Raw genomic sequence first — 113218 nt, 5'->3', positions numbered from 1 at the left:
CTGAGTAACATAAAAAAATCCGTAATCCCTGATAGATTACGGATTCTTGCAGAACTGCCGGATCGTTCAACCGATCATTTTTGGCTTAACTGATCGGCATTACGCCATTTATGGTGACCTTGTTACTCTTCTTCCGCGATTTCACTCAATACGGCAACGCCTGCCAACTTGATTTGATACTGCTGCAATCGCTCTACTAACTGATTGAAGGCCGGCAGCAAATCCACGGCGGGTTGTTGCGTATCACGACACGCAATTTCCATCTGCAGACAGACATCCGCCAGCTTATTCTGCCTCGCAATGCGCACACTCCCCGCGATGCGATGTACCAAATCGGCGACTTCGGCACGATGCTCGGTCAGATTTAACCGTTCCAATTCGATTAAATCCTCTGCTAGTGTGCTGACCATCAAATCGCGCATTGCCGCTTCCATTTCGCGGTCAGCATCGCTCATTTCCGGCGGTTCAGGAACCTCGACAACAATATCGCCTTCAGCATCTTGTTCCGCAGAGATAGCGCGTAACGCCGCCGCCAAACTGCCAATCGAGCACGGCTTAAATAAGCAGGTGTTCATACCCGCATCAAGGCAACGCTCAATCACTTCATGCATCGCGTTGGCGGTGAAGCCCATAATCCAGGCTGGCGTGCGCCCTAAATCGTGTTCCGATTCACGGATAATTTCAGTCAGTTGGTAACCATTCAGACCTGGCATATTGCAGTCGGTGATCACCACGTCGTAATGACCGTGCTGCCACATTTGCAACGCTTCGTGTCCATCTGCCGCGACATCGACTTGCTGCGCCAACCAATCTAACTGGCGTGCCAGCAACATGCGGTTGGCAGCGTTATCATCCACCACCAACACATTGCGAATTGGCAGTTTATCGCCCTCTTCGTGCTTATCTTCCTGCTCAAACGCCAGGCTTTCCGCAATCGGCAACGCCAACGTGGCGCGCGCGCAAGTGCCGACACCTTTTTCGCTGTGCAGCGTTAAAGTGCCGCCCATTTTTTCGCAGATAGTACGGCTGATATACAGCCCCAAACCGGTGCCCGCGCGACGATTGTCGGCCTGACTAAACGGTTTAAACAGCGCCGCCTGCTGTTTTTCATCGATACCGATGCCGCTGTCTTGTACTTCAATGGTGAGATACACCCGACCCGCCGCCAGATCTTTTTGCTGGGTTAAGGTCAGCGAGACACCGCCATGATCGGTAAATTTGATCGCGTTGCTCAGCAGATTGGATAGCACCTGCTTGATACGCAGCGGATCGGCCAGCACCTGTTCCAATCCCTCTTCGGGAATGTGTTGGCTCAGCGTGATGTTTTTATCGATGGCCAATCCCTGGAACACTTTCATCAGGTTATCGATCAATTTGCCCGGATGAACCGTTTCCGGGTGATATTCCAGTTGCCCACCTTCGATGCGCGAAATATCGAGGATATCGCCGATCAGGCCGACCAAGCTTTCCGCCGACTCAAACGCTACTTCCAGCGCTTGAATATCTTGCTCGCCGCTGCGCCCTTTTTTCAGCGCCATATCCAGCATGCCGATAATCGCGTTCATCGGCGTACGAATTTCATGGCTCATGGTCGAGAGGAATACTGATTTTGCGCGGCTGGAATCTTCCGCCCGCTCTTTGGCTTCACGCAATTCGGCAAACAGCGCTTCGCGTTCGGAGATATCCATCCAACCCGCTATGACACCCACCACTTTGCCGTCGCTGTCCATAAATGGCTGAATCCACTGATACACCGTAACGCCAATCGACGAATCCGGGTTATCCCATAGATCATAACGACGATCCTCAACAATCGGCACGCCGGTTTTCACTACATCCATTAATTGATTGTGATAAAACGCCGCCTGTTCTGGCGTGCGCAAACCGGGATGTTCACGCATGGTTTTACCCAACGCTTCCTCATACTGCACGCCGGTTTCCACCAGATAGCGTTCGTTGCAGTAGGTTAAGCGTCCTTCCTGATCGCGCAGAGAAACCGGGAACGGCATGCTGGTCACTAAAGCGCGCAGTTGGGCTAACTGCACGTTGAGCTGGCGACGCAGCTCCGCTTTACGCCGGATGATTTGGCGCTGATACAGCGCCCAACCCACCACCAGCGCGATGATCAGTGCGATCAAGATGATCGCGGCGATCAACACATCTTCGTAACGCTGCCAAAAGCTGTCATAGACCACTAAATCGCTGGGACGCCAACGGTTCGCCAACTCTTCAATCTCGGCGGGCGGAATACTGAGCAACACTTTATCGAGGATGCTGCGCAATTCTGGATCGGCGCGGCCAACGCCGAAAGAGACCCATGCCGGTGAACTGCCGATGGCGCTGACCAACTTCAATTTGTTTTGGAAATGGGTTTTGATTTGGTAATCCACCATGACCAAAATGCCTACACCGGCATCGGCGCGACGCTCTTCCACCATCTCCATCATATCGTTGGTGTTTTGCGCTGAAATAATGGTGATTTCCGGATAACGCGCCCGCACCAAGCCCTCGACGCTGGTGTTCGCCACCATTGCCAGCCGTTTGCCGCGCAGATCGGGCAGTGAGTTTATCGCCTTATCATCTGCACGCGTGGTGAGCGCAAAGGTGCTGCGCAAATACGGACGCGTAAACAGAATCTGCTGCTCGCGCTGCGGACTCGGCGTCATTGAGGCGAACATATCGAAGTCAGCGCTGTTGACCCGATTCACCAACTCCTGCGAATTATCTGCGGTCTCAAAGCTAAAGCGCAGGCCGGTTTTCAGCGTCACCAGCGTAATCAGATCGCTGACTAAACCACGCAAAGTGCCATTTTGATCGATGATGGTCATCGGCGCGGCGAGATCGTTGCTGAACGCCACCATTTTCACTATCGGATGGTTTGCCATCCATTTGCGTTCATCTTCAGTAAAGGTCGGCGCGCTGAGTGATTGGTTGATGCCAACACGATCGGGTTGCCAGATGCGCAACAACTCGGTTTTCTCACCTGGCGGCACATTACCCATCGCCCGATCAATTAATTGCAGCAATTCAGTAGAACCCGGCGCAAGCGCGAAGCTGATCTCTTTCGGCGGCAATTGGCTAAAGCGCACCATACGCAAATTATTGAGGAAGTTTTGGCTCAACGAATAACTGTTGCCAAGGTAAACCCGCGCATGACCAAAAGAGACCGCGCTCAGCGCATCCTGATAGGTGTTGTACATACGGAAATTGGCATGCGGATAATATTCACGCAGCACGTTGAGTGGCAGATAGCTCTTAACTACCGCGACATCGACATTGCTTAAATCATTGGGGAAAGGATCGTTATCACTGGCGCGTATCCCGAGCACGGGCTGCTCACTGGCATAAGGCTGAGTATAAGACAGTTCACCGCCATCTTGTTTGCTGAGTGATGGCACCACATCAATGCTGCCCTTTTCCAGTGCGATTAACGCCTGATTCAGCGAATCAAATTGCTCAATACGCAGGGTTATGCCCAACTCACGCGCCAGCAATCCAGCGTAGTCGGCACTTAATCCTTCATATTCGCCGCGCACATTGGTCATACCATATGGCGGGGATTCACTGGCAAATGTGCCAATAACCAGCTGTTTCTTGTTATGCAGATAATCACGCTCTGCGGCAGAAATCGTTAGCGGCGTCATTTCGACATTAGCGGCACGCGTCAGCAAACGCAGCTCTTTCGCCTGCGTTGTTAGCAATGGAGTGAAGATCAGTAGCAGCAAAAAATAACGGAGGATGCGCATAGCCTTTATTACTTGGTCAAATTATTGCGGCGCGCAAAATCAATTAAATCGATCAGCGATTGCGCATTGAGTTTTTGTTTGAGGCGATGCTTGTATGTACTGATGGTTTTTTCGCTCAGCAATAATTGTTCACCAATCTGCTTGTTACCCAATCCTTTGCCAATGCTAATCAGAACACTCAGTTCACGATCGGAGAGTTGTTCGAGTAATCCAGCGTCATCATGATCGTTGATCGGTTGATCATAAGAATGATGGTTAGGCTGTGGGAAAAAGCTGTAGCCGCGCATCACCATTTTGATCGCGTCTAACAATTCACTCATATCATTGGATTTGGTGACAAAACCGTCCGCGCCCGCCTGTTTGCAGCGTTGGGCAAAATGGCTGCTGGATTGTGACGTCAGCACCAGGATTTTCAGCGGGAGATTTAAGGTTCGCAGACGTTCGAGCACCTGAAATCCATCAATTTTCGGTAAACCAATATCCAACAGCACCAAATCAGGCAGGCATTCACGCGTTTTCTGAATGGCATCCACGCCATTATTGGTTTCTGCTACAACTTCCATCTCATTGCGTTCCAGCAACATTTTTACTGCAAATCGGATAACCGGATGGTCATCAACAATGATCACTTTTTTCATGGAAATGGAGTCCTGATGACTACGCTGAGCAGGTTATCAATGTGTTCGCAGGGCCGGCTACACTAGCCCGTTTTTACAGAACGGTCTGTAGGAAATTACTTATGCTTATTTTTTCCAGATAACAAGTAATCCGGAAATATTCGCGTTTTTTCCAATATTTTTATTCATCGATAACAGTATAACTTAATTAGCATTTTTGCCAAAAACTCTGGCTGCATTCATTTTCTGGAACCTCTATTTATAACAATCCAAGACCCAGCCTGGAGACCAAGGTTTTTCTGACTGACAAAATCAAAAAATCCCCATTAGGCCGTCTGCGCTTAATGGCAATAAGACTTGGCTCAATCAGGAAATAAAAGATGACTAACGCGATCAGTATCCTCACCGTTGAGGGCAAAACCATTGTTAATACAGCGAATTTGCCTACGCAAGCGGCAGGTAAAGCGGTGCACATTAAAGCGGTTCACGCAGGGAAATACCTGCTGGTGGCCGATCAACATCAAACTGCACCGCAACAGATCGTGGTTAAACGTGTAGGAAAAGATTTACTGATTTTCACCCAGCAAGGCGATGAAACACCGGAAGTGGTTATTGATGGTTTTTACGATAATCAGGGTGAATTAGTCGGCATGGCGGCAGATGGCAGCTATCACACTTATGTTGAGAGCGGCAGCAACCGTGAAGCCTTCCTGATGTTGACCGATGGCGGCAGCGATACGCTGGTGATGAGCAGCCAGCAAGCAACCGGCTTAAGCGGACTGGCAGTGGCGAATAGCGGCATCAGCAACACGGCCCTCGCCTTCGGCATTGCCGGTGGCGCACTGGCGGCAATCGGTGCTTTAGTTGCTGCGGGCGGCGGTGGCGGTAGTGGCGGCGGCAGTAAAAATGATCAGCCGCAGCAGCAACCGGTCAGTGGCGACGCTGGCGCGATCCCTGCACCTCAACCTAACGTGCCTTACAATAATGTGGCGATCGATGATCGTGGCAACGCGCTTGCACCAATCGCTTCCGGCAGTCTGACCAATGACAATCAGCCACTGCTTTCCGGTCAAGGTACACCGGGCAGCAATGTGCGCATTTACGATAACGGCCAACTGATTGGTTCTGCGGTGGTTGATGATAATGGTCAGTGGCAATTCAAACCTGCTACCGCATTAAGCGATGCCAGCCACGAACTCAGCTTCTCTGAAGTAAATAGCGATGGCGTGGAAAGCGCGCAAAGTGCGCCCATTCGTTTTGACATCGATACCCAGCCACCGGCTGCACCAGCGGATGTCACCATCACCGATGGCAACGGTCAGGATCTGTCTGCAGGCGGCCTGAGCGATGCCAATCCTCTGCACTTTGCGGGTAAAGGTGAACCAGGCGATACCGCGCTGATTTATGACGGCGATAAAGTGATTGGTTCTGCGGTGGTCGGTGCCGATGGACAATGGTCTGCGGATATCACACTGCCAGGCGATGGCGATCACTCGCTGAGCGTCGGCTTTACCGATCCCGCAGGCAATAGCGGTGCGACCACTAAGCCGGTCAATGTTGATTACGACATCACGCCACCTGCCGTTCCGACTGATGTGGCAATCGTTGATGATAAAGGCAGTGACCTTTCTCAAGGCGGCGCGACCAATACCAATCCATTGCATCTTGGCGGCACTGGCGAACCAGGCGATACCGCCATTATTTATGATGGTGACAAACAAGTTGGTAGCGCTATTGTCGGCGCTGACGGCAAGTGGAGCGCGGATATCACCCTGCCCGATCAAGGCGAACACGCAATTGGCGTGGGAATGAAAGACCCTGCGGGTAATGAGAGTAATAAATCCACGCCGGTAATCGTCGATTTCGACACCGTGGCGCCTGACGCGCCGGTTGTTGGCGATTTGAAAGACGGCAACGGTGCGGATTTGAGCGCGGGCGGCCTGACCAACAACGGCAGCGTTGAGATGTCCGGCACCGGCGGCACCGAAGGCGACATCGTGAAGCTGTATGACGGCACCACGCTGATCGGCTCCACCACCGTGGGTGCGGACGGCAGCTGGACCATCCCGGCGGATATCAGCGGCGACGACGAACACACCCTGAGCGCCAGCTTCACCGATCCGGCGGGCAATGAAAGCCCGAAATCTAATCCTGTTATCGTTGATCTCGATACCACCGCGCCAGATGCGCCGGTGATTGGCGATCTGAAAGATGGCAACGGCGCAGACTTGTCTGCGGGCGGCCTGACCAACAACGGTAGCGTTGAGATGTCCGGCAGCGGCGGCACCGAAGGCGATATTGTTAAGCTGTACGACGGCACCACGCTGATCGGCTCCACCACCGTGGGCGCAGACGGCAGCTGGAGCATTCCGGCGGATATCAGCGGCGACGTTGAACATAGCCTGAGCGCCAGCTTCACCGATCCGGCCGGTAACGAGAGCCCGAAATCGACTCCGGTTATTGTCGATCTCGACACCACCGCGCCAGACGCGCCGGTGATTGGCGATCTGACCGACGGTAACGGCACTGACCTGAGCGCGGGTGGCCTGACCAACAACGGCAGCGTTGAGATGTCCGGCAGCGGCGGCACCGAAGGCGATATTGTTAAGCTGTATGACGGCAACACGCTGATCGGCTCCACCACCGTGGGTGCGGACGGCAGCTGGAGCATCCCGGCCGATATCAGCGGCGACGTTGAACACAGCCTGAGCGCGAGCTTCACCGATCCGGCCGGTAACGAGAGCCCGAAATCGACTCCGGTTATTGTCGATCTCGACACCACCGCGCCAGACGCGCCGGTGATTGGCGATCTGACCGACGGTAACGGCACTGACCTGAGCGCGGGTGGCCTGACCAACAACGGCAGCGTTGAGATGTCCGGCAGCGGCGGCACCGAAGGCGATATTGTTAAGCTGTACGACGGCACCACGCTGATCGGCTCCACCACCGTGGGCGCAGACGGCAGCTGGACTATTCCGGCCGATATCAGCGGCGACGTTGAACATAGCCTGAGCGCCAGCTTCACCGATCCGGCCGGTAACGAGAGCCCGAAATCGACTCCGGTTATTGTCGATCTCGACACCACCGCGCCAGATGCGCCGGTGATTGGCGATCTGACCGACGGCAACGGCGCTGATTTAAGCGCGGGCGGCATGACCAACAACGGCAGCCTGGAAATGTCCGGCACCGGCGGCACTGAAGGTGACATCGTTAAGCTTTATGACGGCAACACGCTGATCGGTTCAACCACCGTTGGCGCTGATGGCTCCTGGACTATTCCGGCGGATATCAGCGGCGACGTTGAACATAGCCTGAGCGCCAGCTTCACCGATCCGGCCGGTAACGAAAGTCCAAAATCTACGCCGGTCCTTGTCGATCTCGATACCACCGCGCCTGACGCACCGGTAATCGGCGATCTGACCGACGGCAACGGCGCTGATTTAAGCGCGGGCGGCATGACCAACAACGGCAGCCTGGAAATGTCCGGCACCGGCGGCACTGAAGGTGACATCGTTAAGCTTTATGACGGCAACACGCTGATCGGTTCAACCACCGTTGGCGCTGATGGCTCCTGGACTATTCCGGCGGATATCAGCGGCGACGTTGAACATAGCCTGAGCGCCAGCTTCACCGATCCGGCCGGTAACGAAAGTCCAAAATCTACGCCGGTCCTTGTCGATCTCGATACCACCGCGCCTGACGCACCGGTAATCGGCGATCTGACCGACGGCAACGGCGCTGATTTAAGCGCGGGCGGCATGACCAACAACGGCAGCCTGGAAATGTCCGGCACCGGCGGCACTGAAGGTGACATCGTTAAGCTTTATGACGGCAACACGCTGATCGGTTCAACCACCGTTGGCGCTGATGGCTCCTGGACTATTCCGGCGGATATCAGCGGCGACGTTGAACATAGCCTGAGCGCCAGCTTCACCGATCCGGCCGGTAACGAAAGTCCAAAATCTACGCCGGTCCTTGTCGATCTCGATACCACCGCGCCTGACGCACCGGTAATCGGCGATCTGACCGACGGCAACGGCGCTGATTTAAGCGCGGGCGGCATGACCAACAACGGCAGCCTGGAAATGTCCGGCACCGGCGGCACTGAAGGTGACATCGTTAAGCTTTATGACGGCAACACGCTGATCGGTTCAACCACCGTTGGCGCTGATGGCTCCTGGACTATTCCAGCGCATATCAGCGGCGACGTTGAACATAGCCTGAGCGCCAGCTTCACCGATCCGGCCGGTAACGAGAGCCCGAAATCGACTCCGGTTATTGTCGATCTCGACACCACCGCGCCTGACGCACCGGTAATCGGCGATCTGACCGACGGCAACGGCGCGGACCTGAGCACCGGCGGCCTGACTAACAACGGTAGCCTGGAAATGTCCGGCACCGGCGGCACCGAAGGCGACATCGTTAAGCTTTACGACGGCAACACGCTGATCGGCTCCACCACCGTGGGTGCGGACGGCAGCTGGACTATTCCGGCGGATATCAGCGGCGACGTTGAACATAGCCTGAGCGCCAGCTTCACCGATCCGGCGGGCAATGAAAGCCCGAAATCTACGCCGGTGATTGTCGAGCTGGACACCACCGCGCCTGACGCACCGCTGATTGGCGATCTGAAAGACGGCAATGGCGCGGACCTGAGCACAGGCGGGCTGACTAACAACGGTAGCCTGGAAATGTCCGGCACCGGCGGCACGCCGGGCGACCTGGTGAAATTGTATGACGGCGATCAGCTGATCGGTTCGGTCAAAGTTGGCGCGGACGGCAGCTGGAGCATCCCGGCCGATATCAGCGGCGACGTTGAACATAGCCTGAGCGCGAGCTTCACCGATCCGGCCGGTAACGAGAGCCCGAAATCGACTCCGGTTATTGTCGATCTCGACACCACCGCGCCAGATGCCCCGGTATTTGATGCAGTGAGCGATGGTAAAGGCACCAACTTGTTGTCAGGCGGTTTGACCAATAACGGCAGCTTAACGCTGACGGGTACGGGCACGGTTGGCGATATCGTCAAGATTTATGACGGTGCCACGGTCGTGGGTTCAGCAATGGTGGGGGCAGATGGCAGTTGGACCATTCCAGCTAATATTAGCGGTGACACTGAACACGAACTCAGCGCCACGTATACCGATCCAGCTGGTAACGAAAGCTTGCATTCAGCACTTGTCACGGTTGACCTTGATACCACACCACCGGATGCGCCGCTGATCAGCGCTATCCATGATGGTAAAGGCACGCCAACGGACTTAACTAATGGTGGGATCACCAACAACAAAACGCTGGTAGTGGAAGGCAGCGGCGGTACGCAAGGTGAAACGGTCAGAATCTACAGTGGTACAACTTTGCTGGGTAGCGCGGTGGTAAACGCAGACGGCAGCTGGAGCGTCAGAACTACGCAGTCAATAGAGGGCGCGCATGATATTAGTGCGACTTACACCGATGCTGCCGGAAATGAAAGTCTGAATTCTGCTGGCTCAACCATCACGTTGGATACCAAAGTCGCAACCATGGGTGCACCAATCATCGCTAGTAGCGATGGCACAGCGATTGGTTATGGTGCTAACACCAATGAAGTTCGTCCGTTGGTGAGTGGTACCTCAGAACCGTTCGCCACCATTACGCTACGTATCGCGTTGAGTCAAAACCAGGGCTGGGGCGCAGGCAACCGCGTGTTTACCACTACCGCTGATGAAAACGGTAATTGGTCGATTCAGGTGGTACAAAAACTGCCGGACGGCGACATGTTCTTCCGTACCAGCCAGACCGATCTTGCCGGTAACACTAGCCCACTGGGCAGCCAGGGTAAAATTCATATTCTCGGTGGTTCAAGCGCGGCGGCAGGCCCGGATCCGGTTCAACCGATGAGCATTGATTCGACCAGCGATGAACACAGTTCGCAGTTGACGACCGATCACGCGCACACGCAGCCGATTGATGATGTTCAGCACCGTAATACTGCCCCAGTAGAGGAAGCGCCAGTTGTTGTAGCTGTTGTCGAGCCAGCGCCTGAAGCTGCTGAACCAACACAGCCGCAGGAAAAAGTCGAATCTGTCGCAGCACCGATGGTTGCAGATGATCACCCGATCAGCCTGGCGAACCTGCCGGAACTGCAACAGGAAGCGCATACCGTAGCGTTGGAAGGCAACGACAAAGCTGACAGCATCAAAATCACCATTGATGACGTGCTTACCTTCGGTAAAGAAGATCTGTTTATCGAAGATGGCCACAAGCAATTGCTGGTAAATGGCGATGAAAGCGATTCAGTTAGCCTCGAAGCAGTGAATGGCGACAAAGGCATTCAGAACTGGAACGCGCAAGGTGAAGTGACGGTTGAAGGCACGGTTTATAACATTTACCAGAACGACAGCCATGACGTGGAAGTATTAATTCAGCAAGGTGTGCAAACTCACCATAATTAAGCTGCGATAGCCAACATTTTCAATTTTGCCTGTTAACAAATACACCTGGATTCCCAGGTGTATTTTTATGCTATTGAGAACGTTAGTTTTTTTCGTGCAAATGCCATTAGTTTCACTGCATTTTGAATGTGCAAATATGGAATCATCATGAATAAAATACTTTCCGCACTGCTGCTTATTCTTACAGCCATGCTCAGCCAGCAAAGCTGGGCGGCGTCGTGTGAATATATTAGAGATACAACTCGCGTTAATATGACTATTCCTCTGTCTGTCGCGAACATTTCCGTTGGTAAGGACGTTCCAATAGGCTCCATCGTTCATACACTTAAAGTTGTCGGCAATGGTGGACAACAACCATGGCAGATTTGTCGACCAGAAGGATCGATAAATGCAGTTGTCGATCAATATCTCAGTTTAATCAATACACCGAGCCTTGTTGCAAATTGGAGTGGCTCTTATATGGGGGCGGTTTATCAAACGACCGTAGCGGGCCTTGGCTTTGCCATTATTAACAATGATGGAACCACTGCGGGGAAACCAATAACGACAACTGCCACCAGAAAATGGCAGACGCCAATTCCCAATGATAGAGGGTTTGAGTTTTACTACGGCAATTCCTTTACCATTTATTTTATCAAGACAGGGGATATGAGCGCGGGAACCGTTGATGGTACTCGCCTGCCAACGGTATTGATGACCACCAATTCAGCCATGCCGATTTCCGGTGTTCCTGACACGCTTTATCGCATTAACTTTTCTGGCAGCATGAATGTAATTGCCGCAAGTTGTACGACACCCGACGTCAACGTCAATTTGGGTAAGTGGGATGTGAGTAATATCTCTATTCCGGGCCAATCCACCTCCACAGCGTGGGTACCTTTCAAGGTGAATTTAACCGGTTGCCCTGCCATGCACGGTAACTTCTCAGACATCAATTCTCCGCCAACCTATAATACTGGAACGGGTTTTGTTGCTGGTAAATTGATCCTGAATGCTGTTGATATTTTGTTCACGCCCAGTTTTGGTGTGATTGATGCCGCGCAAGGGATTATGAATATTCAAAGCGGTGCAAATGCGGCGAAAGGTGTGGGTATTCAAATCGCCAATGATGATGGTACGCATACGTTGGTTAACTTTAGCAATAAGATTAACAAAACGCTGCCTCAAACAACTTCTGGATCAAACTATAGTTTTGGTTTTGCTGCACGCTATATTAAAACAGGTACTACCGTAACGCCTGGTATTGCTAACGGTAAGATGATTTTCAATATCAACTATTATTAACTCTTCCTGACAAGCCCGAGTAACTCTATGGCTCGGGCTTATTCTCTGCTATTGCTGTTAGCGATACGTCGTCGTCACAATTCCCTTGCGTTTTGTATTATCCAACCAAGTAATATTCATCGTTCCTTGTCGGAAAGAAGAGGCTTTATTGTTAGTAAGATGTTGGATATTCAAGGTCGTTGGTTTGAGGGTTTGCGGACAATCTGCACTAACGGTTTTGGATTGCACATTGACCTGGCAAGTAGCTTCCTTGATCGCACCTTGAAAGGTAATGGTTGAGGTGGTTGCATGAGCGGCAATGGAAGTGAAACCCGTGATTACGGTAAGGAGAACAACGCGGCGGAGTGACATAATATGACCTCAAATCAGGGAGCATTACCCTAATAATCGGCCACATTTGAAAAATCTGAAGGCAAGCGCAGCAGTTTTTTTACATCGATGTGATCAGTAGTAATTGATGGTGTAGGTCACCGCGCCATTTGCCGGGCCAGGCGTGACCTTCGTATCAGTCTGATAATAGCGTGCAAGCAGCGGAATCGTGTAAGTGGTGCTAGCCGTGTTGGTCATGGTGTAACTCTTTTCTGCGTTAAACACCACGGGTATTGCCGTTGGAGCCGACCCGCCAGCATACAATTGAATGCCTACGCCGGTGGCAACATTCGGCTCACTTTTTAAACCCATAACCCCTTTTGCCGCATCAATAATGGCGGTATTCGGCTTGATCGTTATGCCCAAAGTATTAGGTTGCGGTGTACCGGCTTGACCGCGATCGGTTGGTGAATCGGAGCCATAGTTATTTTGCTCATCATCCATCGTGCCGTAAAAGCGTGGGCAATTAGTCAGGTTGATGTTAGCAATCGCCCAACCAGTAAACGCGCCCACGCGGGTAAATGTTGAAGCGATATCGTATTTGCCCAGTTGAACGACAGGATTCGGGGTGATGCAAGTTTGTGAGACAACATTCAAACTACCGTTAAAACTCACCGTTTGTAATCGTACCGATTTACCGTTGTCTGGTGTGAAATCCATAATAATAGTTGGCAAATCTTGACCGCGTACCACGCCAGGAGCAATGGGCCCCGTCTTTATAAACGATAAGTCAAACCATACACCGGATGTGTATTCGTAATGCGTGTTTGCATTTACAGTGCGGCCGTCTCGTCGCATAGGGAATGGGATTCTATTAAACCAAGCCACAACACCGACGCCAGGAATACCGGTCTCATACACTCTACCCGCCCACATACCGCTATTCCATGCAGACAACGGTTTAGGCAATACGCTGTATGTTGAATTTGCCTCCCACGTCCAACTTGTAGGATTTCCCTCACAGGTCACACGAGGCCCATACGAAGGCTTAAAATATTGGCGAAATATTGTGGTTCCATTTGGAACATCCTGGCCAACAGTAATACTTCCACCTTGCAGCGCAACCGAAGTCGAAATGCCAGGAAATTGCGGATTATTTACACAATTAACAGCCTGTGCCAAAGGAATGTAAAGCGCTCCACTTGTCAGCATCAGCCCACATAAAATCGACTTTTTCATTTTCCACATCCCTTTAACGTCCACACACCGCAGTAAACGACTGCAACGCCGCTTTGCTGCCCTTGGCATCCGGCATACGTTTATACGGCAATGAACAGGACTGATCCGTTTCATCGCCCCAACGCACCGTTAACGTACCCTGCTCCTCTTCCACCAACGCGTAAGCCTGCCCCGCCTGGCCGACGGAACCCACCACATTGCCTTTGCTGTCCAACACATCGGCACCAAACGGCAGCGGCTTACCCTGTTGGGTTGCAGTGATCAAGATCGGCAAACCTCGACGCGCGTTGTATTTCACTTTTACCACCGCGCCCGAATAAGGTGCGACACGCGCGGAGGTGTTTTCCAGTTCAACGCCATCGGACGCGCCTTTCGGATCCAGCACGATTTCGTTCATCTGATACGGATTGAGATACGGCACCAGCGCATAACCATTGCTATCGACGTAAACGCCTGGATAGGACGGAATGCTGGCACCTTGCGCGCCTTTGGCTTCAACCAAGGCATAGGTGTCGCCGGTGTACGGGCTCAGGGTCACGCCACCGCTGTGCGCCACAATCGAACCATTCAAGCCAAATGAACCGCTTTGATAGCCTTTACCGGTGCTCACCGAACCACTCAGGTTGGTGACGCTGGCGCGATATTGCGCATTGAGCGATCCGCTGCTGCCTTCACTTGGCGAGGCGTGTCGCGCAGTCGCGCCGTAGCTGAACTGGCTGTTATCACCGGCGGTGCCAGACAGTGACGCCTGCTGGCCCCAACGTCCGTCGTTATCGTGTGACAACTCAGTACGCAGCTGCGGCGTATACTGGCTGTTCTCGCTACCCAACGGCAGGCTGATGCTGAGTAAATAGCTGTTCTGCGTGCTGCCATAGCTGCTGTAACTGCGGTTTACCGAAATCCCCCATGAAACCGATCCGGTGCGATTGTTGTAGCCAAGCTGGAACTGTTTCTCATTACCTTCACGATTCCAGTAATCCTGCACCGATCCGCTGAGGTAGAAGTTGCCCCACACATCCGGCAGCGCTTGTCCGGCGGTCACTGAGTAGCGGTTTTTGGCGCGATAAACTGTGTTGAGATCGGCACCACGCTGCAACGCGTCGCGGCTCTGCATCGCGGTCATGAAATCCATAAAGCCGGATGTTGAGAAGCGATACGCGGCGATCGACAAGTTACTGCCGGTTTCTGGCAGCGCTTCGCTATAGCTCACGCGATAACTCTGCCCGCTCATGCTGGCGTTGTTGTGTTCGCTGTCGGTTAAATGTGTACGCGCTTGCGTCACATCGAAAGCAAAGGCGCCCACTGGCGTTCCGAGCGCGGCACCGCTCTGCACCGCGTAATAGTTTTGGCTGGTCTGTAAACCGACGTAACCGGTGACATCGTTGGTTAAACCGTGTTGCCAGGTTCCCTGCAATAACGCTGGCGTATCGCGCAAATAATCGGTGCGCAATTTACCGCCCGTCAGGTCATAACGATAAGTGCCTGGACGCAGCAACTGCGCTACCGCGGCATACGGCACGCGGAAGCTGTTTTTCGTGCCATCCGCTTCATTAACCGTGACCTCCAAATCGCCGCCGTAACCGGTGGGATAGAGATCGTTGATCAGGAATTCACCCGGCGGCACGGTGGTTTCATAAATCACCTGGCCTTGCTGGCTCACGGTCAAACGCGCATTGGTGCGCGCGATGCCACGAATCTGCGGCGCATAGCCACGCTGCGATTCAGGTAACATGCGTTCGTCACTGGCAAGCTGTACACCGGTAAACGGCAGCGTATCGAAGATAACGCCGCTGGTATTAGATTGGCCGACCACCACACGACCGCGCAGCGGCACGATATCGTGCTGCACGTAGGTGTTGAGCGCCTGATAGGTGCTGCCGCCCTGCTGCTGCCAGCTGTAGTTACCGTTGTGACGCAGATACCAGCCGTCGAGATTCAGTCCCGCATTGATGCCGCCAAAGAACGATTTATACGCTTGCCCAGCCGAACGGCTGGTGTAGGCGTTGGTTGAGTAGCCGAGCATCAATGCCGGAATGCCTTCATCCCACAATGCCGGATCGATGTAATCACGCGGCACGCTGTTGAGATAAATTTGCGGGATCGAGATGTCCAGACGCAGCTGATTACTGTCGTACGTCACCGTCGCGTCAGGCAGCGCAGTTTCCAACGCGCTACAATCGGTCTCTTTCGTCAGCAGATCGGCCGCCGACGCAGGCAACGCCGAGCTGTTAAACGGGATATGTTTCAACATGGCGGACGGAATACAGGCGCGCACGCGCTTATCCGTCCACTCACGGAACGTAATGTTTTCATTGGCGATCAGATGATCGTTGACGTACACCAGCGTTTTATAAGTACCTGGCGTAGCAGATGCACCTTCATTAAAGCGGCTGAGATCAATCGCGCCGCCTTTACCTACCTGTAAAAAGCTGGCATCAAATTCCGCGTCTTCAGCGGCACGTGCAGCATCGACACCACTACACAACGCCACAAGAATCGCGCTGGCTAATACGGTGCGACGCATCTGCTGTTTACATTCCCTGGTGAAAGTCATAGTCGTGCCTTCCGGCATGTCATGGCATGCCGGTTATTGGAGGTTAAACATGGAGGTGAAACTTATTTAATCGAAGCGGTAAATGGCTGAACAGCACCGTAGTCGTTGACGTAATCGCCGCTGATTTTTGCTCCTGCGCTAGCGTTGATTTTGAAGTTCAGCGAAGACAAAGGCGGCACCATATCCGCATCAATGGTCTTACCGTTCACCGTTATCGTCACTAACGAGACGTTAAACGGTGTCGGGTTGGTGGCTTTCAATTGTCCACCGCTCACCGACCAGCTCAGCGATTTCACCGCTTCATTCGGATCACCCTGCAAACCCGCCGGACGATAAAACAGTTTGATGCGCGAGCGGAATGCCATCTGCAACGTGTTGAGATCTTGTTTTTCTTTCCCTTTCGCCGGGATCTCTAACACGTTCAGCCAGGATACCGATTCACGATCGTGGGCAAAGCCGCTGGCATTGGTCAGTGATAAACGCAACGTTTGGCCTTTACCGGCGTCAACACGGTTGACCGGCGGCGTAATCACATACGGCGACTGAATAGTTTCGGGTGTCGCATTGGCATCTCCATTATCCACCCAGCTCTGAATCAACACCGGCGCGCTGCCAACGTTTTTCAGTTGCACGGAGGCTTCTTTGTCTTCCTGATGATAAATAACGCGCGTGCCGGTAATCACGATGCTGGCGAATGCCTGAGAGCTCACCAACGCGGCGCAAAGTAATGAAATAACAGGGAGATTTTTTACAATGAAGATGTTCATGAGGAATCCTAAAAAGTAGGTGGGATTGCTCCCACCTGACCATTATTTGTACATAATGGAGTAAACAACACTGCTCTTAACCAGACCCGCAGTGGTCGCGCCTTCTGCGTAGTATTGAACCGCGTAAGGCAGTGATGCGCTGGCACCAGTGATGGTTGCGTAGGTGTTTTTGGTCACCTGGTTGGTGTTACCCGCCTGAATCACAGCAGAGTTAGCGCCATCCAACAGCTGCAGGCTGACGTTTTTAGCACCAGTGGTGTTGGTGTTAGTCAGACGACCAGTAACGGTGTCAACAGTTGCGCCAGCTTCGAAGAACGCAGCAGCAGTTTTCAGGGTGCCAGCACAGTTGCTCAGCGCCATGTTGAAGCCAGTGCGGCCAGCAGTCTGAGCTGCAGCAGTCAACTGTGAAGTAGAAACGGTTGGCAGAACGATGGTGGCATCTTTGTTCTGGCCATCAACGATGACGTCACAAGTGTTGGCAGTCAGTTCACCGTTGAAAGTGATGGTGCCAGTTGAAGCAGCCTGAGAAGCCGCGCTCATTACCAGCAGAGCCAAAGCAGAAGCAGCGAAGATAGAAGTAGTTTTGTTCACTTTAAGTATTCCGTGTGTTTTCCATAATACGAGGAGGCTGAGACTCCGATCTTCAGACTGGGCTCCCGAATAAAATCCAGATGAGACGCCGTCTGATGAAGCGCATATTAAAGGGGGAAAGGTTGACGAAATATCGGAGTGAAAGCGGAGTTATTGTAGGCAGGTGACGAATCTTTGTAGGGCATTTTGTCAGGCGCTGTAGTCCATTGTAAGCAGGCTGTTATTACGGCTGAAGAAAGCCGTTAATGGCGGCATTAAGTTCATCAATGGCAAGGTTGGCTTCAAACCATAAATTAGTGAGATGGGATATTTCAGGCGAGGTGACTAAACAGGCTTTTTCTAAATTTCGGCAGGCGATTTCGGTACGTTGTGCGCCGGTTATTTGCGCTGCACCGGATAAGCGATGAATGGTTTTCGCTAACGCATCCCAGGCTTGTTGTTCGAATAATGATTTGGCTTGTTGCAGGTCGGTGATATTGCTCTGTAACGTCATGGTGAGCAGCGCGTGTAGCATCTTATTATCGTTATCCGTCAGGATATGCAGGCGCTCAACGCTGAGTAGCGAGGATAAAACGGGAGAGGACGATCGGCTGGATGTATTCAAAGTGGCCTCTTTCAGTAATAACCATGCTGCGTGTTGCAGAGGGTGTACGTTAACCCAGCATGGCTGATCCATAACTTAATCAAGGTGATGACGTCGCGCAAAGTCAATCAGCTCAAGCGTCGAACCCAGTGACAATTTGGTCAATATGCGAGTTTTATAGGTGCTGACGGTTTTATTACTGATATGCATCACTTCGGAAATATCGATCACCTTCATCCCGCGCGCTAAATGCTGCAATACCTGGAATTCGCGGCTGGAGAGATTTTTAATCGCATCCACTTCCACTTCAGGCATTTTACTTGCGCCCTTCTCACGACGTTTCAGCGGGAAATAGCCGTAGCCACGCATCACTGCGCGCACCGCATCGCCCAACTCTTCCAGGTTATTTTTCTTGCCGACAAAACCATCCGCGCCAGTGCTCATGCAGCGACTTAAATAATGGTCATCATCACGTGCGGTTAACACCAAAATACCGCCGCGATATTCCGCCGCGCGCAATTTCACAATCAGTTCAATGCCGCTTAAGCCGGGAATATCCAGATCGAGCACGATCAAATCCGGATGATGCTCGTTAATCATTTTTAATGCCTGATGACCTTCATCGGCTTCCGCAACGATGGTATGCCCATCTTTTTCCAGCAAAAAACGCACGGCAAGACGTGCAACTGGGTGGTCATCGATAATCATAATACTCGCCATCTTCACCCTCTATTACGAAGACAGTAATTGTCTTTATATTCTAAAAGATCGCGCTGATAAAACAATCAGATAACCGGCGTGATATTCCGCTGGCGTAGGAAATGTCTTACAGACCTAAGGCGATTACTTATGAAGGGAAAATCAAGGGGCGAAAAACTCGCCCCTTTGGCTTACTGCACTGAATCAACGATTTTCATCGCCGCTTTGACGCGTTCGGTGTTGGGATAGTTTTTATTCGCCAACATCACGATGCCGATCTGCTTCTCAGGAATAAATGCAATGTAGGCACCAAAGCCGCCAGTCGCACCGGTTTTGTGCACCCAGGAAGCTTTTACCCGTGGATGGGATTGATGATCAAGCACCAACTGTGGGCCAAGCGCAATTTTGTTATCTGCGCCCTGCACCGCCATCTCTGACTGCTGCGGCCAATCCAGCATCTCCCAGCCTAAACCTTGGTACAGCGCATCGGTGCGATAGAAGCGCGTTTGCGCCAGTTCAAGCGCCTGCTGCAAGGTCTTATCTTTTACCTGTCGCGGGTCCATATTGGCCTGCATCCAGCGCGCCATATCTTTGATTGAGGTTTTTACGCCGTAGGCTTCGGCGTCCAGCATGCCGGGCGAGACGTGCACCGGTTTGCCATCGCGATAGCCCCATGCGTAATCATTTTTCGCTGAATCAGGCACAGTGATATAGGTGTGTTCAAGCTTCAGTGGGGTAAATACGCGCTGCTGCATCGCTTGAGCAAAACTCAATCTGCTGGGTTTGCTGGCTAACCAGCCGAACAGACCAATGCTGCTATTGGCATATTGACGCGTTTTGCCGGGCGCCCATTGCGGCTGCCATTGTTGGTAGAAATCGGCCAATTGCTGTTCATTAGTGACTTCGTCTGGCACCTGCAACGGCAAGCCACCTGCGGTGTAGGTCGCTAATTGCTGCATCGTAATATCGCGCCACTGCGGCGTGTTCAGTGCAGGCCAATATTTGCTCGCCTTATCACTGAGTGCAACTTCACCTTTGGTTATGGCAACGCCACTCAGCACGCCAGTGAACGTCTTACTTACCGATCCGAGTTCAAACAGCGTGTCTTGATTGACTGGGCGATGCTGCTCAACATCCGCCATGCCCCAAGTGAAATAGTGTGTTTGGCCTTTGCTGATCACTGCCACCGCCATGCCGGGAATGCCTTGCTGCTGCATCAACGGTTTGATGACTTGATTAACGTTACTCTCTATATCGGATGCAGCAACCGCACTCAGCGAACTCAGTCCTAAACAGGTAGCAACAATCAATAATTTAGAATTCATTTTCACTTTCATTAACCTTCCGGGTTATTTTTCCGCAAGCAGTTTGCCCAATTTGGCTTAACTGGACAAATGGTTAATGAAAAAGTGATAACCGGGCGACATTGAGTAGCCGCACAGTTAATAATGTTTAATCTTGCGCTTCAGCAATCATGGTGAGTTTTTCGTCTGTGGCTTTTTCTTCAGCCAGCGTTTCTCCCAATAATTTAGCGGCTTCCTGATAATCCAGTTTGAGGGCTAATGCCTGTAGCGTACCGTAAGTCGCTATTTCATAATGTTCGACTTTTTGAGCTGCACCAATCAATCCTGCATCTCTTACCGGTCCCTGTTCCACTTCATCAATAATTTCTTGCGCCTCCTCGGCTAATCCCTCAAGTGCATGACACTTCATGCGTTTAATTTGCACCCCCTCCGTGAGTTCAACTAATTGATCAATACGCTCAATTTGACCACGCGTTTCTTCAAGATGGTTTTTAAACGCCGCAATGAGATTCTCGTCAGTCGCCGCCCTAATCATCTTGGGTAGCGCTTTTGTGATCTGCTTTTCTGCACTATAAATATCTGACAAGTCATGCACAAAGAGATCGTGAAGGGTTTTAATTGTCATGTCATTACCTTTTGGTGGCTTAAATAAATAAAGAAAGGAATAAGGAGGAAATCTGATGAATGAATATCAGAAGTATCTACCCCGAAGGTGATTAATGCGCTAAATAACAGCATGTAAGCATTAAATAGCAAGTAAGGAATGAATCACTATTACAAGAGAGCGCTTATATATTCATAATAAATAAAGACTTACAGTGCGGGCACAGCATAGCCTGCCCACGATTCTTTTTCTCCATTGATTGTACGCAATTCTTTTTACATACCGGGCATTGAGCATTGACCTCACGACGCCCAACATTTTCTATAAATCGATTTAGCCAGCTCATAATTTTTTCCTTTTCAGTAGTTCATTCTAACACACCTCATTTATTTCACCCCTGTCAAAAAATTAATATGCCGACAACTCCTTTCAACTGCATCATTAACCTGGCATTAATGGAGTTAATTTATTTTATTTTTATGAAAGCCAGCATAATATTTTTTTACAGCTACACTCATTAAAAGACACGTTCATCTCACCTGCCCTTTCTCATACCTTCAACACTGTCGTTGACAGTGCCGTTTTTTAAAAATATCTGGATATTATCGTGATGCCTTCATTATGAAAAATAGAATGTCTGCCGATTCGTTTATTGATATTCCTGCTATGCCGTTGATGATACGGAGTAGCATTGATTTTCCACTGGAAAGTGGACTTTACCAGTCTAAAAGACCAGATGTTTTTTCCGAACAACAAATGAGAAAATACGCGGAACAATTGGCCAAAACGCATCATCTTTCCACTGAAAAAAAGACTTATAAATTATTGCAGCGCTTGGCAGAAAACGAACGAACGTTGATCCTCAGCGCAGAAATATTGAGCAGCGGTGATAAGCGCAACCTGACGCCAGCAGGCGAATGGTTGCTGGATAATTTTTATATTATTGAAGAACAGATTCGCTTAGTGCGTCAGCTGTTACCAACCAAATTTGGTCAGGGTTTACCCGTTCTTGTCACCGCTGACCATCATCTACGTATCCAAGCCATTGCTAATGAGATGATCATCCACAGCGATGGTCGGCTTGAATCCAGCGTTTTGATCGCTTTCATAAAAGCTTATCAAAAAGTTACGCCGTTGCTGATGGGTGAATTGTGGGCGCTTCCTGCCATGTTACGTTTTGCATTAATCGATAATCTGGCACGCATTGCCCAAGGCGTGGCAGCGATCCACCAGCAACGAAATCAGGCTGAACAATGGATTGATGAAATCATTCATCACTCCGCTAACGATGCGACGCAGGTGATTCAGGTTGTGGCCGCAATGGCGCAAAAAAACGCTGAACTTTCCGGGGCTTTTGTCGCTGAGTTGGCACGCCGGCTCAATAGCCAACGCCATTCTCTTGCATTAACCTGGGTCGAACAGCACCTGCTGAATTCCGGACGCAACAGCGCTGATGTTATTGCGCAATTCAACCGCCAGCTGGCACTGAGCCAGCTCTCGGTGAGCAACAGCATCGGTGGGCTGCGACAGTTGGGTGAGATTAACTGGCAGGATTTAGTCGAGTCTCTCAGTTTGGTTGAACAAGTTTTGATGCAGGATCCTGCGGGGATTTACCCGCAAATGCACTTTGATAGTCGCGATCAGTATCGCCATGTGATTGAGAAACTCGCCCGGCATTGTCAACACGATGAGTTAAGCGTGGCTCATCAGGTGCTGGCGTTGAGCGGCCAGCCCGGTTTACCGCAACGCCAGCAGCATATTGGCTTCTTTTTGCTGGATAAGGGCCGTCAGCTACTTGAGCAGCAACTTCAGGTGCGCAACTCGTGGCTGAATCGTGCGCGTCATCATCTTAGCCAAACGCCTTTGCTGTCGTGGTTGGGAAGCATTGCACTGTTAACCACCGCCTTTAGCGTTGAAACCCTATCGTTTACTCAGCACTCCGGCATGTCTTGGGTGCTTTGGCTATTATTGCTTCCTGCGGTGATCCTGATCAGCAGCCAGCTCGCCATGCAGTTACTCAGTGAAGTCACGACGCGTACTCGCCATCCCGTCGCGCTGCCTCGCCTTGATTATGAAACTGCCGTGCCAGATAAACAGCGAACCTTGGTGGTGATTCCCTGTTTGATCAGCAGCAAACAAGAGATCGATACCTTGCTGCGCTCGCTGGAAACCAGCTATCTCGGCAATGCGTTAGCCAACATTAGCTTTGCGCTACTGGCTGATTTCACAGACAACGTGGATCAGCATCGCGCCGATGATGATGAAATTATCGGCTATGCCGTACTGAGAATTGAGGCGCTAAACCGACGTTACAGCATTCAATCCAATCCGGACGTGCTGTTCACTTTGTTACACCGTAACCGTATGCACAATCCTGTCCAGGGCGTGTGGATGGGATACGAACGCAAACGCGGCAAACTGCATGCGTTAAACCGCTGGCTGCAAGGTGAAGCGGATATGTTCAATGTCATCGTCGGTGCCAATCAGGCGCAAATGCGCACGGTTAAATACGTGATCACGCTCGACAGCGACACCATTTTGCCGCGTGAAACCGCGCATAAACTCATCGGTATCATGGCGCACCCGCTCAATGAACCCGTATTTGACGATCGCCTTAACCGTGTGGTTGAAGGCTATGCCATTCTGCAACCTCGTTTGGCTGAAGAGATCCCTGCTTTCGGGCAAGGTATTTACGCCCGCCTTTCCAGCAGTATTCCGGGTAATGACGCTTACTCTTCAATGTCATCCGATCTTTATCAGGATCTGTTCGGCGAAGGTTCGTTTGTCGGCAAAGGCATCTACGATGTCGCCGCTTTTACCCGCGCCACGCGCAACACTTGCCCTGAGAATCTGGTGCTGAGCCACGACTTGCTTGAAGGATGTTATGCCCGTTCCGGCGTGGTGAGTAATGTGGTGCTTTATGAACACTATCCAGATAATTATCTCAGCGATGTGGCGCGTCGTTTTCGTTGGGTACGCGGTGACTGGCAGCTACTTAACTGGTTACGCTTGCGTGTGCGTCTTGCCGATGGGAGTCAGCAAGCGAATCCGCTGAGTGCGCTGTCACGCTGGAAATTGTTAGATAACCTACGCAGAAGTCTCATCGCACCTGCGTTGTTGATGCTGATTTTCCTTACGTTTACTTTTGTCGCTCATCCACTGTTTTGGCTGGGATGTATCGCACTTTTCTTGCTACTGCCTGGCATGCTCGCACTGAGCATCGAAGCATGTCGAAAAAGTCACCAACGCGCGTGGCGACATCATCTGAAGATTCTGTTCGCGGATGCGTTGACGCGGCTTAGCCGGGCAGGATTAACGCTCGCCGTTTTGCCACACGAAAGTTACTGGTGTTTGAAAGCGATCATTGTCACGTTATGGCGATTGAACGTCAGCGGGCAATTTCTGCACGAATGGCAAAGCGCATCGGCCCACAGTGCGGCGCCCGTTCCTCAATTGCATCACTTTTATCGTGCGATGTGGATTAACCCCTTAGCCGCCGTTGCACTGTCACTTTTAACCTCTTTACTCGCTCCGTATCTGGTGATTTTCGCGCTTCCATTAGCGGTGCTATGGCTGATTGCGCCGTGGATGCTGTGGCACATCAGTAAACCTGCGCCTGCGCGCCAAAAAACGCTAACCACGGCACAGCAGCTTTTTCTGCGTCAAACTGCGCGTCATACCTGGGCATGGTTCGATGAGTTCGTGACTGCTGAACATCATTTTCTGCCGCCGGATAACTTTCAGGAAGTGTTACAACCCAAAGTGGCAAATCGTACTTCGCCCACCAATATCGGTTTGTCGCTACTTGCCAACTTAACCGCCTGGGACTTTGGCTACCTAACGCAACATCAGGTGATCTCCCGCACGCTGGCAACGCTGGACAGCCTTGATCGCATGGAGCATTTTCGCGGCCATCTCTACAACTGGTACGACACACATACCTTACAACCGTTGCAGCCACGCTATATCTCCAGCGTAGACAGCGGTAACCTCGCGGCGCATTTAGCCACTCTGCAAGCGGGCCTGGCACAATGGAAGCAGCAACCGGTAATTTCTCTGCCGGTAATCATGGCGGGGTTAAATGACACTGTCCTGTTGGCTGAAAAGCAAATCGGCTCTGACCGGCTATGGCCAAAATTAGCCGCCCAGTTTGAAACCTTGCAGCAGGCGTTACCGTCCACCTTGCAGCATGAACTCGCAAGTTTGCTGACAATTAGCGAAGAATTGCTGGCGCAGACATTGCCGCCGGCGCAACAGGTCAACTGGCTGGCGCACTTCACGCGTCAGCTTGAGGATTTACAACGCGAGTGGCTGCTGTTTTACGCCTGGATCACACCGCAGCAGACCTTGCCCGCTAGCTTGCCTTCGCTGTTGTGGCTGAGTGAGTTAGACCAGCATCATCCAGATTTGGAGGCCACATCAGTCGTTTGGGCGGCGCGTGAACGGCTGGCAACCTTGCTGGAACTGGAAGGCCGTCTGGAAGATCATGCCAAAATGGATTTCCGCTTTCTTTATGTCGAAAGTACCGCCTTGCTCAGCGTCGGTTACAACCTCGACAGCGGCGTGCTGGATAAAGGTCATTACGATCTGTTTCCTTCGGAAGTGCGGCTCACGCATTACTTTGCGATTTCGGCTAATCAACTGCCGGTAAAAAGCTGGTTTGTGTTGGGACGTCTGTTCACACAACTCGATAATCAGCCCGCGGTGATGTCGTGGAGTGGCTCGATGTTTGAGTATCTGATGCCGCATCTGGTGATGCCGGTCTATCCCGATACGCTACTGGAAAAAATGGCGTTAGCCGCGGTAAAACAACAGATCGCTTCTGGCGCAGCCGCAAACATTCCGTGGGGCGTTTCCGAGTCGGCCTACGCGGCGTTCGATGACAACCAAAATTACCAATACAAAGCCTTTGGTACACCCGAATTAGGTCTTCAGCGCGGTCTTAATGATGACAAAGTGGTGGCACCTTACGCTTCCATGCTGGCGCTAATGGTATTACCGCAGCAAGCCACCGATAACCTGATGAAATTGCAGGCGATGGGCGCCAGCGGCAAATATGGATTCTATGAAGCGCTGGATTTCACTGCGCAACGCGTGGCGCCAGACCAGCCCTTTACCGCAGTCAAAACTTACATGTCGCATCATCAGGGAATGGGATTTTTAGCCATTGCGCACCTGCTGTTGGACGCGCCGATGGTCGCTCGCTTCATGTCCAGCGCCCGCTTTCACTCTTCGTATTTGCTGTTACAGGAAAGAGTGCCTGACGATATCGAGCTGTATACGCCACGACGTCAATTTGTCGATCTCACAGAAAACCAACCACGTGCTGCAACATCTGAATTGCGCGTATTTCGGGGTTCGGCCACGCATCTGCCACAGGTGCAATTGCTCTCTAACGCCAATTATCATGTGATGGTGACGCAAAGCGGTAGCGGCTACAGTGCGTGGAAAGGTCTGGCGATCACCCGCTGGCGCGCGGATAGCACCCGCAACCTGCACGGGATTTTTTGTTATATCCGCGATCATCTCTCCGGCGAGATACTTAGCCCGGCGTTTCAGCCGCTCGGCCTGGCACAAACCCATGCATTGGCTCACTTTACGGATGCTGGCGCAGAGTTTGAGGCGCGTACCGAGTCGCTCACCTCGCGTATGCAGCTGGTGGTTTCCCCGGAAGATGATGTTGAAATCCGCCGCATTGTGATTACCAATCCCTCGCGCCAGCTGCGTGAGATTGATGTCACCAGCTATGCCGAAGTGGTTTTAGCACCTGCCGCCAGCGAGATGGCGCATCCGGCGTTTAGTAATCTCTTCGTGCAGACGGAAATTGTGGCGGATTTGGAAGCGATTTTGGCCCATCGTCGCCCGCGCGAAGAGAGCGCCGAACCGATTTGGATGTTCCATGCCCTGCTGATTCATGGTGCCAGCGAGCGCGACACCGAATATGAAACCGATCGTGCGCAGTTCATTGGGCGCAGCAATACACCGGCAAACCCGCAAGCCATGATGCCGCACGGCCAACTCTCCGGCAGCGCGGGCGCGGTGTTAGATCCGATACTTTCGATTCGTCAGAAGGTCGCCCTCAAACCAGGTAAATCAATCACGATCGATCTGATCATTGGCGTCACCACGCAACGCGCCACCTGCCTGCTGTTGATTGAAAAGTATCGCAACAACCTTTACGCCAACCGAATTGTCGAAATGGCGACGTCGCACAGCCAGATAACCTTGCGCCAGCTTAATATCAGCGCGGATGAGGCGAGCCTGTACAACCAACTCGCCAGCGCCGTCATTTTTGCCAGCCCGGAAATGCGCGGTGACAGCAAACGTTGGCAGCACAATCGGCTGGGGCAAAGCGCTTTGTGGCGATACGGCATATCAGGCGATCTGCCCATCGTGCTGGTTTGCATCGACAATGACATGCAGCTCAGTCTGGTGAGTTCGGTTATCAAAGCGCAGCAATATTGGCGGCAAAAAGGGCTGATGGCGGATTTAGTGATCCTTAACGGAGAACAAACCAGTTATCAGCAATTACTGCAAAATCAGTTACTCAAATTACTGGCATCTGGCGAGATGCAGCAACTGGTCGACAAATCCGGCGGTATTTTCCTGCGACAACGCGATCATCTTGCCGCCGACGAGATCACGCTGCTATTCAGTGTGACAGTGATTGTGCTGGAAGGCAGCAACGGCACGCTAAACGATCAGCTTGCGTTGGTATTGAAAAAACCACCAACGCCTGCCAGCGCACGCTTCCTGCCGCAGAAATATCCGGCACCCAGCGCACCGAGCCCGACCTCAGCAGCTGACTTACAATTTTTCAACGGCACCGGCGGTTATAATGCCGATGGCAGCGAATACCACATCATATTGGCGGAGCACCAGCAAACACCCGCGCCGTGGTGCAACGTGCTGGCGAATAAACAATTTGGCAGCGTGATCTCCGAAAGTGGTCAGGGTTATAGCTGGTATGAGAACGCGCATGAGTATCGACTTACGCCGTGGCATAACGATCCGGTTAGCGATTCTTCTGGCGAAGCATTCTATCTGCGTGATGAAGAGAGTGGCGATGTATGGTCGCCTCAGCCGCTGCCACTGCGCGGGACGGGGGAATATCTGACGCAACATGGTTTGGGCTACAGTCGCTTCACGCATCATGAACAGGGTATTTTCAGCGCTGTCACCACCTTTGTGGCTCATGAAGTTGCGGCAAAAATTACCCTTATCCAGCTCAGCAATCTGTCTGGCCGCACCCGCGCGCTATCCATCACCGGCTATGTGGATTGGGTGTTGGGTGAGTTAGCCAGCCAATCGGCTCGTCATGTCCAGACTTCATCGGCGCTGGTTGCTGCCGGTAGCGCCGTTCTGGCGACCAATTCTTACACCAGCGCCGGTTCGTCCCGCACCGCCTTTTTTGCCGCATCCGGCCATCAAATCGCCTTCAGTGGCAATCGGCTGGAATGCCTTGGACGCCACGGTTCAACGCGCCAACCGGCGATGATGCAAAGCCGTGGCTTATCTGGCTCGACCGGTGCCGGCCTCGATCCCTGTGCCGCGCTGCAAACGTTAACCACGCTGATTGATGGTGATAGCCGCACTTTCGTTTTCGTATTAGGCGCGGCAGACGATAGCGCAGCAGCATTAACGCTGATGCAACAATTACTGCCTGTAGACCAGGCAGAAGCCGAACTTGAGCAGGTCAAACAACATTGGCAAAACTTGCTGAACAAAGTCGAAATTCATACGCCGGATAATGCGGTGAATTTGCTGGCCAACCGCTGGTTGCTGTATCAAACACTCGCCAGCCGTTTGCTGGCGCGCAGCGGTTATTATCAATCGGGTGGCGCTGTTGGCTTTCGTGATCAGCTTCAAGATACGTTGGCACTTACCCATGCGGCGCCACATCTGCTGCGCGATCAATTGGTGTTATGCGCCTCACGACAATTCCTTGCCGGCGATGTCCAGCATTGGTGGCATCCACCTTCAGGGCGCGGCGTAAGAACGCGCTGTTCAGATGACTATTTGTGGCTGCCTTATGCACTTTGCCATTACGTTACGGCCACAGACGATCTCACCGTTTTAGATCAGCAAGTTGCCTATCTGGATGCGCCGTTGCTTGCTGCCGACGAAGAGTCGGTATATAGCCTGCCTGGCGTTAGCCCGGAGCAGGAATCCCTTTATCAACACAGTTTACGTGCCATCCAACACGGACTGACTTTCGGCGCACATGGTTTGCCGTTAATGGGATCGGGTGACTGGAATGACGGCATGAGTGCGGTTGGCGCGGCGGGCAAAGGCGAGAGCGTGTGGTTGGGCTTTTTCCTCTACAGCGTCCTGACCCGCTTTGCAGTTCTCGCCCAGCGCATTGGCAAAACGAGTGACGCAAACATGTGCCAGATGCAGGCGGAAAAGTTAAAAACGGCATTAAATCATCGCGCCTGGGATGGCGAATGGTTCCTGCGCGGCTTTTTTGATAACGGCGCAACGCTGGGTTCTCACCTTAATGATGAGTGTCGCATCGACGCGGTTGCCCAGAGTTGGTCGGCGCTTTCTGGCGCGGGTGAGAAAAAGAAAACGGCATCGGCAATGCTGGCGCTTAACCAGCAATTGGTGGATGAGGAGCATGGATTAATTAAGTTGTTAACCCCTCCCTTCAATGGCAACGGCCCTAACCCCGGTTATATTCGCGGCTACTTGCCCGGCACGCGTGAAAATGGCGGACAATATACGCACGCCGCGCTGTGGGCGATTATGGCATTTGCTGAAATGGGTGACATTGAGCGTGCATGGTCGCTGCTAGCGCTGATCAACCCGATCAACCACAGCCTTAGCGCTTCCGCCGTCGAAACCTATAAGGTTGAACCCTATGTTATGGCCGCCGATGTTTACAACGCTGAAAACCACGAAGGACGCGGCGGCTGGACGTGGTACACCGGCTCGGCCGGCTGGACCTATCAATTAATCATCGAAAGTCTGTTGGGCATCACGCGTCACGGTAATCGGCTGCAATTGCGCCCACGCTTGCCTGCGGCGTGGCCTGGCGTAACGGTGATTTATCATGAAGGTGAAGGTCATTATGAGATTGATATCAGGCGCACAGAAGGCGCCTGTCAGTTGTGGCTGGATGGTGAACAGTCTGGCGGCGATGAGATCGTGTTGAGTCAAAAGCCGCAACTGCATCAGATCTTGCTTTTGATCTCCTGATCTATGAATTAACACCTTGTCCTTCAAAGCGCATTTTCTCTGCAATACGATGCCCGAGCTTAATGCCGGGCTTCTCAATTAAGTAGAAGAATAGCGTTGCCAGTAAAATGCTCGCGAGCATTAGAAATATGAAAATCAGGATATTTTGACTCGCTGTCGTATTTTCCGGAAGAAAACGAAGAATAAATATCCTGAGCGAAAAATGTACCAGATACAGCGAATAGGATATATCACCTAAAAACACCATCAGCGGTATTTCTTTAATTGGTCGGTAATATTCACTGACAATCGCCGCCATAAGAATTACTGCCGCTAACCAGAATCCGCCATGCATACCAAACACTTGTGGACCGATGATAAAGGCTGCAAAAGGTGCCGCAATCAACAAGCTAACGGAAATAACGCGCGGCCAATATGTCTCTTTTGACAAAAGTCGATGAAGATAGGCTTCAGCTAACAACATGCCAAAGATAAATTCGTACAGAATGGTATTGCCCGCCACTTTTACTATCGCCTGCCACCAATGTGAGACTGTGATATCGGGTGAAATCTGTGATGCCAGCGCAAAGTCGCCGTTGACCGCCAACTGTAATCCTACGGTAGAAGCTACAATAATCACTGCACACATATAGCTGCGATAGCGATAAGTGATCATCATCGAGAGACCAAACAGCAGGTAAAACAATAACTCATAGGTTAAGGTCCACGGCGGTCCTAGCATGCTGTTGCCGAAACCGGGGCCTGGCCGCGTATAATCTTGCAGGCCAAAAAACAACGCATTGATCATCGTGCCTAACGGCTGATCGCGATAGACAAACAAACACGCCAATAGCCAGGTAATAAAGAAAACCGGCCAAATGCGGAAGAATCGTTTAATAATAAAGCTAACAGGCGTAATTGAACTCTTCTGTGTCGCCAACGTAATAATAAAACCGCTAATAATGAAAAAGATATCGACACCCAACGCACCTGGAATATTCTTAACCCATTCACCAGATAATAAAAAAGAGTTATGCGCGACGACCACCAATAGAGCGGCTATACCACGCAGGTAATGGATAGAAAGAAGTTTCATGGGGTAAATCCTGTTGCTTATGACTTTATACTCTATGGCTGAGTTTATAAAATAGATGAGATTTATCGATTGTACCAGGTTGCCATAAATGGCAACCCTACAACATCTCTCCAGTGCTTCTTAGGGTCGCCATTTATGGTGACCAGGAAATAACCGTAATTAAATCATCACGCATGTAATTACAATTTCCCATAGTTAGCAGTGGAAAATATCGCAGCGCCATAAGCGTCTCTATTTTAGGGTGATTCTCCCCTACAAGGAGAATAATTATGAGCCTCTCATCATATGGCAATCGCCGTGAATTTCTGTCCGCAGGTATGAAATTGGCCGCGGCTGGCACGCTATTAAGTGTGGGTTTAAGCCGTTCTGCTAATGCCGCAGAATCCTGCGCCCCTGCTCAAGCTGGTCGGGTTGATGTCACACACTATCTGCTACGCAACGTGCGGTTGGAAGAAGCCTTCATTCGCAAAGCAGATGTGATTACCGGCACGCGCACCGGTCTGTACGATATCGAAGTGAATGGCGGTGATATCGCCGCCATTCATTCAGTCGGAATCAGCAGCAACCTGCCCGCCTGGGATGCCGCGGGCCATATTCTACTGCCTGCCACACGCGACATGCATATCCATCTGGATAAAACCTTCTACGGCGAAGGTTGGCGCGCCCCGTTAACGCGTCATAGCGTGATCGATATGATCCATCAGGAAGAGCAAATCCTGCCCGAACTGGTGCCAACCTCGGAGATTCGCGCGGAGAAATTGATCGGCCTCTTGCAATCCAAAGGCAGCACCACCGCACGCAGTCACTGCAATATTGATCCGATCAGCAAGCTACAAGGTCTGGAACATTTACAGCAGGCAATTGAACATCATCGCGCCGACTTTTCGGCGGAAATCGTGGCGTTCCCGCAGCATGGTTTATTGCGTTCGCATGTTGAAGGCATGATGCGCGAAGCGATGAAAATGGGGGCGAATTATGTCGGCGGATTGGATCCCACCAACGTCGACGGTGCGATGGAGAAATCGCTGGATGCAATGTTCAGTATCGCGCTCGACTTTGCTAAACCCATCGATATTCACTTACATGAAACTGAACCGCACGGCGTTGCCGCGATTCGTTATATGTTGAAAACCGTGCGCGACAATCCGCAGTTAAAAGGCAAAGTGACGATTAGCCATGCTTTCGCGCTGGGTACGCTGCAAGGCAAAGAGCTGGATGCGATGATCGAGCAGCTTAAAGAGCAACAATTTAGCATCGCCACTACAGTACCGATTGGTCGGGTCATTATGCCCTTGCCGCAACTACGCGCCGCTGGCGTGCCAGTCTGGTCAGGCACCGATACTATCGCCGATCACTGGCAACCGTTTGGCAGCGGCAGCATGCTGGAAAAGGCTAACGTCTATGCGCAACTGTATCGCGGTCCCGATGAATTCTCGTTGAGCCGCGCATTAGGTATTGCCACTAATGAGGTGTTGCCGCTAAACCCGCAAGGCGAGCAGCAATGGCCAAAAGCGCAGGATAAGGCCACCATGATGTTGGTTAACGCCAGTTGTTCCGCTGAAGCGGTGGCACACATTGCCCCGGTGATCGCCACCTTCCATAACGGTAAACAGGTGTTTGGTAGCTTAGTAAAAGTGTGATGTTTCCAGGTCGCCATAAATGGCGACCCTACGGATTTTTGAGATGAGCATTACGCCCCTCGGCGTCGGTTATAAAACTTCTTTTTCCTGCTGCTGTTAATTGCCCTGGTGATGGCGAAAATAAAAATAATAATGCAAGCCAAAGAAATAATTACTGATAGGAATTCAGACACGTAACACCTTGAGGTTTATTATTAACTAACGATGCCTTTAGCGATATAAATCAGCGCCCTTTCTGACAGAAGATTTTTGATATTCAATCGTCGCTTACAATAGGAGAAGTTGTTCTTTATTGTTGAACGGCTTTTGTTCATTATCAACGCAATATCGGTAATATCCATCCCGCGTGACTTCATATAGATGATCTGCATACTTTGCAGCGATAACAACGTTGAATGCCGATGTTCAAAAACCAGCGAGCACATGATGTAACATGCCAAATCATTCACTTTGGCTTTCAACGAGATAAAGTGAATACGATCATAAACTTCAAAGCACACGTCATCGTGCGATAACACGAAAACATAGGCGTGATCGCCATAGATTTTCCTGATTCTAAAAATATCCGCCATCTTGATATCCAGATATCCCGCAGCGGAATCTAACACGATTATCACATTATTATGTGGCAGCGTGGGAAATCGACTGGCAATCAATTCACTGATACCCAATGAGGTAAAAGGACAATCTGAATACACCACCAACTTGGACTGCCCTAAATAGGTCACCCTGGTATTTTTTAATGGCATGCTATTACCCGCACTTAATAATGACTTCTAATAACTAGCGCGAAGTTCTACTGATTTAATTTGCAGAAACATACTCTTAATAGTTTGTGATAAGAAGGATTATTACTTTGTTATTTCACTTAACTAACAACTTCCTTACATAGTTTCTACTTTTTCCTATTGCACACTCTGATCGAACATAAAAAGACCGGCCATCAACATTAAATTTATGCAAATTTTACTTCCACCGATAGTAAGACCGACTGAGTATTTTGATTAAAAATGAGGTGATTATGCGGTTCAAAGATTTAAGTGTTGGCTGTCGACTAGGTTTGGGATTCGGTTTTCTTTTGTGTCTGGTAGTCGTCATGGCATCTATAGGTTTCTTGCGCCTCAAAGAAGCGGGTGAAAAAACAGAGCTGATTGTTCAGCAATTGCTGGTTAAAGAACGTTTAGCCAATCAACTCTCCACGATTATCCGCTCTAATAGTGCTAACTCGATGACCTGGATGCGTACCAACAATCCAGAGATTCGAGCCAGTATCAACTCTAAATTCACATCAGATGCCGCAAGCTATAACGAAATTATGACTCAACTTGAGTCAAGTATAAAAAGTGAACATGGCATTGATCTGATCGGGAAGATTAAAACTGCAAGGAGTAATTACATCGCGTTGCGTAATAACGGACTCAAAATAGCAGCTAATGCGACAATGGCCGAAGTTGACCAGTTTATTGATGCGCGATGGATGTCCATCGTCGCTGAATATAATAATTCAGTCGGTGAATTGATGATGTACCAACAGCATCTCATCGATGAAGAGTATGTCAGAATTCGCAATGCAGAGATTTCCGGTGAACGTGGCCTGATCATCGGCGCGTTGCTGGCCATTTTATCGAGTGTGTTGTTGGCTTATTTCATTACGCGCAGCATCACCAGACCATTACGTGAGGCGGTTAATATTGCACAAAGCGTGGCGGCCGGTGATTTAACCACTGCCATTGTGGTTGATTCCAAAGATCAACTCGGACAGCTGAAAGCCGCCTTGCACGCTATGACCATCAGCTTGCACGAAGTCTCAGAGGGTATCATTAATGGCAGTGTCGCTATTTCTCAGGCTTCAACCGAAATTCTTTCAGCAAGTCACGATCTCGCTGCACGAACAGAAGAGCAAGCGGCAAGCGTTGAACAAACAGCAGCGACCTTGCAACAAATTTCCGCCACCAGCAAAAACACCGCCGATCACGCCAACAGAATGCATATCTACATGCAAGATTCCGGTGAGATCGTTAACGAAAATGGTTCATTGATGGCTCAAGCCACTTCGCGTATGGATGCGATTAAAACCTCATCCGAGAAGATGGTGGCGATCACCGAAGTGATTGATGGCATCGCTTTTCAAACCAATATCTTGGCACTGAATGCGGCAGTGGAAGCGGCTCGTGCAGGTGAGCAAGGTCGCGGCTTTGCCGTAGTGGCCTCTGAAGTTCGCGCACTGGCACAACGTTCAGCAGGTGCATCCAAAGAGATACGGACACTGATCGATGATTCATCTGAGCGTATTATTGGTGGTCAGGATTTGGTGACCAAAGCACACACCGGCATGGATACCATTGTTGGCAAAGTCGAAAATATGCAAATGCTGATTCGCGACATTTCTTCGGCTTCGCTGGAACAAAGCGATGGTATTTTGCAGCTGAATGAAGCAATGGGATTAATTGACAGTACTAGCCAACATAACGCCTCGATGGTTGAGCAAGCCGTGGCGGCAACCGCATCCTTACAGGAACAAGCCGATAAATTGCGCAGTTTAGTCGGCTTCTTTAAATTGAAATAATCGCTATATCGGGTGCGGAGCCATTCGCACCCTCTTTTCACCTGCCAAGCCTCATTCATTTTTTTCCCTTTTTTTAGCAATATTCCCTTCGCTCATTCGTCTACCTCATCACAAGCAGTTATCCGTTAATCTAATGAGGGACAAACAATGAGAGATTTTGATATGCGCAGCCACCATCGTGAACACCATTTTGGCCGCCACCGCATGGCGAAGCCGCTAATAATTGGAGCGGTGATCGTCGCCGCGCTAGGGTTGCTGGTGATGTCGCTGTGGAACGCCTTGCTGCCGGAGATTGTCGGCGTGAAAACCATCGGCTTCTGGCAGGCGTTGGGATTATTGGCGCTGTGCCGCATTCTATTTGGCGGTTTAGGTTTCCGTCCTGGCATGTTTGGTATGGCGCGTCGTCGCATGCATGAACGTTGGTTGCAGATGACACCAGAACAGCGCGAAGAGTTTATGCAGCATCGCCGCAACCGTTTTGGTCATCGTGGCCATCACGATCGTTGCGATCGCCGTGAACGTCGCGACGAACGTTATGACAACCGTCCGCAATCCGACGACAATGCGCCAAAATCGACTGATGCCGAGTAAGCCTGATGGCACATGATTCTCTGCTGATGTCGGCGATTAACGCTTGTCGCACTAAACTAACAGCGTTTATCCGTGGTCGTACCGCGGTGCGTGAAGATGCCGACGATATCTTGCAGGAAGTAACCTACAAATTGATGCAAGTTGAACAGCCGGTGGAAAATGTCGCGGCCTGGCTGTTCCGCGCTGCACGCAACGAGATGACCGATCGGGCGCGCAAAAAACGTGAGTTGCCGTTAGCCGATTATTTTAACGCCTCGGAAGAGAGCGATTTCCCGGAAGATGAGCTGGCCGAAACCTTATTCGGCGTGCCGCAAACGCCTGAAGATGAATATCTCAAAGCGCTATTATGGGAAGAACTGGAAGCCGCGTTGACTGAATTACCGGACGCACAACGCGAGGTGTTTGAGAAAACTGAACTGCTGGGTTACAGCTATCAAGAACTGGCTGTGGAAAATGGCAGCAGCGTGCAGGCGCTATTATCGCGCAAACACAAAGCGGTGCTGTTTTTACGCACGCGGCTGCGCAATCTGTATGACGAACTCACCGAAGAGTAAAATAATGAACCCGATTTCACATCGGGTTCACTGTTTCTCACCACCACGCTTTTTCATTTTGCGGCTGCAAAAATTGCACGCCCTGCCCAATCTGCGGCATTGAGATGTTAATGTTATTTTTTTCCGCCAACGCGACAATTTGATTCAACGGATCATGCCAGGCATGAAACGCCAAATCGAAGGCCGCGTTGTGAATCGGGAATAACCATTTGGCGTTGAGATCGATGAAGGCTTTAATGGTGTCTTGCGGTTGCATATGAATATCGGCCCAGCGCGCGTCATAGGCGCCATTTTCCAGAAACGCCATATCAAACGGGCCTAATTTATTGCCGATCTGTTTAAAACCGGGGAAATAACCCGAATCACCGCCAAAAAATAGCCGAAATTCATCGCTGATGATGCTCCAGGAACACCATAAACGTTTATTACCATCGAATAAGCCGCGACCGGAGAAATGTTGTGATGGCGTAGCCACAAACTGAATGCCGCCAATATGCTTCGATTCCCACCAATCCAGTTGCGTAATCTTTTCTGGCGCGACGCCCCATGATGTCAGCAAATCACCCACGCCCAGCGGCGTGAGAAAATAGCGCACGCGATCCTTCAGCTGCATGATGCTGTGATAATCGAGGTGATCGTAATGATCATGCGAAAGAATCACGCCTTCAATCGGCGGCAATTCGTCTAGCGCGATGGGCGCAGGTTGAAAGCGTTTCGGACCCAGCCAGCTAAAGGGGGACGCACGCTGGTTAAATACCGGATCGGTGAGCCAATATTTGCCGTGCATTTTGAACAGTAACGACGAATGTCCGAGACGAAAAACGCTGTTATCGGCAGCGGCGGCAAGCTGCTGCGCATCGAGTCTCATCAGTGGCAATGCCGATTCTGGCACAGTATTTTTCGGTTTGTTGAAGGTGAAATCCCACAGCAATTTGGCGTATTCGACAAATCCCAGCTGCTGACGTGGAATGTTATTGGTAAATCTTGCGCCATCATATTGCGCCGATTGCGGATAGCTTTTGATATTGCAGCGAGAAATGCTCGAACTATTCGACATTGATCTTTTACCTCTCATCGCGGGTCCTTCAGAATAGCCACTTTCATTATCAGACACATCGCATATCGGGCGATTGATGACATCGTTATCGCCGATAGTTAACGTAACGCTTTTGCTTGATTTCACGAGGGAAAATGAACCGCTTATTTGTTTATGGCACGCTGCAACCGGGACACACGAATGCCCACATCCTTGAGAACATCGGCGGCGCCTGGCAGGCCGGCTGGGTAACCGGCACCTTCTATCAATTTGGTTGGGGCGCAGCAGCCGATTTTCCGGGCATCGTGTTACAGCAAAATGGCCCGCGCGTGCCAGGTTGTGTGTTCACCTCAGAAAATCTTGCAGACCATTGGCCGATGCTGGATGAATTTGAAGATGGTTACGACCGTGTCGAGGTGAATGTCACCACCGACAACGGCGAGCAAATCACTGCGTGGATTTACCAGTTACAGCCGCAACAATGATCTACGAATTTTGTAGGGTGCGCATTCATGCGCACCGGGTAATTTACCAACCGCTGAGTTAACGACTACGCTGGTGCTAAGGATGTTTAACCATCGAGGAGAGCACCATGATTAACGTCTGCGTGGCCTGCGGCACGTCTTATCTTCAGGACGAGATTGAACAATGCAAAATTTGCGAGGATGAACGGCAATTTGTGCCTAAAAGTGGGCAACAATGGCTATCACTGGAAACACTGCGCGCCTCGCACAGCAATAAATGGCAGCAACATCTACCTCAATTATTGAGTCTGCAAACCGTACCCAGTTTTGCCATTAACCAACGCGCATTTTTGCTGCAAACGCCGCAAGGAAATATTCTTTGGGATTGCATCGCCAATTTGGATGATGCCACCAAAACCCTTATTTCCGCGCTGGGCGGCCTGCATGCCATCGCTATTTCGCATCCACATTATTACAGCACCATGCAAGATTGGGCGGCAGCGTTTAATGCACCTATTTATTTGCACGCGGATGATCGCGAATGGATCATGCGTGACAGTCCGCATATTCAGCTTTTCGCGGAGGATGAGTTCGAGATTTTACCTACGATTAAACTGATTCGCCTTGGCGGACATTTTGCCGGCGGCTGCGTATTACATTGGCAGCATGAAAACGGGATATTACTGAGCGGGGATATCGTACAGGTTACGCCTGGTGCGGATGGCGTCTCATTTATGTGGAGCTATCCCAACATGTTACCGTTGTCAGCGACAACGGTAGAAAAAATCATTCAACGATTGGCAAAGATAAAATTTGAGCGGATTTACGGTGCGTTTGAACACCGTGAAATTACGTTCAATGCTCAGCGGATCGTGTTGCGGTCAGGCGAGAAATATCTCTCCTGCTTGACCTGAATTCTATTTCTCAGCGTAAATGTTAGCCACATTGCGGGATGAAATCAGACTCCTGCGTGGCGATGAAATAGTGATCACCCTTCTCAATCTTCACTCCGCGATCGTGCCAATACGCTGCCATAGTAAAGAACGCATCGCTGGTGAGATTAAAGCCAATAATAACTGAAGGGTGTTTGCCGCTGCTGAGATACGCTTCCAGCTGCTCCATGTTTTCCGCTGTAACTGACGACATCATGTTCTCTCTATCCATCACAAAAATATTTTGCGACAACAGACTAGCTTATAAGTAAACGATTACACAATGCAGTTTTTGTAATCTTATTGTAATAGAAAAATTCTGCATTTCTTCATCGATATTACCTGAAATCCTCATAAAATCTGCTGTTTGAGATCGTTCTCAATCCAACTCAGGCTGTTTTTAAATCGAATTAGTTTTCTATTCCTACACTGTTTCGTTGTGGATATATCAGGGCATCAATATGTCAATTACGGCAATTAATTACTTATTGCTATGATGCGCGCAATTTTCGCGCTGAGTGAATAAGCAGCAAACGTACCGAAGATGGATGTACAGACGTCTAGATATCCATTATAGTCCAAATCCTACGCAAAATAGGAATCTGCGCCATGAAGAAAATTTTACTGACCTCGCTGTTTGCCGCTTCTGTTGCCTTACTCAGCGGTTGCAATAAAGACAATGAAAATCAGATTAAAGTCGCGATTAATACTGGTCCTGATCAGGCGCTGTGGGAAACGGTCAAGCAGGTTGCGCACGACAAATATAAGTTGGATGTCGATGTTATTGCTTTCAATGATTACGTGCAGCCGAACGAAGCGCTGTTTAATAAAGACGTCGATGCCAATGCTTTCCAAAGCCTGCCTTACCTAGAAATGCAAACCAAAGAGCGTGGCTACCATTTCGCCGTGGTAACCAACACCTTTGTTTTCCCCATCGCCGGTTATTCACGCAAAATTAAATCGCTGAACGATCTACCCGATGGCGCTACCGTGACTATTTCGAATGAAGCCACCACGCTGGGTCGCAGCTTGCTGTTATTACAGGCGCAAGGTTTGATCAAAGTGAAACCAGAAGCGGGTCTGCTACCGACCACATTGGACATCACCGACAATCCGAAGAAATTGAAAATTGTCGAAGTAGATACGCCGCAGTTGGCACGCACGCTCGACGATCCACAGGTGTATATTTCGATCATCAACAATAACTTTGCCGCTTTGGTCAATCTTTCCGCCTCGCGCGATGGCATGTTTATGGAAGGCAAAGCCTCGCCATACGTTAATGCCATCGTGGCGCGTGAAGATAATAAAGACAGCGCCAATGTGCAGAAGCTGAAACAAGCCTTCCAGTCGCAAGAAGTGCTGGATAAAGCCAACCAGATCTACAAAGGCGATATTATTAAAGGCTGGTAATACAGCTCAAAACGCCGCGCACATTCCGTTGCGCGGCTTTCATGCCGTTCTGTGACTCCCCGCATAATCTCCTCATCATTGGCTGTTTGATTCATCGACTATGCTCAGAAGATAAAATGAGCAGCGATATAAAAATGGCGTAAAAATTTCGGTAATTGGCGTAAAAATGCTGTCTATTAATTCGCCGTCCTCTAGGCGTTTTGCGCGTTTACAGGTATGTTCGCGCCTATAAGTAGCAACCCTGATGATCACAGGAAATCTATGAGTCACAACGAAAAACAGTCGTTACCCGCCGGGATGTTGGCGGCGGCGGGCATTGTGTTTGGCGATATCGGCACTAGCCCGCTTTACACCCTCAAAGAATGTCTCTCCATTTTGCCGGATGGCACCCTTTCGACCACCGCAGTGATGGGCTTTCTGTCGCTGATTTTCTGGGCGTTAACGCTGATCGTGACGCTGAAATACGTCTGTTTCGTGATGCGCGCCGACCATGACGGCGAAGGCGGCGTCTTAACCTTGATGTCACTGGCACGCCAACACGTTGGGCCGAAGGCCGCACATATCATTGTGCTGGCCGGGCTGATTGGCGGTGCGTTTTTCTACGGCGATGGTGTGATTACGCCGGCGATTTCGGTGCTGTCGGCCATTGAAGGCATCGAAGTGGTATCGCCGGAGTTGGGTAAATACGTGGTGCCACTGGCGGTGGTGATTCTGACGCTGCTGTTCATCATCCAAAAGCACGGCACGGAAAAGGTCAGCAAAGTGTTCGGGCCGGTGATGTTTATCTGGTTCGTGTCGATTGCCTTGCTCGGTATTCGCGGCATCATGCAAAATCCCGAAGTGCTATATGCCCTCAATCCCCGCTATGCGCTGACGTTTTTGCTCAGCCACGAAGCGCTGGCATTTGCCGCGCTCGGCATGGTGGTGCTGGCGGTTACCGGCGCGGAAGCACTGTACGCCGATATGGGACATTTAGGCAAAACGCCGATTCGCATGGCGTGGCTGGTGATCGCCATGCCCGCTTTGGTACTGAACTACTTCGGTCAGGGCGCCTTAGTGATTGCCGATCCGCAGGCGCTTAATAATCCATTCTTTAATCTCGCACCAGCATGGGGACAGATTCCGCTGATTGTACTGTCCACGTTGGCAACGGTGATCGCAGCGCAATCAGTAATTAGCGGCGTCTACACGCTGACGCATCAGGCGATTCGTCAGGGTTTCCTGCCGCCAATGCGCATCATCTTTACCTCACATACCGAATCCGGCCAGATCTATATTCCAGTGGTGAACTGGCTGCTGTTTGTCGCGGTGACAGTGATCGTGCTGGCCTTCCGCCAGTCCTCGGCGCTCTCTTCCGCTTACGGCATTGTGGTAACCGGCACCATGGTGATCACCGCTTGTCTGGCGGGCGTGGTGGCGCTGCGCAACTGGAAATGGCCTTTGCCGCTGGCGGTTATTTTCCTGATGTGCATGTTGAGTATTGATATTCCGCTGTTCAGCGCCAACCTGATGAAGTTGCTCTCCGGTGGTTGGGTGCCGGTGCTGTTAGCGCTGAGCATGATGGGCTTGATGTTGATTTGGAGCAGCGAGCGTAATCGTCTGATTCGTCGCCTGAATAACGATCCTGAAAGCCTGCAAGCGCTGGTGAAATCACTGGAAACCAATCCACCGAGCCGCGTGCCGGGCACGGCGATTTTCCTGGCGCGTAAACAGCACGAGATTCCGCAGGCGCTGCTGCATAACCTCAAACACAACCGCGTATTGCACAAACGCGTGGTGTTACTGCATATCCGCACTAGCGACATCCCGCGCGTCTACAACCAGAAACGCCTCAGCATCACGCAAATATCGCCGTCATTCTGGCAAGTCACCGCCGAGTATGGCTGGCGCGAAACGCCATCAATGGCAGAAATTCTCTACCTTTGCGGCTTAGAAGGATTTGGCTGCACCATTAATGAAGCCTCATTCTTCACTTCACATGACACGCTGGTGATGAAAAAGCGCAAAGGTTTGAAACGCGTGATTGGTGGGATCTTCCATTTCTGCCAGCGCAATGCCCTGCGCGCCCATGAACAATTCAATATCCCGCCCAATCGGGTAATCGAGTTGGGCGGACAGCGCGAGTTTTAATTTATTCGGTCACCATAAATGGCGAGCCTACGCGAAATGCCTGTAGGGTCGCCATTTATGGTGACCGATTTAAATTCGCCAAATGTAAGCAGATGAAAAAATATTCGCGGAAGTTTGAATGAGTTGTGGCTGAATCTTTCTTAACAACTAATTAGCAACTTTAGCTAAAACGCTTAACCTCAAAAGGTGTTTATTAGTTTCACCGGCAATCATTAGTTGCCGTGCGCAATTTAGGGTTTGCTAAAAAGTTCATCAACATTTGAAAGACACGCAGCTTTAGCCGTTGGCTGAGATTATTTTCGAGGAGTAAGAACATGAAACAATTAATTAATGACGTTATCTCAATCTTTACACCGCAATCCGTTAAACCGGTTTTAATTCGTGCTGATTTAACCCATCGCGAAATATCCTCTATTCATCCGGTCGGATTTACTTCGGTGAGCTGGGCCACCTCAATGGAAGAGTTGAATGATGCTTTTGTGCAAAAAGCACAAGCCGCGGGCGCTGTCGGCTATCACATTACTGAAGTGGAATCGCACGAACCGGCACACGATGGCCAGCACGTCATGGCAGCCACCGCCACGCTGTATCATATCAATAGCAAAGTGGCTTATGGCTAATGTCGACTTTCGTTCTATTTGAATTTATAGCCTGCCCTTCATCATAGGCAGGCTTTTTTCTGCAAAATAGTCGGCAAGAAAATCAATAAACACTTTAATTCGTGGCGATTCCGAAGCGCGTTGAGTATAAACCGCCCAGACATTGGCTTCCTGAAACCATTCGGGTAAAACATGCACCAATTTATTTTCACTCAAATACGGTGCAACGTCCCAGGCAGAACGTAATGCAATGCCGTGGGATTTTAAGGCCCAATTCAAAATAACTTTGCCGCTATTGGATGAATAATGGCTATTTAAGCGACAAACAATTTCTTGTTCACCATTGCTCAACGCCCAATGACCAAACGGATTGTTATTTTCATTAATGATTAAACAGCTGTGTTCAATCAGGTCATCCAACTTTTCCAGCGCAGGAGATTGCGCTAAATAATGCGCCGAAGCACATAAAATGCGCCGATTCGCTGCCAGTTTTCTGGCGATGTAGGAGTGATTAACATCATCGCCGACGCGAATATCCACATCGATGCCCGATTGCAGCAGGTCAATATCACGATCGCTCAGCATCAGTTTGATATTCAACGAGGGATGCAGCGTCATAAATTCGGCAATCGCATCGGATAAGTAATCCTGACCGAAACCAAATGAACAGGCCACGGTGAGGTCGCCGGTTAATTCGCCGCGCCACTGCTGAAAGTTATGTAGAAAAGCATCCATTTCGTGCACCACGTGCAGTGCGCCTTCTAACGCTTTTTCCCCTTCCGGAGTTAAGCGCATCACACGATTGGTACGAAAAAACAGCCGGGTTTCCAGCTGTTTTTCCAGAATGGCGATACGTTTGCTGATATATGAAGGCGACTGGCCGAGTTCAGCGGCGGCGCGACCAAATCCTTCATAGCGCGCCACGCTAATAAACACATACAGATCTTCCACGGATGGCCAACCCTGTAACGGTTTTTGATAATTCTTCCCGGCAAGCAATATCTTCATAACATCACTGTGTTAAGCAAATTTAGCCGGTTATAACACAGAATTCAGGAACGGTTGTAGCTGGCTTAAAAACAGTTCTGGCACTTCTTCATGCGGCGAATGACCGCAAGGTAATGCGTATCCTTGCACATCGCGCGCTTTATCCTGCCAGGTTTCCACCACGTTATATAACTGGCCGACGGTGCCTTTTGCGCCCCATAACAGCAGCAGCGGCGCTGCAATACGTTTTTCACTGTCTTGCGCATCGTCGTCTAAATCAATGGTGGCCGCCGCGCGATAATCCTCGCACACCGCATGAATCATCTGTGGATTTTGATAACAGCGCAGATAGTCATTAAAGATTTCATCCTCAGTTGCGCCGGGCGTTTTTAATTGACCATCAATATGCTTACGCAGGAATAAAGCCGGATCGTGACCGATCATGGTTTCCGGTAGCGGGTAAGGCTGAATCAGGAAAAACCACCAGAAATAACGGGTCGCGAATTCTTGATTGGTAAGCGCATACATGGTGGCGGTGGGCGCAATATCGACAAACACGCAGCAGGAGACTTTTTCTGGGTGATCAAGCGCCAGCCGATGCCCGACACGCGCGCCGCGATCGTGTCCAACAAACGCCACGCGTTCCATTCCCAGCGCCTCAATCAGCAAACTGATATCTTCCGCCATCACGCGTTTGGAATAAGGGCGATGCGACTTATCGCTGGCGGGTTTATCGCTGTCACCGTAACCGCGCAGATCCGGCAAGATCACGCGATATTTCTGCGCCAGCGTGGGTGCGATTTTGCGCCAAGCTAAATGGTTTTGTGGATGCCCGTGCAGCAATAACAGCGGCGCGCCCTCACCGCCCATCGCTACGCGCAGCGTTGTGCCGTTCGACAAACGCACATCGCTGAGGCTAAAGCCTGCAATAAACGGTGATTCCCCGCGTGGCGTAATCTCACTCATGCTCGGCTTCCCTGATGATGTTGGCGCGTTTGAGCCACGGACGTTGCGCGAAATGTTGCGCTTCAAATTGGCTGATATCGCTTTCATATTGCAACGTCCAATCCACTGCACTGCCGCCGCCCAATAACATTTCGCGTTTCAACGCGCTGACTGAAAATGGCATGCGCTGATCATTGAAGAGGATGGTTTGTTGTTGCAGCGACACGGTGATGCGGTTGCTCGCGGGATCATTGGCTACCGCCACCAAACGCTGATAATCCTCTTCGCTTAAGGTCAACGTCAGCACACCGTTGCGTTGACAGTTGTCGTCAAAAATACCGGCGAAGCTGGTGCCAATAATCGCGCGAATCCCCAGTTGATTTAGTCCCCAAACCGCATGTTCACGGCTAGAACCGCAGCCAAAATTGGCGCCCACCAGCAAGAATGCGGCATTTTCCCAGCCAGCCTGGTTGAGGATGAAATCTGGATTTGAGCTTCCGTCAGCTAAGAAGCGCAGATCGAAAAACACACCACGATCCAAACCCTGACGATCGATGCCTTTTAGGAACTGCTTCGGCATGATCACATCGGTATCAATATTGGCGGCCGGCAACGGCGCGAGTGTGCCAGTAATGTTGTTAAATGCTTGCATATCAAACCTCTGCTGTCATAAAGCGGCGGACATCAACCAGATGACCAGCAATCGCGGCGGCGGCAACCATCGCCGGACTCATCAAATGGGTGCGCGCACCGGCACCTTGTCGGCCAGGGAAATTGCGGTTGGTGCCAGAAGCACAACGATCGCCAGGCGCTAACACATCTTCATTCATCGCCAGGCACATCGAGCAGCCCGATTGACGCCACTCAAAACCGGCATTGATGAAGATAGCCGCTAATCCTTCGGCTTCCGCCTGCATACGTACCTGCGTTGATCCCGGCACGATAATGCCGCGCACCTGGGGCGCGATTTTGTGTCCGTCGAGAATCGCGGCGGCGGCACGTAAATCCTCGATGCGTCCGTTGGTGCAGGAGCCAATAAAAGCATGGGTGATGGCGATTTCAGCCAGCGGCGTGCCGGGTTCCAGCCCCATATATTTCAACGCGGTTTTCAGCGCTTGCTGCTTAACCGCATCCTTTTCCTGCGCCGGATCGGGTACGCTGGCGGTTATCGCGCTGGCCTGATCCGGGCTGATGCCCCAAGTGACTTTGGGTTCGAGGTCGCTGCAATCGATCGTGATGCGCGCATCAAAAACGGCATCATCATCGCTACGTAAAGTGCGCCATTCGGCGAGCGCCTGTTGCCACAATTCGCCAGTTGGCATCTGCGGTTTGCCCGCGATGTAGGCAAAAACTTTCTCATCCGGCGCGATGATCGCCCCGCGCGCACCCGCTTCCACCGCCATGTTGCACAGCGTCATTCGCCCCTCCATGCTAAGCGCAGAAATTGCCTCGCCCGCAAATTCAATGGCATAACCGGTCGCGCCCGATGCGCCAATTTTTTCGATCAGCGCCATGATGATGTCTTTCGCCGAGCAACCAAACGGCAGTTCGCCGTTCACCGTCACCAGCATGCTTTTCAGGCGGCGATAAATCAGCGTTTGTGTCGCCAGTAAGTGTTCGATTTCCGAAGTGCCGATACCAAATCCCAGCGCACCAAATGCGCCATAGGTGGTGGTATGGCTGTCGCCTGCGGCAATCACCATGCCGGGCATCACCAAGCCTTGTTCGTGCGCCACCACATGTTCGATGCCCTGGCGCGGATCGAGCACGTCGAACAGTTCGATGCCGAAATGCGCGGCGTTTTCGCGAAAGTAATCGACCTGCAACTGGCCACCGGCATCGGTCATGTCGTTATCGCGTTCGGGTCGCGTTGGGTTCACGTGATCGACATTAAGCAAAATGGTGCTGGGATGGCGCACTTTACGCTGTTGCTCGCGTAGGCCGCTAAACGCTTGCGGGCTGGTGTATTCATTGAGGATCGAGCGATCGATGTAGAGCAGCACGTGCCCTTCGTCATCTAACTTACGGACCACATGCTGATCGATCAGCTTTTCATACAGTGTTTTATTAGCCATGCCGTTGCCCACACGATAAAGAGAGAAAGTCATTAGAGAGCTTAGGGTAATACAACTCTCGCGCGGGCAATCAACACGGTTCGTGCAGTGATGGTTTATGAAGTGTGTCGTTAGCGTTTGCGCATTTTATTTGACCTAAGTCGCGTCTCCCGATATAAAGAATAACCGTGCTGCTTTAGCGGTTTATCCCCGACTTATTTCCTCTTGTGGCTATATTTTCCGCTATTTTATTTTTATAAGTTAATTAACTAACACCAATACTTAATTAACTAAAAACAAGTTAATAACTTCGTAACAATCTCTTAATGTGCAAACCGAATTTTTAACGTTCACCTGCAAAAGCACAATAAGTAGGACTGGAATGACTCACACCAAAAAGATCGTGTCTGCCCTTTCGCTGGCAGCGCTACTTGTTTCTTCAGCGGTTCATGCTGAAAACGCACCGGAAAAAACTGACGTTCTGTTGATTGGCGGCGGCATCATGAGCGCCTCGCTAGGCACATGGCTGCAAGAGCTGCAACCAGGCTGGAAACAGCTGATGGTTGAGAAGCTGGACGGCGTGGCGCTGGAATCGTCTAACGGCTGGAACAACGCCGGCACCGGTCACTCTGCTAACATGGAGCTGAACTACACGCCTGAGCGTGCAGACGGTTCAATCGACGTTAGCAAAGCGCTGGAAATCAACGAATCCTTTATGATTTCGCGTCAGTTCTGGACGGCACAAGTGCAGCGCGGCGTATTGCACGATCCGCACTCGTTCATCAACTCTACTCCACATATGAGCTTTGTTTGGGGCGACAAAAACGTCGAGTACCTGACCAAGCGTTATGATGCGTTGCAGAAAACCACCCTATTCCAGGGCATGAAATTCTCTACCGATCATCAGCAGATCCAGCAATGGGCGCCGCTGGTAATGGAAGGTCGTGATCCGAATCAGAAAGTGGCCGCAACCTGGACGCCCGTTGGCACCGACGTTAACTACGGTGAAATCACCCGTCAGTTGATCGGCAGCCTGAAAAAAGATCAGAACTTCAAATTAGAAACCTCGTCTGAAGTGACTGATTTCAAACGTAACGGCGACAATTCGTGGCACGTCACCATTAAAGATGTGAAAAGCGGCGACATGCGCGCAGTCGATGCTAAATACGTGTTTATCGGTGCGGGCGGCGGTGCGATCAAGCTGTTGCAGAAAACCGGTATTCCAGAAGCTGACAACTACGGCGGCTTCCCGGTTGGTGGTTCATTCCTGATGACCGAAAACCCAGAAATCGCTAACCGTCATCTGGAAAAAGTTTACGGTCAGGCTTCGGTGGGTGCACCGCCGATGTCGGTGCCACATATCGATTCTCGCTACCTTGATGGTAAGAAAGTGGTGCTGTTTGGGCCGTTCGCGACCTTCTCGACCAAATATCTGAAAAACGGTTCACTGTTTGATCTGCTGAGCGCCACCACCACCAGCAACATCATGCCGATGACGCATGTTGGTATCGATAACTTCGACCTGGTGAAATACCTGATTGGCCAGGTAATGCTGAATGACGATGACCGCTTTGCTGCGCTGAAAGAGTACTATCCAAACGCGCGTAAAGAGGACTGGAAACTGATTCAGGCTGGTCAACGCGTACAGATCATCAAGAAAGATGCGGAAAAAGGTGGCTTGCTGAAACTGGGCACCGAAATCGTGACCGATCAGCAGAAAACCCTGGCTGCGCTGTTGGGTGCATCTCCGGGCGCATCAACTGCCGCGCCAATCACCCTCGACGTGATGAAGAAGCTGTTCCCAGAGCAGTTCGCTTCGCCCGAGTGGCAGCAGAAGATCCGCGCTATCGTGCCAAGCTTCGGCCAGAAGCTGAACGGCAACACCGCACTGACTCAGCAAGTTTGGGATAACACCGCAGCCGCGCTGCAACTGACCAAACCGCCAGTGATCACCATGCCAGACCAAACTGTGGCCCCGACGCAAGCGAAACCGCGTGCAGAATCAGGCAAGCAGGACATGGCGCTGTAATTCACGCCTCGCAATGAGAAGCCGGACACTGTCCGGCTTTTTTTGTGCCTAAATAGACCATCATCGTCAGACGACATCCACCCAGCGCCATGCTAAAATTACAGCTCTTTTAGGGGGTAATGATATGGCTAAAACCGCATCGTTAAGTGTTGCCAATCACGTGCGTAGCCTTGCAAAAGCGCATCAAGTGACCGCTGAGCGTGACGGCATGAGCCGCATGGCTGTGGCGATTACTCGTTTGGCGGGTGACATCGTAGAACTCGATACTATCGAGCAATTACTGGTGAACCTGAAGAAAAAAGGCGTCCTGACCAAAGCTGAGACCTTGCAACTACAGGGCAGCTACTTGCAGGAAAAAAGACAGCAGAAGCAGAATTTCAGCGCATGAGTTTTGATCCTTTCAACGACTTCGCCACTGCTGGCTATTTGCAAAATACGCTTAAATTAAAAGATCCCACAGAAGTTAAAGAGTCAGAACATCTCTCATTTGAATTAAGTGTTGAAGATGCGCTGGCTTTTTTAGCTTCTCAGGATCAAATCAGCTACGCCACTGTTCTTAAAGTTCATGAAATCTTGTTTTCTGATTTCTATCCGTGGGCAGGAAAAGATAGAAATCAGTTAACGCCGCATTTAGCGGTATTCAAAGGCTCTCGCGACGATCCCTATTTCACCGTGTTCGAATATCCGCACTCAATTCAGCTAGCTGTGGACTATGCGCTTAAGATGGCATTGAACGTTGAACGCTTTTGCAAACAGCCCGGTGCTGTGTTGGGTCAACTTGCATTTGCACATCCCTTCCTTGATGGCAATGGACGCACATTATTGCTGGTTTTCATGGAGTTAAGTTACCGCGCAGGTTTCTCAATTGATTGGTCTCGCACCACTAAAGATGGTTATCTTGCGGCACTCAGTGACGAAATCCGCGAGCCGTCAAAGGGGCATTTGGATAGCTATTTGCAACCCTACATCATCAATATTGATCATCGAGATCAGTGGCCGACAATTATTGGTGGAATAAAAGGGCTGGATGGTCTTGATAAAGAGGCCATTTGCTATGGCAGTTTGGACGATCCACTTATTCATAAGAACTATAAAGGCTATCAAAGCCAACCTTTGGATGAGTAGAATCACCGCAGCCGCTTTAATTATGATTTCGATTCATAGGTTCTAGCGGATTAAAGCCATTAATGCTTTAAATGGTGTTTGGTAAAATAAATCCTTGATAACACCAGCCCCCGAGATCCCATGGACACTCAAGCAGCCAAGCATCCGCCCGACGTTAAAACCGGCATTATTTTCATCGTCATTTTGAGCGCCTTAATGGCGTTTACCTCGCTTTCCACCGACATCTATTTACCGGCGATGCCTGCCATGTCAGCGGCGTTGCACGGTAATTCTGAACTCACCGTTACCGGTTTTCTGATTGGTTTTGCCATTGCGCAGCTGGTTTGGGGTCCGATTAGCGATCAACTGGGGCGCAAGAAACCGCTGTATATCGGCATGATTGTCTTCGCCATTGGATCGGCAGGCTGCGCGCTTGCGACAGATATGGTGCAGATCGTTATCTGGCGCGTAGTGCAAGCCGCAGGTGCCTGCACTGGACCGATGTTGGCACGCGCGATGATTCGCGATCTGTTTGCGCGCACCCGCGCCGCGCAGATGCTTTCAACACTGATGATTGTCATGGCGATCGCGCCGATTGCTGGGCCATTGCTCGGCGGGCAGATCATCCGTTTTTCTCATTGGCCGATGATTTTCTGGTTTTTGGCCGTTGTTGGCGCGCTGATGTTTGTGGCGTTAACGCTGCTGCCTGAAACCTTGCCGCCAGAGAAGCGGGTGAAAACCTCGTTAGGTCATGCGTTTGGCAATTACCGCACGCTGCTCAAGAATCAAAGCTTTATGCGCTTTACCTTGTGCGTCACCTTCTATTACGTGGCGGCTTACGCCTTTATTGTCGGCTCACCGGCGGTGTATATCAGCTACTTCGGCATCGATCCGCAGCATTACGGTTGGCTGTTCGCGGTGAATATCGTCGGATTGGTGACCATCAGCACCATCAATAAACGTTTGGTGCAGAACATCAAACTGGAAACCTTGCTGAAAGCGGCTTCATTTATTGCCGCGCTGATGACCTTATTGATGTGCCTGACGTTAAACCTCAATCCCCGCGGCATCGCATTATTGGTGGCCTGTATTTTCATCTTCTTCTCAATGAATGGCATTATCGCCGCTTCCGCCACCGCTGCCGCATTGGATGCGGTGCCCAATGCGACCGGATCGGCCTCGGCGCTGATTGGATCGCTGCAATACGGTAGCGGGATTATTTCATCGCTACTGCTGGCGTGGCTGAATAACGGCACGCCGTGGATTATGGTGGGCATTATGACGGTGTTTACGGTGCTGAGCTTCGTGATTACCTTGGGCAGCAAAAAGCCGCAACCCCAGATATGCACATCGTAGGGTCGCCATTGATGGTGACCGCCTTACATCCGCAGAATATCCGTCCCAATCGACTTAACAGCGGTTTTGCCACAGAACGCCATTGATAGGTCAAACTCATTGCGAATGATATTCAGCGCGGTGGTCACGCCCTCTTCACCCAGCGCACCGAGGCCGTACAGCATGCTACGGCCGATGTAGGTGCCTTTTGCACCGAGCGCCACCGCTTTCAGCACATCCTGACCGGAACGAATCCCTCCGTCGAAATGCACTTCCGCCTGCTTATTCACCGCTGCGACAATTTCCGGCAACATCGAAATCGAGGATGAAACGCCATCCAACTGACGACCGCCATGATTGGAGACGATCACCGCATCGGCGCCCGCTTCCACCGCCAGGCGTGCATCTTCGGCATCCATAATGCCTTTAACGATCAACTTGCCGCCCCAACGCTGTTTAATCCACTCAACGTCTTGCCACGAAAGGCAGGGATCAAACTGCTGCTGCGTCCACTCCATCATCGCATCAATGCTATCGACGCCGCTGGCATGGCCGATGATATTGCCAAAGTTGCGGTTTTTGGTCGCCAACATCAGACGACACCAGCGCGGTTTACTGGCGATATTAAGTATGTTACGCAACGTCATTTGCGGCGGCGTGGATAAGCCATTTTTGATGTCTTTGTGCCGCTGACCAAATACCTGCAAATCCATGGTTACCACTAACGCGCTACAGTTGGCGGCCTTGGCGCGTTCAATTAAATTAGCGACGAATTGCCGGTCGCGCATCACGTACAGCTGAAACCAAAACGGATGCTGTTGCGTGGCCTGCGCCACCGTTTCCAGCGAGCAAATGCTCATAGTGGAGAGCGTAAACGGAATGCCAAACTTTTTCGCCGCGCGCGCGGCATGGATCTCACCGTCAGCATGCACCATGCCGGTTAATCCGGTGGGCGCAATGGCCATCGGCATCGCCACTGATTGCCCGACCATGCTACTGGCGGTGCTGCGCTGTGAAATATCCACCGCCACGCGCTGGCGGAATTCGATACGCCGTAAATCGGCTTCATTGGCGCGATAGCTGGATTCCGTCCATGAACCGGCATCCACGTAGTCATAAAACATTTTCGGTACGCGTTTACGCGCTAATTGGCGTAATTCTTCGATGCAAGTAATCGGCATTATTCGATTCCAATTCTAAATAAACAGGTCACCATAAATGGCGACCCTACGAAAACGTGCCAATTCCGTTGTAAGGTCGCCATTTATGGTGACCTCAAGACGCTTAACTGACCAGCATTGCGCAATTAATAACGACCCAAGGATTATTTTTTGTAATCGGTATACGCGTTCTGCAATACCACATGGTCGGCAATATATTTGGCATCATGCCATACGCCATAAATAAATGACGACGCCCGATTCACCAGGTTCGGCAAACCGAGGAAATAGATGCCGCGCTCAGCTGAAATACCGCGCTTATGGAATGGGAAACCTTTTTCATCAAAGGCATCCACTTGCAGCCAGCTAAAATCGAATTTAAAACCGGTGGCCCAAATAATCGAGGTAATCCCCGCGGCATGCAGATCCAATTCAGACAGGGGATTAATTAAGCATTCTGGATCAGGCAACAAATCCCACGCTTGTGGCTCTGGCGGCAGATCTAAGCCATTGCGTTCAATATAGGCATCAGCATCACGCAGCACATCGAAATAGGCTTTGTCGCCTTCGGCAATATTCTCCACCAAACCGTCTGCAAAACTCAGCACGCCATCGTTATAGGTTTGGGTGATGCCCACTAAGGTGATGCCCATGTGCGCCAGACGACGGAAATCGACCGTTTTGCCGCCTTCATAACCGCTCACCGCAAACGCCACATGCTCTTTCTTCGGTTTGATTTTCACTTCATCCCACAAGCCGAGCGCGCCTAACCACCAGCAGTAATCGCGATCGCGATACGAACGCGGTGGACGATAATGTTCGCCAACCGATAACGTCACTTCGCGACCCGATTTACGCAGTTCTTCAGCGATTTGTGTTCCGGAAGCGCCCGCGCCAACCACCAGCACGCCGCCTTGCGGTAATTGCTGTGGATTCTTATAGGCTGAGGAATGGATCTGATGCAGCGCTGCGCTCTCCGGCACGATCTGCGGGAAAGACGGCTTCTGAAACGGACCGGTTGCCGCTACCACATTGTCGGCTTCAAATTCCCCAGCCGAGGTCACCACTTTAAAACCGCTGCGTCCCGGCAGACGCTCCACCAAATGCACGTCCACGCCGGTACGCACTGGCGCATCGAGCATTTTCACGTAATCTTCGAAATATTGCGCCATACGCTCTTTCGGTGGAAACGCTTCCTGGGAAATATTATCGAATTTCATTGAAGGAAAACGATCGTGCCAGGCTGGACCATTAGCCACCAATGAATCCCAGCGCTCTGAACGCCAGCGTTCGGCAATACGGCTGCGTTCTAACACCACATGTGGCACGCCCATTAACGACAGATGCTCACTCATCGCAATTCCTGCCTGACCTGCACCAACAATCACAGTATTAATTTTTTCTACAGACATGTGAAGTCCCTAAAATTTTAGTCAGTTAAGAGATAAAAACCGAAATAACAGAGCGCAGGATTCGTAGCGGCGCAATTTATTGCGCGATGAATCGCGCCGCTACAAAATGTGCGGCCATGCAATTCAGCGCAATGGTTACCGGTTTTATTTAATTAATGCCCAGCTTCGACGTTCAATATTTTCCCTAAGCCTAAAAACTTATTGGCGATAATTAACATCGTCGCGGTTACCGCAATATAAATAACCGACAGCGCCGCCAAGGTTGGGTCGGCAAACTCACGCACATAGTTGTACATCGCCACCGGCAACGTCTGGGTGGCTTGCGTGGTAATAAACAGCGAAGCGGTAAATTCGTTGAACGACAGGATGGCGGCAAATAACCAGCCGCCAAACAAGCCCGGCAGAATCAGCGGCACGGTAATGGTCCACACTACGCGCAGCGGTGACGCGCCTAAACTCGCGGCTGCCGATTCAATGCGTTGTTCGAGGTTTTTCAGCGACACATACACGCTGCGCAGTACAAACGGCAGCACCAGCACGATATGGCAGAAAATCACCAGCGGATAGCCGCGCCCTATCCCCAATTGTGAAACCAGCATCAGCAAACCGAGGCCGATGGTGAAATGCGGGATAAACAGCGGCGACAACAGCACGCCTTCCAACACCTGTTTGCACGGGAAGCTGTAGCGTTCAATGGCAATCGCCAGCGTGGCACCGATAATCACCGCCAGCGTTGAAGCCCACGCGGTGACGATCAAGCCAGAGTAGAAGCCGTGACGGAAATCGTCGTAGTTCACCGCACGCTCGAACCAGCGTAGCGACCAGCCTTTTGGCGGGAAGAACAATACCGACGTGCTGCTGAATGAGGAGATGAACACCACAATGGTTGGCAGCAACACGAACAGCAGAATCGCGATAACCAGCGTGCGTCCGGCCAGCGTAATCAGTTTATCGTTGAGGGATCGGGTCATCTTAGTGCTCTCCCATCGCGTGCAGGAATCGGCTCATGCGTTTTAATGCCATCAGCAACAGAATGGTCAGAATCAAACCGGCAATGCTCAGCGCGGCGGCAAACGGGAAATTCATTGAGGAGAAGCCCAGCTGATACACCATGGTCGCCACAGTGCTGACGCGTCCGCCGCCAATCAATTGTGGCGTGGCGAAGGCGCTGAACGTCCAGGCAAACGCCGTGGTCAGGCTCGACACAATGCCAGGAATCGACAGCGGAATCGTCACCGTCAACAACGTACGAATCGGGCCAGCGCCCAAACTGGTAGCGGCTTTTTCATAGTCGGGATTGATGTGCGACAGCGCGGTCGCCAGCATCATTACCATGATCGGCATGGTCACATGCACCAACGCCACCACCACGCCGGTTTGCGTGAACATAAACTGGATGGGCTTATTAATCAGGCCCATCGCCAGCAGCAGGCTATTGAGAAAACCGCTGTTACCCAGCACGATAATCCACGAATAGGTGCGCACCACTTCGCCGAGAAACAGCGGCGTGATGGCGATGATCAAAATAGTGGATTTGATCCATGTGGTTTTGGTTCTGACCAGCGCATACGCCAGCGGATAGCTCATCAACAAACCGAAAATCGCGGTTTTGGCGCTAAGCATCACGGTGTTAATAAAGGCATCGGCATAGATTTTTTTAAATAAGCCGTCAAAGTTTGCCAGGGTGAATCCGCCCACGTCGAGCGAACCGGGAATATAGGCCCGCACGCTGAACTGCATCACGGCGAACATGGCTACCACCAGTCCCAACGCCGTTAAGGTGGCGGGAATGATGAACCAGGGTAAGAATGTCGGTTTTCTCGTCATAGACGTTGCTGCCTGAATAAAGTGGTGCGACGAACCGGGCGGCTTGGTGGCCGCCCATACTTATCAATGCGACATGATGTTTTCAGAGAACCACTGACGCCACTCGGCGGTTTTTTCCGCACGCAGTTGTGGATCGGTGTTGATGGTGGCGTTCCACTGTTCTGGCGTGGTCAACATGCCAGGCAGTTTCGCCAACTCAGGATCGATATGCGCGTTGGTCACCGTTGGGCTGCCGCGATAGATCTTCGCCACTTCCTGCTGGATTTCCGGCTTCAGCGCAATATTCATGAACTTGTAAGCCAGGTCGGCATGCTTGGTGCCTTTGTTGATACCCACGGTATCCACGCCCAGAATCGCGCCCTCTTTTGGAATCGCCAGCTTAATGTTGACGCCTTCGGCAATCATGCTGTAGGCGTTCATCGACAGCATCACCTGCACTGGCGTTTCGCCGGTGGAGATCAACTGCTGGCTGTTAGCATCATCGGTATAGAAGGATTTGATATTCGGAATCAGCGCTTTCAGCTTGGCCTGACCTTGCTGCCAATGCGCCGCATCGGTGCCAGAAAGCTTGGCGGAAACCGCGATGATATGGCTCGGATCCCAATCTGGCAGCGCGATCGAGCTTTTCAGCTCTGGACGCCACAGATCGTTCCAGCTGGTGAACTCTTCACCTTTCGGCACCAAATCTGGACGATAGCCGATAGTGTAAACGTAGCCCCACACGCCAAGGTGATATGGGCTGACTTTCGCCTGCTGGACCAGATTCACCGCGTTAGGGATTTTGCTCATGTCGAGCTTTTCGAACAGGCCGCTGTTGGCATACAGATAGCCGACATGTGCGGTGGTAAAGGTGATGTCAGTTTCAGGTGAACCGCCAGCCAGCTTGGCTTTATTCAGGCGATCGATGGTGCCGCCGGTCACGAACTGCACTTCCACGCCGGTTTCTTTGGTGAATTCTTTAGCGATGGTTTGATCAATCAGATCTTTAAAGCTGCCGCCCCAGGTGCTGACAATCAGCTTATCTGCGGCCATCGCATTCCCTGCGCTCAATACACACGTGGTCAACAACGTTAAGGCACCAATCTTACGCAACATATTCTCGTCCCCAATGAATGAAATGGCTGTTGTAGCTGCTTTGCACCACCGTCTGCTCCATCGCGTCGCAATGCACTTAAACAGTGCGAAGGCGGCTCTCGGGTGTTGCAGCGATAATGCCGTTGCGTTGGGATTCGGTAAAACAGCATTTCCCTCGCTGTTGCATCAGAATTTCTGACGCTAAAAAAGCGGCTGGCTTGGCAAGGATTTTCTTAAGCAGTGGTGAGGGAGAGGCGAATAGGCGCTAGCCATTTAGCAGGAGATTATGCTGTGAGTCGGAATTTGGCATGAGAAATGCTTGAGCTTAATCGACACTATTAGAATGACTGGCGCGACATGAGCGTGCCAGCGATCTCAGGAGAACCTGCATGCTCAGTCGCATCACCCAGCGTCAGCTGGAATATTTTGTCGCTTCCGGTGAAGCGGGCAGCATTATCGGCGCGTCGGAACGTATTCACGTCTCCTCGCCGTCGATATCCGCGGCCATCACCCACATTGAGTCTGAGCTTGGCGTGCAGCTGTTTGTGCGCCATCACGCCCAAGGCGTTTCCCTCACCGCAATCGGCCATCAGGTATTAAAAGAGGCCAAACTGATTCTTGAACAGATGTCGAATCTCTACACCATCGCCTCGGAATCAATGAATAACGTGCGCGGCCCGCTGCGCGTCGGTTGTCTCGATACGCTGGCCCCGATGTTGACGCCAGAACTGGTGTTTGGCTTTGGCCGCGCCTTTCCTGGCGTGCGTGTCACCTTGGTGGAAGGCAACCACGAGCAGCTGCTAAAACAGTTGCGCGCCGCCGATATCGACATCGCGCTTACCTATGATTTAGTGCCTGCCAGCGATGTGACGTTTAAGTCACTGGCGCAGCTGCCGCCGTACGTGATGGTCGGCGAGCATCATCCCTTCGCTACGCAATCTGCGGTATCGATTCAGGATTTGGCTGACGTGCCGATGGTGCTGCTGGATATGCCGTGGAGCCGCGAATACTTTCTCGGCTTATTCAGTGAAGCTGGCGTGACGCCGAATGTGGTGATGCGTTCCAGCAATATGGAAACGGTGCGCGCAATGGTGGCAAACGGTGTTGGTTTTGGTATTGCCAACGTGCGACCAAAAGCGCATCTGTCGCAGGATGGCAAACGCCTGATCCGCGTGCGCTTAGCGGGCGTTAATAAGCCAATGCAACTCGGTTACGCCACCATGGCGCACGTGCAGCAATCGATGGTGGTCAGCGCCTTCGCCGAACGTTGCCGCATGTTTATTTCCGACCAATATATTCCCGGCATGGCGGCACCGAGCTATTTCGATCCGCAAGTGGTGAAAGTGGCGTAAACCATTATTCGTCGTAGGGTCGCCATTTTTGGCGACCGCTAATTAATAACCCTGCTGCGGGTACACGCGATTTAAAACCGGCTCACCGCGCGCGGCACGCTGGATATTATCGGCGACTTGCGGTGCAGCGCTGGCGGGAATCGCTACCGAGGCCAGATGCGGTGTAATCAGCACATTTTCCATCACCCACAACGCATCTTCTGGCGGCAACGGTTCGCGATCGAATACATCCAGTGTCGCATGCCCAATATCGCCACGCTGTAACGCTTGCGTCAACGCGGCCTGATCGACAATCGCCCCGCGCGACACATTGATAAATGCGCTGCCTTTAGGTAATCGCGCCAAACGTTCAGCATTCAGCAATCCTTGGGTTTGCGGCGTCAGCGGCAGCATCACCACCAAAATGTCGCTGCTGGCGAGGAAATCATCCAGCGCGGCTAAACCGCTACTGCATTTGATGCCGTCGATGTTTTTCTGCGAACGCGACCAACCACGTACATCCAATCCCTGGCGCGCCAGTTCCAGCGCGGCATAGGAACCCAGTTCACCCAATCCCAACACGCCGACGCGCACCGTTTCAGGCGAACGCGGATGCAGATAGTGCCAGCGCCGTTCACGCTGCGCGCGTTCAAAGGCGGGAATGTCACGCGCATAACGCAGCACCGCGAACAGCACAAAACCGGCCATCATGCGTGCCATATGTGGATCGGACAAACGGGTAATCGGGATGTCCGGCAAATCATCGCGCCCCACCAACGAATCAACGCCCGCGCCGAGATTCACCAGCAGCTTGAGGTTGCGATACGCAGCGAAAAAGCCATGCGGCGGTTTCCACACCAATGCGTAATGCACGTCATCGACGTTCTGCACCTCTTCTGCCCGGCAAATCGTTACGCCTGGCAGATGCGGCGCCAGCAAGCTCGACCACTGTTCATAGCTGTCGAATTCGCTGTAAAAAACCAAGGTACTCATGCCGCATTCGCCTTGATCAACTCAACGACCGCATCAATCGCCAGTTCGTAGCCGATCACGCCCAGGCCAGCAATCACGCCGGTGGCGGCTTTCGATACCATCGAATGATGGCGGAACGGCTCGCGCTTCCAGATGTTGCTCATGTGCGCCTCGATGATTGGGCCATCAAACATGAGTAACGCGTCGAGGATCGGCACTGAGCTGTAGGTTAAACCGGCGGCATTGATGATCAATCCGGCAGCTTGTTGGCGTGCTTCCTGAATCCAATCCACTAGCACACCTTCGTGATTGCTCTGCCGAAATTGCAGCGTGATGTTGTGCGCTGCCGCACGGCGCTGGCAGCGTTCACCGATGCTGGCAAAACTTTCGCTGCCGTAGGTGCCGCTTTTGTCCATGCCGTACAAGTTGGCGTTTGGGCCGTTGAGGAAATAGATTTGCTGTGTCATGCAAGCTCCTGAGTCGCTATGCGGTGGTCACCATAAATGGCGACCCTACGGTTAAAGTGCCGGTTATTCGTAGGGTCGCCATTTATGGTGACCGAATTACGATGAACGGCGATCAATGTGGGCGCGTGCTGGCCATCGCCGGATGGGCATCGAACACCGCGAACCAGGCGGCGGTTTGCGGATGATCGGCGCGCCAGTTGAGCACAGCGAAACGGAAATCGAGATAACCCAGCGCGCAACCAATGGCGATCACACCAAGATCATCAGGTTGAGTGCTAAAGCCGCTAACCTGGCGTTCAATTTCCGCCAACGCGGCACTCACTTTCTTCAGTTGTCCATCGGCCCAACCTTGCCACTGTTTTTCTGCCGGTCGCGCACTGAATTCATAACGCGCCAGCAAAGCGGCATCGATCAAACCATCGCCTAATGCCTGGCGCGACAAGCTGATCCAGCGCGCGTCGCCATGCGATGGCAACAAATCACCGTTTGCGCGAGCAATCAGGTATTCGCAAATCACGCGGCTGTCGTAGAGACACAACCCGTCTTCAGTACGCAGCGCCGGGACTTTTGCCAGCGGATTAAAACGGGCGATGCGTTCATCGCGCTCAATCGGATGCGCCGCCGAATCCAGTAGTTCGATCTCATCAATCAATCCCAGGCAATGCGCGGTCACCATCACTTTGCGCACATAGGCGGAGGTGGTGGCGAAGAACAGTTGCATCATGCTAACGCTCCTGGCTGATCGACATTCAGCAGCACTTTGCCGATGTTGGCGTTGGCTTCGAGGATGCGATGCGCTTCAGCCGCTTGCGCCAGCGGTAAGGTTTGATGCAGCGTCGGAGCGATTTTTCCCTCCGCCAGTAGCGGCAACAGATGCTTACGAATGCAGGCGGCGAGATGCGCTTTCTCGGCGGCGCTTTTTGGGCGCAGTGTCGAAGAGGTCAAGCTCAAGCTTTTGCGCATCACCAGTTGCAGATCGAGTTCGATCTTCGCGCCCTGCATAAACGACAAACTCACGTGACGTCCGCCTGGTGCCAGTACGCTGAGATTGCGCGCCACGTAATCGCCGCCGACGTTATCCAGCACCACGTCCACGCCGCGCCCCTGGGTTTCGCTTTCAATCACCGCAACAAAATCTTCGCTGTGGCGATCGATAGCACGCCACACGCCAAGCTGTTGTAGCGCAGCGATTTTGTCGGTTCCGCCTGCGGTGGCGATGACGCGTGCACCACACGCTTGCGCGCATTGAATGGCAAAGGTGCCAACACCGCTGGCCGCACCGTGAATCAGTACGGTTTCGCCCGGCGTTAAGCGGCCAAGTTCGAACAGGTTATGCCAGACGGTAAACGCCGCTTCCGGCACGCCAGCGGCATGTGACAACGGCAGATTTTCCGGCACGGGCAAGCAGAGTTCAGCGCGTGCCACGCAATATTCGGCATAACCGCCGCCGTTAAGCAGCGCCATCACCGCATCGCCGATTGCCAAGCCAGTAACGTCTGCGCCTAGCGCCACGATCTCACCCGCCACTTCCAGCCCTAACACATCGGTGGTGCCCGGCGGGATCGGCATGCCATTACGTTGCATAATGTCTGGGCGATTGACGCCCGCGCTGGCAACGCGAATCAGCACTTCTCCTGCGCTCGGTTGCGGCACAGCACGATCCACCACCGTTAACACCTCGGCAGCGCCCGGCTGGCGAGCAATCACCGCTTTCATCATTTCTGGCAGCATCCGCGTTTATCCTTGCTGGGCGGTGGTAAACGCGCACACGCCTTCATCATCAAAGGTGATTCCCACCACGCTACCGACCGGCCAGCGGGTCAACGATTCTAGGCCCGACTGACGCGCAAACAGCGATGCGCTGCCGAGTGCCGGTACATCGAGATGCACATCAACGTGATCGCCCTGGAACACATGGGTAATCACCGTGGCGCTGAGGAACGAGTGCGGCCCCAGTGGTCCCAACTGGATATTCTCCGGACGCACATACACATCGAGGCGCTCACCCACCGTCGCCTGCACACGTTCCGCAGGCAGACGCAGCGCGTTACCGCCTAACTCGATCACCGCCGCATTGTCGCGGCCGGCATAACGGCCCGGCAGAATGTTGACGTCACCGACAAAGCCGGCGACAAACGGATCGCGCGGCTGGCGATAGATCTCATCCGGCGTGCCGATTTGGCGCACGTGTCCGGCTGACATCACCACCACGCGATCGCTCATGCTCAACGCTTCACCCTGATCGTGGGTCACAAATACCGTGGTGACGCCCAATTTGCGCTGAATGGCTTTCAACTCGACCTGCATCGATAAACGCAGATTCTTATCCAGCGCGGAAAACGGCTCATCCAGCAGTAACACTTTCGGGCGGATCACCAGCGCACGCGCCAACGCCACACGCTGTTGTTGACCGCCCGATAATTCACGCGGTTTGCGATGGCCATAACCGGCCAGTTTCACCAACGCCAAGGCTTGCTCAACGCGCTCGGCGATTTCCGCTTTCGGCACGCCGCGCATGCGCAGGCCGTAACCGACGTTTTTCTCCACCGTCATGTGCGGGAACAGCGCGTAGTTTTGAAACACGATGCCGATTTCACGCTGATACGGTGGGATTTCGGTGACCAGATCGCCATCAATGAAGATTTCGCCGCCGTCGGCTTCCGCAAAACCAGCCATCAAATTCAGCAGCGTGGTTTTGCCACAGCCGGATGGTCCAAGCAGCGTGATAAATTCGCCTTCCTCAATGGTCAGCGAAATTTTGTGCAGCGCGATGGCATCGCCAAACTTCTTGAGTACGCCATCTAATTGCACGGCGATGTTGCTGGTTTTGGCCGCCGGATGCAGGCGATTCGGCGGCGGGAATGAGGTGACTTCTGCACTGACCATGGATTCTCCAAAAACTGTTTTGTGTGACGTTGTCACAGGAATTATTGACTCATCCATGCGGCTAAGCGCTGCAACATGGCGTCACAGGCATCCAACTGCGCGATGCTGATGAATTCGTCCGGTTTATGCCCTTGCGCCATACTGCCCGGCCCGCAAATCACGCTGGGAATGCCGGCTTGATGGAACAAGCCGCCTTCGGTGCCAAAGGCAACGGTGCTGAAATCGCTGGATTGGGTCAGATGGGCGATCAGTTTTGCCGCTTCACTCTCCGCTGCGGTGAGCAATCCCGGGTAGCCGCTAATCGGATAAAAACGAATCGCGCTATCGGCGGCCACGGCTTGCATACGCGGTAACAGCTCGCTTTGCGCGAAGGCAGCCAACTCATCGGCGATGGCTTGCGCATCATCCTGCGGCAAGGTGCGGATTTCGTAATCAAAGCTGCATTCGGCAGGCACGATATTTAACGCGCGACCACCGTGGATCACGCCGGTTTGTACCGTAGTGAACGGCGGATCAAAACGGGCATCCTGGTTTTGCGCCAAACGTTCACCAATCACGGTTAAACGCTGAATCACTTTCGCCGCGTATTCAATGGCGTTGACGCCCTGTGGCGCATAGGCGGAGTGGCATGCCGCGCCCTGCACTTCACAACGCACGCCCAATTTACCTTTGTGGCCTAACACCGGCTGCAATTCGGTCGGCTCGCCAATTACGCAGATGGCTGGTTTTTCCGGGCGCTGCGCCAGCGCTTCCAGCAAGGTGCGCACGCCAAGACAGCCGACTTCTTCGTCATAAGAAATTGCCAGATGCAGCGGCTGATTGAGCGGCTGTGCCAGAAAATACGGCACAGCGGCCAGCATGCAGGCGATGTAACCTTTCATATCGGCGGTGCCGCGCCCGTACAATTTGCCGTCGCGCTCGGTGAGCGCAAACGGTGGCACGCTCCAGTTCTGCCCATCCACCGGCACCACATCGCTGTGACCGGAAAGCATCACACCGCCATCGCCCGCCGGACCAAGACGCGCATACAGATTGGCTTTACTGCGCTCGGCGTTGTGAATCAGTTCGCAACTGACGCCTAAATCAGTCAGGTAGCGCCAGACGAAATCGATTAACGCCAGGTTGGATTCGCGGCTGGTGGTGTCAAACGCCACCAGTTTTTCAAGCAGTTGTCGGCTGGTAAACATGGCAGCTCCTACTCGTCGCCCGGCACGCCGTAACTTGGCGCTTGGGTGGGATCGATGGCGCGCGTGACGTAATCGTTCATCTGCGGCTGATACGCCAACCACAGCTGATTGAGTTCGCTGATCGGGTCGTGCTCAGTCCAGTCCACGCGTAAATCGACAATCGGCCACACTTGCTGATCAACGATCGACATCGCCGAAGAGTGCACCGGCCCCGCTTCACCGCCCGCCTGTATGCCCGCTTGCATCGCCGCGATTAAACGTTCAGCTAAATGACCTGCATGTTGCTCGAAGGCGCTGACCATCGCCGGAATGACTTCGGGATTCGCCAGCAGATTACCCGCCGCCACGCATTGCAGCCCGGTTTTTGCATTATTGATGCCGAGCGTTTTTTCACCGCTGAAGCAAGCGGCTTGCCCGTCAGCGGACAACACCGTCACCTGGCGATAATTGGCATAATCGTCGCTGGCTAAACCGGCTTTCAGCGCCGCTTGCACCGAATCGCCCTGCTCCAGACGATCGAGAATGCGCGGCCCCAGCGCGGGCAACGTGATGTTCTGCGTAGAGACCGCGCCAACCGCCGTGCGCAACCATGGACAACGCGCGCCGACTGCGATACTGGAAGAGCTGATAGCAATGCCGATTTGACCGGTTTCGGCGCAGCGTCCCACAATAGATAACGTCATTGCTGCGTTCCTTATTCTGGCTGCCAGTCGTCGGGGATCACCGCGATCACATCGATTTCCATCAGCCATTGCGGTTGACCCAAGCCAGAAATTACTAAACCGGTTGAGATCGGGAACACGCCTTTCAACCACTTGCCGACGACCTGATAAACCGGCTCGCGGTAGCGCGGATCAATAATGTAGGTGGTGGTTTTGACGATGTGCGATAAGTCGCTGCCCGCTTCTTCCAGCAGCTGCTTAACGTTTTTCATCGCCTGTTCAGCTTGTGCGGCGGGATCGCCCAATCCCACCAAATTACCGGCGAAATCGGTACCAATCTGCCCGCGCACATACACGGTATTTCCTGCGCGAACCGCCTGGCAGAGATCGTTATCCAGCGACTGATTGGGGTAAGTTTCTTTGGTGTTAAATTTACGGATGCGTGTATGTGTGGTCATGTCTGCCTGCTATGCATGAGGAGTTTCCGCAAGGTATACCTGCATGCGCGCGGCGGGGAAAACAGCATTAACCGAGGTGTTGCTTTAGAAAAACCGAACGACATTGTTTTAGCGATAAATGTGACATTAGTCACCTAACGTGATTACTGCATTTACCCGCTGCGCTAACTCACGTATAAACAGTGCCTTCTTCACGTAACTCTCAGATAAGGATATAAAAATGTTTACCAAACAGTATGAGGTTGATGAAAAACATATCGATTTCCAAGGCGTGGTCGATGGCCTTTACTACCCGTTCTACATGGAATGGACGCGTCACGCCTACATGCGCGAAGCGTTGGGAATTGATATCGAAGAAGAGTTTAAACAGGGCAAAATCTACATGGTGCTGGAATATTCCCTGCGCTTTCGTAAGAGCCTGGTGAAAGGTGACAAAGTGGAAGTAACCTGCGAACTAGCGAAAAATGACAAACGCAATCGGGTCAATTTCGTGCAGCAGATTTTGGTCAATGGCGTGGTGTACGCCGATGCGACTTTTGTCGCCACCTGCCTGACCAATGGCCGCCCTTCGATGCCAGATGCGGTGGTGCAAGCATTAGCGCTGGAATAAGGTTAGGTGAAATGGGTCGCCAGAAATGGCGACCTTGACACGCGCGCTAAAGGTTTTGAAATTTCGTTGGCAAAACTACGGTTATATCGCGACGTTCAGACTGAGCCATAAACGCATCTATCGCCTCTTGCAGGTCGGGGGCGAGCGAAATGCCATCGGCCACTTCAATATGCACCGTACTGGATTCCGGCAAACTGTCTAATAAACGGCACAACTCAGGCTTGCTAATAAAGGTGATGTTTTGATGAATGCGCAACAGGTGAATCGCACCATGCTGCGTCAACGTGAGGGTATTTCTTTCCGCTTTGACCACGCTAAATAACAACTGGCACAACAAACCGAGTCCAATACCTTCCAGCATGCCAACGGTGATGATACCCGTGACCGTGATGATAAAAGGAATAAACTGCGTGAAGCCTTGCCGCCATTCGCGGATAAATAAGGCCGGCGAAGCCAGTTTAAATCCGGTAAAAATCAGAATCGCCGATAAACTGGCGAGCGGAATATAATTCAATAGCGGCGCAAGAAATAATGCGCTGATTAACATCAGCAGCCCGTGAAACAGTGATGAAAATCGCGTGCGTGCCCCGGCATACACATTGGCCGAACTGCGCACAATCACCGCCGTTAAAGGCAAGCCACCCAACAATCCGCTCACCATATTTCCTGCACCTTGCGCCACCAATTCGCGATCTGAGCGTGGTGCTCGTTTCAGCGGATCGATACGTGAGGTGGCTTCGAGGCTGAGTAAAGTTTCGAGGCTAGCGAGCAATGCGATGCTAAACGCGACTTGATACAGTGACGGCTGCATTAAGACCGACCAATCGGGCAGCGCCAGCGGCCAAGCGTTGTCCCACGACCAGGCAGGCAATTGGACGCGCTGCGAAAGGGGCAACGCCCACCCCTCTTTACTGGAAAGCAGCCCCTGCGCCAGCATGCCCCACAGCACCACTAATAACGGCGCCGGGATTGATGATAATTTGCTGCGCTTAACCCACGATGTCTCCATCACGATCAGCAGCATTAAACTGCCCAGCATAATCAGTACCGAACCTATAGTGATGTCTTGGAAAAAGTGCATCGAAGCATCATTGGTTGGCACGCTATCAGGCATATAACCAAACGCCACCGGAAATTGTTGCATGATGAGCAAGATGCCGATGCCCGCGAGTAAACCGCGAATCACGGTTCCGGGAATCAGACCCGCCAATCGTCCGATGCGTAACACACCTGCCGCGACTTGCAGCGCACCCGCCAAAACCAGCGCCACTAACATGGCAGAAATGCTACCAAGTGAAGCGATGCTGCTCAGCACTAACGCGATCATGCCTGCTGCGGGTCCGCTGACGGAAAGCGGTGAAGGACTGAGCAACGTGATAAGCAAGCCACCAATGATGCCACTCAACAAGCCCGCCAGCGGCGGCATGCCGCTGGCTTGCGCAATGCCTAAACACAGTGGCAATGCCACAAGAAATACCACTGTGCCAGCAAACAGATCCTGCTTAAGCGAACTGATTAAAATGGAAATAGGCTTGTTCATCCTGGAACCTCATTTTTATTATCCGTTAACACATCGACAATTCCGCTTTTCAGGTCATAGACGCAGCCGTAAATTTCCACTTTACGTTCCTGGGATGCGGTTTTAAAAACAGACGTTTGCCGTAACTGTTTAATTTGCTGATGCACATTGGCTTCGACAAACAAGCGGCTAAGGTGATCTTGCGATAACTGTCGCAAAGCAGGATATTGCTGGATATGTTGTTGTAGCGTTTGGCTAAGTGGCTTTATTTGTCGTTGCAACGGCGTTTCCTTAGCATTGTGAAGTGGTGTTATCGCCATCACACCGGCGTAATCAACGCCACCACAATAAGTATGCCCGCAAATAATCACCGTTTCGACCCGCAGCGTGTTAAGTGCATATTCAATGCCACTCATCATGCCATCATCATGTGCCAATACCTGATTGGCGACATTTCTTAGTACAAATAATTCGCCAGGCGAAGACTGGAGCATGATATCTACCGGTACACGACTATCTGCACAACCAATCCATAAACAGCGTGGCGATTGACCCACTGTATGACGAGAAAAGTACTCACTATCATTTTTACTTAAACGCACGGCATAATTTCTATTGCGCGCCAGCAATAATTCCAATGTGGTATTTGGCATCAATATCCTCCCGCAGCATCACTCTTCCATTAAACTCATTTTTTTCATCGTAAGATAGGATTCACTCCAATTAATATACACTCTTCTTAAACAATCATTGAAAAGCCACCTTCAACACTCACAATATAAAATTACATTAAACGATCGGCATAAATAAACGTAAAGAATCGCCAGGCATATTGATTAGATGGGTAGTTACAATGGTAAAACTAGCGGGCAAGCCTGAATCTCAGGCATCACTGGAGAATTAAAATGAAAAAGTTAAACCTCGCCGCAACATTATTTATTAGCAGCTTTCTATTTCCGGTTATCTCACAAGCAGAAGATAATCTGCCGGTTGAGATTTCGTATAAAGAAGTCAAAAGCGGAAATTGGACACGCATTGGTGCAATTTCGTTTACTCAAAAACAACGGACATCAGCTGAGTTATTAGAGGATGTGAGAATCGAGGCAAAAAGAAGAGGCGCGACGGGCTATTATGTGTCGCGTTTACAGCTGATGAATAACAGTTCGTGGAGTGTTAATGCCGCGATTTTCATCCCCGCGATGGAAGCGATGTAGAACTCATGAGTAGGCGGCCAGTTGGCCGCCATTATTTATGCGCCGCTGCCGGCTTCAGGTGTCGGCAGGCGTTTACCTTTCAACATATTACGCAATGCCGGCTCGGCAAATTTAGTGATCAAATAGGCAATGTAATACAGCACGCTAGCGACCACGATTGGCATCAGCAGCATGACAAACTCACTCTTGATATGCACATTGAGTTTAATCAGCGTAGCGATCATCAAGTTTTCATGAATCAGATAGAAGGCATAACTGGCGAAGCCAATCGCGGTGAGGAAGCGCACCGAGAGAATGCGTTCAATCTGTTTCGAATAGAAACTGGCGATAAAGAACAGCATGACGATTAACAACGGAATAATAGTCATCACACCATTATTTTTGACGAAATAGCTGAAATTAATCAGCATGGCGAGAACCACCAGCGCGTAATGGAACAGTTTATCGCGGTTGTGCATGCGCTCATACACCAAACATCCCACCATAAACCACGCGTAATGAATAAAGCCGAATTTAGAAACAACATCAATCAATAAAGGATGTCCCATCGACTTTAATACCGAAGAAGCCGACAGCAACAACATCGGTACCAATAAGGCCGGTAAGCAATATTTTCTTCCCAGAGTAAAATAGACCGCACCGATAATCAGATAAAATACCGCTTCTACATACAACGACCAGAATGAACCGGCCATAGATTTGAAATCAATCCCGGTTATCTGATGTAACGTTTCAGGATTAGTAAAGATTAAACCGGGCAACAGATTTCTGACATAAGGTGTCATTTCGTCCCATTCGGGAAAAAATCCGCCGACCGCAAACAGCAGCAAACTGGCAATGAGCATAGCCGGAAACAAACGCAACCAGCGTTTCTTAAGGAAGCTGATATAGCTATCTGATTTGTCTAATGTCATAAAGATGACAAAGCCCGAAATCATGAAAAACAGTTCCACGCCGAGCCAGCCATAATTAAAAATCGGAATATGTTGCGTGGCTGCGACATACGGTAGTAATTCCGGCCATCGCGCATAGGCATGATAACCAATCACCATGAGAATCGCTAAACCGCGCATTCCATCAAGATGCGTAATACGTGCGTGCATAATTCCCTCAGGAAATATCACCGGATAAGTTAAGCCAAACTAGCATTGACAGAGTTTTACAATCAATCAGGCTAATTCTGATTAGCGCAAATAAATTAAGAGATTTTTTAGAAAGTTAAAGCCATTAATTATTATAGAAATGTGAGGTTTTATTAACCATGGCTGTGGCTGGATTGATCACTCCATAAAAATATTCTGATTATTCAAATATAATTCAGGGTGGCATTATCGGTCACCCTAAATGGCGACCCTACTTTGGATTGGCTTTGTGGTGTGGGCCTTGGCCCAGGGATTCACGCACCATTAATTCGCCGGCGAAGGTTTTGTCATTGCGCATTTCTCCGCCATCAAGCATCGAAATCAGACGTTCAATGGTTTCCTGAATCATCGCCGTCACCGGCATTTTCACGCTCGATAACGCCGGAATGGTAAACGGCGCCAGCGGAATATCATCGAAACCGATCACCGCCACTTGCGTCGGCACGTTGATGTTGTGTGCAGCCAACGCTTTAAGCGCACCGACCGCCATATCATCATTGCTGGCGACCAGCGCCGTGAATTTCACACCCTGCGCTAACAGCGTTTCTACCGCCGCCACGCCGTTTTGCGGTTGCCATTTCCCTTCGACGATCAACGCATCATTAATCGCGATGTCATGCCCTGCCAATGCCGCTTTATACCCGGCTAAACGCTCGCGTCCGGTGGGCGAATCCAGCGATCCGGTGATAAAGGCGATGTCGCGATGGCCGAGTGCAATCAATTGTTCGACCGCTTCGCTGCTGCTGCGTTGCTGATCGGCGTAGATGCAATAGCTGTGATGCTGACGCAGGCGGCGATTGATCACTAAAATCGGATGTTTGTGCTGCGCAATAATCGCGTCCATTTCATCGGTGGTGAGAAAACGCGGATAGATGATCACGCCATCACAACGCAGGTCGAGCAGAAACTGAATCGCGGCACGCTCTTCTTCCGCGCTGTGTTTGCCATCCACCAGCAACAGTTGACGTCCCTGCTGTTCCATTAAACGCGCAGAGTGCTGCATCAGCTCGGAGAAATAACTGCCGGTATACAAGGTGTTGGTGATCACCAGTCCAATGGTTTGGCTGGATTTGGTCGCCAGATTTCGTGCCAGTAAATTAGGCCGAAAATCCGTCGCCGCAATGGCTTGATAGACTTTTTCGCGTTTTTCCTGGCTGACATAACCATTGCCCGACAGCACCCGAGAAACCGTTGCTTTGGATACGCCTGCTACTTTTGCCACCTCAAGTATGGTCGCCATGTTCCACTCTTTTTCCGCGCTGATTGCATCAGTGTACCTAAGCATCGAATTATGCGGCAATTTTTCTCACTTCATCTATTCATTTACGCCCACATCATGACGATCAACTTCACAGTTTTAAATATCCATTTTTAAATTTCTTGCCTGACTGAAAGCTGATCTTCATGATTTTGTGAAACCGGTTTCTCATGTGCAAAATTCAACCATAAATCAGCTGTACCTCTACTCAAAAAAACAGAGACCAAAAATCCATGGCTAAAAATTATGCGGAAGTCTCACGCGCCATCGTGGCGGCGCTTGGCGGCTTGAACAATATCGAAGCGGTTACGCATTGCATGACGCGCCTGCGTTTCGTGCTGAAAGACAGCGCGCAGATTGATAACGCTACGCTAAAAGTCATTCCCGGCGTGATGGGCGTGGTGCACACCGATACGCAGTGTCAGGTGATCATCGGCAACAACGTGAATCTCGCCTATCAGGAAGTGCTGAAACTGGGTACGCCGAGCAGCGAGGGTGCCGCGCCAGTGAAACGCAAAATTACCCTGCGCAGCATCGGGGCTGGCATTCTTGATGCGCTGGTTGGCACCATGTCGCCGCTGATCCCGGCGATCATCGGCGGATCGATGGTCAAGCTGTTGGCAATGGTGCTGGAAATGAGCGGCGTGCTGGCAAAAGGCTCATCAACGCTGGTGATCCTCAATGTGATTGGCGACGGCGCCTTCTTCTTCCTGCCCGTTATGGTGGCGGCTTCCGCGGCACTGAAATTCAAAACCAACATGTCGCTGGCCATCGCCATTGCCGGCGTGCTGGTGCATCCCAATTTTGTTGATTTGATGGCTAAAGCGGCACAAGGCCAGGCGGTTGAATTCGCCTACATCCCGGTTACCGCCGTGAAATACACCTACACGGTGATCCCGGCGTTAGTGATGACCTGGATTTTGTCGCACATCGAATATTGGGTGGATCGCATTACGCCGGCGGTGACGAAAAACTTCCTGAAACCGATGCTGATTGTGCTAATCGCTGCGCCGATTGCCATCGTGTTAATCGGTCCGATTGGTATCTGGATCGGTAGCGGAATTTCCGCGTTGGTTTACACCATTCACGGTTATTTGGGCTGGTTATCGGTAGCGATTATGGGCGCACTGTGGCCGCTGCTGGTGATCACTGGCATGCATCGCGTGTTCACACCGACCATTATTCAAACCATCGCCGAAACCGGCAAAGAAGGCATGGTGATGCCGTCAGAAATTGGCGCCAATCTGTCGCTCGGCGGTTCATCGCTGGCGGTGGCGCTGAGAACCAAAAACCCTGAACTGCGCCAAACCGCGCTGGCTGCCGCCGCATCCGCCATTGTCGCGGGCATTTCTGAGCCTGCGCTGTATGGCGTGGCGGTGCGTCTGAAACGCCCGCTGATCGCCAGCCTGATCAGCGGCTTTATCTGTGGCGCAGTTGCCGGGATTGGCGGATTAGCCAGCCATTCCATGGCTTCACCCGGCCTGTTTACCAGCGTGCAATTTTTCGATCCCAGTAATCCAATGAGCATTGTCTGGGTCGGCGGCGTGATGGTGCTTTCGGTGGTGCTCTCTTTCATTCTCACGTTAGTGCTGGGCTTTGAAGACATTCCGGTTACCGAACCTGCTAAAGCTAAGCCCGCAGCGGATGCCGCACAGCCCGTTAACGTTAATTAATCGAGGTTTTTATGTTTCCAGAGGGATTTTTGTGGGGCGGCGCGTTAGCCGCCAATCAGTCAGAGGGGAGCTATCTGGCGGGCGGAAAAGGGTTAACCACGGTGGACATGATTCCCCACGGCGAGCACCGTATGCCAGTAAAATTGGGGTTGGAGAAGCGCTTCACGCTGCACAACGATGAATACTATCCCAGCCACAATGCCATCGATTTTTATAACCGCTACAAAGATGATATCGCGCTGATGGCGGAAATGGGCTTTACGGTGTTCCGCACCTCGATTGCCTGGAGCCGCATCTATCCCAACGGCGATGAATTAGCGCCCAACGCAGAAGGCATTGCCTTTTATCGCAGCGTGTTTGAAGAGTGCCAAAAATACGGCATCACGCCGCTGGTAACGCTGTGCCACTTCGATGTACCGATGCATCTGGTGACCGAATACGGTTCGTGGCGCAATCGCAAGATGATCGAATTTTTCAGCCGTTACGCGCGCACCTGCTTCGAAGAATTCAATGGTCTGGTGAAGTATTGGCTGACCTTTAACGAGATCAACATTCTGCTGCACAGCCCGTTTTCCGGCGCGGGTTTGGTGTTTGAGCCAGGCGAAAATCCTGAGCAGGTCAAGTATCAAGCGGCGCATCATGAGTTGGTGGCGAGCGCGCTGGTGACCAAAATCGCTCATGAGATTAACCCGGAGAACCAAGTGGGTTGCATGCTGGCGGGTGGCAATTTCTATCCGTGGTCGTGCAAACCGGAAGATGTTTGGGCGGCGCTGGAGAAAGATCGCGAAAACCTGTTCTTTATCGATGTGCAGGCGCGCGGTGCGTATCCATCGTATGCGGCGCGCGTGTTCCGTGAGAAAGGCGTGGAAATTGAAATGCAGCCGGAAGATGCTGAAACGTTGCGTCACACGGTGGACTTTGTCTCCTTCAGCTATTACGCCTCGCGCTGTGCTTCGGCGGATATGAATGAGCAAAACAGCAGCGCCGCCAACGTGGTGAAATCGCTGCCGAATCCGCATGTAAAACGCAGTGATTGGGGCTGGGGCATCGATCCGCTCGGTCTGCGCATCACTATGAACATGATGTACGACCGCTATCAGAAACCGCTGTTCCTGGTGGAGAACGGCTTAGGCGCCCACGATGAGCTTACTGATGCTGGCGAGATCAATGACGATTACCGTATTAGCTATTTGCAGGAGCATATCCAGGCGATGGGCGACGCGATTGACGATGGCATTCCGCTGATTGGTTATACCACGTGGGGCTGCATTGACCTGGTTGCCGCATCAACCGGGGAAATGAGCAAACGCTACGGTTTTGTTTATGTTGATCGTGACGATAAGGGCAACGGCAGCCTTGAGCGCATCCGTAAGAAATCGTTCTGGTGGTACAAAAAAGTGATTGCCAGTAATGGGCGTGATTTGGAATTTAATTAAGCGTGGTTCAATGGTCACCATAAATGGCGACCTTACAACGGATTGGTGCGCATTCTTGCGCATCTTACGGATTCTGTAATCGATAACGCTGACGCTGCATGATTTCCATTTGGCGCGGCGTGGCGACCGGCCAGGATTGCTGCGGGAACAGATACAATCGAATGCTGAATAGGTGGAACAGTGGCGTCAGCACCCTTTCATCCCGCTTCGCCACGCGCTCCAGCATCAACAGCAGCAAATCCAGCTCTTCCTGCAAATCCGCATGCGGTGGCGTTTGCAGCGATTTCAAGCGGCGCTTGAGAAACAGCGCCAGCTCATGAAACATCTGCCCGCTATCCAATTGATAATGCTGCAACAAATCCTTGTGGCGCGCGTAATAGTCAAAACTGTTTACGCCCAACCACACTTCCGCCAATAGCATGCCCGCGCTGCGCATATCTGGCTGCGGATCGAGGCGCAAACGCGGCAACACCACGTTGACTTTATCCAGCATCAAACCGATAAAACGTTGCCGGCCCAGCAATGAAGAGCCGTTACGTTCTGTCTCTTTGATAAAGCGCAACAGTTCACGCAAACCCTGACGTACCGCACGGCGCGCGGTCCACGATGGCCGTTTATTACGCATGATCGCGGTCACCGCCACTGCGAATATCACGCCAACCATCGAGGCAATGGCATTGTTGATCAGCAACACCAAGTCCGGCTTCAAATGGTGGCCAAGGCCGATAAACCCGGGAATTTGAATTGCCACGCTCAGGCCGATCATGTTGGTGGTGGGACGCGCAATCATCAGCCCAAGGATGATTAATCCCGGCGCGAGGCAGATCAGTAACGCTTCGAACGACGTTGCCTGCGGCAGTAGTAATGCGACATAAACAATACTGATCAGAATCGCCACGATCACGCCGCGTACAAACAGCTTCATGGACGTTAACGGCGTATCCTGGCTAGCCAGCAGAGAGCAGAGAATCGCCGCCATCACCGGTGCAGAAGCACCATCGCGCCAGCCGGAAGCCATCCATAACAGGCATGAACCAAACGTGGCGCAAAACGCGGTGAGCGCGGAGAGTCGAATCAAGCCTTTATCGAAGAAACGGTGCGTACGTTTGCCGCGTGCTAATGTGGTGTCGCCCGATAAATCGCTGACCAAGCTACCCACGCTCTGATAAGCCCCGGCAATGCGCACAAAATCGGCCAATCGCTCCAGTAGTCCGGTGAACAATAACCAGTTCTCCGTTGGCATTTCGCCCTGCTGCCAAATCGTATTGAGTTCACGCTGGCAATCAATCAGGGTTTGCTGAATGCCGCTGGTTTCCCCTACTGTTTCGCCATCGTGTAGCCATTGCAAAAACTGCTGAAACGTCTGTGCGACATTTTCTGGAAACGCAATTTGTAGCGCGGACAAACGTTGTAAACGCAGTTCGATTGCCGTCAGCGTCGGGATCAGATAGGAAAGATGTTGATACTGCACGCTGACCAGACGAATTAAACGCCGCGCGGCATCACCTTCATAGACGCAATGCGTGATCAGCACTTCTACCTGCTGCGGATTGGTCGCCATGCGAATCAGGATATCGTCACGTTCTGGCGAGGTATCGCTGGGAATGCCAGAAAGCAGGTCGCTACACAATTTGCGCGCGTTGAGATACCAAACGCTGACGCTCTGCTCCAGCAAACTACGCATCGAAACCGGAAATAACAGCGCATGTACCAAGCTGCTGCACACAATCCCCAAGGTGATCTCTTCAATGCGCGACAACACGGTGCTGGTAATCGACAGTGGCGTGGCGACCTCCGGAAATCCCATGATCGCCGCGCTGTAACCGGCCAGCATGAAGACATAACTTTTGGGCGTGCGATCGTGCAGAGACAAATAGAGGCAAACGCTGACCCACAGCGAAACGCAGAAACAGAATAGCAGCGGATGTTGCACCGTAGGCGGAAAGATAAAGAAGATGAACACGCCACCGAGCAAGGTACCAAGCAGGCGAAACACCGATTTGGAAATCGTTGATGCTGAATAAAGCTGCGACGCCAGCAGCACAGTGGTCACCGCCCAAGCTGGTTTGTCCAGGTTGAGTTCCAGTGCGAGATAAAGTGCCAGAAAAGCGGCCAGACAGGTTTTTACAGCAAAAAAAACGGCGTTTTTTGAAAACCACTGCATGACGCAAAGACCAGGAGAAGCGGAATGCTGCGTATCCTGCCAGAAAGTGAAAAAGCCTCACCTCGATAAATATGACAAATTGTTTCGCAATCAAAAATCACGTTTTAAAACCGCAATCTCCATGCGGTTAAATCTTTAACGTTGCTTATGGGATTGAGTTGCGCAGAAGGGTTTTTGCCATGATTCTGTACATTCATCGCGCTTTAACGGTCTTTCTCGCGGATCAGAGTTCAGGGCAATAAATGTGTGCTGGATCACACTTTGCTGCAAACCTAAGCTTTTAGCGGGTTTTCCATAAAATAATTTCGCGCAAAGAAATGACGATGGATGCGCGTGATCAATTTTGTTCCAAATGCGTCAATGCAGGTCACCATAAATGGCGCCCCTACGGAGTAGTGCGCAGTTTGTAAGGTCGCCATTTAAGGTGACCTGCGGATACAGTCGGTACATTTTTAAACGCGTCAATGGTACTATTCGCACGCTCAATCCGGCGCGAACCAGGCGAAACTCTCGGGAACGCAGTATGTTATATACACAACACTATTATCGGGAAAAGGATTCACTGCTTTCCCTTATTCATGCCTGCAAAGTTTTCTTTAATGCCCTTTTGCTACTGTTGTTTATTTCTCATCCGGCTGTTGCCGCCAATAAAGACGACAAAGCCAATCGCATTGTCAGCGGCATTATTAGTTTTTCCCATTGGCCGGGATTAACCGGCGCGCCACAACTGTGCGTATTTTCTTCTGCGCAGCATCTCTCTTTAGCGCAAGACAATTTGCCTGCGGCCACCTCGTTTAGCGTGGTTTACCTTGCTAACGCCAATGAACTCGCCACGCAACGGTGTGATGCGGTTTATTTCGGCGATCAATCGCCTGGTGAACAGGTTGAACTGGTCAAGCAATTCAAGAGCAAAGCGGTGTTGACGCTGGCTGAAAACAATGCGGAATGCACCGTTGGCGCCGCCTTCTGTTTGATCTTCAAACCCGATCACACACTGTTTTCCGTCAATCTTGATTCGCTGGCCCGCAGCGGCGTGAAGGTCAGTCCTGACGTATTGTTGCTGTCGCGCAATGGAAGCAAATAAGATGAAAGTTGAAAATTTAAACAACGATAAATCATCGTTCCGCAATAAATTGCGCCAAATAAGCACCATCAATTCAGCGGTGATTTTGCTACTGTGCTGGCTGTTATTGTCATCCACTTCCCTGCTGTTTATTAAAAGCTACGAGAAAAGAAATCTCGAACTGATCGCCTCCACTTTAAGTACCACCTTGACCGCCGCCACGGTATTTGAAGACAGTTATGATGCGCATAATAAAATTGCCCGGCTCGGCAATGAAGGTATGTTCGATTCGGCGAAATTAGTCACCGACGACCAAACGGTATTAGTGGATTGGCACGATCAGCAGGAACAAAACGGTTGGTATTCGCAATTATTGCGTGAGTGGATTTACGTTAAGCCGCTGAGCGTCAATATCAATCACTCAGAAGCGATTGTCGGAACGCTGACGCTCGAAGGCACCATTACCGGCGCTGCAGATTTTATTCGCTATTCGTTGATGATCCTGACCAGCGGCATGCTGTGCGTGTTAATTATCTCATTCTTGCTCAGCGAGTTTTTACATCGCGGCATTCTGGCATCATTGCGTAATATCACCAGTACCATTCACTACGTGATTCATTCCGGCGACTTCTCATTACGCATCCCGGAAAGTCCGACGCGCGAGTTTCAGTTGTTCTCCGACGATCTTAACTCGCTGTTGGCTGAGATGCAGACCTTGCAGGCTTCGATGCTGCGCGATAATCGCACGCTGGCCGCTAAAGCACTGGAAGATCCGCTGACCGGTCTCGCTAACCGCGCGGCTTTTGTCGCCCGATTAACGCAATTGCTCGACCAACAACTGGCAAAAGAGCGCTTTGTATTGCTGTTTCTCGATGGCGATCGCTTCAAAAGCATCAATGACAATTGGGGCCACGCTGCGGGGGATGAAGTGCTCAAAGCGATTGGTTCGCGCCTCTCTGCTCTGGCCTATAAGCGCGATTTAGTGGCACGCCTCGGTGGTGATGAGTTTGCCATGTTGATGACCAGCCGCCCGAGCGATGCGCAATTACAGCTGCTGATGCAGGACATTCATGAAGCCATCAGCGAGAAGATTGTGATTGCCGAAGGCACGCCAATCAGCACGTCGGTGACCATCGGCTATGCGTGGTCGCAGCACGGCGACACCGTGGAGTCGATTCTGGAACGCGCCGATATGAATATGTACAAAAACAAGGGAATAACCAAGGTACGCGTATGAAAATTAAAACTTTCTTACTGGTGGGTGTACTGGCTTTGGTCGGATGTCAGGCAAAAGGCCGTTTCAGCGACGAGCAAATTTCCGCGATGCGTAACGCCGGATTCAGCCAAAATAGTGAAGGCTGGGGATTGGGCTTATCAGACAAGATTCTGTTTGGCGTTAACGAATCGGAACTGACTGCGGCCAGTAAAAGTAACATCTCAACGATGGCGAAAAACCTCGCCGCCACCGGCATTAATCATGTACGCATTGATGGTCATACCGATAATTACGGCAAAGCGGATTACAACCAGCAGCTTTCGTTGAAACGCGCCAATGCCGTCGCAGAACAGTGGGCGATTGGCGCTGAAGTGCCGCGCAGCAACATTATTACGCGCGGTTTAGGTATGAGCGCGCCGGTTGCCAGCAATAATAGCAATCAGGGCCGCGCGCAAAATCGTCGCGTGGCGATAGTCATCACTTCGCCGTGATCACCCCGCGCTCGACCGCGTATTGATACAAGCGGTCGCGCGCTAGATTCTTCATTTTGACTTCGCACATAATGTCGAAAGCAGTAAACGATAGCGCCCAATCATTTAACGTCTGATTGAAGTAATAATCAGAATGGGCGCGCAATTTCGACTTTGATACTGCTAAGTCTTGCTGATCAGGAAAACCGTGATCGGGAATAATCCCTTCCTGCGCTATCGAATAGTGCAACACCGGCTGCACGCCGCGCCAGGATTCCATAATCAGCGCAATGCGTGCATCGTCCGCCTGAATATATTGATTCTCTTTCACCCAATGATGGTGAATATCCAGCACCACCGGGCAAAGTTCGCGCGCCTGCAATACATCATCCAGCGAGCAAGATATTTCATCATTTTCCACTGTCAGCATATTGCGTGCTTCCGGCGATAAACGGTGAAACGCGGCGCGAAATCCCTCAATGCCCTTCTTACCGTTCATATGAATATTGATTTTAAAATCCTGGAACTGGCGACCATAACCCATTAATACCGCGCAGGTTGCATGATATTCCACATCCTCAATCGCACGATCAACCACGCCTTCATTATCTGACGCCAGCACCGTGTATTGACCGGGATGAAATGACAGGCGGATATTGTTGGCGCGTGCCAGTGCGCCGCATTGTTTCAGCAACGGCTTGAGATCGCGTAGCAATTCACCATACAACTGCGTAGCGTCCGGCACGGTATATAAAGGCAGCAAATCGCTGCCGATGCGCATCATGCGTAACGCTTCGGGTTGCTTCGCCAGTTGTTGCAGAGTGAGAAACAGATTTTGCAGATTGTTGTGCGCTAACTGATGTAGCAAAGTCGCGCGCGCATCGTTATCGAGGCCAAGAAAACGCGTGCGCGTGGTGGTTTTAAACGGATACGGCTGTTTCGCCTGTGAATCAAAATACTTGCACGCAAAGCCTAATTTCATGACATCCCCCGGTTTAATCAGCTTGATAGTCTAGCTGTGATTCAGAGATGTGCATGATGGCGCAGAGAAATCAGCCGATTTGCTCATCACGAAAACCACTCATTTAAGAATCGGCTTAGTTGTGTCGGATTAAAGCAGTGCCTGACATGCGCTTTGCATTCGCGATCATTTGAGGCCTTCGTAAAAACAATAATCTGGCACTGATAAATGAGCTCACAAAACACTATCGCGGCTGACATGTCGTTTGAGTCGCAACTCGACATCATTAAAGCATCTGCAAAACAACGTTCACCTATAACGCTCACGGGTGCAAATCCAGACAAGTTTGCCCAAATTTCATGGTGCATGCTGCAGCAAGGCTATCAATGTGTTGGGCAAACCGATCAGCCGGTTACGCATCAATTTGTCGCTATGGAAGAAGGCAAACAGCGCATTCTGGTTCAGGCAACCCACGACAATTTTCATTTCATGCAGCCAGTTATGCGTCTGATGCGCGCGCAAGGGCATCATGTCACGGAGTTAAGCCAACTGAATCTTACTCCGGATTCACTACTTTCCGCGCTGCGGCACTGCGATACCGCATGGTTTGAATGGGGCGACTCAGCGATTATTACCGCCAGTAAGTTGCCGAAATATTGCCGCATTGTCTGTCGTATCCATCGTTATGAACTCTACAATGATCATTTTTTGCAGGTGAACTGGGAGAACATCGACGAAGTTATTTTGGTTAGCCAGGCGATGAAACAACGCTTCATTTCTCAGTTAGGATCAAATTTACCCGCTCATCTTAAAGTAACGGTGCTGGCTAACCTTTCAGACCATCAACCTCTTGAGCAAAAAGCAAAAAAAAGAAACCCTTTTCATCTGGCTTGCGTGGCGCGTTTTGCAGCGCAAAAAAACTTAATTTTACTGATGCCAATCATGCAGACGCTGGTAAAAAAAGATTCCCGCTACAAACTGTTTATTGCCGGCAGAGTCGAAGACCAATGTCTGTATGACAGTTTTTGCCAGCTAATTGATATTTATGGTTTAAAGCGCAACGTTGTTATTTGTGGCAATCTCCCCGCTTCAGACATGCCGAACTGGTACGCCGATAAGTCCTTTATTATTTCCGCCAGTTACAACGAATCTCAGGGCATGGGCATTTTTGAAGCCATGCTGGCGGGTTTAAAACCGGTTGCATTCCATGCGCATGGTGGCTTAAGCGAATATTTACCTGCGCAATATCTCTTTACCGCAATCGAGGAGGCAATTGATCGAATCCTCGACGGCAACGTATCACCTGAAACCTACATCGAGGAAGCACAGGCGCTATTAAATCAACAGGCATTAGTTGAGCAATATCCGGCGATATGGCAGCCTGCTAAAAAGTCAGCATCGCTGATTTCTATTTTAATTCCGTGCTACAACCGAGAGCGTTATCTGCTTACGGCGGTGAGTTCGGCGTTGAGTCAGCGCGACGCTAATTTCGAAGTTATCGTAGTTGATGATGGTTCTTGTGATAACAGCGTCGATTCGCTCGCGCATATTAGTGACTCCCGGCTGCATATTATTCGTAAACTCCATTCGAATGCACCCGATACGCGTAATCGCTGTATAGCAGAAGCGCGCGGCGAATATTTAGTATGGCTGGACAGTGATGACATTCTGCACAGTAACGCCCTTTCTCACTACCGAACACTGATCCAACATTGGCCTCAGCTTGATGTAATTTCTTGCGGATTGGAGTCGTTGGATGGCGAGAAAAAATATTACTCGCTTTATAATCATCCACCGCAAAATTGGTTAACCCAACTGCCTCACGGAAACTTTATATCCAATCCGGGCTGTTGCGTACGACGTTCAATTTATGGTCAGGTTGGCGGATATGATGTGGCTTATCCACGCGCGCATGATTACGAGTTTTGGTCGCGCGCGGTAGGAAATAGCAAAATCGCCTTCACTGCGCAATGCAATATCATGTATCGACTGCATGAAGGAAATTTAACCGGACTTGGCAAGCTTTCTGACACCACTTATGAATGGCGTATATTCGAAAGCATACTCAAACGTTATCGCTATGAGTCATTATTCCCAGGCATTAAGCGCAAAGAGATTGACGATTTTGTGGCACAGCGACGTGCCGCACTTTATGCGAAAACCGATCTTGATGGCATTACCGTAGTAATCAATGCCATTGGTGCTTCTGTTGAGAATTTAATTAAGCAAGCGCAATGGCTAAGAATGCAGGATGACAAGCGTTTCAACATCATCGTTGTGTCTGATAAAAAGCTGCCCTTCGCCAGCCTTCCGGTGCTGATTATGGATTCTCTCAATCCTGAAAACGTTAGAGATTACGTGCGTAATAAATCAGCGAATATTTATCATCGTTTCTTTGTGCTCACTAATGCCGTACTCCACGATACTGCGTCAATCGCTGCACTTAAAACCGCCATTCTCAACAATATAAACCTGCCGGATGCATTTCATCCGTTAGCTATTTAATATTTTGAGTAAATTATAATGAAAAGTGAAACACTATCCTTTGAACACTCCGCACAATATTGGGATGATCGCTATCGTCTACAAGGCAACTCTGGCGCGGGTTCATACGGATGTTTAGCTGACTTTAAAGCCGAAGTGATTAATGATTTTGTCGCAGATGAAAATATTCAATCGGTGATGGAATTTGGCTGTGGTGACGGTAATCAATTGTCACTTGCTCGCTATCCGCGCTACACTGGCTTCGATATTTCGCAACATGCTTTGCAGCGCTGTAAGAAAATGTATGCCAGCGATCCAACCAAAGATTTTTACCCTGTAGAACAGTGGAATGGTCAACAAGCCGAATTGGTACTGTCACTTGATGTGCTTTACCATTTAATCGAAGATGCCGTGTTTGAAAAATATATGGAAACATTATTCAATGCAGCCAGTCGATTTGTGATTATCTACGCCTCCAATGATGAAAAACTAAACCAGTTATTGGGCAGCCATGTAAAACATGTTCGTCATCGTAAGTTCACTCAATGGGTGATCCAAAACATGGCCTACAGATGGGATTTTCATAAACTGATCCCGAATAAATACCCATTTAATGCTCATGACCAAAACAACACATCGTTTGCCAATTTCTATATTTTCCGTCGTAACGAAAAATAATATTTTGTCGTGCGATAGCGGCGCGAATATTCGCACCGCTATTTTTACGTGAATAGCGTTTACACGCTCGGGAACGTCATATTGCTGCCCGGCGCTTCACGATGCAGATGGATAAAGTTCAGGTGGCGTTCGTACTGATCGAGAATATCGATAATCACCTGCTCTTTGTTGTAATCCATCAAATCATTGCCCTGGCTGCCTTCCAGCAAGAAAGTTTCCAGACGGTAATAAGTTGATTTCCCGCTGCGTGCACGATAGGTAAAGCCCGGCACCGAATATTGTTGCGGCCAGATTTGATAAACGAAATCCTGCTCTTCACCCAGCAACACGCGTAAATCAAGATGGCCCAGCGGCTGCCCCGCTTCTGGTTCAACACGCTCCAGCGACACGCGGCCACCGCGCAGTTCCAACTCCTTGGCAACGTCTTGCATCGCCGGGAACAATACCTCTTCCATCATTTTTTGCGTGTAGCGCGTGCCCGGATAGTTCATTAGGCGCGACAGGCGTTTCTTCCAGCTCAAACGATCGTTGCTGGCTGGAATGTACGGTGCCGTATCGCGACTGGCGCTGGCGCGACGATGATCTTCCACCTTCAGCGATTTATACAATCCGGCCATGACAAAGAAGATCACAAAGCTAAACGGCAAGCCCATGATCACCGTGGCGTTCTGCAAGGCAGAAATACCGTTGGTCATCAGCATGCCCATGGTCAGCACACCAATCGCCACCGACCAGAAAATGCGCAGCCAGTTGGGCGCATCACTGTTGATGTCTTTCAGCTTCGAGGTGAAGTTACCCAGCACCAGTGAGCCTGAATCCGCCGATGTCACGTAGAACAACATGCCGGTGATGGTGGCAACTGACGCACTGAACTTGAAGGCGGGATATTGCGCCAGCAAGCTATAGAAACCACGTTCAGCATGCGCCATCACTTCCTGGGCAAAACCGGCATCGCCGTGAATGATTTCATACAGCGCTGCATTACCAAATACCGAAAGCCATAACAGTGTGAAGGTGAACGGGATGATTAGCGTACCCAGCACGAATTCACGAATGGTACGGCCGCGCGAAATACGCGCCAGGAACAAGCCAACAAACGGCGACCACGCCACCCACCACGCCCAGAAGAACAGCGTCCAGCTATTCATCCACTCTTTCGGCTGATCAAACGCAAAGGTGTTGAGCGTCATGCCCATAAAGCGATTGACGTAATCACCGACGTTGAGCACCAGCGCGTTCAACAGAAAGTCGGTTTTACCCATGAACAACACAAACAGAATCAAGCCCAATGCCAGCGCGACGTTGAGTTCGGACAGGATGCGAATACCTTTATCCACGCCGGATGTGACTGAAATGGTGGCGATGATCACCGACAGCACAATTAACGCGGCCTGGGCGGTAAAACCTTCCGGAATATCGAACAGCACGTTCAGCCCGTAATTGAGCTGCACCACACCAATGCCCAAGGTGGTGGCGATACCAAAGATGGTGCCGATCACCGCGGCGATATCCACGGTGTGTCCAATCGGACCATTGATGCGTTTGCCAAAAATCGGATACAGCGCAGAGCGGATGGTAAGTGGCAAGTTGTAGCGGTAGCTAAAGTAGCCTAGTGCGATGCCCATCAACGCATACATCGACCAGCCGGTAACGCCGTAGTGGAACAAGGTCCATACCATCGCCTGACGCGCGGCCTCCATGGTTTGTCCGGCCCCTTCCGGCGGCTGCATATATTGCGTCACCGGTTCGGCAACCGAGAAGAACATCAGATCGATACCAATACCGGCAGCAAACAACATCGCCGACCAACTAAGTAGACTGAATTCTGGTTTGGATTGTTCGGGTCCAAGTTTGATCGCCCCATAACGGGAACACGCCATATAGATGACAAATACGATGTACAGCGTGGCAGCGAGCATGTAGTACCAGCCAAACGTCGACGTCACCCAATTAACGGTGGTTTGGATCCAGCTGGCAGCCAGTTCGCTGTAAAAAATAGTGACAAGTGAAAATGTCAGAATCAGTCCGGCTGAGGTGTAAAACACCACAGGATTGATTCTGTCTTTTTCACTGGCAGGTGGATTAATCATCGGTTACCTCTGGTTAATTTCCTGTAATACAAGCCATTCAAGCGTGAGTTGGTCACCATAAATGGCGACCCTACAAGGGTCAGTGCAGGTTTTTCTCCGGCTAAGTTCAGTTAACCGCTCCGTTTTTTTAACAATCGAAGCACAGCATCCTAACAAATTTCTTTTTTATATTGAACGTGCAATCAAAAAAAGTTTAAATAGTGTCCTTACATTGCGGTGGAGCGAGAGCGTTATGCCAAAGGTGGGAATGCAGCCGATACGTCGTCGGCAACTAATTGATGCGACCCTGAGTACCATTAACGAAGTCGGAATCAACGACGCCACGATTGCACAGATTGCGCGGCGTGCGGGCGTTTCGACCGGCATCATCAGCCACTACTTCAAAGACAAGAACGGTTTGCTGGAAGCCACCATGCGCGACGTCACTCGGCAATTGCGCGATGCCGTTGCGGCAAGATTAAAGCCGTTGGCCGGTGCCAGCACCGAAGCGCGTTTAGTGGCGATTGTCGAAGGTAACTTCGATGACACGCAGGTGCACAGCGCAGCGATGAAAGCCTGGCTGGATTTTTGGGCCAGCAGCATGCATCAGCCACAATTGGGCCGCTTAGAACGCGTCAGCAGCCGTCGCTTGTTTTCCACGCTTGCCGCCGAATTTCATCGCGAATTGCCGCGTGAGAAAGCGCGTTTAGCCGCGCATGGCCTGGCTTCATTGATCGACGGATTGTGGTTGCGTGCCGCATTAAGCGGTCAACCGTTTGATTTGTCGATTGCCAGAACGCTCACCACCCAATTCATTCGTCAGCAGTTGGCTGACCAGAATCACTGAAGAAGGAGAAATCATGTCCCTATTCCCGGAACAACATCTCTACATTGATGGCGCATTGGTGCCTGCTGCGTCAGGCAAAACTTTCCAGACCATCAATCCAGCCAATGGTGAAGTGCTGGCTGAAGTCCACCAAGCCGAACAAGCCGACGTCGATCGCGCGGTGGCTGCGGCACAAAAAGGCCAGAAGATCTGGGCGGCAATGACCGCAATGGAACGTTCGCGCATCTTGCGTCGTGCGGTGGATATTCTGCGCGAGCGCAATGATGAACTCGCGGCGCTGGAGACTCTTGATACCGGTAAACCGCTGAGTGAAACGCAATACGTGGATATCGTGACCGGTGCCGATGTGCTGGAGTATTACGCCGGTTTGATCCCGACGCTGGAAGGCCAGCAAATCCCATTGCGAGAAACGGCATTCGTTTACACCCGCCGCGAACCACTTGGCGTGGTTGCTGGGATTGGTGCGTGGAACTACCCGATTCAGATCGCGTTATGGAAATCTGCACCTGCATTGGCTGCGGGTAACGCGATGATTTTCAAACCGAGCGAAGTCACGCCGCTCACCGCGCTGAAACTGGCTGAGATCTACACCGAAGCGGGCGTGCCCAACGGCGTGTTCAACGTGCTAAATGGACGCGGCGCGGTGACCGGGCAGCTGCTGACCGATCATCCGGGCATCGATAAAGTCTCCTTCACCGGCGGCGTCGCCAGCGGCAAAAAAGTGATGGCCAACGCCGCCGGTTCGACCTTGAAAGACGTCACCATGGAACTGGGCGGTAAATCTCCGCTGATCATCTTCGATGACGCCGATCTCGATCTCGCTGCCGATATCGCCATGATGGCGAACTTCTACAGTTCTGGCCAAGTGTGCACCAACGGCACACGCGTGTTTGTGCCTGCGGCATTGCAATCCGCGTTTGAAGCAAAAATCATCGAGCGCGTGGCGCGCATCAAAGCCGGTGACCTGAACGATCCCGACACCAATTTCGGTCCGCTGGTGAGCTTCGCCCATCGCGATAATGTGATGCGTTATATCGAATCCGGCATCAATGAAGGCGCGCGTCTGCTGTGTGGCGGCAAACGTCTGAGCGGCGCGGGCTTTGATCACGGCGCGTGGATTGCTCCAACTGTATTCAGCGATTGCCGCGATGAGATGACCATTGTGCGCGAAGAGATCTTCGGGCCGGTGATGTCGATTCTGACTTACACCAGTGAAGAAGAAGTGGTACGCCGCGCCAACGCCACCGAATTTGGTTTGGCGGCTGGCGTAGTAACACAAGATCTCAATCGCGCGCACCGTGTGATTCACCAGATTGAAGCGGGTATTTGCTGGATCAACACCTGGGGCGAGTCGGATGCCGCCATGCCAGTTGGTGGCTATAAGCACTCCGGCATCGGTCGCGAAAACGGCCTGATGACGCTGCAAAACTACACCCAAGTGAAATCTGTGCAGGTCGAAATGACCCGTTTTCAGTCGGTATTTTAATTTTTTTGATTTTTAACCTGAGGAACGACTAATGGAATTTGATTACATCATTATCGGAGCCGGATCCGCAGGGAACGTTTTGGCAACAAGACTGACCGAAGATAGCAGCGTTAACGTGTTGCTTTTAGAAGCGGGCGGCCCAGATTACCGCTTCGATTTCCGTACGCAGATGCCTGCGGCGCTGGCTTACCCATTACAGGGCAAGCGATACAATTGGGCGTATGAAACTGAACCTGAGCCTTTCATGAATAACCGCCGCATGGAGTGTGGACGCGGCAAAGGATTGGGCGGCTCGTCGCTAATTAACGGTATGTGTTACATCCGCGGTAATGCGATGGATCTGGATAATTGGGCCAAAGAACCTGGCCTGGAAAACTGGAGCTATCTCAACTGCCTGCCCTATTATCGCAAGTCTGAAACGCGTGATATTGGCGCCAATGATTATCATGGCGGCGAAGGCCCAGTCAGCATCACCACCTGCAAACCGGGCAACAATCCGCTGTTTGCGGCGATGATTGAAGCCGGTGTACAAGCGGGTTATCCACGTACCGACGATCTTAACGGCTATCAGCAAGAAGGCTTTGGCCCGATGGATCGCTTCGTGACGCCGAAAGGACGTCGTTCCAGCACCGCGCGCGGCTATCTCGATACCGCTAAAGTGCGTCCGAACCTGAAAATCATCACCCACGCCACCACCGACCGCATTTTGTTTGAAGGCAAGCGTGCCGTCGGCGTGCAGTATTTGCAGGGCGCGAGCAATACCTCGCATAACGTTTACGCACGCCGCGAAGTGCTGCTGTGTGCGGGTGCGATTGCCTCGCCTCAAATTCTGCAACGTTCCGGCGTTGGCGCGGCGGAACTGCTGAAACAGTTCGATATTCCGTTGGTGCATGATCTGCCAGGCGTGGGCGAGAATTTGCAGGATCACCTGGAAATGTACCTGCAATACGAGTGTAAAGAACCCGTGTCGCTCTACCCCGCGCTGAAATGGTGGAATCAGCCAAAAATCGGTGCGGAATGGTTGTTTAACGGCACCGGCGTTGGTGCCAGCAATCACTTCGAAGGCGGCGGCTTTATTCGCAGCCGTGAAGAGTTTAGCTGGCCGAATATTCAGTATCACTTCTTGCCGGTGGCGATTAATTACAATGGTTCGAATGCGGTAGAAGCACATGGATTCCAGTGTCACGTTGGCTCGATGCGCTCACCAAGTCGTGGACACGTGCGCCTGAAATCACGCGATCCGCGTCGCGATCCGGCAATTCTGTTTAATTACATGTCACACGAACAGGATTGGCAGGAATTCCGCGATGCGATTCGTATTACGCGTCAAATCATTAATCAACCGGCGCTGGATAAATATCGCGGCGCTGAAATCAGCCCAGGTTTGGATTGTCAAACTGATGAGCAATTGGATGAGTTTGTGCGTAATCACGGCGAAACCGCCTATCACCCGTGCGGCACCTGCAAAATGGGCAGCGATGAGATGGCGGTTGTGGATGGCGAAGGCCGCGTGCACGGTGTTGAAGCGTTACGCGTGGTTGATGCTTCAATCATGCCGCTGATCATCACCGGCAATCTAAACGCCACCACCATTATGATTGGCGAAAAAATCGCGGATAACATTCGCGGTCGTGAGCCATTGGCGCGCAGCGAAGCGGATTACTTCGTTGCCGGCGAAATGCCGGTGCGTGCAGAACCGATGCGCGGGTAAATCTTGTCTTAGGGCGGCATTCTGTCGCCCTATTCTCTTTGCTGTTAATCACACTGTTAGAAATTAAATCGCACAGAAGATTAGGTGTGAGTAAGATTTCAAAACATAAAAGTATGTTGTAACTATAACCACTAATTTCCTTTCTCGTCGCATTTGGACATACAAATCCACATACGCTTCATCTTCTCTGCCGATTTCTCTGCTTCAATACACATCCCATTTGATGAGGATTCGCCATGCATCGCCGTGATTTTCTTTCGTGTCTTGCGCTTACTGCTTTAAGTGCGCGAAGTGGATTATCTTTCGCGACCGCAGCGCCTGTAGCGCGGCAAGTTTTACCGTTGTGGCCTGATTTACCACCCGGCGGCGGCCGTCCTGCTGGCAGTCTGGAGATATCGCATAAAGGCGCCCAGCGCAACATCATCACGCCAACACTCACCATTTTAACGCCAGCAAAACCTAACGGACATGCCGTGTTGATTGCCGCCGGCGGTGGCTACACGCGCATCGAAATGGCGAAAGAGGCGTGGCCTGCCGCAACATGGTTGACCGCGCGCGGCTATATCGCCTATATGTTGAGCTATCGCCTGCCGCATGAAGGTTGGAAAGACGGTGCGCTGGTTTCGTTACAGGATGCACAGCGCGCATTACGCATACTGCATCAGCGGGAAAAAAATGTCAGCGTACTGGGATTTTCGGCGGGCGGGCATCTGCTCGGCATGGCGGTAACACGCCCGGATTTCCGCTCTTACATGGCAACCGATGCGCTGGATAATTTGCCCGCCAGCGCCGATCGCGCGGCGTTGATTTATCCGATTATCACGCTAGAAGCGCCCTACACGCATACCTCGACCCACAAAATTCTGGTCGGCAAACAGGCCAGCGCCAGCGCCGATGCCGCCTGGTCAGTGCAAGAGTTTGTTAATCCGCAATCGCCGCCCTTCTTTCTGGTGCAGGCAGAAGACGATCCGATTTCCGATCCGCACAACACATTGATTATGGCCGCTGCCTGCCAGCGCCAACATGTGCCGGTTGAGATGCATCGCTACAGCAGCGGCGGCCACGGATTTAGCATGGGAAGACCCGGCACACCAACAATTCAGTGGCCGGTTATGTATGAAAAATGGCTAAGCCAATCCCGTCAGCAACGTCTGTGAACTGGCCACCGCGCCAAAAATTCCGCCCTGCATGTGGATCATGCTCAACGCCGCTTCATGATGTTTTAACTCAGTCGCGGCGCAGCAATCTGATAGCACCAAACATTCGAAGCCGCGATCGTTGGCTTCGCGTAACGTGGTATGCACGCAGACATCAGTGGTGATGCCGCTGATGATCAGATTACGGATGCCGCGACTGCGCAGAATCAATTCCAAATCGGTGGCGTAAAACGAACCTTTGCCGGGTTTATCGATAATGATTTCGCCGGGCAACGGCGCCAATTCGGGAATGATCTCCCAACCCGGTTCGCCGCGCACCAGGATGCGACCGCATGGACCTGGTGCACCAATCTCCGCCTGCATGCGCTTGGAACGCCAGCGTTTATTGGCAGGCAAGTCACTCAAATCCGGACGATGTCCTTCGCGGGTATGGATGATCGGGAAACCCAATTCACGCATCGCGGCTAACACACGTTGCAGCGGCTCGATGGGTGCACGGGTGAGCGCGATGTCGTAGCCCATGCTATCCACGTAACCGCCTTTGCCACAGAAATCGGTTTGCATATCGATGACGATCAGCGCGGTATCCGCCGCGCTGCAACGTCCATCAAAAGGCCACGAATACGGGGTTGAATCAATGGCAAAATCAGGCATTTTTCTGCTCCATCAGGTTAACCGCGCTTTCGCGTTTCAATTTCACAATCAGCGTGTAGCTAATCGCCGCAGTCACCAATCCGATCACCGCTTCCCCAAACTGCGGGAATTCAATGTGCGCGATCACCGCACACAAACTTCCAATTGCCCAAGCCGCAAAGGCGCTGCCGCGCAGACGGCGCATTTTGCGCTGTTCGCTGACTTTCGCCATGAAGATCAAATCCACGATCATCACGGCACCAAACGGCGGTACCACGATGCCGAGCAAACTTAACCATTCCAGGAAATAAGACCACACGCCCGCCAGCGCCAGTGCGCCACCGATCACCCCGAGAATCACCGTCCACAAACGCATTTTGCTGCTGAACAGATGGCTGAAACCGACTGCGCCGTTGTACAGGCAATGCGTGCACACCGAGCCAAGATTGATAAACACAAACAGGAAAGCGACCACCGAAAGCCACATGCCGTGGCCCATCAGCATCGGCAGGAAATTACCGCCGTTGTTGACCGGATCAACCGCTGCGCCCACCGCGACAATCACCACACCAAACAGGTATGAAATCATGTTAGCCACTGGGAAGGCCGAAAACGCGGCGATTACCGCCGATTTGCCATCTTTCGACCAGCGAGTGAAATCAGCCGTCATGGTGCCGGAATCGGCAAAACCAGCGACCACCATCGTCACTGCGGTGCCCATACTCATCGCGCCGACTGCGCTGCTGCTGCCGCTAAATTGCGTGATGGTACTGAAATCATGATCTTTGCCAATAAACCACAGCGCTACGACACCGAGAACCACAAACAACGGCGCAGCAATCATGCCAAGTACTGACAACGCGCGCACGCCGAGGAAGGTAATCGCGGTATACAGCACCATGGCGAATGCCGTTACCGCCAGCGCGTTCCAACCAAAGGTTTGATTGATGACTGTGCCGGTTAAGCCGGTTTGGAAGGCGTACCAGCCAATCACCACGGTAGATAGAAAGCCCGAAACCAGGATGTAACCTTTGGTGCCAAAGGTGCGTTTGGCTTGCAGCGCGAAGTTCATGCCGGTATTGCCCGCAAACCAACTCAGCGCGCCGACGTAGGCAAACAGCACCAGATTACCGAGCAGAATTGCCAGCAGCGCCGGCCAAAAACCTAAGTGCCAGGTGATGATGCCGCCGAACAGCGCGTTGGTGAGGATCATCGGGAAACCAAACCACACCGCTGAGACAGAACCGGTTGAATGACGATGGCTAAGCGGTACCGGTTCGTGCTCGAACTCCTGCTCCAGCGCAGGTGAATTTTTGTTAGTCATGGGCAACTCCGATTGAAGCAGGAAGAATGTGATTCCATGGTTGAATGCGCTCGAAGGCAGCACTTGCCGCCAGCACCAGGCCATCGTCCAAATGACGACCTACGATTTGCATGCCAATCGGCAATCCGCTGGCAGTGAAACCCGCCGGAACCGACGCCGCCGGTTGGCCGGTGAAATTGAAAGGGAAACAGAACGACAGCCAGTGATCGTTGCGCACCATGCGACCATCGATAATCTCTGGCCCCTGCATGTTGAGCGGGAACGGCGGCACCGCCAGCGTGGGCGACAGCAGCAGATCGTAATGCTGCATAAAACGCCACATCTGATTGCACAGTTTCTTGCGCGTGGTATTGGCATCAGTGAAGTGCTCAGCGCGCCATTCACGTTGCAACATGGTGGAGAGATGCGGCGACATCTGCGATCCCAGCGCAGTTTGCATCTGACGCATGCCGGTCAGATCGCTTTCAAACGCCACCAGCGCGGCAAAGGTGGCGCCCTCATCGGCGATTCCGGGATCGACTTCATCCAGCTCTGCACCCAGTTCACGGGCAAAGCGCCGTGCAGCCTGAGTGACAACGTCACGCACTTCGGGATCGACAACGATATAACCGAAGTCCGCGCTAAAGGCGATGCGCAAGCCGCTAAGTGGTTTCTCCAGCGACGCCAGCCAATCAACATCGCTGCATGGAATCGAGTGGCGGTCGCGCATATCCGGTCCGGCCATCACAGACATCATGAGCGCGCTGTCGCGCACGCTACGCGTCATTGGGCCGATGTGTTCAAGAGATTCCCAACTTGAGACGCCGGGATAACGTTCATCGCGGCAGCCGGGCCACAGCGGTACGCGTCCCATCGAGGCTTTCAGCCCATATACGCCACAATGGGCCGCCGGAATGCGTACCGATCCGCCGCCATCGCTGCCAAGCGCAATCGGACATAAACGTGCAGCCAACGCCGCACCGGAACCGGCACTCGAACCGCCTGGCGTTTTACTCAAATCCCACGGATTGCGTGGCGATGGAAATAGCGGATTGTGCCCCACGCCGCTATAACCAAACTCCGGCGCGGTGGTTTTGCCGAGCAACACCGCATCGGCGGCCAGCAGGCGTTCGACGGTAATATCGTCCTCTTCCGGGACGAAATCTGCGTAGGCAACCGAACCTGAGGTGGTTTTCACGCCAGCGGTGCAAATCAAATCTTTCACCGCCAGCGGCACACCCGCCAACGCGCCTAAGGTTTCGCCACGCGCACGGCGTGCATCGATCGCCGCCGCCTGTTGCAGCGCCAGTTGCGGCGTAGCGGTACAAAACGCCTGAATCTTTGGCTCGCGCTGCTCCATACGATCAATAGTGGCCTGCGTCAGTTCTCGTGCCGATACCTCACCGCTGCGCACTAACGCTGCCAGCGTGGTGGCATCTTCATCCAACAGTGCATCAAACATACGAATACTCCCGATTTATGACTTATCAGGAAGGTTGCAGTTAACGTGCCAAAATGGTTGGAAGATGCAGGCGCTGCGAACAAAGCCAGATGGGATACGCTCTTGGATACAAGATCGAATACTTATGTTTCTTTACCAAGCAGCATTAGAGGTGATTGGCACGAAAATGGCGCAGCGATGCGCCATGATGGATAGGTCGGTCACCATAGCGCGATATTCTGTAGGGTCGCCATTTATGGTGACCGTCCTGGATACAAACATCACTAAACGGCTAAGTCCGCCACAACCTGTTCGATGAGTTCTACCACGCGTCTAACGCGCAACGGAATAAACCGCGCATCAGGAAAAACGGCATACAGAAAGCGGTCCGGCAGACGATATTCCGGCAGAATTCGTACCAACCTTGCCGTTTTCAGCGCCTCACTCACCAGCGGCAACTGCATTCCACCGACGCCAAGATTGGCTTGCAGCGCCTGTAGCAGACCTTCACTGCTATTAGCGCGGAACACGGTATTCACTTTCAGCGTCACGCTTTGTTGTTTATCGCTGATTAGGCGCAGCGGGGCATCTTGTGCAATCGCGCTGAAACGCACATATGGCTGCTGAGCCAACTGCTCAAGCGTGGTGATCGGTTGATCGCGCACACGTTCTGATGCAGCAAACAGCGGCGTTTCTATACGCGATAAAAAACGCGCTGCATATTGTTCCGGTGGGGTTTCGCTGAGCCGCAGTGCAATATCGACGCGTTCGCTCACCACATCCACAATCCGATCGTCTAACGCAAGGGTGAGGTGAAGTTCCGGGTTGAGCCGTTGCAAATTCAATAAATGCGGCAAAAAAAGCTGCCCCAACCCGCTGGGAAGCTGAATATGCACCTTGCCTTTGAGCGCTTGCTGCACCGGACGAAGCTGGCCTTCTACTTCTTGCATCGCGGCAAGCAGCGGCCGCATCTGCTGCAAATAGCGTTCGCCCTGTTCGGTTAATGCCATGGCGCGCGTGGTGCGATGCAATAAAACCACGCCAAGCTCATCCTCTAGCGCTGCAATTTGCTGGCTCACAGCTGACTGCTTCATGCCACTTTGGCGTGCCGCCGCCGAAAATGATCCGGCTTCAGCCACACAAATAAAGGAGTTGATGGCGTTGAGTTTGTTATTCATTTAATGATTTTTCTGATAAGTGACATCGAGTTTGAGGGATATCAGCAATAAAAATAATAGATAACACTGGGCGTGTCTTGTTCTGAGGAGAAAAAACATGTCGCAGGAAAATCGTGTTGCGTTAGTTGCGGGGGCAACCAGCATTGTCGGCCGCCAATTGATCAAAACGCTGCGCCAGCAGCAATGGCAGGTCATCGGATTATCACGTCACTCATCCACAGATAACACTATTCCGATCATCGAAGTCGATTTACTGGACGCGAAACACAGCGCAAAAGCATTGTCGCCGCTTAATCAGATTACCCATATATTCTACAGCGCCTGGCTGAATGCCGCCAATTGGCAGGAGATGGTTGAACCGAATGTCACGATGCTGCGCAACGTGGTGACGCAAATCGAAAACGTCGCGCCGTTACGCAGTGTGAGTTTGATGCAGGGCTACAAAGTGTACGGCGCGCATTTAGGGGCGTTCAAAACGCCCGCGCGGGAAAGCGATCCCGGCGTTCCCGGTGCCGAATTCAACGCAGAGCAGTTGCGCTGGCTGCGTGAACATCAACACGCTAAAAGCTGGTATTGGCAAGCGCTGCGCCCCGGCGTGGTCGGCAGCGCAGCCACCGGCAACGCCATGAATCTGGCACTGAGCATCGCGATTTACGCCTCATTGTGCAAAGCACAAGGTTTGCCATTGCGTTTTCCCGCTTCGTGGCAGACGTGGAATAGCATGGTAGATCATACCGATGCAGACTTACTGGCGCAGGCCACATTATGGGCGGCTGATGCCCCCAACGCGCGCAATCAGGCGTTCAATATTAACAATGGTGATTTATGGCGCTGGAGTGAGTTATGGCCCGCGATAGCAGATTGGTTTGGTTTGGAAATGGCACCCGCGGTCAACTTATCTTTTCAGCAGCTTTTTAAGGATTATCGCGATGTATGGCATGAGTTAGCCGCGCAGCATCAACTCGCCGAATCAGACATTTTACAGCTCAATAATGGGCAGTTTGCCGATTTTGTCTTCAGTTGGGATTACGACATGTTTGGCGATGGCAGCAAACTCCGGCGCGCAGGTTTCAATAGTTATCGCGCCACGGACCAGATGTTTTTTGATCTGTTCGCAAAACTGCGCGCGGCGCGGATTATCCCATAATCCCCTCAAGGGAAGCGTCTGCTTCCCTTCTCTATTAGACGATCAATGCAGAATGGTTTTGGAGAAAACCTGAATCACCACAATACCCAAACCAATCAACATCAAGCCCGCCAGCGCCGGCCAGTCGAGTTTCTGCCCATAAAAGAGATACGACATGATCGAGACCAGAAAAATGCCCATGCCAGCCCAAATTGAATAGGCGATGCCGACATTCATCTGTTTGACCACTTGCGACAGACCATAAAACGAGATGGCATAACCGATCACCACCACCGCACTGGGAATCAGGCGTGTGAATCCCTGGGAAGCCTTCATCATGGTGGTCGCCACTGTCTCGGCCAGAATCGATATCGCCAATATCACGTAAACGCTTTTCATGTCTTTATTCCCTATACATGTCAGTTAAAAAAGTAACTCGTTGATTCCGCACCAAAGCGTAGCAACTCAATCACAAACATTCATATCCAGCCCTAATTAACCGCTATATAATCCACTGCACAACGTACAAGGAGCGATTATGCAGCCCATTTTTAGCCGGGTTCTTCTGGCCGGTTTACTCACTTTCACCTCGCTACACAGCTATGCCAGCCGTGTCGTCACTGACCAAATTGGTCGCCAGGTCACCATTCCCGACGAAGTGGATCGCGTGGTGGTGTTACAACATCAGACGCTGAACTTACTGGTGCAACTCAACGCCACAGATAAAATTGTCGGCATTCTGGCGAACTGGAAACAGCAACTGGGCGATGGTTACGCGCAGTTGGTGCCAGAACTCACCCACAAAGCGATGTTGGGCGATCTCACGCATGTCGATCTCGAACAACTGGTGGCGCTGCATCCGCAAGTGGTGTTCGTCACCAACTATGCACCGAAAGAGATGATCGACCAGATTTCCGCGCTGGGTATTCCGGTACTGGCGATTTCGCTCCGTCATGATGACGCCGGTCAGCAAAGCAAAATCAATCCCAGCATGAACAATGAAGATCAAGCTTACGATCTTGGCATTAAACAAGGCATCACGCTGATTGGTGATGTGGTTAACAAGCCGCAGCAAGCGAAACAATTAATCGATGCCGCTTTTGCTGGCCGCAAATTGGTTAGCGATCGGCTAAAAAATCTTCCTGAACAACAACGGGTGCGCGCCTATATGGCTAACCCCGATCTCACCACCTATGGTTCCGGCAAATATACCGGGTTGATGATGGCGCACGCGGGTGCCTTAAATGTCGCCGCCGCTACCGTGCAAGGCTTTAAACAAGTCAGCATGGAACAAGTGGTGGCGTGGAATCCGCAGGTGATTTTCGTGCAGGATCGCTATCCGCAAGTGGTGCAGGAAATTAAGCAAGATCCGCGCTGGCAGACGATTGATGCGGTGAAAAACCATCAGGTTTGGCTGATGCCAGAGTACGCCAAAGCGTGGGGCTATCCGATGCCAGAAGCTATTGGTCTAGGTGAATTGTGGATGGCGAAGAAACTCTATCCAGAAAAATTCCGTGATATCGACATGCAACAGCAAGCCGATAATTGGTATCAACGCTTCTATCGGACGCATTACCATGACAACGCTACACATCTTGGCAGCCGGTAGTTTGCGCGCAGTGTGGCCGGATTTAACAGCGGCTTTCAGCGCGCAATCTGGCTACAGGGTAACCACTGATTTTGGTCCGGCGGGCCTGTTACGCCAACGGATTGAGGCGGGCGAACGCTGCGATTTTTTTGCCTCTGCTAACCGGCTTCATCCTGAAGCGCTGTTGCAGCAACAGCGAGCCGATCAGGTGGGTATATTTGCCGCAAACACGCTGTGCTTGACGTTTAAACGTGACATCGTCACGCCAGAGTGTGACTGGTTATCGCTATTAATGCGCGACGATTTACGTCTAGCCACCTCAACGCCGCTGTGTGATCCCTCGGGTGATTACACTTGGCAGCTGTTTGATAACATTGAAATGCGCCATGCGGGATGGGGTGAAAAACTTCGGCAAAAAGCACAGCCGCTGGTTGGAGGAACGATCAGCCTCCCGGTTCCCTCGGGTGAGCTCGCCGCGCAGTGGCTGATTGAACAGCAACACGCGGAGATGTTTATCGGTTACAGCAGCTATGCGCCGCGTTTGCGACATTGTGCGCAGTTGCAGGTATTTGAAATTCCAGCCCCCTACAACGTTCAGGCGGAATATGGCTGGGCGCGCTGTTCGCAGGCCGCCCAGCCTTTCGCCGCGTTTCTTAGCTCCGACATCGCGCAAGATTTGTTACGGCAACACGGCTTTCAATCCATCAACTGAAAGCCGCATTCAAGGATCAGTGGCCGAACGTTTGCTGCTGATCTGGTTGAGAATCTCTGCACGCAGGCCGTTAAGTGCTCGACTGTAACGGCTATAACGATTGTCGGGTGCCAGCACATGACGCAGCAGAATGCAGTAATCCATCACTAAACCGGGTGTCCATGTCATGCCTTCTGCACGACTGCGCACCAGGCTTAATAGCCAGAAGTCGGGATTAAACAACACCCAAAATCCCTTCAATCCGCGTTCACCCAGCAATCCTTCTGTCGCCACATCAACCGCTTGCATCACGCTTGTAGAACAATTGCGCGAAGTGAGGTTGTAGCGCGTATCGCTGGCATTGCTCTGCCAATAATTGCGCAGGGCTTGCTGATTGTAATGTTGCAACGTCAGACGCTTATCAGGGCGACACCACGCTTTGATCTCTTTCTCCAGCGACGGCAGGAAACAGCCTTCGACATCAAATTCCTCTTTCGCCCGCAGCGTTTTCAGGAAGCCACGAAAATCGCGTGAAACATCGTCCGCCGGATACAGGCTGATATACATCTCATCGCCCATTTCCAGTGAGGTATGCCCGGTTGACACTTCACCACGGTGATCAATCGCCGCAACCCAGCGATCAAACCAGGGACGACGCCCAATCACATCGCCGGAACCGACCGGTGTCCAAATATAGACATTGAGCGGCGTGGTCGGCGATTGTTGGCTGATGGGTGGATGAACGTAGCCTAATCCGTGCGGGGCGCGCAGGCCGGTGCGGGTAAACAACGGCAACGCCGTAACGCTGGTGTTGATCGGTAACGCATGGATTTGCGCCGCCATCACCAGCAGATTGATTCCCCAACCCACCAGCAGCAGGGCAAAACCCAACGGCACGATCACATGTGGTGAAAGCGGCCAATCGGCGGCAATAAAGATGCTGAGCGCCATTTCCGCGCAGCCCAGCGTCAGCTTGCGTGTCCAGCGGCGACAGCGCATCAGACAGCAAGAGATGACGCGGAAACCGCCATCCAGCAAAAATACCGCGGCAAACACCAGCGAAATACACAGGCCGCTATCGTGCGGCACCAGAAATACTGCCGCGCCGAAAACAATTAACGCCGCTGATTTGGCGAGCGACGGCCAGGCAATCCCCGCCGGTGCATAGATGGCACTGAGCGCCTCCGCGCCGCCTTCCAATACCAAAAACATTCCCAGCACATACAGCGGGAACGACACGCTGCCATGCTGCAATAAATCGATCACGATGCCGGCGCTGGCGGCGACACACATCACGCCCAACCCGGCGAGATAAGGCCAACCTGACCTGAGTGCTGGCCCGCCCATCAGAAGAAACAGTAGTCGCAACAAAGAAACACCCCAGCATTTAACTCTTAATTCAGCACGTTCTGTAGACGCGAGTTTTCAGCAGGAGTTCTGCTGACACTCATCAATCCTGATTTCGTTTACTGATGGTTGTCATTCTGCAGGCAATGTACGTGGCAAAGCTTAAAATTGGCTTAATGATTGATAAAAGTGAGGATCGATTTCACACATCTTTTTGTATAAAAAAACATCAAAACCTGGCGATTTCAGCCTGAAAACACGAATAAATTCTAACATTTTTTAATTTAACTCTCTGTTTTGCATAATGTTAGTGTTGAGCTTTAGGTGTGTCGAATTTCACGCCATCTTCTGGGGAGAGACTGTGTTAACCACTTTTCTGATTATGCTGCCGATATTTGGCTTAATTGCGGCGGGCTACGGCTGTCGTATGGTTGGGGTTTTAGGGCCAACGGCGGCTACTGAACTGAATAAATTTGTTGTCTGGTTGGCGCTACCGGCGCTGCTTTTCGACATTATGGCGCACACGCCGTGGCACACCATTTATCAGCCAGGCTTCTTTTGGGCCTTTACCATTGGCTGTGCCGCGGCGTTTTTATTGGTGTTTTTCTTTCAGAAATTAAAAGGCAAATCCACCGCCGATGCCAGCGTGGATGGCGTAGCGGCAGCTTATCCCAACACCGGCTATCTTGGCTTCCCGCTACTGCTGCTAATCTTTGGTCAAAACAGCCTGATTCCCACCACCACCGCCACCATCATTGTGGCGTGCATTTTGTTTGCGATCGCTATCGCGTTAATTGAGATCGGTTTGCAGAGTGAGCGTCAGTTCCACCTGCTGGCGCTGAAAGTGGTGCGCGCCATTATCAAGAATCCGTTAATCATCTCACCGCTATTGGGTGCAGCCTGCTCCAGCGCTGGCCTGACGTTGCCGAATAGCATCGAAACCTTCCTTAAATTATTGGGCGGCGCGGCCAGCCCTTGTGCGCTGGTGTGTTTAGGCGTGTTTCTCGCCAGTCGGCAAAAAGCCAAATCCAGCGAGTTGCCGACTGGCGCCAGGCTCAGTATGACTACGGTGGGATTGGTGGTGATCGCCAAATTAGTGCTTCAGCCTTTATTAACGTGGATGGTGGCGGTTTGGGTATTTGCCCTGCCCGCCGATCTCACGCACATGGCGGTTCTGCTCGCCGCACTGCCAACCGGCACCGGTCCATTTATGCTCGCGGAGTATTATCGTCGTGATGCGCAGATCACCTCTGCGGCGATTCTGATTTCCACTGTGCTGTCGATCATCACGCTGGTCGCAATTATGCATGTCATGCAGGTCACGCCAGTGGGTTAAGCGTTTGAGCGTGACCAATACAAACCGTTGTTGATTTGTTAGGATTTTGGCCCTCAAGGACATAAATAAGGACGCGGGCGATGCCGCAAAAGAAAGCGACGCTGATTGGTTTGATTGCCATTCTGCTATGGAGCGCAATTGTCGGATTAATCAAAAACGTCAGCGAGGGTTTTGGCCCGGTTGGTGGCGCGGCGTTAATTTATAGCGCCAGCGCTATCCTGCTGATTTTTAGCGTTGGCCTGCCCAAACTCAGCACCTTTCCACGCAGCTATTTAATCATCGGCAGCGTGTTATTTGTCTGTTATGAACTGTGCTTGTCCCTTTCATTGGGATTTACTCACAGCGGTCGCCAGGCGATTGAAGTCGGCATGGTCAATTACTTATGGCCGAGCATGACCATCGTCCTTTCAATGATTGTTACTCGGCAAAAAACCAGCCCGCTCATCATTCCCGGCGTAATCCTGGCCATCGCCGGGATTTGTCGCGTTCTGAGTGGCGATCACGGTTTTTCGTTCAGTGAAATGGCGAATAACGTGATGGACAATCCGTTGAGCTACGGCCTGGCCTTTAGTGGCGCGATCATCTGGGCGGTGTATTGTGTGGTGACCAAAAAAATCGCCAACGGCAGTAATGGCATCACGCTGTTCTTCATCTTGACGGCGCTGACGCTGTGGGTGAAATTTCTGCTTTCACCGCAACCGGCGTTCGTCTATTCCACTGAAGTTTGGCTCAGTTTGGCGTTAGCGGCGATGGCAATGGGCTTCGGCTATGCGGCATGGAACGTGGGCATTTTGCATGGAAACGTTACCATTCTTGCTGCCGCTTCCTACTTTATTCCGATCATTTCATCGATTCTGGCTGCCTTTATCCTCAGCTCGCATCTGGCGATCTCTTTCTGGCAAGGCACCGCGATGGTAAGCCTCGGTTCGCTGCTATGCTGGTGGTCAACCCGCGCACAGCAAAGATAATGCTTATCAACAGCGCAAAATTAACTCATAGAACATTTTCTGTACTGTTGAGACTTCGTTGCTAATATAGTGACGCAACACACACAGCAATGCGTTGCTACGAGAATTTTCAGATTGGTAACGTTTTACCTGGCCCGCTTAGCGGGCTTTTTTTTGCCTACACATAACGCGGTTTTTCGCTGCGAAATCCCAAGCCGATCAAACGCCCAAACAGATGGCGCAGAAACGGAAAACGACTGATGATCTGCGGCACTTTACTCGGCGTACTGCGTGGACGTTTATTACTGCTCATTTTGATTTGCAGGAACTGCGTGGCGACGGTAGGAAATTGGCGGCGCTGCTGCACTTTTTGCAGATCGCGCAACGTAACTTTGCCTTGCCGTAACGGTGGGATCAGCATATTGGCGGCGGCAACGGCATCCTGAATCGCCAGATTGACGCCAACACCACCAATCGGCGACATGGCATGCGCCGCATCACCAATGCACAACACGCCCGGCTTCATCCATTGATCAAGGCGGTCGATACGAATCGACAGCAGTTTCAACTTGTCCCATTCATCCACTTCGGCCATGCGCTCAGCGCTAAACGGCGCAACTTGCGCCATGGTGGTTTTAAACGCCTCCAGGCCCGCTTGTTGCAGCGCCTCAAATTGGCCTTTTTGGATGGTATAGCCGCATTGCCAATAATCGCCGCGATCAATAACGATAAAGTTTTGTTTCGGCCCTTTGTGGCCCATGCCCCAATGCGGATCGTCGGGATGTTTATTCAGACGGAACCACAACACATCACGCGGCGAACCAAAACTTTTTCCGGTTAATCCCGCTTTGGTTTTTACCTGCGAATTGCGTCCGTCAGCACCAATAACCAGGGAGGTTTTAATCATCATCTCGTCGTTACCCTGTAACGTTTTCACGCCAGTTATCGCGCCGTTCTCATACACCAAATCATTGAAAGCCGTGGATTGCAGCAGAGTAAAGCCGGGAAATCGTGCCGCTTTGGCGGCGAGAAAATTGAGAAAATCCCATTGCGGCATAAAAGCAATAAAACGGCATTGCACCGGTAAACGTGAGAAATCAGCCATGGTAATTTCTTGTCCGGCGACTTCGGCTTGCAGTTTCTCAGCACGCTGATGCGGCAAAGCTAACAATTCATCCAGCAATCCCAATTGGCGCATGATCTCCAGCGTTGAAGGATGGATGGTATCGCCGCGAAAATCGCGCAGAAAATCGGGATGTTTCTCGATCACCACCACACGCAACCCAGCGCGTGCGAGTAAATAACTGAGCATCAAACCCGCTGGTCCGCCGCCGACAATGCAGCAATCGGTAGTAAGCGCCTTTCCTTCTGCTGTCTGCATAATTTGCCTCAAGCCATTAATGATAATGGTTATCATTTATAGCATATGCCGGCGAAAAGGCGATCAGGCTTTAGTGCGATGAGACAAACTGCGAAGCTTGATGTGCAGGCGGCACGGCGAAATTGCGCTGCATACGTTTAATCTCTTCCGCTGGCGGCAAGCCAAACAAGCGTTTGAACTCCCGATTAAATTGCGACGGGCTTTCATAGCCAACAGCGTGACTCGCCGCGGCAGCGGTCATTTCCTGGCGCACCATCAACATGCGCGCCTGATGCAGCCGCACTGATTTCACATACTGCATCGGCGATTGTTGCGTGATGCTTTTGAAATGGGTATGAAAGGTTGGCACGCTCATACCCGCCAGCGAGGCTAACGCGCCCAGCGTCAACGATTGTGCATACTGCGCATGGATGTGGCTCAGCGCTTTGCCCACTTTGCCAAATTGACCTTGCAGCGCCAGCGCCGACCGCATTGCGCTGCCCTGCGCGCCGGTGAGCACGCGATAATAGATTTCGCGCATCAGAGAAGGTCCGAGCATGTTGGCGTCCAGCGGATGGTGCAACGCCTGGAGAAAGCGCAGCACCACATCGCGCAACGTTGCATCCATCGGACTCGACATCATGCTCTGCGCCGCTTGCACCTCGACCGCGACATCTTGTTGCTCCAACTGCAACATCAACTCCGTGGCGAGGTTGAAATCCAGGTGCAGATAAATCGCCAGCAACGGATGTTCCGCCGATGCCGCCGTTTCCATGGTAAAAGGCACCGGCACCGCCACCGCCAGATAGTGCTGCTCATCGTAGAGATACACCTTGTCGCCAAAGAACCCGCGCTTCGAACCCTGACAAACAATCACGATGCCTGGATCGTACAGCACCGGCGTTCGCGCCAACGGCCGGTCGGATCGCAGGATGCGCACTTCTGGCAATGCAGTCAGATTGTAGCCTTCCTGCGGCGCAAGCGTTTTGAGCAGTTGGATGGTCAGTTGTTGTTGCATATCGTCATTGTTCATCGCTGAACCACTCATAAGAATAGGCAAGATAAGAAGAAGATAAGGCCTTAAAACCTCACCACGATAAGAATATTATGCATCTTCACCTGATTTATGGAGATGTGCAAATGCCTAACTTAAAAACTCTTTTAATTACTGGTGTCAGCAGCGGTTTTGGTCGCGCTTTGGCGCAGGAAGCGCTAAGCCGCGAGTATCGTGTGATTGGTACGGTGCGTAATGCCACCGCCAAAGCTGAATTCGAGCAATTACATGCGCATAACGCATTTGCCGTTGAATTGGATGTCACGCATTTCGCGGCAATTGACGCTGTTATCGCTGATGTTGAGCAACAAATCGGGCCGGTCGATGTACTCGTCAACAATGCCGGTTATGGACATGAAGGCGTGATGGAAGAGTCATCATTGGAAGAGATGCGTCAGCAATTTGACGTTAACGTGTTTGGTGCGGTGGCGATGACCAAAGCGTTGCTGCCTTACATGCGCCAGCGCCGCAGCGGCCACATCATCAACATCACGTCGATGGGCGGTTTCATCACCATGCCGGGCATCAGCTATTATTGCGGCAGCAAATTTGCCCTGGAAGGCATTTCAGAAACCTTGAGTAAGGAACTCGCACCGTTCAACATTCACGTCACCGCCATCGCCCCCGGATCGTTCCGCACCGATTGGGCAGGACGCTCAATGGTGCGCAGCGCACGCAGTATCGCTGATTACGATGCGCTGTTTGACCCGATTCGTCAGGCACGCGAAGAGAAAAGCGGTAAACAACTTGGCGATCCGGCCAAAGCAGCGCGCGCCATGTTAGAAATCATCGAACACAGCAATCCACCAGCGCATCTGTTGCTGGGCAGCGATGCATTAGGCTTGGTGCGACAGAAACTGGCGGCGTACGGTGAGGAAATTGATCGTTGGGAAGCGCTGACGCGTTCAACAGATGGGTGAAAATTCTGAAAAGGCCGATTGAAGATTAACCTCCCTGATCAATCTGTTTACAAGCTGGTGCGCATAAATGCGCACCCTACGAAAATCGTTGAAATACCGTAGGGTCGCCATTCATGGCGACCAACAGACTCGGCTTCCAGAAGGTAGAGCCGTCATATCCTTAAGCCATTGTTATAAAAAAGTAAGCATTTTTGGTCACGTCATCGCGAAATTGTTCCGCCATATTCCTGTACAGATTAATATTCTTTGTATAAGTTTATTGGGCTTAGATTTCGCACGTTATTTATGAGGGACCAAAATCATGCGCCAGGTACGTAACCTTTTCACCACGTCAGACGCCCTATCGCGCTACTTCAAACAAGCTTCGCTGCCATCCCAGCAGGAAACGTTGGGGCAACTGGTGGTTGAAATCTTGCGTTCAGGACGGACGCTAAGCCGTAAAACGTTGTGCACTAAACTGCTTTGCCGCATGGAACAAGCGCGCGGAACTGATGAAGAAATTCACTATCAACAATTAATCGGGCTGATGTTTTCCGTCGAACGTGAGTCATAAGCTACGCCGTTGTCCTGAAAATTAACCAAGTGGCTTCCGCTGTATCAGCCTTGTCTCGTTAGACTGAATCCACTTTGTTAGCTTCCAGTTTAGCCGCGCTAGGTAGAGCGTAATTATGTACAGAAGTGATGAAGAACGCCTTACCGACATCATCATGGGTGATGCGGTAATCCAGTTGTTAAAAAAACGCGGTCCGGTTTCGGCTCGGGCTTTGATGGACAAATTGCACACGATGGCTTTGATGGAGCACGATCCATTACGTCAAAACGCCTTGCGTCGTGCGATGGTCGAAGTGACCAAGAGCATGGGAATCGCGGAAAATAGCGGCGTACCCATTAAGGATCACAACAACGTGACGCATATTTTTCGTCATCGTGATGGTGCAGATAAAGGTGCCAAGCATTAAGATTAAGGGCCAATGGGCCCTTAAACATTATCCAGCTAGCGCGAAGTGAATAATAAACGCACGCTCAGGCCAACAAAACTAATAGCAAAACAGCGGTGCAACCATTTCAACGTTTCCGGCTTTTCCAACACTCGCTCACGCATCAAGGTTGAAAATGCGCCATACAGCATGAAAACTATTTGCGTAATCAGCATAAAAACCAGACTTAATATCAGCATTTCTGATATCGGTATGCTGCTTTGCGTGGATATAAATTGCGGTAGAAAAGCGAGAAAAAACAGCGATAATTTTGGATTCAGTAAATTAAGCAAAATAGCGTTAATAATCACTTTCATCGGCGAGGCATCTTCCGCTTTTGCTTCAAGAGTAATGGTTTCCTTTGCACGTAATGAAATCCACGCCATATACAGCAAATAAATCACGCCAAGAATTTTTAACGTGGTAAAAGCAAACTCACTGGTGTGGAATATCACTGCTAACCCAAATATCGCCATCAACAAATGCGGGATAACACCTAAGGTGCATCCTGTCGCGGCGATCAGCGCCCCTTTTAGCCCACGCGTCAATCCTGCTACGATGGTATATATCGCACCTGATCCGGGCGAAATAGCCACAATAAATGACGTCGCGATAAATTCCATACTGATATGCATCCCGATTTCCTCAGCAAAAATAGAAAAGCCGAGTTTGGCTGTCACCAATCAACACGTCTTGAACAAAATTGCAGATCGCTATTTGCAGTAAGATCTTTGATAGCGTGCGGGTGTTAGGCCCAGCTGGCGTACAAAGGCCCGAGTGAGATGGCTTTGATCGGCAAAACCCGCCATCAAAGCGACTTCTGCAATTGCTGTTCCTTGCGCCAGAAAGCGCTGCGCTTGCCTGACCCGCGACTGCACAATATAAGCATGCGGCGTGATGCCCTGTTGATGGGAAAAACTGCGTAACAGTTGAAACGGGCTCAAATTACACATCTCCGCCAACTCATTTAACGAAACGGCATTGGCGGGCGCATCATCGATATATTGCTTCGCCAGCTTTATTTCCGCAGTGGTGGAAGGTTGATGGTTCTCCGTTAATAAATGATGACAACTGATGTGCATCAAGCTCAGCAATAATAACTCTTCAATTGCGGCAATATCTGAATTGGGTTTGGCTAAGGAGTTAAACAGCCGCGTTAGCAGAAGTTTGAGGTGAGGATCATTAATTCGCGGATTGATTACCGCATCTGCACGATACTCATCGGCATTTAATGCGTTGAGCAACAGTTGCGGTTGCAAATAAATCATTTTCCAGGTGCGTGGGCCATTTAAGGGCATCCCATCATGAATTTCACCGGGATTAACCACAATCACATCGCCTGGCCCAGCCTCCACTTGTCCGATCACGCTCCAAGAGCGTTGTGCACCCTGCGTCACCACGCCAATACCGAAATGTTCATGCGAGTGGCGCGGAAAAGTGTGCTCAGTCAGCAAAGACATGGCTTCCGTGCCGTGGATTGGGCAGTGCAAGGATTCAACCTGATGGACAAGGGGTGCCACAGCATCGCTTCTCTTGTTGATGAGGGAAAGTTTACTGTAGTGATTTTTCGAAACTTTTGCTCAATCGCGGCTTCATTTTTCGCCATTCTCTGTTAGATTCAGAGTTCAAACCAATTTGTTGCGAGCTTTCATGTCTTATTTCAACGCGTTAATCACAGGGACCACATTCACCACCGCTTCTGGCGGCGGCGCGTGTGCATCTGTAGCGAAGACTTAAGCTCGCAGATTGCCAGCCCCGCCTTAAATGGACGGGGAATGGTCTCCGTTCATAGCCTGTTGAAAGGAGACACATCATGCAGCCATCCCAGCAAAAAGCCCTGTTAATTATCGATATGCAACAAGGCCTGTTTCATGGACCACAAGCCCCGTTTGCTGCCAGCACTCTGTTATCAAACATCAACCATTTAATCGCGCTTGCCCGTAACGCTGGAGCATCCATTTTCTGCGCGCGTCACACGGGTCCAGACGGATCGCCATTTGCTGAGAGCAGCCCATTAACCCGCTTAATCCCGGAGCTTAATGTCGATGCCGACAGCGATGTGGTGTTCATCAAAAAATATCCCAATTGCTTCCGCGAAACCGAACTGCTCGCGGCGCTTAAACAGGCCGGGATAGAAGAATTAGTGATTGTGGGGATGAAAACTGAGTTTTGCGTGGATACGACTTGTCGTGCGGCCGCTGATTTAGGATTTCGCGTAATGCTGATCGAGGATGGTCATAGTTCCGTGGATAACGGCCAACTGAGCGCCGAGCAGATTATCGCGCACCATAATCAGACTCTCGCCGGACCGTTTGTGCAACTGTCAGCAAGCGCGGCATATCAATTCTGAAAATGAGGGCAAACGCCCTCATCATTTCACATTAATTCGACACCAAAACGCTTCAACAACGTTGCCCAAAGCACAAATAGCAGGATGGTGAGTAGACAACTGACCACCAGCGTCGGCCAGAATCCCAAGCGCTGATAGAGAAAGGGAAAAGCGACAAACATTGGTAAGGTAGGTACCACATACCAAAAGGTGTACCACGCGTGGCTGGCGATTTTCGCCTGGCTCTGCCCTTCCAATTTCATCCAAATCAACACCAGTACGGTGACCAAAGGCAAAGCGGCAATCAATCCGCCCAGGCGATCGCTGCGTTTCGCCACCTCAGAAATCAATACCACCATGCCAGCAGTTATCGCGTATTTGGTAATCAGCCAGAACATCAGTTACTCACTCTAATCAATGGCGTATCGCGCAGCCGCATTGCGACATTTCACCCGGCACATATTTGCCATGATGGGAATGACGCACCTGCAATTCGCCTTGTTGCCACGCGTCACTGTTATCGGCTCGGTTTTCAAGCAGACGATTCAACGCTTCAGCGACCAGCAGATCACGACGCTGTGCCCAACTGGTGAGATGCCAGGTTGAAGCGCGTGCTTCATCGACATCATCAAAACCGACCACCGCCACATGCGCGCCCTGCCCGAAATCGCGCACTGCTTGCAAAGCTCCAAACGCTAAAACGTCGCTTTCGCAGAACAACGCATTGATCCGCTCTGCGGCGTGGGTTTTCTTCAGGTACGCCATCATCACCTGATACGCCAGTTCGCGATCGTTGCCACCGGCGACCAGTTGCAGATTCAACGCTTTCTGTTCTGCTTGCAGGCTAGCGGCGAAACCCAGCATCTGACGTGCCGGCGCGGCATTATCCTGCGCATGCATAAAACCGATACGTTGATGTCCCTGCGACAGCAGCAGCAATCCTATCTCTTCACCGGCGTCATAACCATCGGCGATCACCACATTGGCGTCGCTGTTAGCGCTGTGGCCCAAATGCACCGTCGCTAGCTGCGGCAAAATTTCAGCAGCGAGGCTTAGTTCATCGTCAAACAGTGATGTCAGAAAGACCAATCGATTTACAGAATGTTGCGCCGCATTGCGCAACGCAGTTTGATATTGCTCGCGCGAATTAACGTTAATCAGCAAGGCGTTTAAGCCACGCTGATTGAGCTGACGTGTCACTTCATTCAGCAACTTAATGGTGTTGGGATTGTGAAATTCATCGCTAACAATACCGATGAGAGGGGAATTCGCTGCCATAGCCTGGCTCTCCTGCAACTTAGCGTGCGGTCATCATGTGTAGGTAACTGTGGAAGAATTCCAACTTACCCGAATAATGGTTTATCGCCAACTGAGCACGTGCAGCGCCATGATGTAATTCAATCAAAGATTGTGGATTGTCATGTATGGCTTACTGCTCGTAAGTAAAGAGATGAAGACAGAAAGAACAGCACGCTCGAACCGTAGCGGCGCAATTTATTGCGTTGTGTTGACCTTTAAAAATTCAACTGAACGCGATAAATCGCGCCGCTACGGGGAATGAGCGAAAGATTAAACATCACGTAGTTTATGGCGATCTGAACGTGAAGAATTTCGAGACTTAAACAATCACTCCTCCAGCAATATCGCAAATCCACCATAAATCATGCGTTTGCCATCAAACGGCATGTTTTCGCCCATCTCTTTCATGCGCGGATCGGACATCATTTTCTGGTTAGCGGCATCGCGCACTTCTTTTGAGGGATATTCAATCCAGCTGAACACCACCGTTTCGCCCTCTTCGCATTTCACCGCCATGTAGAAATCGGTTTGCTTGCCTTCGGGCACATCATCCGCCCAACATTCGACCACGCGCGTGGCGCCGAACTCCTTAAACAGCGGCGCGGCTTTGGCCGCCATGGCGCGATAATCCTCCTTATTGGTTTCCGGCACAGCCACAACAAAACCATCAACGTACGACATAGCGAATTACTCCGTCGTCATTAGCGCGGTCAACAATAACCGCAGATCAAGTGTACAAATAACGTTCAACCTCAACCGTCAACATGACGAAAAACTGCGCGCTTACTCGCAGAAAAATCCTACGCCGCGCAAATTACGTTACACTGGCGCGCACGATTATTACGTCACCGAGAGATCTATGCGTATTACCCTGGAAGCGGCCGATCAGCCATTCATTCACCGTTTATTAGGTGAAGAAGCCACCGATATTGACAGCGAAAACCCGCGTTTGCAGCAGGCGCTGAGCGTGGCGCGTCAGCAAAAAAATCATGAAGCCGATCTCGATTGGCGACGCAATGCGCTGTTTCTTACTCTGTTTATCTTTTTGTATGCGGCGTTAGGCGCGTCATTAACGCTGGATCTCACGCCGCAAGCCTCAAGCCATAAAAGCCTGGCGTACGCGCTCGAAGCGGTGCCGGTGCTGATCGCCTTCTCCGGATTGTTCGTTTCGCTGCTGTATGTCTTCCTGACGCGCAGCGGCGCGCGACGTTTGCGTAATTGGGAGCAAGGCATTTTCCTGCTGGAGAAGTACAGCGGCGCCAATCTAACCTTGCCGATTAATGAAATGGGTTCTCGTACCACCAATTATTCGCTGTCGGCGATTAACGTAGCGTTGGCGCTATTTATCTGTGTGACGTGGGTGGTGATGTATAACTATTTCACCTTCACTACCAGCGGCGTGATTGGCAGCGTGATTTCCCTGTTTATCACCACCATGACCTACGTGATTCTGGATATTCAGTTGCTGAAATCCAACACCAGCCTGGCGATTGATGAGCCGGTAATTCCCGCTGAAGACGAAAAACCGAAGAAGTAACTTCTCTCACGCAGCGTCGTTCTGGCGCTGCGCATTTAACACTGGCATAACATTTCCGCACACATTATCATCAGCGCATCTATCCACGCATTGATAACTAAGGAGGATTACTATGCCGCTGTGTGAATTGTTTGTTTACTCACACTTTTATAGTAATTGGCCGCGTTCAGGCATTTCCGCACTCATGCTGCGATAATCCGCCCTGAACGAAGTTTATTAAAATCTGAGTTGCTCCGGGTTGTCGTCAGCTTTTTTTGACGTCGGGCTTAATACGCCTGCAACTTATGAGTAAGCACATGAGCACATTACTTTCCGCACACGCTGTCGGCTTTGAAAATGCCTTCGGTTCACTTTTTCACGACATCAATTTCAGCCTGAAAAAAGGCGATCGCATCGGTTTGCTGGGCGACAACGGCACCGGTAAAAGTACCTTACTAAAAATTCTCAGCGGCGAGCTGTTAGCCAGCCACGGCAGCGTCACGCCTGCCAATCACTGTTTGCTGGCGCGCATTGAGCAGCATCTTCCAGCGGAGTTGCACCAATCATCACTGCTTGAAGGTGTGATGGCGCGCCTGGCGGATCACAGCGAACGCTGGCGCGCCGAAGCCTTGCTCGGCAGCCTGGGTTTTAGCGCTGAACAGCAAATGCAAACCGCTGCCACCTTGAGCGGCGGCCAGCACATGCGTCTGCTACTGGCGCGCGCATTGATCTTACAGCCGGATTTATTGCTACTGGACGAACCCAGTAACCATCTCGATTTGCCCACATTGCTGTGGCTGGAGAATTTCCTCAACAGCTGGAGCGGCAGCTTTGTGCTGGTTTCCCACGACAGCACCTTGCTCGATCGCGTCACCAATTGCAGTTGGATCTTGCGCGATCGCGGCCTGCAATTCTTCCGCTTGCCCTGCACGCAGGCGCGTCAGGCGTTGATTGAGCAGGACCAAGCCGACGAGCAACGTTTTCAGGCCGAGCAAAAGGAGATTGATCGCGTTGAGAAAAGCGCCAAACGTCTGGCGATTTGGGGGCGCACTTACGATAACGAAGGTTTATCGCGTAAAGCGCAGCAGATGGAGAAACGCGCCAACTGGCTGAAAGAGGCGCAGACCACGCTCAGTGAAGGTTCATTGTGGCGGCTGCAATTGCACGGCGAAGCGCTGGATGCCGATCGCGTGCTGGCGCTGCCAGAGATGTCGATTCATCCCGCCGATGATGCACCCGCGCTGTTTTCCCTGCCTGCGATGCAGGTGAAAAGTGGCGATCGCGTCGCGATTGTCGGGCGCAACGGAAGCGGTAAATCGTCGCTGTTACGTCAACTGTGGCGCGAGTATCAGCGGCAAGACAGCGCGCTGTTTCATCCCCGCACCCGTGTTGGTTATTACGACCAAAGTCTGCATCAGTTGCGCGATAGCGATTCGCTCAATCAGGCGCTGACGCAATTTGCGCCGCTCAGCGATGAACAACGCAAGATGGCGTTGATCGGTGCTGGATTCCCTTATCTGCGCCATCAACAGTTGATTGGTTCGTTAAGCGGCGGCGAGCGTTCGCGTTTGTTGTTTGTCGGATTAACCTTGGCGCGCTATTCATTGCTGTTACTGGATGAACCGACTAACCATTTGGATATGGTGGGCAAAGAGGAGCTGGCACAAGCGCTAAATCAGTTCGAGGGCGCAGTGTTGTTGGTCTCACACGATCGCAGTTTGATCGCCAGCAGTTGTAATCGCTTTTGGCTGATTGAGGATCAACAACTGCAAGAGTGGCATGACTTTGAGGTTGTGACTGAACGCATGGCAGCTGAGCAGCCAATGGTTGAGGCTACAGAACCATTGGCGAGCACCAAACCCAGCAGAATCAGTGATGAAGACGCCTTGCTGTTTGCCTTGTTAGCACTGGAAAGCAAGCTGGAAGAGGATGTGGCGCGCAAGCCGAAGCATCAAAAACCGGCAATGCAAGTACAGTGGCGTGAAGAGATTGCGCGGCTGAAAAAAATGTTGAATATGAGTTAAACCGATTCGGTCACCATAAATGGCGACCCTACGTGCAGTATTTTGTAGGGGCGCCATTTAGGTACAAACCGGCCACATGGGTAACACTTTAGACCGGGCACATGGGTAACAGTTATAAACGGCATAGCAGAGGAGACTCACTATGCCCTGGACTGAGAAAGTATCCATGCAA

94 protein-coding genes are annotated in these 113218 nt (G+C 51.5%); 41 read left to right on the top strand and 53 right to left on the bottom strand.

Going from position 1 to position 113218, the window contains the following annotated elements:
* Nucleotides 1-122: 122 nt before the first annotated feature.
* Together ACPUC7_RS21160 and ACPUC7_RS21155 are read right to left on the bottom strand one after the other, a co-directional pair.
* Nucleotides 123-3746, bottom strand: a complete 3624-nt coding sequence (locus ACPUC7_RS21160; protein WP_494924394.1) for a transporter substrate-binding domain-containing protein — start codon at nt 3744-3746, stop codon at nt 123-125.
* 8 nt (nt 3747-3754) lie between these two features.
* Entirely contained in the window at nt 3755-4384 is a 630-nt protein-coding gene (locus ACPUC7_RS21155; protein ID WP_343553310.1) for a response regulator, read from the bottom strand.
* Between the two features lie 359 nt (nt 4385-4743).
* On the opposite strand from ACPUC7_RS21155, the gene ACPUC7_RS21150 reads away from it, so the two are divergent.
* Nucleotides 4744-10797, top strand: a complete 6054-nt coding sequence (locus tag ACPUC7_RS21150; RefSeq protein ID WP_494924393.1) for an Ig-like domain-containing protein — start codon at nt 4744-4746, stop codon at nt 10795-10797.
* A 147-nt stretch (nt 10798-10944) separates the two neighbouring features.
* Nucleotides 10945-12081, top strand: a complete 1137-nt coding sequence (locus ACPUC7_RS21145; protein WP_494924392.1) for a fimbrial protein — start codon at nt 10945-10947, stop codon at nt 12079-12081.
* Between the two features lie 57 nt (nt 12082-12138).
* Here ACPUC7_RS21145 and ACPUC7_RS21140 read toward each other — a convergent pair whose 3' ends face one another.
* The 10 genes from ACPUC7_RS21140 to ACPUC7_RS21095 form a co-directional block, all read right to left on the bottom strand.
* Nucleotides 12139-12432 carry a YmdA family protein gene (locus ACPUC7_RS21140; protein WP_494924391.1) on the bottom strand — a complete coding sequence of 98 codons (294 nt, stop codon included), beginning with the start codon at nt 12430-12432 and terminating at the stop codon, nt 12139-12141.
* Between the two features lie 93 nt (nt 12433-12525).
* Complete coding sequence (locus tag ACPUC7_RS21135; RefSeq protein WP_494924390.1) at nt 12526-13629, bottom strand: fimbrial protein; 1104 nt, start codon at nt 13627-13629, stop codon at nt 12526-12528.
* 13 nt (nt 13630-13642) lie between these two features.
* Nucleotides 13643-16183: a fimbria/pilus outer membrane usher protein gene (locus ACPUC7_RS21130; RefSeq protein ID WP_494924389.1), complete on the bottom strand. Its 2541-nt coding sequence runs from the start codon at nt 16181-16183 to the stop codon at nt 13643-13645.
* A gap of 62 nt (nt 16184-16245) precedes the next feature.
* The gene (locus ACPUC7_RS21125) at nt 16246-16950 is read right to left on the bottom strand and encodes a fimbrial biogenesis chaperone (RefSeq protein ID WP_494924388.1); all 705 of its coding nucleotides are present in this window, start codon (nt 16948-16950) and stop codon (nt 16246-16248) included.
* A 42-nt stretch (nt 16951-16992) separates the two neighbouring features.
* A complete protein-coding gene (locus ACPUC7_RS21120) occupies nt 16993-17490 on the bottom strand; it encodes a fimbrial protein (RefSeq protein WP_494924395.1) in 498 nt (165 codons plus the stop codon).
* A 274-nt stretch (nt 17491-17764) separates the two neighbouring features.
* On the bottom strand, nt 17765-18145 hold the full coding sequence (locus tag ACPUC7_RS21115) for an Hpt domain-containing protein (protein WP_494924387.1): 381 nt from the start codon (nt 18143-18145) through the stop codon (nt 17765-17767).
* A 75-nt stretch (nt 18146-18220) separates the two neighbouring features.
* Nucleotides 18221-18844 carry a response regulator gene (locus ACPUC7_RS21110; protein ID WP_343551201.1) on the bottom strand — a complete coding sequence of 208 codons (624 nt, stop codon included), beginning with the start codon at nt 18842-18844 and terminating at the stop codon, nt 18221-18223.
* A gap of 170 nt (nt 18845-19014) precedes the next feature.
* Nucleotides 19015-20148 carry a class C beta-lactamase gene (gene ampC, locus ACPUC7_RS21105; protein ID WP_494924386.1) on the bottom strand — a complete coding sequence of 378 codons (1134 nt, stop codon included), beginning with the start codon at nt 20146-20148 and terminating at the stop codon, nt 19015-19017.
* A gap of 127 nt (nt 20149-20275) precedes the next feature.
* Nucleotides 20276-20752 (bottom strand): YciE/YciF ferroxidase family protein, encoded by a 477-nt coding sequence (locus ACPUC7_RS21100; protein WP_494924385.1) that lies wholly within the window; start codon nt 20750-20752, stop codon nt 20276-20278.
* Nucleotides 20753-20915: 163 nt separating this feature from the next.
* Nucleotides 20916-21077 (bottom strand): YnfU family zinc-binding protein, encoded by a 162-nt coding sequence (locus tag ACPUC7_RS21095; RefSeq protein ID WP_494924384.1) that lies wholly within the window; start codon nt 21075-21077, stop codon nt 20916-20918.
* A 410-nt stretch (nt 21078-21487) separates the two neighbouring features.
* Here ACPUC7_RS21095 and ACPUC7_RS21090 point away from each other — a divergent pair, with 410 nt between their 5' ends.
* Nucleotides 21488-29932 (top strand): glycoside hydrolase family 94 protein, encoded by an 8445-nt coding sequence (locus tag ACPUC7_RS21090; protein WP_494924383.1) that lies wholly within the window; start codon nt 21488-21490, stop codon nt 29930-29932.
* A gap of 1 nt (nt 29933) precedes the next feature.
* Here ACPUC7_RS21090 and ACPUC7_RS21085 read toward each other — a convergent pair whose 3' ends face one another.
* Nucleotides 29934-31007 (bottom strand): acyltransferase family protein, encoded by a 1074-nt coding sequence (locus ACPUC7_RS21085; protein ID WP_494924382.1) that lies wholly within the window; start codon nt 31005-31007, stop codon nt 29934-29936.
* Between the two features lie 269 nt (nt 31008-31276).
* On the opposite strand from ACPUC7_RS21085, the gene ACPUC7_RS21080 reads away from it, so the two are divergent.
* The gene (locus tag ACPUC7_RS21080; protein ID WP_494924381.1) at nt 31277-32647 is read left to right on the top strand and encodes an amidohydrolase; all 1371 of its coding nucleotides are present in this window, start codon (nt 31277-31279) and stop codon (nt 32645-32647) included.
* A 194-nt stretch (nt 32648-32841) separates the two neighbouring features.
* On the opposite strand, the gene ACPUC7_RS21075 is transcribed toward ACPUC7_RS21080, so the two are convergent.
* Nucleotides 32842-33396, bottom strand: coding sequence for a hypothetical protein (locus ACPUC7_RS21075; RefSeq protein ID WP_494924380.1), 555 nt, complete (start codon nt 33394-33396; stop codon nt 32842-32844).
* Nucleotides 33397-33668: 272 nt separating this feature from the next.
* Between ACPUC7_RS21075 and ACPUC7_RS21070 the strand changes: the two genes are divergently transcribed.
* The 3 genes from ACPUC7_RS21070 (at nt 33669) to ACPUC7_RS21060 (ending at nt 36358) form a co-directional block, all read left to right on the top strand.
* Nucleotides 33669-35213 (top strand): methyl-accepting chemotaxis protein, encoded by a 1545-nt coding sequence (locus ACPUC7_RS21070; protein WP_494924379.1) that lies wholly within the window; start codon nt 33669-33671, stop codon nt 35211-35213.
* Between the two features lie 147 nt (nt 35214-35360).
* On the top strand, nt 35361-35804 hold the full coding sequence (locus tag ACPUC7_RS21065; protein ID WP_494924378.1) for a hypothetical protein: 444 nt from the start codon (nt 35361-35363) through the stop codon (nt 35802-35804).
* 5 nt (nt 35805-35809) lie between these two features.
* Nucleotides 35810-36358, top strand: coding sequence for an RNA polymerase sigma factor (locus ACPUC7_RS21060; RefSeq protein WP_494924377.1), 549 nt, complete (start codon nt 35810-35812; stop codon nt 36356-36358).
* A gap of 37 nt (nt 36359-36395) precedes the next feature.
* Here the strand turns inward: ACPUC7_RS21060 and ACPUC7_RS21055 are convergent, their stop codons facing one another.
* A complete protein-coding gene (locus ACPUC7_RS21055) occupies nt 36396-37415 on the bottom strand; it encodes an MBL fold metallo-hydrolase (RefSeq protein ID WP_494924376.1) in 1020 nt (339 codons plus the stop codon).
* 134 nt (nt 37416-37549) lie between these two features.
* Here ACPUC7_RS21055 and ACPUC7_RS21050 point away from each other — a divergent pair, with 134 nt between their 5' ends.
* Entirely contained in the window at nt 37550-37879 is a 330-nt protein-coding gene (locus ACPUC7_RS21050; RefSeq protein ID WP_494924375.1) for a gamma-glutamylcyclotransferase family protein, read from the top strand.
* Nucleotides 37880-37986: 107 nt separating this feature from the next.
* Nucleotides 37987-38772: an MBL fold metallo-hydrolase gene (locus ACPUC7_RS21045; RefSeq protein WP_494924374.1), complete on the top strand. Its 786-nt coding sequence runs from the start codon at nt 37987-37989 to the stop codon at nt 38770-38772.
* 22 nt (nt 38773-38794) lie between these two features.
* Here the strand turns inward: ACPUC7_RS21045 and ACPUC7_RS21040 are convergent, their stop codons facing one another.
* A complete protein-coding gene (locus tag ACPUC7_RS21040) occupies nt 38795-39007 on the bottom strand; it encodes a hypothetical protein (RefSeq protein ID WP_494924373.1) in 213 nt (70 codons plus the stop codon).
* Nucleotides 39008-39399: 392 nt separating this feature from the next.
* On the opposite strand from ACPUC7_RS21040, the gene ACPUC7_RS21035 reads away from it, so the two are divergent.
* From ACPUC7_RS21035 to ACPUC7_RS21025, 3 genes are all read left to right on the top strand, one after another.
* Nucleotides 39400-40200 (top strand): MetQ/NlpA family ABC transporter substrate-binding protein, encoded by an 801-nt coding sequence (locus tag ACPUC7_RS21035; RefSeq protein ID WP_494924372.1) that lies wholly within the window; start codon nt 39400-39402, stop codon nt 40198-40200.
* 261 nt (nt 40201-40461) lie between these two features.
* Nucleotides 40462-42330, top strand: coding sequence for a low affinity potassium transporter Kup (gene kup / locus ACPUC7_RS21030; RefSeq protein ID WP_494924371.1), 1869 nt, complete (start codon nt 40462-40464; stop codon nt 42328-42330).
* A gap of 314 nt (nt 42331-42644) precedes the next feature.
* Nucleotides 42645-42950 carry a YdgH/BhsA/McbA family protein gene (locus ACPUC7_RS21025; protein ID WP_343551187.1) on the top strand — a complete coding sequence of 102 codons (306 nt, stop codon included), beginning with the start codon at nt 42645-42647 and terminating at the stop codon, nt 42948-42950.
* A gap of 24 nt (nt 42951-42974) precedes the next feature.
* On the opposite strand, the gene ACPUC7_RS21020 is transcribed toward ACPUC7_RS21025, so the two are convergent.
* Genes ACPUC7_RS21020 through leuC form a run of 4 tightly spaced genes read right to left on the bottom strand, consistent with a single transcriptional unit; the run spans nt 42975 to nt 46936 of the window.
* A complete protein-coding gene (locus ACPUC7_RS21020) occupies nt 42975-43937 on the bottom strand; it encodes a LysR substrate-binding domain-containing protein (RefSeq protein WP_494924370.1) in 963 nt (320 codons plus the stop codon).
* 30 nt (nt 43938-43967) lie between these two features.
* A complete protein-coding gene (locus ACPUC7_RS21015; protein ID WP_494924369.1) occupies nt 43968-44882 on the bottom strand; it encodes an alpha/beta fold hydrolase in 915 nt (304 codons plus the stop codon).
* Nucleotides 44875-45513 (bottom strand): 3-isopropylmalate dehydratase small subunit, encoded by a 639-nt coding sequence (gene leuD / locus ACPUC7_RS21010; protein WP_494924368.1) that lies wholly within the window; start codon nt 45511-45513, stop codon nt 44875-44877. The genes ACPUC7_RS21015 and leuD overlap by 8 nt, the downstream gene beginning before the upstream one ends.
* Nucleotide 45514: 1 nt before the next feature.
* Nucleotides 45515-46936, bottom strand: a complete 1422-nt coding sequence (leuC, locus tag ACPUC7_RS21005) for a 3-isopropylmalate dehydratase large subunit (protein ID WP_494924367.1) — start codon at nt 46934-46936, stop codon at nt 45515-45517.
* 361 nt (nt 46937-47297) lie between these two features.
* On the opposite strand from leuC, the gene mqo reads away from it, so the two are divergent.
* From mqo to ACPUC7_RS20985, 4 genes are all read left to right on the top strand, one after another.
* On the top strand, nt 47298-48944 hold the full coding sequence (gene mqo / locus ACPUC7_RS21000) for a malate dehydrogenase (quinone) (protein WP_494924366.1): 1647 nt from the start codon (nt 47298-47300) through the stop codon (nt 48942-48944).
* 124 nt (nt 48945-49068) lie between these two features.
* Complete coding sequence (locus ACPUC7_RS20995; protein WP_343551176.1) at nt 49069-49332, top strand: hypothetical protein; 264 nt, start codon at nt 49069-49071, stop codon at nt 49330-49332.
* Nucleotides 49329-50069: a Fic/DOC family protein gene (locus ACPUC7_RS20990; protein ID WP_494924365.1), complete on the top strand. Its 741-nt coding sequence runs from the start codon at nt 49329-49331 to the stop codon at nt 50067-50069. Before ACPUC7_RS20995 ends, ACPUC7_RS20990 begins: the two co-directional genes overlap by 4 nt.
* 120 nt (nt 50070-50189) lie before the next feature.
* The gene (locus tag ACPUC7_RS20985) at nt 50190-51404 is read left to right on the top strand and encodes a multidrug effflux MFS transporter (protein WP_494924364.1); all 1215 of its coding nucleotides are present in this window, start codon (nt 50190-50192) and stop codon (nt 51402-51404) included.
* 23 nt (nt 51405-51427) lie between these two features.
* Here the strand turns inward: ACPUC7_RS20985 and ACPUC7_RS20980 are convergent, their stop codons facing one another.
* From ACPUC7_RS20980 to ACPUC7_RS20960, 5 genes are all read right to left on the bottom strand, one after another.
* Nucleotides 51428-52564 carry an alpha-hydroxy acid oxidase gene (locus ACPUC7_RS20980; RefSeq protein WP_494924363.1) on the bottom strand — a complete coding sequence of 379 codons (1137 nt, stop codon included), beginning with the start codon at nt 52562-52564 and terminating at the stop codon, nt 51428-51430.
* Nucleotides 52565-52707: 143 nt separating this feature from the next.
* Nucleotides 52708-53955: a flavin-containing monooxygenase gene (locus ACPUC7_RS20975; protein ID WP_494924362.1), complete on the bottom strand. Its 1248-nt coding sequence runs from the start codon at nt 53953-53955 to the stop codon at nt 52708-52710.
* Nucleotides 53956-54107: 152 nt separating this feature from the next.
* Nucleotides 54108-54926 carry an ABC transporter permease gene (locus ACPUC7_RS20970; RefSeq protein WP_494924361.1) on the bottom strand — a complete coding sequence of 273 codons (819 nt, stop codon included), beginning with the start codon at nt 54924-54926 and terminating at the stop codon, nt 54108-54110.
* A gap of 1 nt (nt 54927) precedes the next feature.
* The gene (locus tag ACPUC7_RS20965) at nt 54928-55782 is read right to left on the bottom strand and encodes an ABC transporter permease (RefSeq protein ID WP_494924360.1); all 855 of its coding nucleotides are present in this window, start codon (nt 55780-55782) and stop codon (nt 54928-54930) included.
* Nucleotides 55783-55845: 63 nt separating this feature from the next.
* Complete coding sequence (locus ACPUC7_RS20960; RefSeq protein ID WP_494924359.1) at nt 55846-56877, bottom strand: ABC transporter substrate-binding protein; 1032 nt, start codon at nt 56875-56877, stop codon at nt 55846-55848.
* 368 nt (nt 56878-57245) lie between these two features.
* On the opposite strand from ACPUC7_RS20960, the gene ACPUC7_RS20955 reads away from it, so the two are divergent.
* Nucleotides 57246-58208 (top strand): LysR family transcriptional regulator, encoded by a 963-nt coding sequence (locus ACPUC7_RS20955; RefSeq protein ID WP_343551169.1) that lies wholly within the window; start codon nt 57246-57248, stop codon nt 58206-58208.
* Between the two features lie 42 nt (nt 58209-58250).
* Here ACPUC7_RS20955 and ACPUC7_RS20950 read toward each other — a convergent pair whose 3' ends face one another.
* From ACPUC7_RS20950 to ACPUC7_RS20915, 8 genes are all read right to left on the bottom strand, one after another.
* Entirely contained in the window at nt 58251-59180 is a 930-nt protein-coding gene (locus ACPUC7_RS20950) for a 2-hydroxyacid dehydrogenase (RefSeq protein ID WP_494924358.1), read from the bottom strand.
* Nucleotides 59177-59626, bottom strand: a complete 450-nt coding sequence (locus ACPUC7_RS20945; RefSeq protein ID WP_494924357.1) for a type II 3-dehydroquinate dehydratase — start codon at nt 59624-59626, stop codon at nt 59177-59179. The genes ACPUC7_RS20950 and ACPUC7_RS20945 overlap by 4 nt, the downstream gene beginning before the upstream one ends.
* Nucleotides 59627-59738: 112 nt before the next feature.
* The gene (locus ACPUC7_RS20940) at nt 59739-60350 is read right to left on the bottom strand and encodes a glutathione S-transferase (protein ID WP_494924356.1); all 612 of its coding nucleotides are present in this window, start codon (nt 60348-60350) and stop codon (nt 59739-59741) included.
* Nucleotides 60347-61357, bottom strand: a complete 1011-nt coding sequence (locus ACPUC7_RS20935; protein WP_494924355.1) for an NAD(P)H-quinone oxidoreductase — start codon at nt 61355-61357, stop codon at nt 60347-60349. The genes ACPUC7_RS20940 and ACPUC7_RS20935 overlap by 4 nt, the downstream gene beginning before the upstream one ends.
* Nucleotides 61358-61363: 6 nt before the next feature.
* Nucleotides 61364-62512 (bottom strand): ABC transporter ATP-binding protein, encoded by a 1149-nt coding sequence (locus ACPUC7_RS20930; RefSeq protein ID WP_494924354.1) that lies wholly within the window; start codon nt 62510-62512, stop codon nt 61364-61366.
* A 41-nt stretch (nt 62513-62553) separates the two neighbouring features.
* A complete protein-coding gene (gene argE, locus ACPUC7_RS20925; protein WP_494924353.1) occupies nt 62554-63699 on the bottom strand; it encodes an acetylornithine deacetylase in 1146 nt (381 codons plus the stop codon).
* A gap of 8 nt (nt 63700-63707) precedes the next feature.
* Entirely contained in the window at nt 63708-64382 is a 675-nt protein-coding gene (locus ACPUC7_RS20920) for a DUF1028 domain-containing protein (RefSeq protein ID WP_494924352.1), read from the bottom strand.
* An 11-nt stretch (nt 64383-64393) separates the two neighbouring features.
* A complete protein-coding gene (locus ACPUC7_RS20915) occupies nt 64394-64819 on the bottom strand; it encodes a RidA family protein (protein WP_343551161.1) in 426 nt (141 codons plus the stop codon).
* A 220-nt stretch (nt 64820-65039) separates the two neighbouring features.
* Here ACPUC7_RS20915 and ACPUC7_RS20910 point away from each other — a divergent pair, with 220 nt between their 5' ends.
* Complete coding sequence (locus tag ACPUC7_RS20910; RefSeq protein ID WP_494924351.1) at nt 65040-65429, top strand: acyl-CoA thioesterase; 390 nt, start codon at nt 65040-65042, stop codon at nt 65427-65429.
* Between the two features lie 46 nt (nt 65430-65475).
* Here ACPUC7_RS20910 and ACPUC7_RS20905 read toward each other — a convergent pair whose 3' ends face one another.
* Both ACPUC7_RS20905 and ACPUC7_RS20900 read right to left on the bottom strand, forming a co-directional pair.
* Nucleotides 65476-66969 (bottom strand): SulP family inorganic anion transporter, encoded by a 1494-nt coding sequence (locus ACPUC7_RS20905; protein WP_494924350.1) that lies wholly within the window; start codon nt 66967-66969, stop codon nt 65476-65478.
* On the bottom strand, nt 66966-67601 hold the full coding sequence (locus ACPUC7_RS20900) for a carbonic anhydrase (RefSeq protein ID WP_494924349.1): 636 nt from the start codon (nt 67599-67601) through the stop codon (nt 66966-66968). The genes ACPUC7_RS20905 and ACPUC7_RS20900 overlap by 4 nt, the downstream gene beginning before the upstream one ends.
* A 252-nt stretch (nt 67602-67853) precedes the next feature.
* Here ACPUC7_RS20900 and ACPUC7_RS20895 point away from each other — a divergent pair, with 252 nt between their 5' ends.
* Nucleotides 67854-68162 (top strand): YdgH/BhsA/McbA family protein, encoded by a 309-nt coding sequence (locus ACPUC7_RS20895; RefSeq protein WP_494924348.1) that lies wholly within the window; start codon nt 67854-67856, stop codon nt 68160-68162.
* A 35-nt stretch (nt 68163-68197) separates the two neighbouring features.
* Here ACPUC7_RS20895 and ACPUC7_RS20890 read toward each other — a convergent pair whose 3' ends face one another.
* Both ACPUC7_RS20890 and ACPUC7_RS20885 read right to left on the bottom strand, forming a co-directional pair.
* Complete coding sequence (locus ACPUC7_RS20890) at nt 68198-69265, bottom strand: acyltransferase family protein (protein WP_494924347.1); 1068 nt, start codon at nt 69263-69265, stop codon at nt 68198-68200.
* A gap of 250 nt (nt 69266-69515) precedes the next feature.
* The gene (locus tag ACPUC7_RS20885; RefSeq protein WP_494924346.1) at nt 69516-70544 is read right to left on the bottom strand and encodes a LacI family DNA-binding transcriptional regulator; all 1029 of its coding nucleotides are present in this window, start codon (nt 70542-70544) and stop codon (nt 69516-69518) included.
* Between the two features lie 251 nt (nt 70545-70795).
* On the opposite strand from ACPUC7_RS20885, the gene ascF reads away from it, so the two are divergent.
* Nucleotides 70796-72235, top strand: coding sequence for a PTS cellobiose/arbutin/salicin transporter subunit IIBC (gene ascF / locus ACPUC7_RS20880; RefSeq protein WP_494924345.1), 1440 nt, complete (start codon nt 70796-70798; stop codon nt 72233-72235).
* Nucleotides 72236-72246: 11 nt separating this feature from the next.
* On the top strand, nt 72247-73671 hold the full coding sequence (locus tag ACPUC7_RS20875; protein ID WP_494924344.1) for a 6-phospho-beta-glucosidase: 1425 nt from the start codon (nt 72247-72249) through the stop codon (nt 73669-73671).
* A gap of 64 nt (nt 73672-73735) precedes the next feature.
* Here the strand turns inward: ACPUC7_RS20875 and ACPUC7_RS20870 are convergent, their stop codons facing one another.
* A complete protein-coding gene (locus ACPUC7_RS20870; RefSeq protein ID WP_494924343.1) occupies nt 73736-75835 on the bottom strand; it encodes an FUSC family protein in 2100 nt (699 codons plus the stop codon).
* Between the two features lie 523 nt (nt 75836-76358).
* Between ACPUC7_RS20870 and yfiR the strand changes: the two genes are divergently transcribed.
* The 3 genes from yfiR to yfiB are packed head-to-tail and all read left to right on the top strand — an operon-like array spanning nt 76359 to nt 78605.
* Entirely contained in the window at nt 76359-76919 is a 561-nt protein-coding gene (gene yfiR, locus ACPUC7_RS20865) for a regulatory sequestration protein YfiR (RefSeq protein ID WP_494924342.1), read from the top strand.
* Nucleotide 76920: 1 nt separating this feature from the next.
* Complete coding sequence (dgcN, locus tag ACPUC7_RS20860; protein WP_494924341.1) at nt 76921-78135, top strand: diguanylate cyclase DgcN/YfiN; 1215 nt, start codon at nt 76921-76923, stop codon at nt 78133-78135.
* Entirely contained in the window at nt 78132-78605 is a 474-nt protein-coding gene (yfiB, locus tag ACPUC7_RS20855) for an outer membrane lipoprotein YfiB (protein ID WP_494924340.1), read from the top strand. The genes dgcN and yfiB overlap by 4 nt, the downstream gene beginning before the upstream one ends.
* On the opposite strand, the gene uvsE is transcribed toward yfiB, so the two are convergent.
* Entirely contained in the window at nt 78592-79566 is a 975-nt protein-coding gene (uvsE, locus tag ACPUC7_RS20850) for a UV DNA damage repair endonuclease UvsE (protein ID WP_494924339.1), read from the bottom strand. The two genes, yfiB and uvsE, sit on opposite strands and share 14 nt — an antisense overlap.
* 207 nt (nt 79567-79773) lie before the next feature.
* Between uvsE and ACPUC7_RS20845 the strand changes: the two genes are divergently transcribed.
* Together ACPUC7_RS20845 and ACPUC7_RS20840 are read left to right on the top strand one after the other, a co-directional pair.
* Nucleotides 79774-82050: a glycosyltransferase gene (locus tag ACPUC7_RS20845; protein WP_494924338.1), complete on the top strand. Its 2277-nt coding sequence runs from the start codon at nt 79774-79776 to the stop codon at nt 82048-82050.
* A gap of 18 nt (nt 82051-82068) precedes the next feature.
* Nucleotides 82069-82707: a methyltransferase domain-containing protein gene (locus ACPUC7_RS20840; RefSeq protein ID WP_494924337.1), complete on the top strand. Its 639-nt coding sequence runs from the start codon at nt 82069-82071 to the stop codon at nt 82705-82707.
* Between the two features lie 59 nt (nt 82708-82766).
* On the opposite strand, the gene ACPUC7_RS20835 is transcribed toward ACPUC7_RS20840, so the two are convergent.
* Nucleotides 82767-84797, bottom strand: a complete 2031-nt coding sequence (locus ACPUC7_RS20835) for a choline transporter (protein WP_494924336.1) — start codon at nt 84795-84797, stop codon at nt 82767-82769.
* A 232-nt stretch (nt 84798-85029) separates the two neighbouring features.
* On the opposite strand from ACPUC7_RS20835, the gene betI reads away from it, so the two are divergent.
* The 4 genes from betI to ACPUC7_RS20815 all read left to right on the top strand — a co-directional run bounded on the left by betI (nt 85030) and on the right by ACPUC7_RS20815 (nt 89977).
* Complete coding sequence (gene betI, locus ACPUC7_RS20830) at nt 85030-85623, top strand: transcriptional regulator BetI (RefSeq protein WP_494924335.1); 594 nt, start codon at nt 85030-85032, stop codon at nt 85621-85623.
* Between the two features lie 13 nt (nt 85624-85636).
* Entirely contained in the window at nt 85637-87109 is a 1473-nt protein-coding gene (gene betB, locus ACPUC7_RS20825; RefSeq protein WP_494924334.1) for a betaine-aldehyde dehydrogenase, read from the top strand.
* A gap of 31 nt (nt 87110-87140) precedes the next feature.
* Nucleotides 87141-88820: a choline dehydrogenase gene (gene betA, locus ACPUC7_RS20820; RefSeq protein WP_494924333.1), complete on the top strand. Its 1680-nt coding sequence runs from the start codon at nt 87141-87143 to the stop codon at nt 88818-88820.
* A gap of 236 nt (nt 88821-89056) precedes the next feature.
* Nucleotides 89057-89977, top strand: a complete 921-nt coding sequence (locus tag ACPUC7_RS20815) for an alpha/beta hydrolase (RefSeq protein ID WP_494924332.1) — start codon at nt 89057-89059, stop codon at nt 89975-89977.
* Here the strand turns inward: ACPUC7_RS20815 and biuH are convergent.
* The 4 genes from biuH to ACPUC7_RS20795 form a co-directional block, all read right to left on the bottom strand.
* Nucleotides 89948-90631 (bottom strand): biuret amidohydrolase, encoded by a 684-nt coding sequence (biuH, locus tag ACPUC7_RS20810; RefSeq protein ID WP_494924331.1) that lies wholly within the window; start codon nt 90629-90631, stop codon nt 89948-89950. The two genes, ACPUC7_RS20815 and biuH, sit on opposite strands and share 30 nt — an antisense overlap.
* On the bottom strand, nt 90624-91934 hold the full coding sequence (locus tag ACPUC7_RS20805; RefSeq protein WP_494924330.1) for a purine-cytosine permease family protein: 1311 nt from the start codon (nt 91932-91934) through the stop codon (nt 90624-90626). The genes biuH and ACPUC7_RS20805 overlap by 8 nt, the downstream gene beginning before the upstream one ends.
* On the bottom strand, nt 91927-93375 hold the full coding sequence (locus tag ACPUC7_RS20800) for an amidase (RefSeq protein ID WP_494924329.1): 1449 nt from the start codon (nt 93373-93375) through the stop codon (nt 91927-91929). The genes ACPUC7_RS20805 and ACPUC7_RS20800 overlap by 8 nt, the downstream gene beginning before the upstream one ends.
* Nucleotides 93376-93638: 263 nt before the next feature.
* On the bottom strand, nt 93639-94532 hold the full coding sequence (locus ACPUC7_RS20795) for a LysR family transcriptional regulator (RefSeq protein WP_494924328.1): 894 nt from the start codon (nt 94530-94532) through the stop codon (nt 93639-93641).
* 97 nt (nt 94533-94629) lie between these two features.
* Here ACPUC7_RS20795 and ACPUC7_RS20790 point away from each other — a divergent pair, with 97 nt between their 5' ends.
* Nucleotides 94630-95679, top strand: coding sequence for an SDR family oxidoreductase (locus tag ACPUC7_RS20790; RefSeq protein WP_494924327.1), 1050 nt, complete (start codon nt 94630-94632; stop codon nt 95677-95679).
* 42 nt (nt 95680-95721) lie between these two features.
* Here the strand turns inward: ACPUC7_RS20790 and ACPUC7_RS20785 are convergent, their stop codons facing one another.
* A complete protein-coding gene (locus ACPUC7_RS20785) occupies nt 95722-96057 on the bottom strand; it encodes a DMT family transporter (protein ID WP_343551133.1) in 336 nt (111 codons plus the stop codon).
* A 139-nt stretch (nt 96058-96196) separates the two neighbouring features.
* Between ACPUC7_RS20785 and ACPUC7_RS20780 the strand changes: the two genes are divergently transcribed.
* Entirely contained in the window at nt 96197-97267 is a 1071-nt protein-coding gene (locus ACPUC7_RS20780; protein ID WP_494924326.1) for an ABC transporter substrate-binding protein, read from the top strand.
* A complete protein-coding gene (locus ACPUC7_RS20775) occupies nt 97236-97958 on the top strand; it encodes a substrate-binding domain-containing protein (RefSeq protein WP_494924325.1) in 723 nt (240 codons plus the stop codon). The genes ACPUC7_RS20780 and ACPUC7_RS20775 overlap by 32 nt, the downstream gene beginning before the upstream one ends.
* Nucleotides 97959-97967: 9 nt before the next feature.
* Here the strand turns inward: ACPUC7_RS20775 and ACPUC7_RS20770 are convergent, their stop codons facing one another.
* Complete coding sequence (locus ACPUC7_RS20770) at nt 97968-99308, bottom strand: HdeD family acid-resistance protein (RefSeq protein WP_494924324.1); 1341 nt, start codon at nt 99306-99308, stop codon at nt 97968-97970.
* 337 nt (nt 99309-99645) lie between these two features.
* Here ACPUC7_RS20770 and ACPUC7_RS20765 point away from each other — a divergent pair, with 337 nt between their 5' ends.
* Both ACPUC7_RS20765 and yddG read left to right on the top strand, forming a co-directional pair.
* Complete coding sequence (locus ACPUC7_RS20765) at nt 99646-100620, top strand: AEC family transporter (protein WP_494924323.1); 975 nt, start codon at nt 99646-99648, stop codon at nt 100618-100620.
* 80 nt (nt 100621-100700) lie between these two features.
* Nucleotides 100701-101588 (top strand): aromatic amino acid DMT transporter YddG, encoded by an 888-nt coding sequence (yddG, locus tag ACPUC7_RS20760; protein ID WP_494924322.1) that lies wholly within the window; start codon nt 100701-100703, stop codon nt 101586-101588.
* A 157-nt stretch (nt 101589-101745) separates the two neighbouring features.
* Here yddG and ACPUC7_RS20755 read toward each other — a convergent pair whose 3' ends face one another.
* Nucleotides 101746-102948: an FAD-dependent oxidoreductase gene (locus ACPUC7_RS20755; protein ID WP_494924321.1), complete on the bottom strand. Its 1203-nt coding sequence runs from the start codon at nt 102946-102948 to the stop codon at nt 101746-101748.
* Between the two features lie 70 nt (nt 102949-103018).
* Nucleotides 103019-103960, bottom strand: a complete 942-nt coding sequence (locus ACPUC7_RS20750; RefSeq protein WP_494924320.1) for an AraC family transcriptional regulator — start codon at nt 103958-103960, stop codon at nt 103019-103021.
* A gap of 107 nt (nt 103961-104067) precedes the next feature.
* Here ACPUC7_RS20750 and ACPUC7_RS20745 point away from each other — a divergent pair, with 107 nt between their 5' ends.
* From ACPUC7_RS20745 to ACPUC7_RS20735, 3 genes are all read left to right on the top strand, one after another.
* The gene (locus tag ACPUC7_RS20745; RefSeq protein WP_494924319.1) at nt 104068-104901 is read left to right on the top strand and encodes an oxidoreductase; all 834 of its coding nucleotides are present in this window, start codon (nt 104068-104070) and stop codon (nt 104899-104901) included.
* A 301-nt stretch (nt 104902-105202) separates the two neighbouring features.
* Nucleotides 105203-105454, top strand: a complete 252-nt coding sequence (gene ycgZ / locus ACPUC7_RS20740; protein WP_494924318.1) for a regulatory protein YcgZ — start codon at nt 105203-105205, stop codon at nt 105452-105454.
* A gap of 115 nt (nt 105455-105569) precedes the next feature.
* Nucleotides 105570-105860: a hypothetical protein gene (locus ACPUC7_RS20735; RefSeq protein ID WP_494924317.1), complete on the top strand. Its 291-nt coding sequence runs from the start codon at nt 105570-105572 to the stop codon at nt 105858-105860.
* Between the two features lie 35 nt (nt 105861-105895).
* On the opposite strand, the gene ACPUC7_RS20730 is transcribed toward ACPUC7_RS20735, so the two are convergent.
* Together ACPUC7_RS20730 and ACPUC7_RS20725 are read right to left on the bottom strand one after the other, a co-directional pair.
* Nucleotides 105896-106558, bottom strand: coding sequence for a LysE family translocator (locus ACPUC7_RS20730; RefSeq protein ID WP_494924316.1), 663 nt, complete (start codon nt 106556-106558; stop codon nt 105896-105898).
* A 33-nt stretch (nt 106559-106591) separates the two neighbouring features.
* Nucleotides 106592-107338, bottom strand: a complete 747-nt coding sequence (locus ACPUC7_RS20725; protein ID WP_494924315.1) for a helix-turn-helix domain-containing protein — start codon at nt 107336-107338, stop codon at nt 106592-106594.
* A gap of 353 nt (nt 107339-107691) precedes the next feature.
* On the opposite strand from ACPUC7_RS20725, the gene ACPUC7_RS20720 reads away from it, so the two are divergent.
* Complete coding sequence (locus ACPUC7_RS20720; RefSeq protein WP_494924314.1) at nt 107692-108228, top strand: cysteine hydrolase family protein; 537 nt, start codon at nt 107692-107694, stop codon at nt 108226-108228.
* A gap of 26 nt (nt 108229-108254) precedes the next feature.
* On the opposite strand, the gene ACPUC7_RS20715 is transcribed toward ACPUC7_RS20720, so the two are convergent.
* The 3 genes from ACPUC7_RS20715 to ACPUC7_RS20705 form a co-directional block, all read right to left on the bottom strand.
* A complete protein-coding gene (locus tag ACPUC7_RS20715) occupies nt 108255-108605 on the bottom strand; it encodes a DUF3147 family protein (protein ID WP_494924313.1) in 351 nt (116 codons plus the stop codon).
* 16 nt (nt 108606-108621) lie between these two features.
* Nucleotides 108622-109485: a substrate-binding domain-containing protein gene (locus ACPUC7_RS20710; RefSeq protein ID WP_494924312.1), complete on the bottom strand. Its 864-nt coding sequence runs from the start codon at nt 109483-109485 to the stop codon at nt 108622-108624.
* A gap of 348 nt (nt 109486-109833) precedes the next feature.
* On the bottom strand, nt 109834-110187 hold the full coding sequence (locus ACPUC7_RS20705) for a DUF1428 domain-containing protein (RefSeq protein WP_343551112.1): 354 nt from the start codon (nt 110185-110187) through the stop codon (nt 109834-109836).
* 178 nt (nt 110188-110365) lie between these two features.
* Here ACPUC7_RS20705 and ACPUC7_RS20700 point away from each other — a divergent pair, with 178 nt between their 5' ends.
* Nucleotides 110366-111043: a RipA family octameric membrane protein gene (locus ACPUC7_RS20700; protein ID WP_494924311.1), complete on the top strand. Its 678-nt coding sequence runs from the start codon at nt 110366-110368 to the stop codon at nt 111041-111043.
* 296 nt (nt 111044-111339) lie between these two features.
* Nucleotides 111340-113046 carry an ABC-F family ATP-binding cassette domain-containing protein gene (locus tag ACPUC7_RS20695; RefSeq protein ID WP_494924310.1) on the top strand — a complete coding sequence of 569 codons (1707 nt, stop codon included), beginning with the start codon at nt 111340-111342 and terminating at the stop codon, nt 113044-113046.
* Nucleotides 113047-113218: the final 172 nt, after the last annotated feature.

The sequence above is a fragment of the Pantoea sp. CFCC18179 genome, from assembly GCF_059412405.1.
This window is presented reverse-complemented; position numbering and strand designations above follow the sequence as displayed.

What these genes read in the sequence shown, in the direction of transcription:
- ACPUC7_RS21160 (WP_494924394.1), bottom strand. Translation starts at nt 3,746, where the DNA reads ATGCGCATCCTCCGTTATTTTTTGCTGCTACTGATCTTCACTCCATTG.
- ACPUC7_RS21155 (WP_343553310.1), bottom strand. Translation starts at nt 4,384, where the DNA reads ATGAAAAAAGTGATCATTGTTGATGACCATCCGGTTATCCGATTTGCA.
- ACPUC7_RS21150 (WP_494924393.1), top strand. Translation starts at nt 4,744, where the DNA reads ATGACTAACGCGATCAGTATCCTCACCGTTGAGGGCAAAACCATTGTT.
- ACPUC7_RS21145 (WP_494924392.1), top strand. Translation starts at nt 10,945, where the DNA reads ATGAATAAAATACTTTCCGCACTGCTGCTTATTCTTACAGCCATGCTC.
- ACPUC7_RS21140 (WP_494924391.1), bottom strand. Translation starts at nt 12,432, where the DNA reads ATGTCACTCCGCCGCGTTGTTCTCCTTACCGTAATCACGGGTTTCACT.
- ACPUC7_RS21135 (WP_494924390.1), bottom strand. Translation starts at nt 13,629, where the DNA reads ATGAAAAAGTCGATTTTATGTGGGCTGATGCTGACAAGTGGAGCGCTT.
- ACPUC7_RS21130 (WP_494924389.1), bottom strand. Translation starts at nt 16,183, where the DNA reads ATGACTTTCACCAGGGAATGTAAACAGCAGATGCGTCGCACCGTATTA.
- ACPUC7_RS21125 (WP_494924388.1), bottom strand. Translation starts at nt 16,950, where the DNA reads ATGAACATCTTCATTGTAAAAAATCTCCCTGTTATTTCATTACTTTGC.
- ACPUC7_RS21120 (WP_494924395.1), bottom strand. Translation starts at nt 17,490, where the DNA reads ATGAGCGCGGCTTCTCAGGCTGCTTCAACTGGCACCATCACTTTCAAC.
- ACPUC7_RS21110 (WP_343551201.1), bottom strand. Translation starts at nt 18,844, where the DNA reads ATGGCGAGTATTATGATTATCGATGACCACCCAGTTGCACGTCTTGCC.
- ampC (WP_494924386.1), bottom strand. Translation starts at nt 20,148, where the DNA reads ATGAATTCTAAATTATTGATTGTTGCTACCTGTTTAGGACTGAGTTCG.
- ACPUC7_RS21100 (WP_494924385.1), bottom strand. Translation starts at nt 20,752, where the DNA reads ATGACAATTAAAACCCTTCACGATCTCTTTGTGCATGACTTGTCAGAT.
- ACPUC7_RS21095 (WP_494924384.1), bottom strand. Translation starts at nt 21,077, where the DNA reads ATGAGCTGGCTAAATCGATTTATAGAAAATGTTGGGCGTCGTGAGGTC.
- ACPUC7_RS21090 (WP_494924383.1), top strand. Translation starts at nt 21,488, where the DNA reads ATGAGAAAATACGCGGAACAATTGGCCAAAACGCATCATCTTTCCACT.
- ACPUC7_RS21085 (WP_494924382.1), bottom strand. Translation starts at nt 31,007, where the DNA reads ATGAAACTTCTTTCTATCCATTACCTGCGTGGTATAGCCGCTCTATTG.
- ACPUC7_RS21080 (WP_494924381.1), top strand. Translation starts at nt 31,277, where the DNA reads ATGAGCCTCTCATCATATGGCAATCGCCGTGAATTTCTGTCCGCAGGT.
- ACPUC7_RS21075 (WP_494924380.1), bottom strand. Translation starts at nt 33,396, where the DNA reads ATGCCATTAAAAAATACCAGGGTGACCTATTTAGGGCAGTCCAAGTTG.
- ACPUC7_RS21070 (WP_494924379.1), top strand. Translation starts at nt 33,669, where the DNA reads ATGCGGTTCAAAGATTTAAGTGTTGGCTGTCGACTAGGTTTGGGATTC.
- ACPUC7_RS21065 (WP_494924378.1), top strand. Translation starts at nt 35,361, where the DNA reads ATGAGAGATTTTGATATGCGCAGCCACCATCGTGAACACCATTTTGGC.
- ACPUC7_RS21060 (WP_494924377.1), top strand. Translation starts at nt 35,810, where the DNA reads ATGGCACATGATTCTCTGCTGATGTCGGCGATTAACGCTTGTCGCACT.
- ACPUC7_RS21055 (WP_494924376.1), bottom strand. Translation starts at nt 37,415, where the DNA reads ATGTCGAATAGTTCGAGCATTTCTCGCTGCAATATCAAAAGCTATCCG.
- ACPUC7_RS21050 (WP_494924375.1), top strand. Translation starts at nt 37,550, where the DNA reads ATGAACCGCTTATTTGTTTATGGCACGCTGCAACCGGGACACACGAAT.
- ACPUC7_RS21045 (WP_494924374.1), top strand. Translation starts at nt 37,987, where the DNA reads ATGATTAACGTCTGCGTGGCCTGCGGCACGTCTTATCTTCAGGACGAG.
- ACPUC7_RS21040 (WP_494924373.1), bottom strand. Translation starts at nt 39,007, where the DNA reads ATGATGTCGTCAGTTACAGCGGAAAACATGGAGCAGCTGGAAGCGTAT.
- ACPUC7_RS21035 (WP_494924372.1), top strand. Translation starts at nt 39,400, where the DNA reads ATGAAGAAAATTTTACTGACCTCGCTGTTTGCCGCTTCTGTTGCCTTA.
- kup (WP_494924371.1), top strand. Translation starts at nt 40,462, where the DNA reads ATGAGTCACAACGAAAAACAGTCGTTACCCGCCGGGATGTTGGCGGCG.
- ACPUC7_RS21025 (WP_343551187.1), top strand. Translation starts at nt 42,645, where the DNA reads ATGAAACAATTAATTAATGACGTTATCTCAATCTTTACACCGCAATCC.
- ACPUC7_RS21020 (WP_494924370.1), bottom strand. Translation starts at nt 43,937, where the DNA reads ATGAAGATATTGCTTGCCGGGAAGAATTATCAAAAACCGTTACAGGGT.
- ACPUC7_RS21015 (WP_494924369.1), bottom strand. Translation starts at nt 44,882, where the DNA reads ATGAGTGAGATTACGCCACGCGGGGAATCACCGTTTATTGCAGGCTTT.
- leuD (WP_494924368.1), bottom strand. Translation starts at nt 45,513, where the DNA reads ATGCAAGCATTTAACAACATTACTGGCACACTCGCGCCGTTGCCGGCC.
- leuC (WP_494924367.1), bottom strand. Translation starts at nt 46,936, where the DNA reads ATGGCTAATAAAACACTGTATGAAAAGCTGATCGATCAGCATGTGGTC.
- mqo (WP_494924366.1), top strand. Translation starts at nt 47,298, where the DNA reads ATGACTCACACCAAAAAGATCGTGTCTGCCCTTTCGCTGGCAGCGCTA.
- ACPUC7_RS20995 (WP_343551176.1), top strand. Translation starts at nt 49,069, where the DNA reads ATGGCTAAAACCGCATCGTTAAGTGTTGCCAATCACGTGCGTAGCCTT.
- ACPUC7_RS20990 (WP_494924365.1), top strand. Translation starts at nt 49,329, where the DNA reads ATGAGTTTTGATCCTTTCAACGACTTCGCCACTGCTGGCTATTTGCAA.
- ACPUC7_RS20985 (WP_494924364.1), top strand. Translation starts at nt 50,190, where the DNA reads ATGGACACTCAAGCAGCCAAGCATCCGCCCGACGTTAAAACCGGCATT.
- ACPUC7_RS20980 (WP_494924363.1), bottom strand. Translation starts at nt 52,564, where the DNA reads ATGCCGATTACTTGCATCGAAGAATTACGCCAATTAGCGCGTAAACGC.
- ACPUC7_RS20975 (WP_494924362.1), bottom strand. Translation starts at nt 53,955, where the DNA reads ATGTCTGTAGAAAAAATTAATACTGTGATTGTTGGTGCAGGTCAGGCA.
- ACPUC7_RS20970 (WP_494924361.1), bottom strand. Translation starts at nt 54,926, where the DNA reads ATGACCCGATCCCTCAACGATAAACTGATTACGCTGGCCGGACGCACG.
- ACPUC7_RS20965 (WP_494924360.1), bottom strand. Translation starts at nt 55,782, where the DNA reads ATGACGAGAAAACCGACATTCTTACCCTGGTTCATCATTCCCGCCACC.
- ACPUC7_RS20960 (WP_494924359.1), bottom strand. Translation starts at nt 56,877, where the DNA reads ATGTTGCGTAAGATTGGTGCCTTAACGTTGTTGACCACGTGTGTATTG.
- ACPUC7_RS20955 (WP_343551169.1), top strand. Translation starts at nt 57,246, where the DNA reads ATGCTCAGTCGCATCACCCAGCGTCAGCTGGAATATTTTGTCGCTTCC.
- ACPUC7_RS20950 (WP_494924358.1), bottom strand. Translation starts at nt 59,180, where the DNA reads ATGAGTACCTTGGTTTTTTACAGCGAATTCGACAGCTATGAACAGTGG.
- ACPUC7_RS20945 (WP_494924357.1), bottom strand. Translation starts at nt 59,626, where the DNA reads ATGACACAGCAAATCTATTTCCTCAACGGCCCAAACGCCAACTTGTAC.
- ACPUC7_RS20940 (WP_494924356.1), bottom strand. Translation starts at nt 60,350, where the DNA reads ATGATGCAACTGTTCTTCGCCACCACCTCCGCCTATGTGCGCAAAGTG.
- ACPUC7_RS20935 (WP_494924355.1), bottom strand. Translation starts at nt 61,357, where the DNA reads ATGCTGCCAGAAATGATGAAAGCGGTGATTGCTCGCCAGCCGGGCGCT.
- ACPUC7_RS20930 (WP_494924354.1), bottom strand. Translation starts at nt 62,512, where the DNA reads ATGGTCAGTGCAGAAGTCACCTCATTCCCGCCGCCGAATCGCCTGCAT.
- argE (WP_494924353.1), bottom strand. Translation starts at nt 63,699, where the DNA reads ATGTTTACCAGCCGACAACTGCTTGAAAAACTGGTGGCGTTTGACACC.
- ACPUC7_RS20920 (WP_494924352.1), bottom strand. Translation starts at nt 64,382, where the DNA reads ATGACGTTATCTATTGTGGGACGCTGCGCCGAAACCGGTCAAATCGGC.
- ACPUC7_RS20915 (WP_343551161.1), bottom strand. Translation starts at nt 64,819, where the DNA reads ATGACCACACATACACGCATCCGTAAATTTAACACCAAAGAAACTTAC.
- ACPUC7_RS20910 (WP_494924351.1), top strand. Translation starts at nt 65,040, where the DNA reads ATGTTTACCAAACAGTATGAGGTTGATGAAAAACATATCGATTTCCAA.
- ACPUC7_RS20905 (WP_494924350.1), bottom strand. Translation starts at nt 66,969, where the DNA reads ATGAACAAGCCTATTTCCATTTTAATCAGTTCGCTTAAGCAGGATCTG.
- ACPUC7_RS20900 (WP_494924349.1), bottom strand. Translation starts at nt 67,601, where the DNA reads ATGCCAAATACCACATTGGAATTATTGCTGGCGCGCAATAGAAATTAT.
- ACPUC7_RS20895 (WP_494924348.1), top strand. Translation starts at nt 67,854, where the DNA reads ATGAAAAAGTTAAACCTCGCCGCAACATTATTTATTAGCAGCTTTCTA.
- ACPUC7_RS20890 (WP_494924347.1), bottom strand. Translation starts at nt 69,265, where the DNA reads ATGCACGCACGTATTACGCATCTTGATGGAATGCGCGGTTTAGCGATT.
- ACPUC7_RS20885 (WP_494924346.1), bottom strand. Translation starts at nt 70,544, where the DNA reads ATGGCGACCATACTTGAGGTGGCAAAAGTAGCAGGCGTATCCAAAGCA.
- ascF (WP_494924345.1), top strand. Translation starts at nt 70,796, where the DNA reads ATGGCTAAAAATTATGCGGAAGTCTCACGCGCCATCGTGGCGGCGCTT.
- ACPUC7_RS20875 (WP_494924344.1), top strand. Translation starts at nt 72,247, where the DNA reads ATGTTTCCAGAGGGATTTTTGTGGGGCGGCGCGTTAGCCGCCAATCAG.
- ACPUC7_RS20870 (WP_494924343.1), bottom strand. Translation starts at nt 75,835, where the DNA reads ATGCAGTGGTTTTCAAAAAACGCCGTTTTTTTTGCTGTAAAAACCTGT.
- yfiR (WP_494924342.1), top strand. Translation starts at nt 76,359, where the DNA reads ATGTTATATACACAACACTATTATCGGGAAAAGGATTCACTGCTTTCC.
- dgcN (WP_494924341.1), top strand. Translation starts at nt 76,921, where the DNA reads ATGAAAGTTGAAAATTTAAACAACGATAAATCATCGTTCCGCAATAAA.
- yfiB (WP_494924340.1), top strand. Translation starts at nt 78,132, where the DNA reads ATGAAAATTAAAACTTTCTTACTGGTGGGTGTACTGGCTTTGGTCGGA.
- uvsE (WP_494924339.1), bottom strand. Translation starts at nt 79,566, where the DNA reads ATGAAATTAGGCTTTGCGTGCAAGTATTTTGATTCACAGGCGAAACAG.
- ACPUC7_RS20845 (WP_494924338.1), top strand. Translation starts at nt 79,774, where the DNA reads ATGAGCTCACAAAACACTATCGCGGCTGACATGTCGTTTGAGTCGCAA.
- ACPUC7_RS20840 (WP_494924337.1), top strand. Translation starts at nt 82,069, where the DNA reads ATGAAAAGTGAAACACTATCCTTTGAACACTCCGCACAATATTGGGAT.
- ACPUC7_RS20835 (WP_494924336.1), bottom strand. Translation starts at nt 84,797, where the DNA reads ATGATTAATCCACCTGCCAGTGAAAAAGACAGAATCAATCCTGTGGTG.
- betI (WP_494924335.1), top strand. Translation starts at nt 85,030, where the DNA reads ATGCCAAAGGTGGGAATGCAGCCGATACGTCGTCGGCAACTAATTGAT.
- betB (WP_494924334.1), top strand. Translation starts at nt 85,637, where the DNA reads ATGTCCCTATTCCCGGAACAACATCTCTACATTGATGGCGCATTGGTG.
- betA (WP_494924333.1), top strand. Translation starts at nt 87,141, where the DNA reads ATGGAATTTGATTACATCATTATCGGAGCCGGATCCGCAGGGAACGTT.
- ACPUC7_RS20815 (WP_494924332.1), top strand. Translation starts at nt 89,057, where the DNA reads ATGCATCGCCGTGATTTTCTTTCGTGTCTTGCGCTTACTGCTTTAAGT.
- biuH (WP_494924331.1), bottom strand. Translation starts at nt 90,631, where the DNA reads ATGCCTGATTTTGCCATTGATTCAACCCCGTATTCGTGGCCTTTTGAT.
- ACPUC7_RS20805 (WP_494924330.1), bottom strand. Translation starts at nt 91,934, where the DNA reads ATGACTAACAAAAATTCACCTGCGCTGGAGCAGGAGTTCGAGCACGAA.
- ACPUC7_RS20800 (WP_494924329.1), bottom strand. Translation starts at nt 93,375, where the DNA reads ATGTTTGATGCACTGTTGGATGAAGATGCCACCACGCTGGCAGCGTTA.
- ACPUC7_RS20795 (WP_494924328.1), bottom strand. Translation starts at nt 94,532, where the DNA reads ATGAATAACAAACTCAACGCCATCAACTCCTTTATTTGTGTGGCTGAA.
- ACPUC7_RS20790 (WP_494924327.1), top strand. Translation starts at nt 94,630, where the DNA reads ATGTCGCAGGAAAATCGTGTTGCGTTAGTTGCGGGGGCAACCAGCATT.
- ACPUC7_RS20785 (WP_343551133.1), bottom strand. Translation starts at nt 96,057, where the DNA reads ATGAAAAGCGTTTACGTGATATTGGCGATATCGATTCTGGCCGAGACA.
- ACPUC7_RS20780 (WP_494924326.1), top strand. Translation starts at nt 96,197, where the DNA reads ATGCAGCCCATTTTTAGCCGGGTTCTTCTGGCCGGTTTACTCACTTTC.
- ACPUC7_RS20775 (WP_494924325.1), top strand. Translation starts at nt 97,236, where the DNA reads ATGACAACGCTACACATCTTGGCAGCCGGTAGTTTGCGCGCAGTGTGG.
- yddG (WP_494924322.1), top strand. Translation starts at nt 100,701, where the DNA reads ATGCCGCAAAAGAAAGCGACGCTGATTGGTTTGATTGCCATTCTGCTA.
- ACPUC7_RS20755 (WP_494924321.1), bottom strand. Translation starts at nt 102,948, where the DNA reads ATGCAGACAGCAGAAGGAAAGGCGCTTACTACCGATTGCTGCATTGTC.
- ACPUC7_RS20750 (WP_494924320.1), bottom strand. Translation starts at nt 103,960, where the DNA reads ATGAACAATGACGATATGCAACAACAACTGACCATCCAACTGCTCAAA.
- ACPUC7_RS20745 (WP_494924319.1), top strand. Translation starts at nt 104,068, where the DNA reads ATGCCTAACTTAAAAACTCTTTTAATTACTGGTGTCAGCAGCGGTTTT.
- ycgZ (WP_494924318.1), top strand. Translation starts at nt 105,203, where the DNA reads ATGCGCCAGGTACGTAACCTTTTCACCACGTCAGACGCCCTATCGCGC.
- ACPUC7_RS20735 (WP_494924317.1), top strand. Translation starts at nt 105,570, where the DNA reads ATGTACAGAAGTGATGAAGAACGCCTTACCGACATCATCATGGGTGAT.
- ACPUC7_RS20725 (WP_494924315.1), bottom strand. Translation starts at nt 107,338, where the DNA reads ATGTCTTTGCTGACTGAGCACACTTTTCCGCGCCACTCGCATGAACAT.
- ACPUC7_RS20720 (WP_494924314.1), top strand. Translation starts at nt 107,692, where the DNA reads ATGCAGCCATCCCAGCAAAAAGCCCTGTTAATTATCGATATGCAACAA.
- ACPUC7_RS20715 (WP_494924313.1), bottom strand. Translation starts at nt 108,605, where the DNA reads ATGTTCTGGCTGATTACCAAATACGCGATAACTGCTGGCATGGTGGTA.
- ACPUC7_RS20710 (WP_494924312.1), bottom strand. Translation starts at nt 109,485, where the DNA reads ATGGCAGCGAATTCCCCTCTCATCGGTATTGTTAGCGATGAATTTCAC.
- ACPUC7_RS20705 (WP_343551112.1), bottom strand. Translation starts at nt 110,187, where the DNA reads ATGTCGTACGTTGATGGTTTTGTTGTGGCTGTGCCGGAAACCAATAAG.
- ACPUC7_RS20700 (WP_494924311.1), top strand. Translation starts at nt 110,366, where the DNA reads ATGCGTATTACCCTGGAAGCGGCCGATCAGCCATTCATTCACCGTTTA.
- ACPUC7_RS20695 (WP_494924310.1), top strand. Translation starts at nt 111,340, where the DNA reads ATGAGCACATTACTTTCCGCACACGCTGTCGGCTTTGAAAATGCCTTC.